Source organism: Nonomuraea sp. NPDC047529 (assembly GCF_040642995.1).
GTDB lineage: Bacteria > Actinomycetota > Actinomycetes > Streptosporangiales > Streptosporangiaceae > Nonomuraea.
In genome coordinates this window covers 328888-424507 of sequence record NZ_JBEYTJ010000003.1, presented here as the reverse complement: position 1 = coordinate 424507, position 95620 = coordinate 328888, and the positions used below count along the sequence as shown (strand labels likewise).

The window sequence follows — 95620 nt, the reverse complement described above, 5'->3', positions numbered from 1 at the left end:
GTCCCAATGGTCCCATCAGGGCTACATCAACAAGATCGGACCGGCTCTCTACGGGCCCATGCCCACCGTGACTTAAGCCTTCGTCAGCAGGCTCTAAGAGCGGGCCGCCCGCCCCACACACGCGCACCCCGCGACCGATGTCGGTCCGGGGTGCGTCGGGTTTCAGGAGCGCGGCAGGCGGGGGCGGGCGTCGCCCGCCCCGATCGCCTACTTCTGGCCGGGCAGCTTCAGCTTCGACGGGTCGAAGCCAGGCGGCAGCTCGATGCCGGGCGGGAGCTTGCCGCCCAGGTTCCCCAGCACTCCCCCGGCCTTGGGCGCGCCGCCCTCGCCGTCGGGGGACGAGGACGCCGACTTCTCCAGGCCCGCCTTGCGCGGGTCGCCGCTGACGCGCCGCCCCTTCTTGGCCTTCTTCTGGGCCTTGGACGCCTTCCCGCGCCCGCCGGGCATGCCCGGAAGCCCCATGCCCCCGGCCACCCGCTTCATCATCTTCTGCGCCTCGAAGAAGCGCGTGACGAGGTTGCTCACGGCGCTGACCGTGACGCCGGAGCCGGCGGCGATGCGGGCTCGGCGGGAGCCATTGATGATCTTCGGGTCCTGCCGCTCGCCGGGCGTCATCGAGCGGATGATGGCGGCGATGCGGTCGAGGTCGCGGTCGTCGATGGAGTTGAGCTGGTCACGCATCTGCCCCATGCCGGGCATCATGCCGAGCAGGTTCTTGATCGGGCCCATCTTCTGGACCATCATCATCTGCTCGAGGAAGTCGTCGAGCGTGAAGTTCTCGCCCGAGGTGAGCTTGCCCGCCATCTTGGCGGCCTGCTCCTCGTCGAACGTCTTCTGCGCCTGCTCGATCAGGGTGAGGATGTCACCCATGTCGAGGATGCGGGAGGCCATCCGGTCGGGGTGGAAGGCGTCGAAGTCTTCCAGCTTCTCGCCCGTGGAGGCGAACATGATCGGGCGGCCGGTGATGTGCCGCACCGACAGCGCCGCGCCGCCGCGGGCGTCGCCGTCGAGCTTGGTCAGCACGACGCCGTCGAAGCCGACGCCGTCCATGAACGCCTGGGCCGTGGTGACGGCGTCCTGGCCGATCATGGCGTCGACCACGAACAGGACCTCGTCGGGGCGGACCGCGTCGCGGATGTCGGCGGCCTGCTTCATCATCTCCTGGTCGATGCCCAGGCGGCCGGCGGTGTCGATGATGACGACGTCGTGGTTGAGGCGCCGGGCCTCGTCGATCGAGCGGCGGGCGACGGCGACCGGGTCGCCGACGCCGCTGCCGGGCTCGGGCGCGAAGACGGCGACCTGGGCGCGCTCGCCCACGACCTGGAGCTGCTGCACCGCGTTGGGCCGCTGGAGGTCGGCGGCGACCAGCATGGGCGCGTGCCCCTGGTCGCGCAGCCACCGGGCCAGCTTGCCGGCCAGGGTCGTCTTACCGGCGCCCTGGAGACCCGCGAGCATGACGACCGTCGGCGAGGTCTTGGCGAAGCGGAGCCTGCGGGTCTCGCCGCCGAGGATCTCGATCAGCTCGTCATTGACGATCTTGACGACCTGCTGCGCCGGGTTGAGCGCCTGGGAGACCTCGGCGCCGCGGGCGCGCTCCTTGACCTGGGCGACGAACGTCTTGACCACCGGGAGCGCGACATCTGCCTCAAGCAGGGCGATGCGGATCTCGCGGGTGGTGGCGTCGATGTCGGCGTCGGACAGCCGACCCTTGGATCGGAGGGAGGAGAAGACCGATGTCAGCCGGTCGGAAAGCGTCTCGAACACGTGGTTGGCCAGTCCTCGAAGCGAATGTACGTCTAAGACTTCAGCCTATCCGCTCTCCTAGCCGCTCCAGCCTGGCACGGCCATCCGGACGGTCAACGCGTGCTCGACGAGGTTGATCAGAGCACTTTTGACCGAGTCCTTCTGGCGGGCGTCGAGGCGCACCAGCGGGATGTGGGGGGCCAGCGTGAGGGCGTCGCGGACCTCGGAGTCGCTGTGGGCGTACGTGCCGTCCCAGCCGTTGATCCCCACGATGAAGGGGAGCTGCGCCTCCTCGAAATAGTCGATCGCGGGGAAGCTGTCGGCCAGGCGGCGGGTGTCGACCAGGACGACGGCCCCGATGGCGCCGCGGACCAGGTCGTCCCACATGAACCAGAACCGGTGCTGTCCGGGCGTGCCGAACAGGTACAGGATCAGGTCGCGGTCGAGCGAGACGCGGCCGAAGTCCATCGCGACGGTCGTGGTCGACTTCAGCGGCGTCATGCCCAGGTCGTCGATCCCCGCGGAGGCGTCGGTCATGACGGCCTCCGTGGTGAGCGGCATGATCTCCGAGACCGCGCCGACGAACGTCGTCTTGCCCACGCCGAAGCCGCCGGCCACGACGATCTTCGTCGAGGTCAGACCGGGGCTAGAGCCTGCGAAGTCCACTGAGCACCCTTTCCAGCAGGTTGACGTCCGGCCTACCCGCATCCAGCGCGGGCTGGTGCACCCGCACCAGGCCCTCGGCCGCCATGTCAGCGATCAGAACACGCACCACCCCGAGCGGGATCCGCAGCAGCGCCGACACCTCGGCCACCGACCGGACCTGGCGGCAGAGCTGGCTGATCGCCTTGTACTCGGGGGTGATGTGGGAGAACTCCCGGTGCTCGGCGGTCGCCGACGAGACCAGGGCCTCCATGGCCAGCTTGACCTTGGGCGCGGTACGCCCGCCCGTCACCGCGTACGGGCGTACCGGCGAGGCCGGGTCCGAGCTGACCGGCGGCTGGGGCTCCCAACCGCCGCTGTTCCAGGAATCCGTCACCTACATCACCTGGTCTGGCTGGCGCGCAGTTCCGCACGCACCGCCGGAGTCAGCACCTGACCGGCGCGATCCACCATCAACGTCATCTGGTACGCCACCAGCCCCATGTCACAGTCAGGGGCCGCCAGCACCGCGAGACACGAACCATCACTGATCGACATGATCAGCATCAGCCCGCGCTGCATCTCCACGATCGTCTGATTGACAGCACCACCCTCGAACACCCTGGCCGCACCCTGCGTCAAGCTCACCAGCCCCGACGCGATCGCAGCCAGCTGATCCGCCCGGTCAGCCGGAAAACCCGACGAGGCCGCAAGCGGCAACCCGTCGGATGACACGACCACCGCGTGCGCGACCCCCGGGACGGTACTGACGAAGTCGGTGATTAACCAGTCAACCCCGCGTGCCGCGTGGCTCAGGTCATTCACGCGCCCTCCTCCCTACTGTCGTTCCTAGAGCCGGATTGGTATGTCCTGCCCTCGCTGATGTCGTCACGCGCTGCTCGGAAGCCCTGCTGGAAGCTCGACAACCTGCTGCGCACCCGGTCCGGAGAGACCGACGGCATGGGAGCCACGCCCTTGGGCGCGGACGCCGTGTCCGCCGATCCGGGCACCAGGTTGGCCTTGGGCACCCGCTTGGGCAGCCCGGCCGCCGTCGAGCCGTCGCGTGCGGGCTCCACCACGGACGCCGCCGCGCTCCAGCCGGCGTCGGCCTTGGCCGAACCCCAGGTGGCGCTGGGCTCGCCCTGGTCGAACCAGGCCGACTCCACCGCGGCGAAGATCGGCAGGTACTCGTCCCCGCCGGAGGCGGGCTTGACGACGGGGATCGGACCGGTGGCGGCCGACTCCGTCTCGGGGTAGTCGTACTTGGGCGCGGCCAGCGGCGTCTCCTGCGGGGCCGACCAGGGGCGCGACTCCTCGGGCGGCAGGCCGCGCTGCGGCGGCGCGTGCTCCCCGGTGACCGGGCCGCGCGAGGACACCCAGACGTCGGACGACGAGTCCGGCAACCAGTCGGAGCCGGTGTTCGTCGACTCGGTCGAGGGCCACTGCGGCATGGCGGACGGCATCGAGGACGGCGTGGAGGACGGCATCGACGAGGGCAGCGAGGCCGGCATCGACGGCCACGACCCTCCGGCCGGCTCGGACGGGTACGACGGGTAGGACGGGTGCCCGGGGGCGAGCCCGAAGCCCGTGGCGCCGGGCCACTGCTGGGCGCCGGCGGCGGGCTGGGACGCGGCGAAGGCGTCCTCGCGGCCGGCGGAGGCGGCGGTGTTGCCGCCCGCGCCGGCGACCGCGGCCGGCTGCGCGCCGAGCAGCGACTCGGGGATGAGGACCATGGCGGTCAGACCGCCGGAGCCGTGCGGGCGGAGCTGCACCCTGATGCCGTGCCGGTGGGCCAGCCTGGCGACCACGAACAGGCCCATGCGGCGGGAGACCGACACGTCCACGGTGGGGGCGTCGGTCAGGCGCTCGTTGGCCTGGACCAGCTCGTCGCCGGTCATGCCGATGCCGGAGTCGCTGATGGAGAGCATGATCCCGCCGCCGTCGATCCTGCTGCCGGAGACGGGGACGCGGGTCTCGCGCGGGGAGAACGACAGCGCGTTCTCCACCAGCTCGGCCAGCAGGTGGATGACGTCGTTGACGGCCTGGCCGGCGATGGAGACGCCCTCGGGGACCTCCAGGACGACGCGCTCGTAGTTCTCGACCTCGGAGAGGGAGGCGCGGGCGACGTCGACCAGCTTGACCGGCTGGCTCCAGCGGCGTGGCGGGTCCTGACCGGCGAGAACCAGCAGGTTCTCACTGTTGCGCCGCATGCGGGTGGCCAGGTGGTCCAGCTTGAACAGGTTGCCGAGCCGCTGCTCGTCCTGCTCGCCCTGCTCCAGGCCGTCGATGAGGGTGATCTGCCGCTCGACCAGCGTCTGGCTGCGGCGCGACAGGTTCACGAACATCGCGTTGACGTTCGAGCGGAGCCTGGACTCCTCGCCGGCCAGTCGGACGGCCTCGCGGTGGACCTCGTCGAAGGCGCGGGCGACTTCACCGATCTCGTCCTTGGAGTTGACCTCGATCGGCGGGACGTGCAGCTGTTCGGGGCTGACGTCGGTGTTGCGGAGCTGCCTGACCAGGTCGGGCAGCGTCTGGCCGGCGATCTTCAGAGCGTCGCCGCGCAGACGGCGCAGCGGGCGCACCAGCGAGCCGGCCATCAGGGCGGTGATCGCGAGGACCAGGACGAGCAGGCCGACCACGATGCCGATGTTGATCGCGGCGAGCTGCCGGTCGCTGCTGGCGATGTCGGCGCTTCGGGTGGCGATCTGCTCCGACAGCGACTTCTGCACGGTGTGCAGGCGCTCGACGGTCTCGGTGATGGACTGGAACCACTGGTCGGTGTCGTCCCTGGTCGAGGTGTCGAGCCGGCGCAGCGACTGGTTGGCGTTGTGCAGCAGTACGGCGCGGCTGGCGTAGAACTCGGCGCGGCCGATCTTCAGGCTGGCGACGGTGTTGTCGTAGAACTGGCGCTGCGCGGGCGTGGCGACGGCGCGGAAGGCGTCGCGCTCGCTGTTGCGGCGGGATCGGGCGTCGAGGAAGGCGTTGTACTCCGGCTCCTCGAACGCGCCCCTGATCAGCGCGCTGGTCAGGAGGCCACGCTGCTTGGACGCCTCCTCCTCGGCGCGGGCGACGGCGCGCAGGGCCGCGCTGGTGGCGATGATCTCCTCGTCCGTGGAGCCCTGGCCCAGCTCGTCGTAGAGCTGCAGCAGCTCGGCGATGGCCTCGGAGTACTTCTCGCTGGTGGGCAGCGGCGGGAGCTTGGTCTCGGCGACCGTCTTGCGCATCGAGGGGATCTGGCTGAGCCGGACCCGGATGTGGTCGAGGGCCTTCTTGCCGAGGTCGGACAGGGACGCTTCCGACTTCTTCGCCGCGTCCAGGGTGCTGGCGATGCGCTTGTCGACGATCTCGTGCTGGCTCTTCAGCCGCTGCTCGTCGGAGGACCCCCGGTTGGTGGCGACGTGGCGGGTGGCCAGGTCGCGTTCGAGCCCGAGGTCGCGGGAGAGCTCGCCGAGCTGTGCGACCAGGGTCCCCACGCTGCTGATGTCCTGGTACTGCTGGGCGCTGGCGATCGACGTCGTGACCCGCAGGGCGCCCAGGATGACGGCGATGACCGTGGGGATGGCGATGAGGGCGATGAGGCGGGTACGCACGCGCCAGTTGCGCAGCGCGAACGGGCTGCCCGCCTTGGGCGGGTGGGCCTGCTGCACCTCGCCGTCCGCGGCCTTTTCCGGGGCGTCCGGAGCCCTGCCACGACCGGGTCCGGTCGTTTTTGTCCTCACTGGTGGCAACCTCTCGCCGTGGCCTGCTTCAGGGGGGAATCAGCGGCTTCGTCACGCGGACGAGTGATCGCAGGCAAGTTCGAGGCCCAATTTGAGCACAAACCTCATACTTAGGCCAACGTTTCAGCCGTTTTCAACCGTTCCACATCGCACTCCCTTCACGTCGCATGCCATCGCACACGGAGCGCAACCACCGTCCCAATCCGGACAAATCACCACTAACCATACTTAATCTCTAGATTTACATCTATAACGTTGATTTGTCATATTTTCGCGATAAACCTACATATACGCGGCATAGCGCTGTAGATCCGAACTCTGCTCCGGTACGCTTCACGCCCGGCATCCCGTGCCGATCTCCGGAACTTCCCCCTGGTAGGAGAACCCCCCCATGACACGCACCATGCGCGGCCACGCCATTGTCGTCGGCGTGGCTCTGGCGCTCACCCTTGCCGGCTGCGGCGGAGGCGGCGGCGAAACCGCGAACACCTCGGCCAACAGCAAGGGGCTGGAGAAGACCACCATCAAGGTCGGCGCCCTCCCCGTGCCCGACGCTGTCTCGGTCTATCTCGCCAACGCCAAGGGCTTCTTCAAGGAAGAGGGACTGACCGTCGAGCCGCAGACCATCACCGGTGGCGCAGCGGCGCTGCCGCAGATCGAGAGCGGCGCCCTCGACATTTCGCAGACCAACTACGTCTCGACCTTCCTCGCGGTGAGCAAGGGCAAGAAGATCAAGCTGGTCGCGGACATGTACCAGGCCGCGCCGAACACGTTCAACATCATGGTGCCGAAGGACTCCCCCATCAAGACGGTGGCGGACCTGAAGGGCAAGACGGTCTACGTCAACAACCTCAACAACGTCGCCACCCTGGCCGTGGAGACGCAGCTCAAGGTCGCCGGCCTCACCAAGGAGGACGTCAACTTCGCCGAGAAGCCGTTCCCCGACCAGGGCAACGCGCTCAACACCGGGCAGGCGGACGCGGGCTGGATGACCGAGCCCTTCGTCACCGCCAACCAGAGCGCCTTCGGCTTCCGCAAGCTCGCCGACACCATGACCGGCCAGACGGAGGACCTCCCCATCGCCGGCTGGATGGCCACCGAGGACTGGGTGCAGAAGTACCCCAAGACGCTGGCCGCCTTCCAGCGGGCCATCGCCAAGGCGCAGCAGCTCGCCTCCAGTGACCGCAAGGCGATCGAGGAGACGCTGCCGAAGTACACCAAGATCGACGCCAAGACAGCCTCGGTGATCACGCTCGGCACGTACCCGAGCGAGCTGAACGAGAACCGTCTGCAGAAGGTCGCCGACCTGATGCTGGAGTACAAGTACCTCACCAGCCCGATCGACGTGAAGTCGGTCATCGCCGCCCCTGCAAGCTGATGAACTCCGCGCGTCTGCTCCGCGGCGCCGCCGGCGCCGCGGGGTTCCTCATCGCCGGTGAGCTGGTCATCCGCTTCGCGCTGAGCGACGGCGTGATCTTCCCGGCGCCCTCCGTCATCCTGTACGAAGCCGCGCGTCTCCTCGCCGACCCGGTGTTCCTGGAGGGTCTGGCCACCACCCTCGCGAACTGGGCGCTCGGCCTGCTCATCGCCATCGTCGTGGCCGTGCCGCTGGGCGTGCTGCTGGGCGCGGTGCCGCCGGTGGAGCGGGCGATCCGGCCGCTGCTGGAGTTCATGCGCCCGATCCCCTCGGTGGCGATCATCCCGCTGGCGATCCTGCTGATCCCGGTGGACGGCCTGATGAAGGTCTCGGTCATCGTCTACGCGTCGATGTGGCCGATCCTGATCAACACCCTGTACGGCATGCGGGACGTGGACCCGCTGGCCAAGGAGTCGCTGCGCAGCTTCGGCTTCGGCCGGCTCGCCGTGCTCGGCCGGGTCAGCCTGCCGAGCGCCGCCCCCTTCGTCGCGACCGGCATCAGGATCGCGGCCGGCATCGCGCTCGTCCTCGCGGTCAGCGCCGAGCTGCTGGCCGGCGGCACGGCCGGGATCGGGGTCTACACGATCCAGGCGGGCAGCGGCAACCGGATGGACCTGATCATGGCGGCGACGTTCTGGGCCGGGGCGTTCGGGGTGTTCGCGAACCTCGCCCTGCTGGCCGGCGAACGGCGGCTGTTCCGCTGGCACCGCGTCCGGATGGGAGCGTCGGAATCGTGAGGCGGCTGTCCAGGCTCTGGGTGGTGCCGGTCGTGCTCGTCGTCTGGGAGCTGCTGGCGCGGCTCATCGGCGACAGCGACTTCCCGCCGCCGGTCACCATCGTCACCAGCATGTACGAGATGTGGTTCTCCGGGCCCGTCTCCCACCTGTTCCTCACCGAGGACGCGGTCGGCAACATCCTGCCCAGCCTCGGTCGCATGTTCAGCGGCTGGATCCTGGCCTCGCTGCTCGGGGTGCTGCTCGGCGTGGCGCTCGGCCGTTCCAAGGCGGCCACCGACTACGTGGACGCGCTGTTCGAGTTCGGCCGGGCGATCCCGCCGCCGCTGCTGCTGCCGCTGTTCGTCGCGCTGTTCGCCGGAACCGCGCACGCGCAGCTGAGCATGCAGCTCGCCACGATCGTGTTCGGCGTGATCTGGCCGGTGCTGCTCAACACGATCGAGGGCGTCCGGGCCGTGGACCGCACCTACACCGAGACCGCCACCGTGTTCGGGCTGTCCAAGGGGCAGCGCCTGCGCGTGGTCGTGCTGCCCGCCGCGTCGCCGAAGATCTTCGCCGGGCTGCGGCTGAGCCTGTCGCTGGCGCTGATCCTCATGGTGATCTCCGAGCTGTTCGGCAGCACGGACGGCATCGGCTACCAGCTCCTGCAGGCCCAGCGCAGCTTCGACGGCCCCGGCGTGTGGGCGACGATCGCCCTGCTCGGCATCCTGGGCTACCTGGTGAACGGGCTGTTCGTGCTGGCCGAGCACCGCCTGCTGGTCTGGCACCGGCAGGCCAACCGCAACGTCTGACTTATCGGGAAGGACCCCATGTCCCACTCGGATGACCTCCTTTGGGGGGCCGTGGCCGACATCTCGCGCTTCGCCGCTCTGCTCACCATGGCGGAGCTCGGCCTGGCCGACCATCTCGCCCACGGTCCCCTCAGCACCACCGACCTGGCCGCCCGCTGCGACGCCGACGCCCCGCGGCTGCGCCGCGTCCTGCGGGAGCTGGCCGGGATGGGCGTCGTCCGCGGTGCCGGGCCGGACGTCTACGACCTGACCGAGCGCGGCACGGCGCTGCGCTCGGACGTCCCGGACTCGGTGCGCTCGTCGGTCCGCATGCTCGGCGAGGAGGGCTTCTGGCACGCCATGGGCAACCTGCCCGCCACCGTGCGCGACGGCGGCTCGGCCTTCGTCGCCCGCTACGGCCACCTGTACGAGTACCTGGCGGCGAACCCGGAAGCGGGCAAGCTGTTCGACGACTACATGACCGCCCGCGCCATCCCCTTCACCGAGGGCCTGGCCAAGCGGTACGACTTCCCCGCCACCGCGACCATGGTGGACGTGGCCGGCGGCAAGGGCCACATCCTGGCCACCGTCCTGCACGCCAACCCGGACATGCGCGGCATCCTGTTCGACCTGGAGCACGTGGCCGGCCGGGCCAGGGAGCTGCTGGCCGCCGAGGGGCTGGGTGAGCGGAGCGAGGTCGTCACCGGCGACTTCTTCGCCGAGGTCCCGGCCGGCGGCGACGTCTACCTGCTGGCCAGCGTCCTGCACAACTGGGACGACGAGGACGCGGTCACGATCCTGCGCAACGTCCGCCGGGCGATGAACCCCGACGGCCGCGTCCTGGTGCTGGAGGTGGCGTTGCCCGACGACGAGGCGCCGCACCTGGGCAAGGACATCGACATGCGGATGCTGGCGATCTTCGACGGCGGCACCGAGCGCAGCCGTGAGGAGTACCGGGCGCTGCTCGACCGGGCGGACCTGCACCTGGCCGAGGTCGTCGAGCTGGGCTCGGGAGCCAGCCTCATCGAGGCCCGGCCCCGCTGAGCGGAAGGGCGGCGGCGGGCCTGATCAGCCGCCGCCGCTCCAGCCCGGCACCGCCATCCTGATCGACAGGGCGTGCTCGACCAGATGGATCAGAGCGCTCTTGACCGAGTCCTTGGAGCGCGCGTCCAGCCGTACGAGGGGGATGTGGGGGGCCAGCGTGAGGGCGTCGCGCACCTCGGCGTCGCTGTGCGGGTACTGGCCGTCCCAGCCGTTGACGCCCACCACGAACGGCAGTTGCGCCTCCTCGAAGTAGTCGATCGCGGGAAAACTGTCGGCCAGGCGGCGGGTGTCCACCAGCACGACCGCGCCGATCGCGCCGCGCACCAGGTCGTCCCACATGAACCAGAACCGGTGCTGGCCCGGCGTGCCGAACAGATAGAGGATCAGGTCGCGGTCGAGCGAGACGCGGCCGAAGTCCATCGCCACGGTGGTGGTCGACTTCAGCGGCGTCATGCCCAGGTCGTCGATCCCCGCGGAGGCGTCGGTCATCACCGCCTCCGTGGTCAACGGCATGATCTCCGAGACCGCGCCGACGAACGTCGTCTTGCCCACCCCGAAACCGCCGGCCACCACGATCTTCGTTGAAGTCAAGCCGGGGCTAGAGCCTGCGAAGTCCACTGAGCACCCTTTCGAGCAGATTAACGTCCGGCCTACCGGCGTCCAGCTGTGGCTGATGCACGCGGACCAGACCTTCGGCCGCCATGTCGGCGATCAGAACACGCACCACGCCCAGCGGGATCCGCAGCAGCGCCGACACCTCGGCCACCGACCGGACCTGCCTGCACAGCTGGCTGATCGCCTGATACTCCGGCGTGATGTGCGAGAACTCCCGGTGCTCGGCGGTCGCCGAGGACACCAGGGCCTCCATCGCCAGTTTGACCCTGGGCGCCGTCCGCCCACCCGTCACCGCGTACGGGCGGACGGGTGAGGCGGGGTCGGGGTGCAGCTGCGACTGGGGCTGTGGCTTGGGCGGAGGCGCCCAGCCGCCGCTGTTCCATCTCTGGTCCGTCACCTACATCACCTGGTCTGGCTGGCGCGCAGCTCCGCACGCACCGCCGGAGTCAACACCTGACCGGCGCGATCCACCATCAACGTCATCTGGTACGCCACCAGCCCCATGTCACAGTCAGGGGCCGCCAGCACCGCGAGACACGAACCATCACTGATCGACATGATCAGCATCAGCCCGCGCTGCATCTCCACGATCGTCTGATTGACCGCACCACCCTCGAACACCCTGGCCGCACCCTGCGTCAAGCTCACCAGCCCCGACGCGATCGCAGCCAGCTGATCCGCCCGGTCAGCCGGAAAACCCGACGAGGCCGCAAGCGGCAACCCGTCGGACGAGACGACCACCGCATGTGCCACACCGGGGACCGTGCTGACGAAGTCGGTGATCAACCAGTCGACTCCGCGCGCCGCGTGGCTCAGGTCGTTCATGCGCCCTCCTCTCTTTCACCGTTGTGGGGTTCACCGTTGTAGGAGCCGCGGGGGCCGGGCTGGAACGCCTTGCCCCCGGTGATGTCGTCGCGGGCCGCCCGGAAGCCCTGCTGGAAGCTGGACAACCTGTTCCGCACCCGGTCCGGCGAGACCGAGGGCATCGGCAGCACGCCCTTGGGCGAGGCGGAGGTGTCGGCCGAGCCCGGCACCAGGTTGGCCTTGGGCACCCGTTTGGGCAGGCCGGCCGCGGTCGTGCCGTCGCGGGCCGGTTCGGCCACGGCCTCGGCCGCGGTCCAGCCGGCGTCGGCCTTCGTCGAGCCCCAGCCGCCCTCGTCGCGCCCGAACCAGGCCGACTCGACGGCGGCGAAGATCGGCAGGTAGTCGTCCCCCGCGGAGGCGGGCGGCACGGGCGGGATCGGGCCGGTGGCCGCCGACTCGGTCTCGGGGAAGTCGGGCCGGGGCCGCTGGAGGCCGTCCGGCTTCCAGGGTGGCGGCGGCTCGGCCGCGGGACGTTTGGACAACCCGCGGTCGCCGTTGTGGCGCGGCGGCGACCAGATGTCGTGGCTGTCGAAACCGCCGCCGTGCGCGTCGGAGGGCCAGCCGTCGGACGGCCACTGCGGCCAGTTGCCCCCCGCCTCCGGGTTCGACGGGTACGACGGGTGCGCCGGCCCCATCTGATAGGTGGGCCGCGGCCAGTCCTGTCCGGCGGGCGGCGGCGCCTGCGGCCAGTCGGACACCGGCGTGAGCGGCGTCTGCGGCCAGTCGGACACCGGCGCGGGCGGCGCGGGCGGCCAGTCGGCCCCGGCGGAGGGGGCGATCGCGGGCCAGTCGGGCTCGGGCGGGGCCGAGACCGGCGGCCAGTCGGTGGCCGGCGGCGCCGCGTGCGGCCCCACGTACGGCTCGTTCCCGGACGTGCTCTCGGCGAGCGCCGGCGGCTGCATGCCGGCGAAGCCCGGCGCCTGCGTGCCCAGCATGTTCTCCGGGACGAGCACCATGGCGGTCAGCCCGCCGGAGTTGTGCGGGCGGAGCTGCACCCTGATGCCGTGCCGGTGGGCCAGCCTGGCGACCACGAACAGGCCCATCCGCCGCGAGACCGACACGTCGACGCTGGGCGAGTCGGTGAGCCGGTCGTTGGCCTGGGCCAGTTCTTCGGGGGTCATGCCGATGCCGGAGTCGGTGATCGACAACATCACGCCGCCGCCGTCGATCCTGCTGCCCGACACCGCCACCCGCGTCTCTCGCGGAGAGAACGACAGCGCGTTCTCCACCAGCTCGGCCAGCAGGTGGATGACGTCGTTGACGGCCTGTCCGGCCACCGACACGCCGTCGGGCACCTGGAGCACGACGCGTTCGTAGCTCTCGACCTCCGACAGGGAGGCGCGGGCCACGTCGACCAGCTTGACCGGCTGGCTCCAGCGACGCGGCGGGTCCTGACCGGCCAGGACCAGCAGGTTCTCGCTGTTGCGCCGCATGCGGGTGGCCAGGTGGTCCAGCTTGAACAGGTTGCCGAGCCGCTGCTCGTCCTGCTCGCCCTGCTCCAGGCCGTCGATCAAGGTGATCTGCCGCTCGACCAGCGTCTGGCTGCGGCGCGACAGGTTCACGAACATCGCGTTGACGTTCGAGCGCAGTCGCGCCTCCTCGCCGGCCAGCCGCACCGCCTCGCGGTGGACCTCGTCGAAGGCGCGCGCCACCTCGCCGATCTCGTCGTGGGTGTCCACCCCGATCGGCGGGACGGGCCCGACCTTGCCGTCACCCGCCTCGCGGAGCTGCCGCACGGTCTCCGGCAGGCGTTTCCCGGCGATGTCCAGGGCCTCGCCGCGCAGCCTGCGCAGCGGTCTGATGAGCGAGCGGGCGATGAAGGTGATGATGATCAGCACCACGATCAGCAGGATCATGATGAGCACGCCGGAGATCAGCGCCGAGCGGTTGGCCCCCTCCTCCAGGGCGCGGGCCCGCAGGATGACCGAGGAGGCCAGCGACTTCTCCACGCTGCGCAGGGCGTCGATCTTGCCGGTGCTGACGTCGAACCAGGTGCCGACGTCCTTGTCCGGACGTACGCCGATGCTCAGGGGCTTGGCCTCGACGGACTGGGCCATGGCCCGCAGCCGGAACAGGTCGGTCTGGTCGACGTCCCTGCCCACGACGGTGTCGCGGTAGAGCTCAAGCTGGTCGAGGCTGGCGAGGGTGGCGAACAGGGTCTCCTCGCTCTCCTCGCGCGCCTTGGCGTCGGAGAGTGCGTCGAGCTCGCCGCTGTCGAAGCTCTTCTTGTCCAGGGCGCTGGCCAGGATGCCCCGCTGTTTGGACGCCTGCTCCTTCGCGCGCGCGATGGCGGCCATGGAGCTGGCGCTGTGGGAGATGTCGTCGTCCACGGCGACCTGGCCCACCTGGTCGTGGAACTGCAGGAGGGTGGAGATGATCTGGGAGTACTTCTGGATCATCGGCAAGGGCTGGATCTTGCCCTTGACGGCGGTGTCGCGCAGGGTCTGGATCTCCTCCAGGCGGCGCAGCACCGGGCGTACGGAATCGGCGTGGGTGTCGGTGAGGGCGCCGGCCCGCACCTTGGCCTCGTCGATGAGGTTGTCGACCCCGCTGTAGGTGGTGCGGAGCTGGGCCGCGCGACTCTCCGGACGGCCTTGCGCGATGTAGAGGGCGGTCTCGTCCCGCTCGAAGGCCAGTTCGTGCGTGACGGCGCCGAGCTGCTCGCTGAGCTCGGCGACCTCTCTGAGTGTCTGGTACGTGTCGGCGTCCCTGAGGGAGGTGATCACGTTCAGCCCGCCCAGGCCCACCGCGACGGCCGTGGGCACGACGATCAACGCCACAAGGCGCGATCTCACGTGCCAATTACCCAATCCGAACCTGTTAGAAGCTGGTTTGGGCAGCCGTCGCTTCTGGCGCCCGTGCGGCTCGCGGTCAGCGGAAGCTTCAGCGCTCTGCGTTCTCACTTGCCTCGCAACCTCTCGCCCCGGAGGGGAATTCTCGAAGACCATGCAGGTAAATGCACGTGGGGCAATATGTACAATCGAGATGAGGGCCATTTGAGCACAGGTACCGGTCAGGACCAACCACCTATAGTGCCCATCTGAGGCTTATATCCCGGATTGTCCAAATATTGTGACAAAATTGGTAGACCGCCGTTTACCTGCAAAAACGGGCAGCCGAAACGTGTTCCGCAAGCCCCCTTCCGCCCGCGGAACGATCCATATCAGTCAGTCCCAGTAGTAACAGACGCCCCGGGCGCCACCCTCTTTCACAAAACGGACAAAGTCATCTCACGCCTCTTTTAACGATAGAGCGGCAAACGGACATTGCAACCACAGGAGTCATTTTCTTGATAATGACTGCCAATGTGGTGCTACGGTCGATTCCTGCTTGTTCGTCAGGCACTCAGCCCCGGGGGCAGTTCAGCCACCCGGTCCCCCCGGCTCGATGTCTTGAAGGGAGTCCCTGACATGAGGCTTGGCCGCTCCGCCAAGGCCGCCATCATCGGGTTCGCCGTGACTTTAGGCGCCGTAGCGTGCAGCACCGGCGGCTCAACCACCGCCGGCGCCCCGCCCTCCGCCTCCGCGAACGGCGGCGGCGGCGCCTTGGAGAAGACGAAGCTCAAGATCGCCACTCTGCCCGCCATCGACAGTGCCGCCATCTACGTCGCCATCGACCAGAAGCTCTTCGAGCAAGAGGGGCTCGACGTCACCCCGCAGGTCGTCCAGGCCGCCCCTGAGGCGATCCCCATGCTGGTCAACGGCGAGATCGACGCCATGTTCGGCAACTACGTGTCGATGTTCCAAGCGCATGACAAGGGGGCGATCAAGATCCATGTGCTCGCCGAGGGCTCGCGGGCCGCCCCCGACTCGCTCAGCATCATGGCGCTGCCCAACTCCCCCATCAAGACGCCGAAGGACCTCGCGGGCAAGACGATCAACGTCAACGTCCTGCACAACTTCCAGGAGCTCGCGCTCACCCAGGTGCTCAAGGCCAACAACATCGACCCGGCCACGATCAAGTACGTCCCCGTGACCTTCCAGAACATCATGGCCTCGTGGAAGAACGGCCAGATCGACGCCGCCTACCTGGGCGAGCCGCTGGTCACCGCGGCGACGTCGCAGATGGGCGCCCGCAAGATCCTCGACCCCGCCTCCGGGCCGGCGGCGGAGTTCCCGATCTCGGGATACATCAGCACCCAGGACTGGTACGACAAGAACCCGAAGACGGCGGCGGCCTTCCAGCGGGCCATCCACAACGCGGCCAAGCTGATGGAGAACAACCGTGAGGTGGTGGCCAAGGTGCTGCCGAACTTCACGCAGATCGACGCGTCCACGGCGGCGACGGTCACCTTCCCCTACTTCTCCAGCTCCGACAACCCGGTACGGCTGCAACGCGTGGCCGACTGGATGTGGGAGGCCAAGTGGCTGGGCAAGGAGATCGACGTCAAGGCGTTGATGTCGCCGACGACGTCGGGGTGAGCACCACCACGACGGGCACCGGAGTCCGCACCGTCATCCGCCGTCCGGCCGGCGCCGCCACGCGGTGGTCGCGCCGGGCGGCGGGGGCGGCGGGCTTCGCCGTCCTCGTCGAGCTGCTGAGCCGGTCGGGGCTGGTGGACGCCGAGGTGCTGCCGCCGGCCACGCGGATCGTCGGGCGCGGCGCCGCGCTGCTCGCCGATCGCGCCTTCCGCGACCACGCCCTGACCAGCCTGCTCGCCTGGGCCATCGGGCTGGGCCTCGCGGTGCTGGTCGCGGTGCCGCTCGGCCTGCTGCTCGGCAGCGTGCCGGTGATCGACGCCGCCACGCGTTCGGTGGTGGAGTTCCTGCGGCCGATCCCGTCGGTGGCGCTGATCCCGCTGGTCGCGCTCGTCATCGGCACCGGCCTGCAGCTCCGCGTCACACTCGTGCTCTACGCCGCCATGTGGCCCATCCTCTACAACACCATGTACGGCCTGCGCGGCGTCGACCCCGTCGCCAAGGAGACCCTGCGCTCCTACGGCTTCGGCCCGCTGTCGGTGCTGCTGCGGGTCAGCCTGCCGTCGGCGGCGCCGTTCATCACGACGGGCGTGCGGCTGGCGGCGTCGGTGGCGCTCATCCTGACCGTCAGCACCGAGATCGTGGCCGGGCGCGGGGAGGGCATCGGCGTGTTCATCTTCTTCGCCGGGATCGCGGTGCCGGCCAGGATGACCGACATCCTGGCCGGGGTCTTCTGGGTGGGGCTGTTCGGCGTGCTGGTCAACGCCCTGCTGGTGGCCGCCGAGCGGCGCGCCTTCCGCTGGCACCACGCGCGGCTGACGGAGGGCGCGTGACCAGGGCCCGCCGCGGGACAGCGGCGCGCAATGGCACGCGCGAGCCGGGGGCGCGCAACGGCACGCGCGGCACGGTGTTCCGGGTGGTCGTGCTGGTCGTGCTCGTCCTGGGGTGGGAGGCGGGCACGCGGCTGGCGGGCAGCGCGTTCTTCCCGCCGCCGACGACGATCGTGGGCCGGATGCACCAGATGTGGTTCTCCGGGCCACCCGGCAGCCTGTTCCTGACCGGCGAGGCCGTGGACAACGTCCTGCCGAGCCTGGGCAGGATGGCCGCCGGGTTCGCGGGCGGGGGCGTGGCCGGGGTGCTGCTCGGGCTGGCGTTCGGGTTGTCGGCGCGGGTCTACGACTACCTCGACGGCGTGCTGCAGTTCCTGCGCGCGATCCCGCCGCCCGCGCTGGTCACCGTGTTCCTGGTGGTGTTCGGGTTCGGGCTGCGCATGCAGCTCGCGTTCATCGTGTTCAGCGTCGTGTGGCCGGTGCTGCTCAACACGGCCGACGGCGCGCGGGCGGTCGATCCGCTGCACCTGGACACCGGGCGGGTGTTCCGGCTGTCGCGGACGGAGCGCCTGCTGCGGGTCGTGCTGCCGTCGGCGCTGCCGAAGATGTTCGCCGGGCTGCGGCTGGCGCTGTCCCTGTCGCTGATCGTGATGGTCTTCGCCGAGCTGCTGCCGGGAGCGTCCAACGGCATCGGGTTCCAGCTCACCACCGCGTACTCGACGTTCGACCTGCCCGCGATGTGGGCCGGGATCGTGCTGCTCGGCGTGCTGGGTTACCTGCTCAACGAGCTGTTCCTGGTGGCCGAGCGGCGGGTGCTGGCCTGGCACCTCGGCGCGCATCGGCTCACGGGGCAGTGAACGTGCCGGCGGCGACCGGGCGGCTGCGCGGCGGTTCGTAGGCGCCCGAGTCGATGCCCCACGACGCGACGGAGAGCGGCATGATCTCCACCCATACGGGCTCGTACCCGGGTTTCAGCCGTTCGCCGCCTGTGGAGTGCACCCGCCCGACCCCCTGGACCAGGACTCCGCGCGGCCCCTCCTCAGTGAAGTCGTCCACGACGAGCGACACCTCGGGGTTGCTCCTGACGTCGGCGCGGTACCGCCGGGGACGCACGCCCTCGGGCAGCATGCGGGAGCCGACCGCGATCATGCCGCGGTCCGGCTGGAGATGGATCCGCACGGGAACGACGTGCGGCGTTCCCCCGGCTCCCGCCGTGGCCAGCCGCGCCAGGTCGTGCGCGAGCAGGTAGGCGAACTCCCCGTCACTGAATCCGCGCATCACACACCTCACACCAGATGAGAACGAGATTAGTGGGACAAACCTGTTCTTCAGCCTGCAAAGAGAGAGAAACTTAGCGTCATGTTCCCCGTCAGGGGACACGGGTGATCGGATCGAGACCACTGGGGGCGACGTGCGGACGATGGTCGTGGGCGGCGGCATCGGCGGGCTCACCACGGCGCTCAGCCTGGCGGCGGCCGGGCTGGAGTGCGTGGTCGTGGAGGCGGCCGCCGCGCTGAGGCCGCTCGGCGTCGGGATCAACCTGCAACCGCACGCCGTACGGGAGCTGACCGAGCTCGGGCTGGCCGGCGAGCTGGCCGCGCTGGGCGTGGAGACGAGCTTCATGACCTTCGCCGACCGGCACGGCAACGTGATCCTGGCGCTGCCGCGCGGCCGGTCGGCCGGCTACCGCTGGCCGCAGTACAGCATCCACCGGGGCGAGTTGCAGATGGCGCTGCTGGCCGCGGTCGAGGAACGGGTCGGCCCGGTGCGGACGGGCGTCCGCCTGGAGGGCTTCGAACAGGACGGCAAGGAGGTCCTCGTCCGGCTCCGGCAGGGCGGCGAGCTCCTGGAGGAACGGGTGGACGTGCTCGTCGGCGCGGACGGCGTGCAGTCCACGGTACGGGCGCTGCTGCACCCGTCGGGCGATCCCCTGCTGTGGGCGGGCATCCGGATGTGGCGCGGGGTGGCCGAGACCGATCCCGTCCTGGACGGCGCCACGGTGCTGGTGGGCGGCTCCAACCGGGCCGGGAAGCTCGTGACGTATCACATCTCGGCCGGAAATCCCCGGCTGGTCAACTGGGTGGCCGAGGTCAAGGTGGCCGAGCCAGGCGTCGTCGCGGAGGCCGACTGGTCGCGCGAGGGCCGGCTGGAGGAGGTGTCCGCCCACTTCGCGGACTGGCGGTACCGTCCGGTGGACGTCCAGGGGTTGTTGTCGGGCTCGGCCCGCATCCTGGAGTACCCGATGGTGGACCGGGAGCCGCTGCCCGTCTGGGGCGAGGGCCGGGTGACGCTGCTGGGCGACGCCGCCCACCCCATGTACCCGATCGGCTCGAACGGCGGCTCGCAGGCCGTGCTCGACGCCCGGGTGCTGGCCCGGTGCCTGGCGACGTCCGGCGACCCGGTCACGGCGCTCAAGGCGTACGAGGAGGAACGGCGTCCGCCCACGTCGGCGCTGGTGCTGGCCCATCGGGCGCTGCCGATCGAGGATACGATCGCGCTGGTGACCGAACGCGCGCCCGACGGGTTCGCCGACATCGCCGACGTGCTGACGGAGGCCGAGCTGGCCGCCATGGCCGGGGCGCAGCGGCGCATCTCCGACGCCGACGTCCGGGCGCTGAACGAGCGGGGGTCGTGGAGCGTGGTCATCCCATGACAGCCGTGAAGACTCAAGGGTAAGATCCGACACCGAAGAGCCATACCGACATTTCCGGCTTCCCGAGTCGGTCCTCCGCTCGGGGCCTCGCCCCCTAGGACATCCATGCTCGAGATAGAGAACCTCTCCCACGTCTACGGCGGCGGTGGCCCCAACGCTCACCACGCCATCGAAGGGCTGAACCTGAGCGTCGCCGCGGGCGAGCTGCTGTGCATCGTCGGGCCGTCGGGCGCGGGGAAGTCCACCCTGCTGCGCTCCATCGCCGGGCTGATCAGGCCGACGGGCGGGGAGGTCAGGGTCGAGGGCGAGCTCGTGCGGCAGACGCCGGACAACCTTGCGGTGGTCTTCCAGGACTACAGCCGCTCGCTGTTCCCGTGGATGTCGGTGGCCGACAACGTGGCCCTGCCGCTGCGCCGCCGGGGCATGGACAAGCGGCAGCGCCGCGAGGCCGCCCAGGAGGCGCTGGAGTCGGTCGGGCTCCAGGGCGCCGAGAAGAAGTACCCGTTCCAGCTCTCGGGCGGCATGCAGCAGCGGGTGGCGATCGCGCGGGCGCTGGCCTACCGGCCCTCGCTCATGCTCATGGACGAGCCGTTCGGCTCGGTCGACGCCCAGACCCGCGAAGACCTCGAAGACCTGGTGCTGAAGGTGCGCGGCCACCACCAGATGACGATCGTGCTCATCACGCACGACATCGACGAGAGCGTCTACGTCGGCGACCGCGTCGTGGTGTTGTCGAAGGCGCCCGCGCACGTGGTCGGCGACCTCAAGGTCGACCTGCCCGGCCCGCGCGACCAGATCACCACCCGCGAGCACCCCGACTTCGTCCACCTGCGCGCCGAGGTCGGCCGCCTGGTGCGCGGCCACGCCACCGCAGCCGACCCTGTCGCCGAGCCCGACGCCGATGCGCCTTCCGACCCGGACGCCGAGCCCGCCGCCGAGTCCACTTCCGACTCCGTCGCCTGAGCCCGCCGCCCGACCCTCCGGGGCGCGCGCGGATCGATGGGCGCGCGCCCGGGGCTCGCGTCTATACCGGCGTGTGCGAGTGGCGGGTGAGCGCGTGCTCCACCAGCGTGATCAGGGTGGATTTCACCGTGTCGCGCTGACGGGCGTCGAGGCGGATGATCGGGATGTGCCCGCCGACGGACAGGGCCTCCCTGATCTCGTCCTCCGCGTGGGCGAACTGACCGTCCCAGCCGTTGATGCCGATCACGAAGGGCAGCTTGGCCTCTTCGAAGTAGTCGATCGCGGGGAAACTGTCCGCGAGACGGCGCGTGTCCACCAGGACGACGGCGCCGATCGCACCGCGTACGAGGTCGTCCCACATGAACCAGAAGCGGTGCTGTCCGGGGGTGCCGAACAGGTAAAGGATCAGATCGCGATCCAGCGACACACGTCCGAAGTCCATCGCCACGGTGGTGGTCGTCTTGTTCGGCGTGAGCGAGACGTCGTCGACGTGTGCCGATGCGTCCGTCATGACCGCTTCCGTGGTGAGCGGCAGGATCTCCGAGACCGCTCCCACGAACGTCGTCTTCCCCACGCCGAAGCCCCCGGCCACGACGATCTTCGTCGAGGTCAGACCGGGGCTAGAGCCTGCGAAGTCCACTGAGCACCCTTTCGAGCAAGTTGAGGTCCGGCTTTCCCGCGTCCAGCGCAGGCTGGTGCACGCGGATCAGGCCCTCCGACGCCATGTCGGCGATCAGCACCCGGACCACACCAAGGGGCTGGCGTAAAAGGGCGGAGATCTCGGCAACCGACCGGACGTTCCGGGTCAGCTGAATGATCGCCTGATACTCCGGACTCAGTAGGGAAATGTCTTGGTATTCCGACGTCACGGAGGACACCAAAGCCTCCATGGCGAACTTCATCCGCGGCGCGGTGCGCCCCCCGGTTACGGCATAGGGCCGTACCAGGGAGCTCGGCTTCTGCGGACGAGGGGCCGCCGGATGCGGCGGAGTGCTATCACCAGCCCAACCCTGACCTGACACCATGATCTCCTGTCACCGCCCGCTAGCGGGGGCGGGCCGCTTGCAGCTCAGCGCGTACGGCCGGGGTGAGCACCTGACCTGCCCGCTCGACCAGCAGCGTCATCTGGTACGCCACGAGGCCCATGTCACAGTCGGGAGCCGCGAGGACGGCCAGACAGGACCCGTCGCTGATGGACATGATCATCAAGAGCCCGCGCTGCATCTCGATGACGGTCTGGGTCACCATGCCGCCCTCGAAGACCCGCGCGGCGCCCTGCGTCAAACTGATCACACCCGAGGCGACCGCGGCGAGCTGGTCGGCCCGGTCCTTGGGGAAACCCTCCGAGAAGGCCAGCGGCAGGCCGTCGGACGACACCACGACGGTGTGCGCGACGCCTGGCACGTTGTTCACGAAGTCGGTGATCAGCCAGCTGATGCCACGCGCTCCCTGGCTCATCTCTCTCATTTGTCCTCCTCATTCTCTTCTCCGCGGGTGAACGCGCGGCCTTGCCGCACTCCCTGCTGGAAGCTGGAGAGCCTGCTGCGCAACCGCTCGGGCGAGATCTGCGGCGGCGGTGACGTGGGCTGCGGCTCGGCGAGACTGGCCGTACCGGGCACGAGGTTGGCCTTGGGCACGCGGCGCGGCAGGCCCGAGGCCGTGATGCCGGACTGGGCGGGCTGCGCCGCGGCCTGGGCCGCCTGGAAACCCGAGTCGGCGGGCGAGGACCACGACGCGCCGGCGCCGGACTGGCCGGGCTTGCGCTGCGGCAGCCCGGACCGGCCGGTCGCCGGGGCGGCGGGCGGCGCCGCGGGCGGCGCGGACGCCGGGGGCTCGGCGGGCACGGCCGGGTGCACGGCGGTGATCTCGTGCTCGGACTCCTGGTCCTGGCGCAGCTGCTCGGGGTCGGGCCTGCGGAACCAGTCCGAGCCGACGGACGAGAAGATCGGCAGGAACTCCTCGCCCTGCTCCTCCAGGGGCGAGGTGCGCACCACGGGGAGCGGGCCGGTCATGTCCTGCGAGGAGTAGTCGCCCTGGCCGAACGGGCCGAAGGCGCCCGGACTGCTCTGCTCGTACTGGTCGGCGGGCTTGGGCTCCTCCGCGCCGAACCCCTGGAGGTCGCCGAACGCCGAGCGGTAGGGCTCCTCGCCGTACGGCGGGGGGCTCGGCCGGTCGACCGACTCGAACAGGGACCGCCGCGGCTCCTCGCCGAAGGCCGACTGGCCGAGCGAGGTGTCGCCGAAGGACGGCGAGCCGAAGGAGGACCAGCGGGGCTCCTCCTTCCCGGCCTGCGGCGGCTCGGTGGCGAAGGACGGCCAGCGGGGCTCGTCGTCCTGCATCGGCGGCGGCTGCTCGGCGAAGGAGGGCCAGCGCTGCTCGCCCCACGGGGACTGGGCCTGCGGCTGCGGCTCGGGCTGGGCCGCCGGCGGCTCCTCCGCGAAGAACGGCTTGGGCTCGTCGGAGTAGAACGGCTTGGGCTCGTCGGCGAAGAAGGGCTTGGGCTCGTCGCCGAAGGACGGCTTGGGGTCCTCGGCGAACGAGGGCCAGCGCGGCTCGTCCCGGCCGGGCTCCTCGCCGAAGGATCCCCAGCGGGTCTCCTCCTGCGCGGACTCGTCGGCGAAGGACGGCCAGTTGCCGGTGCCCGGCGCGGGCAGCGAGCCCGGCCACTGCGTGTCCAGCACCCGGTCGGCCGAGGCCGGCGCGGAGGCGTGGCCGCCGTTCTGGCTCGCCTCGTCGGGCTGGGCGGGCACGCCGAACTGGCTCGGGTCGAACGTGGTGAACGCCTCGTACTGGCTGCCGGCCTGCTGCGGCATGCCTGCGCCGCCGCTGATGAGCATGTCGGGCATCATCACCAGCGCGCTCAGGCCGCCGGTCTCCCGCATGCTGAGCTGGACGCGGATGCCGTGGCGCAGCGCCAGGCGGCCGACCACGAACAGGCCCATGCGGCGGGAGACGCCGACGTCCACGACGGGCGGGTTGGCCAGGCGCCAGTTGGCCTCGGCGAGCTCTTCGGGGCTCATGCCGATGCCCAGGTCGTTGATGGAGATCATGACGCCGCCGTCGGCGGCCACGCTGCTGACCTCGACCTTGCTCTCGCGGGGCGAGAAGGAGATCGCGTTCTCGATCAGCTCGGCGAGCAGGTGGACGGCGTCGGTGACGGCCGGGCCGACGATCAGCGTGCCGGACGGGATCTTGATCTGGACCCGCTCGTAGTTCTCGACCTCCGACAGCGAGGCGCGGGCGATGTCGACCAGCGGCACCGGCTCGCTCCACTTGCGCGCGGCCTCCTGGCCGGCGAGGACCAGGAGGTTCTCGCTGTTGCGGCGCATGCGGGTGGCCAGGTGGTCGAGGCGGAACAGGTTCGCGAGCCGCTGCTCGTCCTCCTCGCCCTGCTCCAGGCCCTCGATGAGCTGGAGCTGCCGTTCGACCAGCGTCTGGCTGCGGCGGGAGAGGTTGACGAACATGGCGTTGACGTTGGCGCGCAGCTTGGCCTCGTCACCGGCCAGCCGGAGCGCCTCGCGGTGGACCTCGTCGAAGGCCCGGGCCACTTCACCGATCTCGTCACGGGTGTTGACGCCGACCGAGGGCACCTCGGGCACCTGCGCGCCCTCACCGGACTCGCGCAGGATGCGGACGGTCTCGGGCAGCCGGGTGGTGGCCACCTGGAGCGCCTCGGCGCGCAGCCGGCGCAGCGGGCGGACCAGCGAACCGGCCACCCGGGTGGTGATGATCAGGACGAGCAGCAGCAGGACGAGGATGGTCGCGCCGCTGATGATGGCGTTGCGCTGCTCGGTGTCGCTCAGCTCACGGGCCCTGGTCACGATCTTGGTGGCCAGGGAGTCCTCGACCTTGCGCATGGCGTTGCCGGCCAGCGTGGTGCTGTCGTACCAGCGGCTCAGGTCGCGGGCGGAGGTGACGTCGAGATCCTTGATCTGGTTGTACTCACGGATCTGGGCCAGGGCGCGTTGCCGCATCGCGTCGGCGCGGTCGATGTCCGAGCCGCGCATGCCCTTCTGGTACGCCTTCAGGTCGGCCGGGTCGGCCTCCCGCTCGAAGGCGGCGAGCTCGGCCTGCTGGCGGCTCCACGAGCCGAGCAACTCCGACGGATCGTCGTAGTCGAGCTTACGCTCAAGGAGCGCGATCATGAGAATGGTCTGCTGCCTGGAGACTTCTTCCTTGACCCGCTCCAGCGAGCCGAGGGCGGCCACGTCACCCTGGAGGTCGTCGTCGTTCACGCCGTCGCCCAGGTCGCCCAGGATGCCGGAGAAGACGCCGATCATCGTCGTGTACGTGGTGATCGCGGCTCGCGAGGGCGCGCCGTCGGCCACCATCGACGCCCGGAGGCTGTCGAGGCCGGCCAGCCACCGGCGCATGTTCTCCACGCCCTCGCGGATACGGGCCGAGTGCGCGGCGTCGATGGCGTTCGCCGAGGCCAGCACCCGCTTCTTGGCCGCGTCGACGGCCGCGCGCTGGGTCTTGAGCTGGACGAACCGTCCGGACTTCGACTGGTCGGTGACGTACCACGCGGTGAGCGTGCGTTCCTTGGCCAGCTCGTGGTTGAGTCCGCCGATGCGCTGCACCAGCTCGGCGACCTGGGTCAGCCGGCGGTACTCGGAGCTCGTCCCGATCGCGTTGGCGAGCTGCACACCCGCGAGGAGCACGCCCACGATGGTGGGGATGAGGATCAGCGCGATCAGCCTTGAGCGCACACGCCAGTTCCCCAGCCGGAACCTTCCGCCTGTGTACTCCCCTGACCTCGTGTGCCTGGGGTTTTCCGTCCTCACTGACTCTCGCTACCTCTCGCCGGTACGTGCTCGAAAGAAAATCAGACACGCGTGTGGCGCATGGGATTCTGTCCGGCTGGGTAATTGGAACACAGTCCGTACCAGACGGCCAACCGTACATTTCCCACTAAATGCACCCAAAGCGACACTTTGGGCGACATATCGCCGTACACGTTTTCAGGCGGGCCGGAACGAATCCCGCTCCACGGGTGCCGCGTGCTTGACCATCAGGTGACGGGTCACCGAATACTCCTGCACCGCCTCCTGGCTCATGTCCTTACCGAACCCGCTGCCCTTCACGCCGCCGTGCGGCGCCTCGCTGGCGATCGGGAGATGATCGTTCACCCAGGTCACGCCCACGTCCAGCCGGTGGGACACGCGCATCGCCCGCGCGACGTCGCGCGACCACACCGACGAGGCGAGCCCGTACGGGGTGTCGTTGGCCAGCCGGACGGCCTCGTCCTCGCCGTCGAACGGCAGTGCCACAAGGACCGGTCCGAAAAGTTCTCCCTGGACGATCTCGCTCTCCTGTGCGACATCGGTCACAAGCGTGGGCGGGTAGAAGAACCCGGGCCCCTCGACGGGCGCGCCGCCATGCACGATCCGCCCGCCCGAGCGTGAGACGAAGCCGTGCACGCGCTCGCGGTGGGCGGCCGAGATCAGCGGGCCGATGTCCGTCGCCGGGTCCCAGGGGTCGCCCACGGTGATCTCGGCGAGCGTCGCCCGGATGGCCTCGACGGCGTCGTCGTAGATCTCGCGGGCCACGTACACGCGGGTGGCCGCGGTGCAGTCCTGGCCGGTGTTGTACGTGGCGCCCATGGCCACGCCGCGGGCCATCTCGGCCAGGTCGGCGTCCTGGAAGACCAGGGCGGGCGCCTTGCCGCCGAGTTCGAGGTGCACCCGCTTGAGCGTGGCCGCCGCGCCGGTCATGACCGCCCGGCCGGTGCCGGTCGAGCCGGTGACGCTCACCATGTCCACGCCCGGGTCGGTCACCAGCGCCTGGCCGACCTCGGCGTCGCCGGTGACCGCCTGGACGAGCCCCTCGGGCGCGCCCGCCTTGGCGAACAGCTCGGCCAGGCGCAGCGTCGTGCGCGGCGTCTGCGGCGCCGGCTTGATGACCACGGCGTTGCCGGCGGCCACGGCCGGGCCGACCTTCCACACCGCCATGACGAACGGGAAGTTCCATGGCGCGATCGACCCCACCACCCCGACGGGCCGGCGCAGCAGCACCGAGGTGTAACCGGCGCTGAACACCCCGGCGCCCGACCCTTCGAGAGAGCGGGCGGCGCCGGCGAAGAAGCGCAGGTTGTCGACGGCGAAGGGCAGCTCGCCGTCCCTGAACACGGCCGCCGGCTTGCCGGTCTCCTCCACCTCCAGCCTGGTCAGCTCCTCGGCGTCGGCCTCCACCAGGTCGGCCAGGCGCAGCAGCAGCCGCTGGCGCTCGGCGGGAGTGGTCTGCGCCCACTCCTCGTACGCGCCCCTGGCGGTCCGGACGGCCGCCGCCACGTCCGCCACCGGCGTGTCCGGAATCTCGGCGCACGGGAGGCCGGTGGCGGGGTTGATCAGTTCACGCATGGAATGTCCTCGAAATCCCTACTGGCCGAGCTGTTCGATCAGGTCGGCGGCCTTGCGCAGGCCGTCACGGCCGCGGATCTCCTCGCCCGCGGCGGCGAGCCTCGCGCGCATCTCGGTGTCGCCGAGCAGGCGCTCCACGGCGCCGGTCAGCTCCTCGTCGGTGAAGGTGTAGGTGGAGAGCCTGACACCGTAGCCCAGTTCGTCCACGCGCTGGGCGTTGTCGTACTGGTCCCAGAACAGCGGGAGCACGATCATCGGCTTGCCGAAGTGCGCCGCCTCGGTGGTGGTGTTGTTGCCGCCGTGCGTGATGACCAGGTCGCACAGCGGGATGATCTTCGTCTGCGGCAGGAACTCGGCGCCGTACATGTTGTCGGCGAGCTTGATCTCCTCGTGCAGCGGGCCCTTGGAGACGATGTACTGGTGGCGCGTGCCGGCCAGGATGTCGATCACGCGCTGCATCAGCTCCACGTCGGAGGAGCCGAGCGAGCCGAGCGAGAAGTAGATCAGCGAGCCGTCGTTACGCTCGAAGGGCAGCGTGAAGTCCTCGTCGGTCTCGCGCACCGAGGAGTCGAGCCGCTGCCAGCTCGGGCCGAGCGGGCGGGCGTCGGTGTAGTCGAGGATCTCGGGGAAGACGTAGAGGTTCAGGTCGCCCTCGTGGATGAAGTCCAGGTCGGGCAGCGGGGCCGTGCCCTGCTCGACGCACCACGCGTTGAAGGCCGTCCAGATCTCGCGGTGGGTGCGGTCGTACTCGGCGCGGAAGGCGTCCCACTCGGAGCGGTCGTCGGCGGGCAGGCCGGAGAATACCGGCGCGACGTTCTCGCCGCGCACCTCCAGCGGGTTGCAGGAGACGATGCGGACGAACTTCTTGCCGGCCGTGAGCAGCGCCGGGAACGTGATCACGTTGTCCTCGACGATCACGTCCGGGTTCACGCGCTCGATGATGGCCTTGAGCTGCGGCTCGCAGTACTTGGCGCCGTCGATGAGGGAGTCCCAGATCGGCTTGGTGACGGTGTCGAGCTGCTCCAGCGTGCTCTTGCGGTACTCCGGCGCGGTCTCGCGGATGAAGTCCTTCCAGAACTGACCGGCGTCCTGCTCCTCGGCGTTCTCGGCCGGCGGGGCGAGGTCGACGAGGTCCTCCTCGAAGCCGAGCGCTTCGAGCTTGCCCTTCCAGGAGGATTCGGCGGCGAAGACGACGCGGTGCCCGCGACGACGGAGAATGTCGCCGATGCCGATGCTGTTGTTCGTGGGGCCGTACGCGCTCTCTGGCATGAACAGGATGGTGAGGGACATCGTGAACTCCGGGGGAACTCGTCAAATTGAAGAGGAATTCAAATACTCATCTAGCGTGAAGCGCAAGTTAAGTGCACTATGGTCACGGCCGATCTGAATGGTGACCAAACGCACGGGGGGTGGTGGTCGTGGCTCAGCGCAAAAGCCGTAGTGACCGGCGCATCGACTTGATCGAGGCCGCGCGCCGAGCCATCATCCGTCATGGAATCGACGGAGTACAGCTCTCGCACGTCGCCGAGGAGGCCGGCCTGACCTCCGGAGCCGTGCTCTACCACTACCCCGACCTGGGCGAACTCCTGGTCGAGGCGCAGCACGCGGGCATGGAACGTTTCTACGAGCTGCGCATGCGCCGCCTGGCCGACTTCACCGACCCGGTCGAGAAGCTGGTCGTCACGATCCGGTCGGGGTTGCCGACCGGGCCGCTCGACCCCGACGTGCGTCTGCTCAACGAGCTGGGCGGCGCCGCGGGCCGGCACCGGGTCTACGGCGTGCTGCTCACCTCGCTGTACGACCGCCAGGTGTCGATGTACCAGGCGATCCTGGACACGGGGGCCGCGCTCGGGGTCTTCCGGCTGACGGCCGACTCCGTGACCGTCGCGCGCAACCTGGTGGCCCTGGAGGACGCCTACGGCTACCGCATCACCGCCCGCCACCCGCTGATCGGGCCCGACGAGGCGGCCGAGCTGATCCTGTCGTACGCGCGGGCGGCGACGGGCAACGACCTGGCTCATTGATCGACCGTCATGATGACGGCGTCCTGGGTCTCCCAGCGCACCTTCACCTTGGCGCCGGGCTGCACCGTGCTCGCTCCCTGGACGGCGGCGAGCACGGGTTTGGCCCGTCCCGGCACGTCCACGGAGATGTGTGAGACGCCGCCGTAGAAGCTGACGTCCAGGACGCTGCCCTTCAGGCCCCTGGCCGCGTTCTCGTCGGCCAGCTCGATCTTCTCGGGACGGACCGCGAGCAGCGCCTTGGTGTCGGCGGCGAGCTCGTCGAGCGGCGTTCCGGCCAGCATTCCGAACTCGTCGCTCTTGATCCCGTCCAGGCCGGTGTAGACGCCCTCGAAGAGGTTGTTCGCCCCGACGAAGTCGGCCACGAACGGCGAGCGCGGGCGCTCGTAGAGGGCGACGGGGGCGTCCACCTGGCGCACGGTGCCGCTGTCGAAGACCGCGATGCGGTCGGCCAGCGACATGGCCTCCTCCTGGTCGTGCGTGACGACCACGAAGGTGATGCCGACCTCGTGCTGGAGCCGCTTGAGCTCCAGCTGCATGTCCGCGCGGACCTTCTTGTCCAGGGCCGACAGCGGCTCGTCGAGCAGCAGCAGACGCGGCCGCTTGACGATGGAACGCGCCAGCGCGACCCGCTGCCGCTGTCCGCCGGACAGCTGGGCGGGCTTGCGCGAGGCGTGCGCCGACAGGCCCACGGTCTCCAGCACCTCGCCGACGCGCTGCTTGACCTCCGCCCGGGGCAGCTTCTCGCGCTCCAGGCCGTAGGCCACGTTCTTGGCCACGGTCATGTGCGGGAACAGCGCGTACGACTGGAACATGAGGCTGATCGGCCGCCGGTTGGGCTGCTTGGCCAGCAGGTCCTCGTCGTCGAGCGTGACCGCGCCGGCGTCGGGCGACTCGAACCCGGCGATGATGCGCAGCAAAGTGGTCTTCCCGCAGCCGGACGGCCCGAGCAGGGCGAAGAACTCGCCCTGCTCGATCTCCAGCGAGACGTCGTCGAGCGCGGTGACGTCGCCGAACCTGCGGGTGATCCCGTCAATCCTGAGCACGCGATCTCCCGATCTTGGTCATCCGCTGCCCGGCGATCACTGCCGTGAAGCTCACGAGGAGCAGGATCGCGGCCAGCGCGTTGATCTTCGGGGTCACCCCGAAACGAACCATTGAGTAGATGACGATCGGCAGCGTCGGCTCGGCGTTGCCGATCGTGAAGAAGGCGATCACGAACTCGTCCAGCGACAGCGTGAACGCCAGCAGCGCCCCGGCGACGATCCCGGGCAGGAGCTGCGGCAGCGTGATCTTCATGAACGTGACCACCGGCCCGGCCCCCAGGTCGCGCGAGGCCTCCTCCAGCGAGGGGTCGGCGCCGGTGAGCCGGGTGCGCACCACGGCCGCGACGAACGCCATGGAGAACAGGGCGTGCGCGAGGGTCACCGTGGGCAGCCCGAGCGCGAACTGGGCGTCCCACTGGGCCAGGAAGTTGTTGATCAGGGCGTACAGGACCAGCAGGCCGATCCCGAGCACCAGGTCGGGCAGCACGGCCGGCATGAGCGCGACCGCGTCGAGGATCTTGGACCTGGTGTACCGGGCCAGGCCGACGGCCAGCAGCGTGCCGAGCACGGTGGCGATCGCCGTCGAGCCCAGGGCCACGATCAGCGTGTTGACCAGGCTGTCCCGGACCTTCTCGTCGGCGGCCAGCTCGCCGTACCACTTCAGGCTGAAGCCCTCGAAGGTGTAGGCCGACTTGCCGGAGTTGAAGGACATGACGACCAGGACGATGATCGGCACGTACATGAAGACGTAGGTCGCCCAGAAGGGCACGTACAGCAGCTTGGGCCTACGCACGGCGGGCCGCCCACGCCTGGACGAGCAGCAGCAGGATCAGCAGCGCGATCAGCGCCAGCACCAGCGCCGAGCCGAACGGCCAGTCGCGCGCGGTCAGGAACTGGTTGCGGATCAGGTTGCCCACCATGATCGACTTGCTGCCGCCGAGCATCTCGGGGATGACGAAGTTGCCGAAGCTCGGCACGAACACGAACATCGCCCCGGTCAGCGCGCCGGGCAGCGTGAGCGGTAGCGTCACCTTCCTGAACGTGGTGAACGCCGAGGCCCCGAGGTTCGCCGACGCCTCGCGCAGTTGCGGGTCGAGCTTCTCGATCGAGGAGTACAGCGGCAGCACCATGAGCGGCAGGTACGAGTAGAGCAGGCCGACGACGATCGTGCCCTGGGTGTAGAGCAGCTCCAGCTTCGTGCCCAGCAGGGAGTTGATCAGTCCCGGGCCGCTGAGCATGATGATCCACGCGTAGACGCGGATGATGAAGTTCGTCCAGAAGGGCAGCACGATCGCCACCAGGGCGATCGTCTTCCACTTCGGCGGAAGCTGGGCGATCAGGTACGCCGTCGGGTAGCCGAGCAGCAACGCGATCAGCGTGGCGATCGCCGCCATCTTCAGCGAGTCGCCGACGACCCCCAGGTAGAGGGAGTCGAACAGGCGCTGGAAGTTCTCCAGCGTGAACTCGTAGAAGATGCCGCCGAAGCGCCCCCGCTGGAAGACCGTGTAGCTGAGCACCAGCCCCAGCGGCACGAGGAGGAGCACGACCAGGTACGTCAGACCTGGCGAAAGGAAAACGAACGCGCCCAGCCGGCGACCCCGCTTACGGGACACCGGCCGGGCCTTGACCTCGGATCTCACTGCACCAACGACTATCCGGCCGTGACTTCCTGCGACAGGCGGCTGAACTTGGTCGACGCCTGCCCCAGGTCGATGATCGACTCACCGTTGAGCAGCTCCGCCGGCTTGATGTCCAGCAGCGAGCCCTTGGCGATGGTCACCTTGTCCATGGCGGCCTTGTTGGGGACCTTGTAGTTGATGTTCTCGGCCGCCCAGCGGTGGATCTCCGGGTCGAGGATCATGTTGATGAAGGCGTGGGCCGCCTCCTTGTTCTTGGAGGACTTCATGATCACCATGGTGTCCACCCAGAGGTCGCTGCCCTCCTTCGGCACCACGAACTTGATGTTCTGCTTCTCGTCCGTGGTGGGGCACCAGCCGTCCCACGCCTCGACCATGATCGCCTCGCCGGACTTCAGCTTGTCGCCGAAGGTGGTGTCGTCATAGGAGAGCAGGTGCGGCTTCTGCGAGACCAGGAGCTCCTTGGCCTTGGCGATCTCCTCGTCCTTCTCGGTGTTGACCGAGTAGCCGAGCGACTTGAGCGCGGGCAGGACCAGCCAGCGCTCGGTGGTCATCATGGTGACCTTCTTCTCGGCCCAGGACGCGGGCTTGAGGATGTCGTTCCAGCTCGTCGGCGGCGTCTTCACCAGGTCGCTGCGGTAGCAGATGCCGGTGGTGCCCCAGGTGTAGGGCACCGAGTACTTGTTGCCCTTGTCGTAGGAGAGCTGGGTGGCCTCGGGGTAGAGATTGGCCAGGTTGGGGATCAGCTCGGCGTGGATGGGCTCCAGCAGGCCCTGGGCGTTGAGCGCCTGGGCGTACTGACCGGACACGAACGCCACGTCGATGCCGCTGTCGCCGGAGGCGGTCAGCTTGGCCATCGCCAGCTCGTTGGTGTCGTGGTTGGTGATCGCCATCTCTTTGACCTTGAGCTGCTGCTTGACCTTCTCGGGCAGCTCCTCGGGCGTGTAACCCGGCCAGACCGTCACCTTGAGCGACTGCTTGGTCAGGTCGGCGTTGGGCTGGAGCTGCTCTGCCTTGGCCGCGGTCGTGCCGTCTGAGCTGGTCGACGACTCACCGCCGCACGCCGCGACGGCTAGCGCGAGGCCGGCCACCGCCACGGCGGCCGGAAGACGACGGGTGAACCGGTTACGGGACACGGCCGCTACTCCTTCTGGTGCTGAGGATTGAGGGGTCGCGCGACCTTACTGGACACGGCAGACCAGAGCAGGAGTGTTGCAGCAGAAATCAACATGAGCAAGACTTTTCCCGACATTGCTACCAGGAAGTTTGATCAGAGTGTTGAATCTGGATTCAATAACGGAGTCGCCTCATCCCGGTCCGTGAGGGGCCTCTCACCTCGCGTACGGACCGCCTTTGGGCCGCGCTCTTCGCGCCATCTCTCCCAGCCGTAATCTAGCGGTTCGGGAGCGTGCGGTACCTGGCGGGTGCTCAGGAATCGGGCGACGGATCAGGATCCGCCCAGGGCGGGATGAGGGGCGCCGCCGGGCCGGCCGGTCCGATCGACTTCGCCGCCACGGTCCCCGTCGGACCGGTCGAGACGAGCCGTCCGCCCGCAGGCGCCCCCTCCGGAGAGTCCGGAGTGACCACCTCGATCAGGACAGTACCCTCCTGCCTGGCGAGGCGGCATTTGCGCTAATGCGATGACCCGCTCCGATTACCGGCGGCCGGACCAAGTTGCAGCCGATATCAACATGAGCGAGACTTCCTACCCACACGTCGATCGGGAACCATGGGCAATCTGTTGAACTGGGATTCAATTGCGCGCCGGCTCGCCGCCGTCGCGGAGGAGCCCGTCTGCGACCGGGACCACGGCCTGTCCACGAGCCTCCTGCGCGCGCTGGCGCACGACCCGCCGTCCCCGTTCGCCGTCCGCCGGTTCCATGACCTTCCCGACCTCGCGGCGACGGCCGCCGAGCGCGGTTTCGGGCCGCACGTCGACCAGACCAACCACTCGGTCGTGGTGGACGAGCGGGTGGTCGTGAAGTGGCTGACCCCGCCGGTCCCGCTCCCCCACCCGACGCCCGAGATCTTCGCCCATCTCGTCGAGGTCGGCTTCGCCGGCACCGCGCCTCCCTACCTGGCCCTGACCCGCGCGTCGGACGCCGGTGAGGAGCTGCTGGCGCTGGTGACGGGCTACCTGCCCGAGGCGCGCGACGGCTGGGAGTGGTGCGTGGACGAGGCCGAGTCGGGCGGCACGGAGTTCGCCGGCGAGCTCGGCCGCCTGGCCGCCGACCTGCACGTGGCGCTGGCCACCCTGCCCGGCGGCTCGTCCGGGCGGCAGGCGGACCCGGCCGCGCGCGCCGCGGACGCGCTGGCCGAGGCGCTCGCCCTCACCGACGGCGCCGACGGCGAGTGGCTGTCCACGCGGGCCGCCGATCTGGCCCGCGAGCTGGAGCCGCTGCGGGCGGGCGTCACGGGCCCGTCGATCAGGATCCACGGCGACCTGCACGTGGGCCAGATCCTGCGGTGGCGCGACGGGTACGCCGTGATCGACTTCGACGGCAACCCCACCGTGGCCGACACCGCCGCCCGTCAACCGGCCGCCAGGGACGTCGCCCAGCTCACCACCAGCCTGGAGCACGTGGCCCAGGTCGCGATCGTCCGCCGGGGCACCCCGTCCGCCCACGCCGCGGCCTGGGCGGCGAAGGCCCGCGCCGGCCTGCTGACCGCCTACCGCCGCCGCCTGTCCGACAAGGGCCGGCCCGACCTCCTGGACGAGACGCTGCTGCGCCCGTTCGAGGTCGAGCAGGAGTGCCGCGAGCTGATCTACGCCGCCCGCCACCTGCCCCGCTGGCGGTACGCCCCCATGGGCGTGCTGCGCACCTGGTACCCCGAGGAGAACCTGCCGTGAATTCCGAGCTCTACCTGGCCGACCTGGAGGCCAAGCCCGCCGCCCTGGCCGCCCTCGCCGACGGGCTGCGCGCGGCCGACCCCTTCGCCGGGCTGCCGGAAGGGGTGCGCCGGGTGCTGTTCCTCGGCATGGGCAGCTCCCGGTACGCCGCCGGGGTGGCGGCCCTGCGCCTGCGCGCGGCCGGCGTGGACGCCTACGCCGACTACGCCTCGGCCGCGGCGACCTACCCGGCCGGTCCCGGCACGCTGGTCGTGCCGATCTCGGCCACCGGCGGCAGCCGCGAGACCCTCGACGCGCTCGCCCGCTACGCCGGAGGCCCGTCGTACGTGGCCGCGATCACCAACGTGCCCGGCTCGCCCGTCACCGAGGCGGCCGACCTGGTGGTCCCCATGAGCGCGGGCGAGGAGCGCGGCGGCGTGGCCTGCCGGACGTTCCAGCACACGCTGGCCCTGCTGCTGGCGCTCGAAGCCCGCCTCACCGGAGCAGGACGCGACCTGCCCGCACTGCTCGACCGGGCCGCGGAGGCCACCGGCGACCTGCTGGACCGCCGCGACGACTGGCTCCCGCCGACCCTGGAGCTGCTCGACGGCCCCGACGGGGTCTACACGATCGCCCCGGCCGAGCGGCTGTCGTCGGCCGAGCAGTCGGCGCTGATGCTCCGCGAGGGCCCGCGCCGCGCGGCCGACGCCTGCGAGGCGGGCGACTGGTCGCACGTGGACGTCTACCTCACCAAGACCCTCGACTACCGGGCGCTGCTCTTCCCCGGCTCCCGCTACGACGGGCAGGCCATGGACTGGGTGCGCGAACGCGGCTCCACGGTGATCTCCGTGGGCGGCGAGGTGAAGGACGCCGCGGCGGCGATCCGCTACGCGCACGACGACGACCCCGACGTGGCGCTGCTCACCGAGACGCTGGTGGCCGAACTGGTGGCCGCGCACTGGTGGAACGCCCAGTAGACACGGGCGTCAGAGGCGGCGGAGCCCGCTCAGGACCCTTTCGAGCAGCCTCCTGTCCGGCAGGCCGGCCTCAAGTTGCGGCTGGTAGATCCTGACCAGCCCGTCGGCCTCCATGTCGGCGACCAGCACCCGCGCGACGCCGAGCGGGACGGCCAGCAGCGCGGAGATCTCGGCCACCGAGCGCACCTGGCGGCACAGCTCGCTGATGGCGCGAAACTCGCGGGTGTAGGTCATGCCGAGCCGCGCGGAGGTCGCCGACGAGACCAGCGCCTCCATGGCCAGGCCGGTGCGTGGCGCCGTCCTGCCGCCGGTGACGGCGTACATGCGCACCAGCGAGCTGCGCTCGGGCTCCGGCTCACGGTCATGCCACGATGCCAACGTCCACTCCCATCACCAGGGGCGCGCGGATGACAACTCCGCCCGTACGGCAGGGGTCAGCACCTGCCCCGTGCGTTCCACCAGAATCGTCATCTGGTACGCCACCAGGCCCATGTCACAGTCGGGCGCGGCCAGTACCGCCAGGCACGAGCCGTCGCTGATGGACATCACCAGCAGCAGCCCGCGTTCCATCTCCACCAGGGTCTGGGTGACGCCGCCGCCCTCGAAGACCCGCGCCGACCCCTGCGTGAGACTGACCAGCCCGGCCGCGATGGCGGCGAGCTGGTCGGCCCGGTCCTTGGGGAAGCCGCGGGAGAAGGCCATCGGCAGCCCGTCGGCGGAGACGACCACGGCGTGGGCCACGCCGGGCACCTCCTCGACGAACGCGCTCACCAGCCAGTTGATGTCCCTGGCCCCCTGGCTCAGCTCCTTCATCAGTCCTCCTCTAGCTCGGCGCGGCCCTTGCGCACGCCCTGCTGGTAGCTGGCCAGCCTGTTGCGCAGCCGGTCAGGGGACAGCGGAGGAACTGGTGCGGGCGGCGGCTGGGGGACCGCGGTGCCCGGCACCAGATTCGCTCGCGGCGTGCGCCTGGGCAAGCCGGAGTTCGTGGTGCCGCTCCTGGCGGGCTCGGCGGTCGTGTTCGCCGCCTGCCAGCCCTGGTCGGCGGGCGATGACCAGGACGGGTCCCGCCGGTCGGCGGTCGGCGCGGCCTTGCTGAACCAGCTGCTCTCCTCGACCGAGGCGAAGATCGGCAGGAACTCGTTCGTGGCCGCCGGCTCGGCCGGTTCGGGGCCCGTGGCGAACGACGGGTACGACGTGCCCTGCGCGTCCGGCTGCGGCAGCTCGACCGAGTGCGACGCGGTCGAGGTGAACCACGACGACTCCGACGCCGCCCCGGACGGGGACGGCGACGACTCGGCCGGCGACGCGGGCGGGAACGGCATGGCGTCGAACGACGGGTGCCCGTAGGCGGGCATCGGGGCCGTGGGCGGCGCATACGGCTCGGGACTCTGGAAAGGCTCCGCGCTGTGGAAGGGCTCGGCCCGTCCGCGCTCCGGCCGTCCCGCGCCCGTCATGGCGGCCTGGACGCCGCCGGCCATCGAGCCGTGCGCCGCCATCGAGCCGTGCAGGGGCCCGGCCGTCGCGCCCGGGACGGCGGTGAGCAGCATCTCCGGGATCAGCACCATCGCGGTCAGGCCGCCGATGTCCTGGCGGCGGAGCTGCACCTTGATGCTGTGCCGCAGCGCGAGCCGCCCGACCACGAACAGGCCCATCCGCCGCGACACGGACACGTCCACCACCGGCGGGTTGGCCAGCCGCCAGTTGGCCTCGGCCAGCTCCTCGGGGGTCATGCCGATGCCGTTGTCGGTCACCGAGACCATCAGCCCGCCGCCGTCGATGCGGCTGCTGGAGATGATCACCTTGGTGTCCCTGGAGGAGAAGGAGACCGAGTTCTCGACCAGCTCGGCCAGCAGGTGCACCACGTCGGTGACGGCCTGCCCGGCGAGGGCGACGTCCGACTGCACCTGGACGCTGACCCGGTCGTAGCTCTCGACCTCGCCGAGCGCCGCGCGCACGATGTCCATGAGCTCGACCGGCTCGCTCCACTTGCGCGCGGCCTCCTGGCCGGCCAGGACCAGCAGGTTCTCACTGTTGCGGCGCATGCGGGTGGCCAGGTGGTCGAGCTTGAACAGGTCGCCCAGGCGCTCGTCGTCGCGCTCGCCGCGCTCCAGGCGCTCGATCAGGGTGAGCTGCCGTTCGACCAGGGTCTGGCTGCGCCGCGACAGGTTGACGAACATGGCGTTGACGTTGGAGCGCAGCCGCGCCTCGTCGCCCGCCAGCCGCACGGCCTCGCGGTGCACCTCGTCGAAGGCGCGGGCGACCTCGCCCACCTCGTCCTTGGAGAAGATGCCGATGGGCGGCACCTCGGCGTTGACCGCGCCGTCGCGCGACTCGCGCAGATGCTGGACGAAGTCCGGCAGCCGGTGCCCGGCGATCTCCAGCGCCTCGCCGCGCAGCCTGCGCAGCGGCCGGACCAGCGACCTGGCCACGCCGGTGGTGATCAGCAGGACGGCGACGAGCAACGCGAGCACCGCGCCCGCGATGACCAGCGCCCGCTGCTGCTCCTCGCCGCTGAGCGTACGGCTGCGCGCCACGATCCCGGCGGCCTGACGCTGCTCGACCGTGCGCATGGAGTCCACGACGACGTTGGAGGCGTCGAACCACTCCTTCGCGTCGTCGCGCTTGGCCAGGTCCAGCCCGCGCAGCGGCAGCGAGGCCGAGGCCCTGATGAGCACGAGCTCGCGCAGGAACAGCATGCGGTCGGCGCTGCGGCCGTTCACGGTCTCGTCGAAGAAGCGGCGCTCGTCGGCGGTGGCCTCTGCGGCGAAGCCCTGGCGCTCGGCGTTCTCGCTGGACAGTTCGCCGAGGAAGCGCTTGAGCTGGTCCTGGCCGAAGGCGCCCTCGACGAGGACGGTGGTCAGCAGCGCCTGCTGGTAGGAGACGCTCTCCTTCGCCCGGGCCAGGCCGTCCAGCATGCGGGTCTGGCGGAACAGCTCGTCGTCGGAGCTGCCCTTGATGAGTTCGGTGTGGATGGAGAGCAGCTCGTTGATCACCGTCGTGTAGAGGTCGACGGCGGGGCCGGGGAGCAGGTTGGCGTCCAGGGCCTGCTGACGCAGCGAGGTCAGGTCGTCCAGGCGGCTGAGCATGTTCTCGATCTGGTCGGCGGTACGGCCCTCGACGTCGGCGAGGATCTGCTGGGCGGTGCCGCGTACCTCTTTGATGGCGACGTCCACCTGGTCCATCTGGGACTGGACGGCGCCGATCCCGATGACGGGCCGGTTCCTGGCGATGTACCAGGCGGTCTTGGCCCGCTCGCCGGCGAGCTGGTGGGTCAGGTCGCCCACCTGCTCCGAGAGCATGGCTAATCGGTTCGTCCGGTCGTAGTCGGCGGCGGCGCCCGTCGAGGACAGCACCTGGACGCCGCCCAGCAGCACGGCGGCGGCCGTCGGCACCAGGATGAGGGCGACCAGGCGCGCACGTACGCGCCAATTGCGCAGGCGCCAGTTGCCTTCGGCGGCCTGCCTCTCGCCCAGCTGTGTTGTCACCGAACGCACCTCGCCCGAATCGGCGTATTTGTCAGGGCTGTGCCCCTTGAGAGAAATCAGCAAGTGCGGGTAATTGGAACACATCCTAAGCGGGCGTGGCCACCCGCACATATCGGGACGCAATTCAACTTCTGTGTCCAGTGAGACGAGAAGCTGGAGCCCCATCTCGCTCTCCGTCCGGCCAGAAATAACCCGCCATCTGTTTATATGTCCACGTTTGGGCGATTAGCGCGTTCCAAGCACATAACACCGGAGGAGCGGCCAGGTCTCTCACGGGTCACAGCGTTGAGATTTGCGTTATTCACCGCATATGTTGAGCCCCCGGCAATCGAGGAGGCGAGGGTGCGGGATTCTCCCGACAGCGCGGCTATCAGCGTCGACGGGCTTTGGAAGATCTTCGGATCCAGGGCGCAAAAGGTGCTGGACAGCGAGGACAGACACCTCGACCCCGCCGCGATGCGAGAGAGGACCGGCTGCACCGCCGCCGTCCGCGACGTGAGCTTCGAGGTGCGCCCCGGCGAGGTCTTCGTCGTCATGGGCCTGTCGGGAAGCGGCAAGTCCACCCTCGTACGCTGCCTGACCCGGCTCGTCGAGCCCAGCGCCGGCGAGATCAGGATCGGCGGCGAGGACGTCGGCCGCGCCTCCCCCGCCCGGCTGCGCGAGCTGCGCCGCCACCAGGTGAGCATGGTCTTCCAGCATTTCGGGCTGTTGCCGCACCGTAAGGTCGTTGACAACGTTGCCTATGGTCTGGAGATCCAGGGCACCGCCAAGGCGGCCAGGCACGCGCGGGCCGCCGAGATCCTCTCCCTCGTGGGCCTCGACGGCCACGCCGACGCCTATCCCGACCAGCTCTCCGGCGGCATGCAGCAGCGTGTCGGCCTGGCCCGCGCGCTGGCCGTCGATCCCCAGGTGATGCTGTTCGACGAGCCGTTCAGCGCGCTCGACCCGCTGATCCGGCGCGACATGCAGGCCGAGGTGATCCGGCTGCACCGCGAGGTCGGCAAGACGATGGTGTTCATCACCCACGACCTGTCCGAGGCGCTCAAGCTGGGCGAGCGGATCGCCATCATGCGCGACGGCTCGATCGTGCAGCTCGGCACGGCCGAGGAGCTGGTGGGCGCGCCGGCCGACGACTACGTGGCCGACTTCGTCCGGGACGTGCCGCGCAGCCACGTGCTGACGCTGCGCTGGATCCGCCGCGATCCCGAGCCCGGCGAGCCGCTGGACGGCCCGCAGCTCCCCGTCACCACCCTGATCAAGGACGCCATCGCCGCGGCCTCGGCCTCCTCCCGCCCGATCCGGGTGATGGACGGCGACGAGCTGGCCGGCGTCGTGGACCGCGTGGACCTGCTGTCCTTCCTGGCCGGCGAGGACGCGGCGGTTAGGGCAGGCGCGTGAGCACCACCGCGGTCAGCGCCCCCGGCAGGCTCAGGATCCCGAGGTGGGCCGGTCCGGCCGGGGTCGCGGTGCTGTTCGCCGTGGCGTACCTGCTCTTCCGGGACACCGGCACGCTGCCGCACGACAAGGAGGCGCCGCAGTTCCTGGCGGTCACCGACCTGCGCGAGTGGATCGACGACCACCGGAACGAGAGCCCGCTCTTCCTGTACTTCCTCAACTACATCCGGCTGTTCGTCGACGGCGTCTACACCTTCTTCCAGACCGTCCTCACGGCCCTGAACTGGCCGGGGCTGATCGGCGTCCTGGGCGCGCTCGGCTGGCTCGCCGGTGGCCGGCGCGTCGCGCTGCTCGCGGCGGCGGGCGTGGGCGCGTTCGGGGTGCTCGGCCTGTGGCAGTCGAGCGTGGACACGCTGGCGCTGGTGGCGGCCTCGGTGCTGCTGTCACTGGCGGTCGGCGTGCCGCTCGGCGTGTGGGCGGGGTTGTCGGCGCGGGTGCGCCGGGTGCTGACGCCGGTGCTCGACGTCATGCAGATCATGCCCACGTTCGCCTACCTGGCGCCGCTCGTGCTGTTCTTCCACATCGGCGCTCCGGCCGGGGCGATCGCGACGATGATCTACTCGATCCCGCCCGCGATCCGCATCACGGCGCTGGCCGTCGAGGGGGTCTCCGCCACGGCGGTCGAGGCGTCGGCGTCGCTGGGCGCCACCCGCCGGCAGACCCTGTTCAAGGTGCAACTTCCGCTGGCCCGCTCGACGATGGCGCTGGCGGTGAACCAGACCATCATGATGGCGCTGTCCATGGTGGTGATCGCGAACCTGATCTCGGCCCCCGGCCTGGGCGGCGACATCATCCGCGGCCTGTCGCGGGCCCAGGTCGGCATCATGCTCCCGGCCGGCCTGGCGATCGTGGTGATGGCCGTGGTGCTCGACCGCATGCTCATGTCGGTGGCCCGCCGCCAGGCGCACGCGAGGGCCGGCCGGCTCGACCTGGTGGTCGCGGCGGCGCTGGCCGGCGTGGGGGTGGTGGCCGGGTTCGCGCTGCCGACGGGCTGGCCGGACGGCCTGACCGTCACCTTCGCCGGCGCGGTGAACGACGCCGTGCGCTGGGCCGAGACGACCTGGTACCCGGTCACGACGTTCGTCAAGGATCTGACCTCGGCCGTCCTGCTCAACCCGCTGGAGGGCCTGCTCATCTCGGCACCGTGGTGGCTGATCGCCCTCGCGGTGCTGGCGCTGGCCTGGCGGGTGAGCGGGTTGCGTCCGGCGCTGACCGCGCTCGGCTGCCTGCTGGCGATCGCGCTGCTCGGCGTGTGGGAGCACGCCATGCAGACGATGACCACGGTCGCGGTGGCGGTGTTCGTCACCCTGGTCGTCGGCCTGCTGCTGGGCGTGGCCGCGGCCCGCTCGCCGCGTTACTCGGCGATCCAGCGCCCGCTGCTGGACGCCGCCCAGACCATGCCCGCGTTCGTCTACCTGCTGCCGGCGCTGGCCCTGTTCGAGACGACCCGGTTCACCGCGATCTTCGCCTCGGTGATCTACGCGGTGCCGCCCGTGGTGCGCCTGGTCGAGGACGGCATCAGAGGGGTGCCCGCCACGGTCGTCGAGGCGGCCGCGTCGGCGGGCTCGACCCCGGGCCAGCTCCTGTGGAAGGTGCAGCTCCCGATGGCGCGGCGGGCCATCCTGCTCGCGGCCAACCAGGGCATCGTGATGACGCTGGCCATGGTCGTCGTCGGCGGCCTGGTCGGGGCGGGCGCGCTCGGCTACGACGTGGTCGTCGGCTTCTCCCAGCGCACGGATTTCGGCATGGGCTTCGTGGCGGGCATCGCGACCGTCCTGCTCGGAGTCATGCTCGACCGCATCACGCAGGGCGCCGACAGGCGCCCTTCCCCCCGAAAGAGGAAGCGCACATGAAGATTCGCCTGCTCGCAGGCCTGCTCGTTGTCGGCCTCACCGCCGTGGGTTGCGGCGGTGGCGCCAAGGTGGAGACCTCCCCCAGCTCCGCCGCCCCGTCGACCGGCGCCGCCTCCGGCGCGGCGACGACGGGCACCGTCAAGATCGCGATCAACCCGTGGGTCGGGTACGAGGCCAGCGCGAACGTCGTCGCCTACCTGCTGAAGAACGAGCTCAAGTACGACGTGGAGCTGCCCGAGATCAAGGAGCAGGTCGCCTGGGAGGGCTTCGAGACGGGCGACGTCGACGTCATCATCGAGAACTGGGGTCACCCGGACCTGAAGAAGAAGTTCATCGACGAGAAGAAGGTCGCGCTCTCGGCGGGCTCCACCGGCAACAAGGGCGTCATCGGCTGGTACGTGCCCAAGTGGATGGCCGACAAGTACCCGGACATCACCGACTCCAAGAACCTGAACAAGTACGCCGACCTGTTCAAGACGTCGGAGTCCGGCGGCAAGGGCCAGCTCCTCGACGGCGACCCCAGCTACGTCACCAACGACGAGGCCCTGGTCAAGAACCTCAAGCTGAACTACAAGGTGGTGACCGGCGGCAGCGAGGCGGCCCTGCTCAAGGCGGCCGAGCAGGCGCAGGCGCAGAAGAAGGCGCTGCTGTTCTACTTCTGGACGCCCCACTGGCTGTTCGACAAGGTCGAGCTGACCCGGGTGAACCTGCCCCCGTACACCGAGGGCTGTGACGCCGACGCCAAGAAGGTCGCCTGCGACTACGCCGAGCTGGACCTCGACAAGATCGTCAGCAAGAAGTTCGCCGACACCGGCGGCAAGGCGTACGAGCTGGTCAAGAACTTCAGCTGGACCAACGAGGACCAGAACGCGGTCGCCAACGACATGACCAACAACGGCCTGACCGGCGAGCAGGCCGCCAAGAAGTGGGTCGAGGCGAACACCGCCAAGTGGCAGGGCTGGATCCCCAAGTGACCCCTCTTGACCGTGCCCCCTCCGGCCGCGCGCCGGAGGGGTCGCGGTCGCGGAGACCTCTCATGCGAACCAAGAAGCTGATCGGGCCGCCGCTCGCGGCCCTGCTCCTGACGTCCTGCTCCGGCGGCGCCCCCGAGACCGGGGCCGCGCCCAAGGGGACGGTCAACCTCGACGTCCACGCCTGGGTCGGGTACGAGGCCCAGGCCGCCGTCCTGGCCTACCTGCTCGAACACGAGCTGGGCTACAAGGTCAACACGCGCAAGATGAACGAGAGCGATTCCTGGCGCGATTTCGAATCCGGCAAGGTCGACGTGATCGTCGAGAACTGGGGACACAACGATCTGAAGAAGGAGTACATCGAGCAGAAGAAGGTGGCGCTGTCGGCCGGCCTCACCGGCAACAAAGGTGTGATCGGTTGGTACGTCCCCGAGTGGATGGCCAAGAAATATCCCGACATAACCGACTATCGGAACCTGAACAAGTACGCCCCCCTATTCCGGACCTCCAAAACCGGAAATTTGGGTCAGGTGCTCGACGGGGACCCGGCATTCGTCACCAACGACGAGGCTCTCATCAAGAACCTCAACCTCGATTACAAGGTCGTCTACTCCGGCAGCGAGGACGCCCTGATCAAGGCCGCGCAGTCCGCGACCAAGAATCGCACGCCCCTGCTCATGTATTTCTACGAGCCGCAATGGCTGTTCACCAGGGTCAAACTGGTCAAGGTCAACCTGCCCGCGTACGCGATCGGCTGCGACGACGTGCCCGCCAAGGTCGCCTGCGACTACCCGCCGTACCTGCTGGACAAGATCGTCAGCAGGCGGTTCGCCGAGCGCGGCGGGAAGGCGTACGAGCTGGTGCGCAACTTCACCTGGACCAACGACAACCAGAACGCCGTGGCGAGCGACATGCTCAACGGCAGGAAGTCCGCCGCCCAGGCCGCCCGGCAGTGGGTGGAGGAGAACAAGATCGTGTGGAAGGACTGGATCCCGCGTTGAGCTTCGACTTCGTCATCGTGGGCGGCGGCTCGGCCGGCTGCGCCCTGGCCAACCGGCTGAGCGCCGATCCGTCGGTGTCCGTGCTGGTGCTGGAGGCGGGCCGGCCGGACTACCTCTGGGACGTCTTCATCCACATGCCGGCCGCGCTGATGTTCCCCATCGGCAGCCGGTTCTACGACTGGAAGTACGAGTCCGAGCCCGAGCCGCACATGAACGGCCGGCGCATCTACCACGCCCGCGGTAAGGTCCTGGGCGGCTCCAGCAGCATCAACGGGATGATCTTCCAGCGCGGCAACCCGCTCGACTACGAGCGCTGGGCCGCCGATCCCGGCATGGAGAACTGGGACTACGCCCACTGCCTGCCCTACTTCAGGCGCATGGAGAACTGCCTGGCCGACCCCGGCTCGCCGTTCCGGGGCGACGACGGCCCGCTGAAGCTGGAGCGCGGCCCGGCCCGCGGCCCGCTGTTCGAGGCGTTCTTCGAGGCCGTCCAGCAGGCCGGTCACCCCCTCACCGACGACGTGAACGGCTACCGCCAGGAGGGGTTCGCCGCCTTCGACCGCAACATCCACCGGGGCCGGCGGCTCAGCGCGGCCCGCGCCTACCTGCATCCGGTGCGCCGCCGTCCCAACCTCACGGTCAGGACGCGGGCCCACGTGGAGAAGGTGCTCTTCGAGGGCACGCGGGCGGTGGGCGTCCAGTGCGGCGGCGAGCGCATCGAGGCGCGCGAGGTCGTGCTGTGCGGGGGCGCGATCAACACCCCCCAGCTGCTCCAGCTCTCGGGGGTCGGCCCGAAGGCGCTCCTGGAGTCCGTGGGCGTCAAGGTGATGCACGACCTGCCGGGCGTCGGCGAGAACCTCCAGGACCACCTGGAGGTCTACGTCCAGCACGCCTGCACCCGGCCGGTCTCGCAGCAGCCGTCGCTGGCCATGTGGCGGCGGCCGTTCATCGGCGCCGACTGGCTGTTCCTGCGGCGCGGCCCCGGCGCCACGAACCACTTCGAGGCGGGCGGGTTCATCCGCTCGAACGACGACGTGGCGTACCCGAACCTGATGTTCCACTTCCTGCCGATCGCCGTGCGCTACGACGGCTCGGCCCCGGCCGGCGGCCACGGCTACCAGGTGCACATCGGCCCGATGTACTCCGACGCCCGCGGCTCGGTGCGCATCCGGTCGGCCGACCCCCGCGACAAGCCGGCGCTCCGCTTCAACTACCTCTCGACCGAGCAGGACCGCCGCGAGTGGGTGGAGGCCATCAGGCACGCCCGCGCCATCCTGTCCCAGCCCGCCTGGGCCGGCCTGGACGGCGGCGAGCTCTCCCCCGGCCCGGACGTCAGCACCGACGAGGAGATCCTGGCCTGGGTCGCCAAGGACGGCGAGACGGCCCTCCACCCGTCGTGCACCTGCAAGATGGGCGTGGACGACCTGGCCGTGCTGGACCCCGGCACCATGCGCGTGCACGGCCTCGACGGCCTGCGCGTCGTGGACGCCTCCGCCATGCCGTACGTCACGAACGGCAACATCTACGCCCCGGTCATGATGCTCGCCGAGAAGTCCGCCGACCTGATCCTCGGCAACACCCCCCTGCCTCCCGACCCCGTGGACTTCCACCGCCGCGCCTGAGCCGTCCTCACCGGTCCATGCGCTGGTACAGCCGTACCGACAGGACGAAGAAGACGACGGTGATCGCCACCGGCCACAGCACGGCCATCGGCACGGCGTGCCGGGCCACCCACGAGTCGCCGCCCCAGCCCGGGTTGCCGAACAGCTCCCTGGCGGCGGCGACCGTGGAGGAGAGCGGGTTCCACTCCGAGATCGCGCCCAGCCAGCCGGGCATGGTGCCGGGCGCGACGAAGGCGTTGGACAGGAACCCGATCGGGAACTCCAGCGTCTGGATCGCGACCACCGCGCCCGGCTCCCGGGTGAGCAGGCCCAGGTACATGCCCGCCCACAACAGGGAGAAGCGCAGGAGCAGCAGCAGGCCGATCGCGCCGAGCGCTCCTCCGGCACTCGCCGGCCGCCAGCCCACCGCCAGGCCGCAGAGCAGCAGCCCGCCCAGGATCAGGACCGAGTTGAGCAGGTCGGCGACGGCCCGGCCGATCAGCACGGCCGACGGCGCCATGGGCATCGACCGGAAGCGGTCGGTGACGCCCTTGGCGACGTCCGCGGACACGGCCATCATGGTGGAGCTCAGGCCGAAGAGCATCGTCATGCCGTACATGCCGGGCATGAGGAAGGCGAAGTAGTCCGCGCCCGCGGGCACCTCGACCGCGCCGCCGAACAGGTAGCCGAACGCCAGGGTGATCACCACGGGGAAGAGCACCCCGAAGACCACCGTCATGGGCTGGTTGGCCCAGTGGATCAGGTCGCGGCGGGCGACGGTCCAGCCGTCGGCCAGCGCCCATCTGAGTGCGGTCATCGGTCGCCTCCGGTGGTCGTCAGGTTCAGGAAGACCTCGTCGAGGGTCGGCCGGCGCAGCGCGACGTCCTCGGCCTCGATGCCGGCCGCCGCCAGCGCGGGCAGGACCCGGGTGAGCGCGCTCACGCGGTCGGCCACCGGGGCGCTGACGTGCCGGGTGTCCCGGTCGAGCTCGGCGGCGCCCGAGGCCGTCGCCGAGAGGATCGCCGCCGCCTCGTCGAGCCGCGCCGGATCGTTGATCACCACGTCGAGCCGATCGCCGCCGAGCTTGGACTTCAGCGCCTCCGGAGTGCCCTCCGCCACCACCCGGCCGGAGTCGATCACCGCGACGCGGTCGGCGAGCTGGTCGGCCTCCTCCAGGTACTGGGTGGTCAGCAGCACGGTCGTGCCGCCCGCGACCAGCTCGCGCACCGCGCTCCAGATCCCGGCGCGGCTGCGCGGGTCGAGGCCCGTGGTGGGCTCGTCGAGGAAGAGCACGGGCGGCGCCAGGATCATGCTCGCGGCCAGGTCGAGGCGGCGGCGCAGGCCGCCGGACAGCTCCTTGGCAGGGCCGTCGTGCTCGGCCAGGCCGAAGCGTTCCAGCAGCTCGGCGGCCCTGGCGCGGGCGGCGGACGCGCTCAGGTGGTAGAGGCGGCCGAACAGCTCCAGGTTCTGGCGGGCGGTCAGGATCTCGTCCACGGCCGTCTGCTGGCCGACCAGGCCGATGGCGGCGCGGACCCGGCGGGGCTCGGCCGTCACGTCGAACCCGGCCACCTGGGCCCGGCCGTCCGACGGGCGCAGGAGCGTGGTGAGGATGCGGACGGTCGTGGTCTTCCCCGCGCCGTTGGGCCCCAGCAGGCCGTAGACCGTGCCCGCGGGCACGTCGAGGTCGATGCCGTCCAGCGCGGTCTTCGTGCCGTACGTCTTGCGCAGGCCCTGGGCGAGCACTGCGGACATGGCCACCTCCCGATTGAATCGTACGGCGTACCGTACAACATACGATCGAAGACGGCAACCGTACGGTGTACCGTACGAGGGTGACAGTTGAGTACCCGGGCAAGGGCGATCCGGCGCGCAGTCTGGCGTTGCTGTGGCGGACGAGCGAGCGGGCCAGCCGCAAGGGCAAACCGGAGCTGGGCGTCGGGCGCATCGTCCGCGCCGCCATCGGCGTGGCCGACGCCGAAGGGCTGCAGGCGCTGTCCATGCGCCGGGTGGCGGAGAAGCTGGGCGTCGGCACGATGTCGCTCTACACGTACGTGCCGGGCAAGCCGGAGCTGCTCGACGTCATGCTCGACACCGTCTACGGCGAGACCGCCCGCCCCGAGGACGTGCCCGGCGGCTGGCGCGACCGGCTGGAGCTCATCGCCCGCGAGAACTTCGCCCTCTACCTGCGCCACCCGTGGCTGCTCCAGGTGGCATCGAGCCGCCCGGTCCTCGGCCCGAACGTCACCGCCAAGTACGACTACGAGCTGCGCGCCATCGACGGCATCGGCCTGACCGACCTGGAGATGGACTCGGTGATCACACTGGTCACCGGCTTCGTGCACGGCACGGCCAGGGGCGCGGTGGAGGCCGCCCAGGCCGAGAGCCTGACCGGCATGACGGACCAGCAGTGGTGGGCCGCGCACGCGCCCTTCCTCAGCCGGATCTCCGACCCCATCCTGTTCCCCACGGCCTCGCGCGTGGGCCAGGCGGCCGGGGAGGAGCTCCAGGCGCCCTACAGCCCCGAGCACGCCTTCGAGTTCGGCCTCCAGCGCGTGCTCGACGGCGTCGAGGTGCTGGTCAACAGCAGGTCATCGGCCTGACAGCGCCTGCTCGTAGGCCAGCAGGGTGCGCACGAACGTCTGCCGCTCCTGCGGCGTCAGCGGGTCGAGGGCGGCCCGCCAGGCCGTGGCGCCGTAGCCGAGCCATTCGGTGATCGCCTCCTGATGGGCCGGGGCGATGCTGACGATCGTCCGGCGCCGGTCGGCGTCGTCCTCGCGGCGCTCCAGCACGCCCTTCCTGCTCAGCTCGCCCACCATCAGGCTCACGGTGGCCGGCGCCACCTCCAGCCGCCCGGCCAGCTCGTTGACCGTCGTCGGGCCGTCGAACAGCAGGTAGGCCAGCAACGACAGGTGCCGGGGGGCCAGCGACAACGACCGCAGCGCCTCGGGCACCTTGAGCCGCTTGGCCCGGCCCACCATGCGCGGCATCAGGAGCAGCAGCGTCCTGATGCCTTCGTCCACGCTCAAGCCGTCGGTTGACATCGCCAATACCTTGCTGTCTAAATTAGCTTTGCTTGCAAAGCAAAAACGTCGTGGTCTGAGGCAAAGGATAGTGACGTGGACGAGCGGGTGCGGGCCTTCGGGGACGAGCTGGTCAAGGTGCACGAATGGCTCAGGGGCGAGCTGGCGAAGCTGCGCGCGGGCGAGGCGGTGACCGACGACCTGCGGGCCCACTGCCTGACCTTCTGCGACGCGCTGAGCTTCCACCACTCCGGCGAGGACCGGGTGGCGTTCCCGTTCCTGGAGGGGAGGCGCCCGGAGCTGAAGGAGCCGCTGGACCGGCTGCGCCGCGAGCACGAGGTGATCGCGGCGCTGGTCGAGGAGCTGCGCGCGGCCGGCGACCCGGCGACGATCGAACGCGTCGCCGCCGAGTTGGAGGCCCATTTCGACTATGAGGAGCGGGCGCTGGTGCCCGTGCTCAACTCGCTGGAGAGCGTCCCGTGGGCGGTCGGCGACTAGCGGACGGGTGCCGCGCGCAGCCGTACGACGTGCTCGACGAGCGAGATCAGCGTCGACTTGACCGACTCTCTGTTACGCGCGTCGGTGCGCACGATCGGCACGTGCGAGCCCAGAGCCAGCGCCTCGCGCACCTCTTCGTCGGTGTGCATGAACTGGCCGTCCCAGCCGTTGATGCCCACCACGAAGGGCAGCTTGGCCTCTTCGAAGTAGTCGATGGCGGGGAAGCTGTCGGCCAGACGGCGGGTGTCGAGCAGCACCACCGCACCGATCGCGCCGCGGACCAGGTCGTCCCACATGAACCAGAACCGGTGCTGTCCGGGCGTGCCGAACAGGTAAAGGATCAGGTCGCGGTCGAGCGAGAGGCGGCCGAAGTCCATGGCGACGGTCGTGGTCTGCTTGTTCGGCGTCAACCCGAGGTCGTCGATGCCCGCGGACGCGTCGGTCATCACCGCTTCCGTGGTGAGCGGGAGGATCTCGGACACCGCCCCCACGAACGTCGTCTTGCCGACGCCGAACCCACCAGCGACGACGATCTTCGTCGAAGTGAGCCCGGGGCTAGAGCCTGCGAAGTCCACTGAGCACCCTTTCGAGCATGTTGAGGTCTGGTTGTCCCTGGCTGAGGCGTGGCTGGTGCAGGCGGACGAGACCTTCGTCTGACATGTCCGCCACAAGCACCCTCGCCACGCCCAGCGGGACGCGGAGCAGGGCCGAGATCTCGGCGACCGACCGGAACGTCCTGCACAGCTGCATGATGGCCTCCTGCTCGGGGGTGAGCATGGCCATCTCGTCGTCCGGGATCGACATCGATGAGATCAACGTCTCCATCGCGAGGTGATACCGCGGCTCGGAACGGCCGCCGGTCACCGCGTAAGGACGGAACAGGGGCTCGTCGTCCCCGGTCCCGTCACTGCCGTACACGGCCCTCTCCCATCAGTTCCATCACATCACCGGGTCCTTGCGGCCTGGAGTTCGGCGCGCAGGGCCGGCGTGAGCGCCTGTCCCGCTCTGTCTACCAGCAGCGTCATCTGGTACGCCACCAGCCCCATGTCACAATCCGGACCCGCCAGCACCGTCAGCACGGAGCCGTCGCTGATCGCCATGACCAGGAGCAGCCCGCGCTGCATCTCGACGACGGTCTGCGACACCGAGCCGCCCTCGAACACCCTGGACGCGCCCACGGTCAGGCTCAACAGGCCGGCGGAGACCGCCGCGAGCTGGTCGGCCCGGTCCGGCGGGAAGCCCTCGGAGGCCGCCAGGCACAGGCCGTCGGCGGAGACGACCACGGCGTGCGCGACCCCCGGAGTGTTGCGCACGAAGTCGGTGATCAGCCAGTCGAAGCGGTTCGCCTCATGGCTCAGCATGGTCACGCATCCTCCCCAGCGGGACGCTTACTCACTCTGTTCCTCCTGTCCACGTACTTCCTGGCGGCCCCGTCGCACACCCTTTTGGTAGCTGGCCATGCGGCTGCGCATCCGGTCGGCTGAGACCGGGGGCGCCGGCGGCTGCGACTGCTGAGCCTGCTGCTGAGCGGGCTGGCTCGCCGTGCCGGGGACCAGATTGGCCTTGGGGGTGCGCTTGGGGAGCCCCGCGGCGGTCACGCCGCCGAGGCTGGGCTCGCTGGCTTTGGCCGCCGCACGCCAACCGGCGTCCGCGGCCGTCTGCCACGCTTCCTCCCCAGAGGGTACGGCTTGCGCGGGCCTCGCCTCACCGCCGCTTTCGCCGGACGAGGGCGCCTCGGGCGCCGACTCCCCCGGCGGCCTGCGGAACCACGCGGACTCCACCGACGCGAAGATCGGCAGAAACTCCTCCTGCTCCGGTTCCATCGGCGAGACGTCCACCGAGGGAGCCGGGTCGGGACGGCGTACGTCGTTCGTCCCGTAGTTCGTCGCGTACGGCGGCGGCGTCGGGAACGCCCCTCCGTTCGCCGGGTACGACGGGAACGAGCCGTTGCCCGACGACAACGACGGGTAGGCCCCCGAGTCGAACGGCGACGACTGCCGCCGGTAGGAGCCACCGTCGGTGTCGGCGGTGAACCCGTTGACCGGACGGCCCGGGTCGGAGTTGAACCCGTTGCGGCCCGGGTCGGAGTTGAACGCCCCGAGCCCCTGCCTCGGCGCCGGGCTGTCGAAGGACGACGGCCCGGAAGGCGCGTCGAAAGGCCCGGACGGCCCTGAAGACGCGCTGTCGAAAGGCCCGGGCTGCCCTGAAGGCGCGCTGTCGAAGGGCCCGAGTGGCCCGGACGGGGCGCCACCGAAGGCCCCCGACGGCCCCGGGCCGAACCTGGCCGGATCGCCGGGACCCGGCCGCGAGCCGTTCGCCTCGACCGAGTCGAAGCTGCCGAACGACCGGAACGAGCCGTTCTGCGAGGGCGGCGTCACCGTCCCGCCGCCGAACGCCGGACGCTGCGGCAGCGGCTGCTGCGTGCCGTCGGCGATCAGGGTGGGCGGCAGCAGCACCATGGCGATCAGGCCCGCGCCCTCGCCCTTCCTGAGCTGCACCCGGATGCCGTGGCGCAGCGCCAGCCGGCCGACCACGAACAGGCCCATGCGGCGGGAGACCGACACGTCCACGACCGGCGGCTCGGCCAGGCGGCGGTTGGCCTCGGCCAGCTCCTCCTCGGTCATGCTGATGCCGGAGTCGCTCACCGACAGCAGCGCGCCGCCGCCCTCGATGAGACTGCTGGAGACCAGGACCTGGGAGTTGCTCGGGGAGAACTGAATCGCGTTCTCCACCAGCTCGGCCACCAGGTGGACGAGGTCGTTGGCGGCGCTGCCCTGGACGGACGTGGCCCGGTGGACCTTGACCTGGACCCGCTCGTAGCCCTCGACCTCCGACAGCGCGGCGCGCACGACGTCGACCAGTTTGGCCGGCTGGCTGCGCCGGCGGGTGGCCTCGTGGCCGGCGAGGACCAGGAGGTTCTCGGAGTTGCGCCGCATGCGGGTGGCCAGGTGGTCGAGCTTGAACAGGTCGGACAGCCGGCCGCCGTCCTGCTCGCCCTTCTCCAGGCCGTCGATCAGCGAGATCTGCCGCTCGACCAGTGTCTGGGTACGGCGCGAGAGGTTGACGAACATCGAGCTGATGTTGCTGCGGAGCTCGGCCTCCTCGCCCGCCAGGCGCACGGCCTGGCGGTGGACCTGGTCGAACGCCCGCGCGACCTCACCGATCTCGTCCTGGCCCTCGACCTCGATCGGACGCACGTCGGTGCTGGCCTCGCCCGAGACGCGGAGCTGGCGCACCACGTCGGGGAGCCGGAAGCCGGCGATCTCCAGGGCCTCCGTGCGCAGCCGGCGCAGCGGGCCGACCATCGAACGGGCGATGGCCACGGTGAGCAGCAGGACGACCAGCAGCAGCGCCAGGATCAGGACACCGGCGATGATGGCGTTGCGGATCTCGGCCTCGCGCAGCTCCTGGCTGCGCAGGTTCACCTTGTCGGCGAGGTCCTTCTCGATCTCGTGCAGGACGCCGATCGCGACCTTGTTGTCGCCGAACCACTGCTCGCGGGCGTTGGACCGGGAGGAGATCAGGTTGTCGGCGATGCGCACGCCCGGGGCCCGGCCGCTGGCCAGGGTGACCGCGCGGGCCTTGGTGAGCTGGACGTTGACGTACTCGTTCTTGCCGGTCAGCAGCTTCGACAGCTGCAGGCCGATCTCGACACCGGCCTCGGCACCCACGGTGGCGATGTCGCTCTGCTCGCGGGCGTTGGAGGCGATGAACCGCTCGACCTCCTTGGCGTCGACGCCGTCGACGTTGTAGGAGTTCTTCAGCAGCTGCACGCGCTGGCGGGACATCTCCTCCTTGGCCTGCGCGAGCGCGCTCAGGGCCCGGAAGTGGCCGATGATCTGGGAGTCGTCCGACAGCAGGGCCAGCTCGTCGTGCAGCTTGAGCAGGGTGTCGGTCAGGAAGTCGTACCGGATCGTGTCGGCCTGGCCCTCGGCGCGGATCTTGGCCAGCCGGTTGAGGTCGTACTTGGCCTGGCCGGCGGCCTTGACGACGCGTTCGCCGTAGGAGTCGTCGATGGCGTCGAGGTCCTCGCGGACGCTCGTGACCAGCTTGTCGACGGCGCCCTTGTACTCGTTGAGCTCGCCTGCCTTCGACTTGCGCAGCTTGGGATAGGCCCCGATCCAGCCCCCCGTGTCACGCTCCAGGCCGAGTGCCTGCACCAGGTCCCTGATCCGGCCCGCCTGCTCGGCCGCGGTGGCCGTGCGGTCGTAGTCGCCGATGCTCTGGACCGAGCCGACCACACGTGCTCCCCCGAGCACGACGCCGGCGATGGTGGGCACGAGGATGAGCGCCGTCAGACGCCATCTCACGCGCCAGTTGCGCAGGCCCAGGCGAGGCAGCGACCGCTTCCCGCGGTCCCGCCTCGCGGCATGGCCGCTGTCGGAATTCCCCGTGATCACTGCTTTCGCTACCCCTCAATCGTCCCGTTCAACGACGGGTGTTCAAGCCGTCCACAAGGTATCCGCAGCATCCGACTTAACAGGCATTTCGGACACAATCGTTACATATGTGACCGACAGTTGTTCACTGTTGGTTATCGCAGTGCGGCCAGCACCTGATCGTGAACTTGAACTCGCTGCGCGCCGTCGCTGAGGGTGCGACCGGCGCGGTCCACGACATAGAAGACGTCCACCGCCTCCGCGCCGAGAGTCTCCACGCGGGCGGCTCTCACGTCAAGACCACACTCCCCGAACGCCCGTCCGATGCGCCACAGGAGCCCCGGCCTGTCATGGGCCCTGACTTCCACCACGGTGGCCGTCGCGGAGGCGTCGTCGACCAGTGTCACGCGAGGTGGAGCCACAGGTACCCGGGGCGGCCGTACGGACCTGGCGCGGCGGGCCAGCCGCTGCTCGATGTCAAGACGGCCGGCAAGGACGAGCCGCAGATCGGCCTCCAGCGTGGCCGGGTCGGGCGGGGAGCCGTACTCGGGCACGACGGCGAACTCGATCACCGCCGTGCCGCCCGCCGACGCGGCCGACGCCGAGCGCACGACCATCCGGTGGGCGGCCAGCACCCCGGCGGCGCTCCACAGCAGCCCGGCCCGGTCGGGGGCGACGACCGTGACCGCCCCGCCGTTGACCCGGACCGCCCCGCCGCCGTGCCGGGCCAGCGCGGCCTGCTCGGGCGAGATCGAGGGCGCCCTGGGCGGCGGCGAGCCCGACAGCACGGACCTGACCCGGCGGACGAGGTCGGCGACCAGGCCGGCCTTCCAGGTGTTCCAGGCGGCGGGGCCGGTCGCGTTGCCGTCGGCGACGGCCAGCGCGGCCAGCAGGTCGAGCACCTCGCGGGAGCCGACCGTGGCGGCGACCTTCTCGATCGTGACCGGGTCGTCCAGGTCCCTGCGGGTGGCGGTCTCGGGCAGCAGCAGGTGGTGGCGTACGACGGTGGCCAGCGTCTCGACGTCACGGGCGGGCAGGCCCATGCGGCGGGCGAGGTCGCGGACCACGACCTCGCCCGTCGCCGAGTGGTCGCCCGGCCAGCCCTTGCCGATGTCGTGCAGGAGCGCGCCGATCAGCAGCAGGTCGGGACGGGAGACCTCGCGGGCGAGGCCGGCGGCGTTCGCGGCGGTCTCGATCAGGTGCCGGTCCACGGTGAAGCGGTGGATGGGATTGCGCTGCGGACGATGCCGTACGCGCTCCCAGTCAGGAAGCAGCTTGACAAGGACGCCGGCCTGGTCGAGCTCCTCCCACACGGGCACGGCGGCCCGTCCGGCGCCGAGGATCGACACCAGCGCGTCGCGCGCCTCCTCGGGCCACGGCACCGGCATCGAAGCCGACTGAGCGGCCAGGACGGACACCGTCGCGGGCGCCAGCGGCAGCCCCGAACCGGCCGCGGCGGCAGCCGCCCGCAGCACCAGGACGGGGTCCCTGCGCGGGTCGACGCCCCTGGCGAGCACCACCTCCCCACCGTGCTCGACCACACCGTCGGCCAGCGGACGGCGCCCCCGCGGCACCGGCCCTGACAGCAGCTTGTCAACCGTCCGCCAGGTGGCGTCGAAGGCGTGGGAGACGGTCCGGCCCGCCTCGGCGAGCCTGCGCATGAGGGCCTCGGCGTCGAGCAGGCCGAGCAGCCCGGCCACCGCGTCCTGCTCCTGGAGCACCAGCCGGTCGGCGCCGCGCGCGGTGACGACGTGCAGCGCGTGCCGCACGTCGAGGATGAACTCGTGCGCCTCGCGCGCCCGCGGTCCCGGCGCCGAGGCCACCCACGCCGCCGCCACGGCCTGCATCGCCTGGACGTCGCGGAGCCCGCCGCGGCCGTCCTTGAGGTCGGGTTCGAGGAGGAAGGCCAGCTCGCCGCTGACCTGCGCCCGGTGGTCGGCCGACGCGCGCAGCTCGCCCAGCCTGCGCCGCGAGTCGGCCCGCCACTCGGCCAGCACCGCCTCCCTGGCCTTCCTGGTCAGGTCGGGGTCGCCGGCGACGTGCCTGGCCTGGATGAGTCCGAGCACGGCCTTGAGGTCCTGCCTGGCCACGGCCACGGCCTCCGTGACGGTCCGCACGGAATGGTCGAGGCCGACGGCGGAGTCCCAGATGGGGTACCAGATGCGGTCGGCGATCCGGGCCACGTCGGCCCGCCCGTCGTGCAGCAGGACCAGGTCCAGGTCGCTGCCCGGGGCCGGCTCACCGCGCCCGAGGCTGCCGACGGCGACCAGGGAGACCTGGTCGCCGTCGCTCGCCGTCCTGAAGAGGTCCTTGAGCCAGCGGTCGGTGTCCGCGGTCCGCTCCTTGCGGGCCGCGGCGTACGAGCGCGCCTCTCCTCTCACAGGGCCTCCGGCCCTCGCTCTCCGGTGCGTACGCGCACGACCGTGTCGACGGGCACGGACCAGACCTTGCCGTCGCCGATCTTGCCGGTGTGGGCCGCCTTGACGATGACGTCGAGGACGTCCTCGGCGTCGTCCTCCTCGGCCAGCACCTCCAGGCGCACCTTCGGCACCAGGTCCACCTGGTACTCGGCGCCGCGGTAGACCTCGGTGTGGCCGCGCTGGCGGCCGTAGCCGCTGGCCTCGCTGACCGTCATGCCCTTGACGCCGAACTGCTCCAGCGCCGCCTTGACGTCGTCGAGCTTGAACGGCTTGATGATCGCGGTGATGAGCCTCATGCCTCCACCTTCTTGGGAGCCGGAGCCGGGGCCGGGGTGAGCGGACCGTTCGGGGTGGTCACGCCGGACGCGTAGACCGTGCCCAGGTCGTACCCGGTCTCGGCGTGCGTGGTGACGTCGATGCCGGTGAGCTCGTCCTCGGCGGAGATGCGGAAGCCCATCGTCCTGTCGATGATCTTCCCGACGATCCAGGTGGCGACGAACGAGTAGCCGCCGATCGCGACCGGGCCGAGCACCTGGAGCCCGAGCTGGCCGAGGCCGCCGCCGTAGAACAGGCCCTTGCTCTGCTGGTCGAGGAAGGGATAGGCGGCCAGGAAGCCGAGCGAGACGGCGCCGATGACCCCGCCGACCAGGTGCACGCCGACCACGTCGAGCGAGTCGTCGAAGCCCAGCCGGTACTTCAGGCCCACGGCGTAGGCGCAGACGGCCCCGGCCACCAGCCCGATGACCATCGCGGCCCACGGGTCCACGAAACCGCAGGCCGGCGTGATGGCGACCAGGCCGGCGACCGCGCCGGAGGCGACGCCGAGGCTGGTGGCGTGGCCGTCGCGCAGCTTCTCCACGACGAGCCAGGCCCCGGCGGCGACCGCGGTGGCGATCTGGGTGTTCATGAACGCGAGCCCGGCGGTGCCGTCCACGGCCAGTTCCGAGCCGGCGTTGAAGCCGAACCAGCCGAACCACAGCAGGCCCGCGCCGAGCAGCACCAGCGTGAGGTTGTGGGGCCGCATCGGCTCCTTGCGCCAGCCCTTGCGCTTGCCGATCACCAGGGCCAGGGCCAGCGCCGCGGCGCCGGCGTTGATGTGGACGACGGTTCCGCCGGCGAAGTCCTCGATGCCCATGGTGTTGAGCCAGCCGGTGCCCCACACCCAGTGGGCGACCGGGAAGTAGACCACGGTGGCCCAGACGACGGTGAACAGGATCCACGCGCCGAACTTCGCCCGGTCCGCGATCGCGCCGCTGATCAGGGCGACGGTGATGATGGCGAACGTCAGCTGGAAGGCCGAGAAGACCAGGCTCGGCATGCCGGTGCCGTCGTCCTTGGTGGCCGTGTCGACCAGGCTCTGCAGGCCCAGGGCGTCGAAGCCGCCGACGATGTTGTTGAGCACCGTGCTGCCGTTGTCGGTGAACGCGATCGAGTGCCCGAACAGCACCCAGGCCACGGTGACCGTGATGATGGCGCCGAACGACATCATCATCATGTTCAGGACGCTCTTGGCCCTGGTCATGCCCCCGTAGAAGAACGCGAGGCCCGGAGTCATCAGCAACACCAGCGCGGTGGCCGCGAGCATCCAGGCTGTGGTGCCGCTATCGATCTTCACGACGCGACCCTCCTTACATGTGACGTGTCGCCACAGCGTGTTCGGCCGGGGTTTCGTGGCTCGACCTGGAGTGTTTCGCGTTCGTGAATCTCGTCGGCACGGTGTTTCGGGTACGTTTCGGCCCCTTCACACGCTTCGATCCGGCCATGAGATACTTAGGATTGCCTAACCTAATAGATCAAGGAATCCCTCATGCGTCTCCGGCTTCTGGCCCTGCTCCCCGTCCTCGCCCTGGCCGCCTGCGGCACCTCGACCGGCACGCAGGACGCCGGCCCCACCAGGACGGTCAAGCACGCCATGGGCGAGAGCAAAGTTCCGATGACCCCCAAGCGGGTGGTCGTGCTCGACACCGACAAGCTGGACACGATGGTCTCCCTCGGGATGGCCCCCGTCGGCGCGGCCCAGGCGGGCGAGAACCAGACCTGGCCGGAGTACCTCGGCTCGGCGCTGTCGGCCACCAAGCCGGTCGGCACTCTCCAGCAGCCCAACATCGAGGCGATCATGGCGCTCAAGCCGGACCTCATCCTCGGCACGAAGTTCCGCCAGGCCGCCTTCTACGACAAGCTCAGCAAGATCGCTCCGACCGTGTTCACGGAGAAGGTGGGCATCACCTGGAAGGAGAACTTCCTGCTGGACGCCGAGGCCCTGGGCAGGAAGGAGCAGGCGTCCGGGCTGCTGTCGTCCTACGAGCAGCGGGCCAAGGAGGTGGGCGCGAAGTTCTCGAAGCTCTCGGTGAGCATCGTGCGCTTCATGCCCACCGAGATCCGCATGTACGGCCCCGAGTCGTTCAGCGGCATCGTGGTCGGCGACGCCGGCGTCCAGCGGCCCGAGGTCCAGCGCCTGGCCGACCAGGACGACAAGCGCTTCGGCAAGCTGAGCCAGGAGAACATCGCCCAGGCCGACGGCGACGCGATCTTCTACAGCGCCTACGGCGAGGCCGCCGCCAAGTCGCAGGCCACGGTGACCGGCGGCCCGCTGTGGAAGAACCTGGCCGCGGTCAAGGCCGGCCACGCGCACGACGTGGACGACGAGATCTGGATGACCGGCATCGGCGTCACCGCCGCCGGCAAGATCCTCGACGACCTGGAGAAGTACCTCAGCCCGCTGGCCTGACCGGGTCGCCCTGGACGATCCGGCCGGGGCGCAGCACCCGCGCGTAGACGCCCGCGCACGCCTGGAGCCCGGCGTCGAGCACCGGGACCCGGTTGTGCCGGGCGACCACGCGCAGCGCCTCGGTGTCGCGGCCGAGCGCGCCGTGGGCCAGCGTCGGCACCGCGCAGCGCGGGCTGGCCACGATGACCTGGAGCACGACCTCGTGCCCGACGTGCAGCTCGCGCCCCACCCAGTCGTTCTCGGCGAAGCCCTCCACGTCGGTCCTGATGATCAGGTTGGGCCGGTAGCGGAGGGCTTCGACGTGCCCGCGCGGGCTCAGCTCGCCGATGCGGTCGATCGTCGCTGTGGAGATCAGGTGCAGGGGCGCGAAGTCGAAGAACGTGCCCTCCGGCGAGGCCCCGCCCAGCGTACCCACCGTGTACGGCACCTCCGCCTCGATGCCCTCGGCCAGCACCCGCTCGGGCACCGACCGCTCCAGCTCGGCCCCCTCCGGCGGCACGTCGATCAGCCGCACCTCGCGGCCGAGCAGCTTCGACAGCTCCTCGTCGCCCGGCGCGCGGGCGCCTTCGACGGTCAGCAGGTCGCGCCACAGCCTGGGGTTCTTGGCACTGGCGATCTTCCCCGTGGCGACGTCGAGCACCGCCCTGGCCCGGTCGCCGGTCAGGCCGCGCTCGGTCACCTCGCTCTCGGCGATCTCCTCGCCCAGCATCGACTTGACCGGATAGCGGCGCAACGTTTCGACGTACATGATCCGGAGCCTACGGCCGGCCCCAGAAACGGCGCAGGTGGGGGACCAGCTCGGCGGCCCGCTCGTCGGGGAAGAACAGCCGCCCGCCCTCGATCTCGACGACCTCCTTCACGCCGGGGATCGTGTCGCGCAGCCAGTGGGCCCAGCTCACGTCGAAGAACGTGTCGCCGGTGCCCCACACGACCAGCGTCGGCACGGTGAGCACGGTGAGCTGGGGCTCGATGGCGACCAGGTGCGCGGCGTCGATCGAGGCCAGCAGGCGTTCGAAGGCGCGGCCGCCGCCGGGCTTGGCCAGGATCGGGCGCAGGTAGGCGTCGACCAGCGCGGCGGGGTCGTCGATGCGCTCGTAGCCGGCGCCCAGGGCGGTCCGGGCCAGCAGCTCGGGATGGTCCAGCACGGCGGCCACGAGCCCGGCCAGCTCGCCCCTGACGGCCAGCTCGACGGTGTCCTTGAACGCCTCGGGCGGGGTGTTGGTGTGCACGTCGCAGTTGGTGAGGGTGAGCGAGCGCAGCCGCGCGGGGTGGCGCACCGCGAACACCTGGGCCACGGCGCCGCCGGTGTCGTTGGCCACGAGGTCCACCTCGTCCAGGCCGAGACCGGCGCACAGCTCCTCCACGGCCTCGGCCAGCGCGGGGATGGACAGGTCGTCGCGCGGGTCGCTGCCGCCGTGCAGGGGCAGGTCGATGGCCACGCAGCGGCGTTCGTCGCGCAGCTCGGCGACGACGTTGCGCCACAGGTACGAGCTGGTGCCCACGCCGTGCACGAACAAGGCGACCGGGCCCCGGCCGACGTCCATGTAGGTGATGCCGTCCACTTCCACTCCTTGGGATTACAGACCGACTGTCGGTCTAGAAAATTACCGACCGTCGGTCGGTCTGTCTAGAGTGGGGGCATGAACCTCAAGGCGGAGCGCGGCGCGGCCACCCGCGACAAGGTCCTCGCCATCGCCACGCGGCTGTTCGCCGAGCGGGGCTACGACGACACGTCGATCGAGACCGTGCTGCAGGAGTCGGGGCTGAGCCGCGGGGCGCTCTACCACCACTACGCGGGCAAGGACGCGCTGTTCGAGGCGGTGCTGGAGGCCACGGAGTCGGCCGTCGGCGTCAAGATCGCCAAGGCGGTGCGCGGCATCGGCGACCCCGCGGCGGCGCTGCGGGCGGGGGCGCTGGCCTGGGTGAGGCTCGCGGGCGATCCGGTGATCCGGCGCATCGTGCTCATCGACGCGCCCGCCGTGCTCGGGTGGGAGAGCTGGCGGGCGATGGAGGAGCGTTACTCGTTCGGCATGCTGAAGGCGGCCCTCCAGGCGACCGGGGCGGTGCCCGACGAGTTCGTCGACCTGCACGCCCACATGCTGCTGGCCGCCATCAACGAGAGCGCCCTGCTGGTCGCCAGAGGCGGCGACACGGCCACGGCGGAGTCCGCCGTCGAGGAGTTCCTGCGCCGCGTCCTCAGACCGTGACAGACCCCCAGGAACGAGCGGTCCCCGGACAACCACAGCCCCTGGAACAAGCGGCCCTCAGAACAACCACAGCCCTGGAACGAGCGGGCCCTGGTTACGTCACAGGCCCCTGGAACGGGTCGCCGCCCGCGGGCCTTCGTCACGCCGCGGGCCCCTGGGACGCCGGAGGCATCCGGATGCGGCGGCGCCGCCGCCCGGATGCGGGCGGCGGCGCCGAAGACGCCCAGAAGGGCGGAAGCCGCGAAGAAGGTCAGGCGGCGGCGTTGGCCATGCGGCGCAGGCGGGCCAGCGCGTCGCGCTCGATGCGGCGGGCGCGGTCGCGGCCGATGCCGTAGCGCTCCCCCACCTCGGTCAGCGTGTGCTCGCGCCCGTCGACCAGCCCGTAGCGCCACCGCAGCATCTCGCTGGTGTCGCCCTCCAGGTCGGTGAGCCACTGGTCGAGCCGCTCGCGCTCAAGGATGTCGATGGCCTGCTGCTCGGGATCGGCCCACGTCTCGTCGGCGATCATGTCACCCAGCTCGGTCTCGTCCTCGTCGCCCACGCCGAGCTGCAGCGACACCGGGTCGGAGGCCCAGCGGCGCAGCTCGCGCACCCGCTCGATCGGCAGGTCGAGGATCTCGGCGAGGTCGCCGTCGGTCGGCTCGGCGTCGAACTCGGCGAGCAAGTCGCGGCGCACCCGCATCAGCCTGGTCATCTGCTCGCCGGCGTGCGTCGGCAGCCGGACCGGACGGGCCTGCTCGTGGATGGCCCGTCCGACCGACTGCCTGATCCACCACGTGGCGTAGGTGGAGAACTTGTACCCCCGCCGGTAGTCGAACTTCTCGACCGCTCGCACCAGGCCCAGGTTCCCCTCCTGGACCAGGTCGATGAGCGGCATCCCCCGACCCGAGTACTTCCGGGCCACCGCCACCACCAGGCGCAGGTTGGCCTGGATGAACTCGTCCTTCGCCCGCTGGCCCGAGACGGCCAGGCGTTCCAGCTCCTCGTCGGCCGCGTCCCCGATCCGCGGCTCGGAGCCTCCGCTGTCAAGAAGCTGCTCGGCGAACAGGCCCGCCTCGATCCTCTTGGCGAGCTCCACCTCTTCCTCCGCCGTGAGCAGCGGGACCCGGCCTATCTCGGCCAGATACGTCCCCAGCAGGTCGCGGTCAGCGACGTGCTGCTCCTGCGTGCGACTCCCCGTAGGCCTTGCCATCCCCTGGCACCTCGTTCCGCAGCTGCGTCCTATATCCCGCCAACGTCCGGCCGGAAGCAAAGATTCCCTAAACAGCTACGCCAGAGGGAGGGTCTTGGACGTCCTCCTAAAGGAGGAGACCGGCCTGAAACACCTGGTGGACAAGGGGAACGCCGGGTCGGTACGCCAGGTGGACATAGGAGGGGGCGTCGAGCACGACGAGGTCCGCGCGGGCTCCCTGACGCAACCACCCTACGTCCGTGCGGCGCAGCGCGCGGGCCCCGCCGTACGTGGCGGCCCGCACCGCCTCCAGCGGCGTCATCCCCATCTCCCGTACGGCCAGCGCCACGCAGAACGGCATCGACGAGGTGAACGACGAGCCCGGGTTGCAGTCGGTGGCCAGCGCGACCGTGACGCCCGCGTCGATGAGCAGCCGCGCGTCCGGGTACGGCGACCGCGTGGAGAACTCGGCCCCCGGCAGCAGCGTCGCGACCGTCCCGCTGGAGGCCAGCGCGTCGACGTCGGCCGCCGACAGGTGGGTGCAGTGGTCGGCCGAGGCCGCGCCCAGCTCGCAGGCGATGCGCACGCCGGGCCCCTCGGTGAGCTGGTTGGCGTGCACGCGGGCCTGGAGCCCGGCCTTGATCCCGGCGTTCAGGATCTCCCTGGTCTGGTCGCCGTCGAACGCGCCGCGCTCGCAGAAGACGTCCACCCATTTGGCGTAGGGGGCGCAGGCGTCGAGCATCTCGCCCGTCACCAGGCGGACGTAGTCGTCGGCGTCGGCGCCCTCGGGCACGACGTGCGCGCCGAGGTAGGTGGTCTCGTCGGTGAGGGTGGTGGCGATCTCCAGGGAGCGGCGCTCGTGCTCGGCGGACAGGCCGTAGCCGCTCTTGATCTCCACGGTGGTGGTGCCCTGGGCGAGCATCTCCTCCACCAGGGCGCGGGCGTGCGTGGCCAGGTCGGCGTCGCTCGCCGCGCGGGTGGCGGCGACGGTCGTCCTGATGCCCCCGCCGGTGTACGGCTGCCCCGACATGCGGGCCTCGAACTCGGCCGTGCGGTCGCCGGCGAAGATCAGGTGGGCGTGGCTGTCCACGAACCCGGGCAGCACGGCCCGGCCGCCGACGTGCACGCGCTCGTCGGCGTCGGGCGCCTGGGCGGCGGGGCCCAGCCAAGCCACCACGCCGTCCTCGACGACCAACGCCGCGTCGGTGATCTCCTCGCGCTCGGGGTCGCCGGTGTAGAGCAGCCCGATCCCGTCGATCAGCGTGGTCGGCGTGGTCAGCGTGGTCAGCGTGGTCGGTGTGGTCGGTGTGGTCGGTGTGGTCGGTGTGGTCATCGCACTTTTCCTATCGCCTCGGCGAGCATGTGTCCGACGTCGCCCAGTTCGTGGCGGCCCTGCGCGACCACCCTGCGGCCGCCGGAGACCACCGAGTGCACGTCGGAGGCCGTGGCCGCGAACACCACCGCCTCCAGCCCGCCGGCGCCCGCCGTGCGCACCGAGTCGAGCCGGACCGACACCAGGTCGGCCCACGCCCCGGGGATGAGCCGACCCGCGTCGGCGAAGCCGAGCGAGGTGTGCCCGGTGCCGGTGGCGGCGGTGAGCAGGTCGGCGGCGCTCCAGTGGCCGCGCCGCTCGCTGGTCAGCCGCTCGTCGAGCTCGACCGCGCGGGCCTCCTCGAACAGGTCGATCACGGCGTGGCCGTCGGAGCCGAGCGTGATCTGCGTGCCCCGGTCGGCCGCCGCCCTGGCCGGGCCGACGCCGTCGGCCAGGTCGCGCTCGGTGGTGGGGCACATGCAGATGTACGTGCCCGACTGGCCGAGCAGCTCCACGTCGGAGTCGGTCAGATGGGTGGCGTGCACGGCGGTCGAGCGAGGGCCGAGCACGCCGCGCTCGTGCAGGATCTGGACCGGCGTGGCGGCGTACGTCTCGGCGCAGGCCGCGTTCTCGGCGCGCTGCTCGGAGACGTGCGCGTGCAGCGGGGCGGCGTGCCGGTGGGAGAACTCGGCCACCACCGGCATCTGGTCGGGCGGCACCGCGCGCACCGAGTGGACGGCGGCCCCGATCTCGACGTCGTGCTGCCCTTCGTAGGCGGCGGCCAGCTCGTCGGCGCGGGCGGCCCAGCCGTGGGCGCTGCCGTCGCTGAAGCGCAGCTGGGTGCCCGACAGCGGCACGCCGATGCCGCCCGACAGGTAGCAGGTGTCGAGCAGCGTGATGCGCAGCCCGGCCTCGCGGGCGGCCTGGATGAGCGCGTGGCTCATCACGTTCCTGTCCTCGTACGGGCGGCCGTCGGGGGCGTGGTGCAGGTAGTGGAACTCGCCCACGCAGGTCACCCCGGCCAGCACCATCTCGGCGTAGACCGCCCTGGCGAGCTGGAAGTAGGTATCGGGGTCGAGCCTGCCCGCGACCTCGTACATCTGGTCGCGCCACGTCCAGAAGTCGCCCTTGCCGCGCTGGGTGGCGCCGCGCAGGGCCCGGTGGAAGGCGTGGGAATGGGCGTTGGCCAGGCCGGGGATGGTCAGGCCCGGCAGCCGCTCGGCCGAGCCGGGCTCGCCACGGGCGATCCGGGCGATCCGGGTGCCCTCGACCTCGATGAGGACGCCATGGGCGACCCCGTCGGGCAACCAGGCCTGCTCGCACCAGTAGGTCAGCGACACAGATCCTCCAGCACGTCCGCGAGTGCCACCACTCCCGCATGGCAGTCTGCCTGGTCGGCGTGCTCCTCGGGTGAATGGGACACGCCGGTGGGGTTGCGTACGAACAACATCGCGCTCGGGACGCCCGCCGTGGCGAGGATCCCGGCGTCGTGACCCGCTCCGGTCGGCAGGATCGGCGCGGGCGTGTCGCCGCCGGCCACGCGGGCCAGCCGGTCCCTCAGCGCGGCGCCGAAGGCGACCTCGGGGGTCCATGACTCCTCGCGCACGTCCGCCCCGGCCGCCGCGGACAGCTCCTCGACCAGGGCGCGGACCGCGGGCTCCGCCGGACCGCGGGCGTCCAGCCAGGCCGAGACCAGGCCGGGGACGGCGTTGGCGTTGCCGGGCGAGACGCGGGTCTTGCCGACCGTGGCCACCACGTCGTGCCGCTCGGCCGCCTCGCGGGCGGCCAGCACCAGGCGGGCGAAGGGCAGCATCGGGTCGTCGCGGTCGGCCAGCCGGGTGGTGCCCGCGTGGTCGGCCCTGCCGTGGAAGTCGAAGCGCCACCGGCCGTGCGGCCAGATGGCGCTGGCCACGCCCACCGGCCGGCCCTCGTGCACCAGGCCGCGGCCCTGCTCGACGTGGAGCTCGACGAACGTGCCGACGGTGGCCAGGGTCTCGGCGTCGCGCCCGATGGCCTCCGGCTTGCGGCCGGCCCGCGCCATGACGTCGGCCAGCGTGTCACCCTCGTCGTCGGTGAGCGCGAGCGCGCGTTCCGGCGTGAGCGCGCCGGTGAGCAGCCGGGAGCCCATGCACGGCATGCCGAACCTGGCCCCCTCCTCGTCGGTGAAGCAGGCGACGCCGACCGGCCTGCCCGGGGTGACCTGCCGTTCGCGCAGCAGGTCGAGGGCGGCGAAGGCGGACACCACGCCGAGCGGGCCGTCGAAGGCGCCGCCGTGGCGCACCGAGTCGAGGTGGCTGCCGGTGACGACGCCCGGACGGCCCGACGGGTCGCCCCACCAGGCCCAGAGGTTGCCGTTGCGGTCTTCCCGCAGGTCGAGCCCGCGGCGCGCGGCCTCGCCCGCGAACCACCCGCGTAGCTCCATGTCGGCGGCCGACCAGGCGTCTCTCACGTACCCGCCGGAGCGGGGATCTCGTCCTATGTGCGCGAGTGGTTCAAGCATGGGTCCACTGTAGTGAATGGATTCATTCAGATGTCAGCTGACCGGGCCCGCGCTCGGTCTGATGGTCAGTTCGGTGAGGTGGGCGTCGGGTCCGGCGTTGATCGTGGCGAGCACGGCCCGCGCCACGCTCTCCGGGGTGAGGTACTTGTCCGGTTCGTACGCGCCGCCTTCCTGGGCGCGTACGCCGCGCTGCATGTCGGTGGCCACCCGGCCCGGGTAGACGGTGGTGACCCGCAGCTCGGGCTCCTCCAGGCGCAGCGCGTCGGCGAAGGCGCGCAGGGCGAACTTGCTGGCCGCGTACGAGGCCCATTCGGGGTTGGCCCGCTGCCCCGACCCGGAGTTCACGCAGACGACGTGCCCCCGGGCGCGGCGCAGCGCGGGCAGCAGCAGCCGGGTCAGCTCGGCGACCGCCACGACGTTGAGCTCCATCGTCGTGCGCCAGTTGTCGGCCGGCTGGTCGGCGATCCGGCCGAGCATCGCGACCCCGGCGCTGTGCACGAGCACGTCGAGCCGCTCGACGCCGGCGACGTCGGCCTCGGTGAGCCGGGTCAGCTCGACGGGCCAGGGCCGCGCGTCGGGCAGTTCGGCGGCCAGCTTCGCGAGCGCGGACTCGTCCCTGCCACCGAGGATGAGGTGATGCGTGGGGCCCAGAGCCCGCGCCACGGCCTCGCCCACACCACGGGAAGCGCCGGTGACCAGCGCGATCGGTCGTTCAGTCATGCCGCCGAGTTTATGACCTTGACGATCCCTCAAATTTGAGTACAAAATTGAGTCATGTCGGTGTCAACGCGCATCCTGATCCTCGGTTCCCTGCTCGACGGCCCCATGAACGGCTACGGCGTCCGCCGCCGGCTGGAGATGATGGGCGCCGACGCCTGGGCGAACGTCGCCTTCGGCTCGATCTACCACGGCCTGGGCAAGATGGCCGACGAGGGTCTGCTCGCGGTCGTCGAGGCCGGGAAGGGCGGCAAGGTCGTCTACGAGCTGACCGACGCCGGCCGCTACGAGTTCCACCGGCTGCTCATGCAGAGCTGGTCGGAGGTGCGGCCCGTCGTGGACCCCTTCCAGGTCGCGCTGACGTTCATGAACCGGCTGGAAAAGCAGGAGATTCTCGACGCCCTGCATGGCAGGATCCGACAACTGCGACTGAACATCGAGACGATCGACCACGCGTACGGCACCAAGCAGCGCTACGGCGAGCCCAGGCACCTCGACGAGAACCTCCGCCTGACCCAGGCCGTGCTCCAGGCCCAGCTCGACTGGGTCGAAGGCGCGATCACACGGGTCGAGAAGGACGAACTGCCCTGAGGAGAACGGTGATCATAGAAGCACGCGAGTTACGCAAGACGTTCACCACCAGGAGCCGCAAGGGCTCCCAGACCGTCGAGGCCGTGCGCGGCATCGACCTCGACGTCGAAAAAGGTGAGATCTTCGGTGTCCTCGGCCCCAACGGCGCCGGCAAGACCACGACGATCCGCATGCTGGCCACGCTGATCACGCCCGACTCCGGCACCGCCGTCATCGCCGGGCACGACCTGCGCGCGGAGCCCGGGGCCGTGCGCCGCAAGCTCGGCTACGTCAGCCAGGCGGGCGGCGTGGAGGACACCACGAGCGCCCGCGCCCAGATCATGATGGCCGCCAGGATCCACGACGTGGCCGACCCGAGGCAGGCCACGGCCGACGTCCTCGAACGTTTCGACCTCACCGAGATGGCCGACCGGCCCGGCCGCACGCTCTCCGGCGGCCAGAAGCGACGGGTGGCCATCGCGCTCGGGCTGGTGCACGCGCCGCCGCTGCTCTTCCTCGACGAACCCACCACCGGCCTCGATCCGCAGAACCGCGCGAACCTCTGGGACCGCATCAGGCAGCTCCGCGAGGCCGGCACGAGCGTGCTGCTCAGCACCCACTACCTCGACGAGGCCGACGCGCTCTGCGACCGGCTGGTGATCGTGGACCACGGGCGGATCGTGGCCGAGGGCACGCCCGGCGAGCTCAAGCGCGAGGTCTCCGGCGACGTCGTCACGCTGCGGCTGGACGAGCCCGAGCGGGCCGCCGAGGCGCTCAGGCCCCTGGCCCGCGAGGTCCGCGTGGACGAGGACGCCCTGCGCGTCTACGTCGACGACGGCGAGCACACGCTGCCCGCGCTGCTGCGCCTGCTTGAGGAGCACGGCATCGCCCTGCGCTCGATCGCGCTCGACCGCTCCACGCTCGACGACGTCTTCCTGGCCAAGACCGGCCGATCCCTCCGCGACACGGGAGCCGCCGCATGATCCGCCACCTCGTCCTGTTCACCGGCTACGAGCTGAAGAAGTCCTTCAGCAACCCGGTCTGGCCGCTGTTCGGCATCCTGCAGCCGGTGCTCTACCTGCTGATGTTCGCGCCGCTGCTCAAGGACCTGACGCCGGGCGGCAGCACGGTCGACGCCCTGCGCATGTTCACGCCCGCGTCGATGATGATGATCGCCGTGTTCGGCTCGCTGTTCTCGGGGTTCGGCCTGATCGCCGAGCTGCGCAACGGCTCGCTCGAACGGTACGCCGTCAGCCCCGCCTGGCGGCCGGCCATCGTGCTCGGACGGGTGGCCAAGGACATGGTCGTGCTGGTCTGCCAGGCCATCCTGGTGCTGGTCGTGGCCGTGGCCATGGGCGTGCGGATCGGCGGCGTCGAGCTGGTGCTGGTGCTGGTGCTCATGGCGGCCACGGGGCTGTTCGCCTCCGGGCTGTCGCAGGGGCTGGCGCTGACCGTACGCGACGAGAACGGCATGTCGCAGACGCTCAACCTGTTCATGCTGCCGATCATGCTGCTGGCCGGGCTGTTCATCCCGATCTCGTTCGCACCCGGCTGGATGCGGGCGATCGCGCCGGTCAACCCGCTGTACCACGCGGTCGAGGCCGGGCGGGCATTGTTCGCCGGGCGGCTCGGCGACCCGTCGATCCCGATCGCGTTCGCGCTGTTCATCGTGCTCGCGGTGCTCACGACGATCTGGTCGATGCGGTCGCTACGCAGGATCGCCGGGTAGGAAGGTGCCGGCCTCGTCGGTCATCCGCTCGTACTCCTCCAGCCTGGCCCGGGTACGCAGCGGCGCGGCGTCGGCCATGGCCTCCACCAGGGCCATGGCCAGCGCCAGAGGGGCCGCGTGGGAGTCGAACACCAGACGGTCGCCGACCGGGCCGTCGAGCACCACCTCGGCCGGGAAGCCCGGCTTGTCGGTGATCGCGGCGACGCGCAGGCCGAGCTTCTCCGCGTACTCCAGCGCCTGGACGGCCTCGGCCGGATAGCGCGGGAGCACCACGGCCACCACCCACTCCGCGCCCGCCCGCCGCGCCGCGTGCAGCCCCTCGACCAGCTCCGAGCCGCCATGGGTGAGCAGACGCACGTCGGGGTGGATGCGCCTGGCGTAGTAGGCGAAGGTGGTGGCCAGGCCGCAGGAGACCCGCAGGCCCAGCACCGGCAGCGGCTCGGTGGCGGCGAGCTGCTCGCCCAGCTCCTTGAGCGGGAGCGCGGCCAGCCGCTCGCGCACCATGGCGAGGTTGCGGATCTCGCTGTCGATCGCGTTCCGCAGCAGGCTCTCCTGCGGCGCGACCACGCCGCCGCCGAGCACCAGCGGGCGCAGCGCCTGACGCAGCTCGGGGTAGCCGGCGAAGCCGAGCACCATGGCGAACCTGGTCACCGACGGCTGGCTGACCCCGGCCCGCTCGGCCAGCTCGACGCTGGACAGGAAGATGGCCTCGTCGAGGTGCTCGCCCAGGTAATGGGCGATCCTGCGCTGCACCGGCGACAACCTCCGGCCGTCGAGCAGCACGCCGAGCCCACCGTGATATCCGTCAGCCACGCCACCTCCAACGTTCCCCGACCCGCATTCTCATCCCCCGTACCCCGTGGGGGACGGGACGGCGGGCCGTCAGGACTCGCGCATCGGGATGCGCACGCCGCGGGCCTCGGCCACCTGGGCGGCCTCGTCGTAGCCCGCGTCCACGTGCCGCATCACGCCCGTGCCGGGGTCGTTGGTGAGCACGCGGTTGAGCTTCTCCCCGGCCAGCGCGGTGCCGTCGGCGACCGTGACCTGACCGGCGTGGATGGAACGCCCGATCCCCACGCCGCCGCCGTGGTGGATGGACACCCAGGCCGCGCCGGAGGCGGTGTTGAGCATGGCGTTGAGCAGCGGCCAGTCGGCGATCGCGTCCGAGCCGTCGGCCATGGCCTCGGTCTCCCGGTACGGCGAGGCCACCGACCCGCTGTCGAGGTGGTCGCGGCCGATCACGATCGGCGCCCGGAGCTCGCCGGAGGCCACCATGTCGTTGAACCGCTCGCCCGCGACGTTGCGCTCGCCGTAGCCGAGCCAGCAGATGCGCGCGGGCAGCCCCTGGAAGTGCACCTTCTCGCCGGCCTGCGCGATCCACCTGGCCAGCGGCTCGTTGTCGGGGAACAGCTCCAGGATCGCGCGGTCGGTGGCGGCGATGTCGGCCGGGTCGCCGCTCAGCGCGGCCCACCGGAACGGCCCCTTGCCCTCGCAGAACAGCGGCCTGATGTACGCCGGCACGAACCCGGGGAAGTCGAAGGCCCGCGAGTAGCCGGCGAGCTGGGCCTCGCCGCGGATGGAGTTGCCGTAGTCGAACACCTCGGCGCCGGCGTCCTTGAAGCCGACCATGGCCTCGACGTGCCGGGCCATCGACGTGCGCGCCCGCTCGGTGAAACCGGCCGGGTCCTTGTCCCGTTCGGCGGACATGTCCTCGAAGGCGACGCCGAGCGGCAGGTACATCAGCGGGTCGTGCGCGGACGTCTGGTCGGTGACGATGTCGATCTCGGCGCCCGCGGCCAGCAGCTCGGGCAGCGCCTCGGCGGCGTTGGCCACGACGCCGATGGACAGCGGGCGGCGCGCGTCGCGGGCCTCGTAGGCCAGTCGCAGCGCCTCCTCCAGGCTGTCGGCCTGCACGTCGAGGTAGCGGTGCTCGATGCGGCGGGTGACCGAGCGGGGGTCGCAGTCGATGCAGATCGCGACGCCGCCGTTCATGGTGACGGCCAGCGGCTGGGCGCCGCCCATGCCGCCGAGGCCGGCCGTGAGGGTGATCGTGCCGGCCAGCGTGCCGCCGAACCGCTTCGCGGCCACCGCGGCGAACGTCTCGTACGTGCCCTGGAGGATGCCCTGGGTGCCGATGTAGATCCACGAACCGGCGGTCATCTGGCCGTACATGGTGAGGCCGGCGGCCTCCAGGCGGCGGAACTCCTCCCAGTTGGCCCAGTCGGGGACCAGGTTGGAGTTGGCGATGAGCACCCGGGGGGCCCATTCGTGGGTGCGGAACACGCCTACCGGGCGGCCCGACTGGACCAGCAGCGTCTCGTCGCCCTCCAGGGTGGTCAGGGTCCTGACCATCGCGTCGAAGGAGGGCCAGTCGCGGGCGGCCCTGCCCGAGCCGCCGTAGACGACCAGCTGCTCGGGGTGCTCGGCGACCTCGGGGTCCAGGTTGTTCTGGAGCATGCGGAGCGCCGCCTCCTGCGGCCACCCCTTCGCGGTGATCGTGGTGCCTCGCGGTGCGCGCACGCTGCGGCTCATGGTGACCCTCCTGAATGAACACATTCACCTTTGTCACCCGAAGACTACGGTGGACCGCGTCCAGCGGTCCACCGCAGGCAGCGGAGTCTGCGCCTACGGTCCCTCCGTCCAGCGGTCCACCGCAGGCAGCGGAGTCTGCGCCTACGGTCCCTCCGTCCAGCGGTCCACCGCAGGCAGCGGAGTCTGCGCGTACCCCTAGCTCACGAGGAACTGGGTGGCGGCGAGTTCGCGGTAGAGGTCGTCGCCTGCCACCAGTTCGGCGTGGGTGCCGATCGCCCGTACGCCGCCCGCCTCCATCACCACGATCCGGTCGGCGTTCGTCACGGTGGACAGCCGGTGGGCGATGACCAGCACCGTCGTCTCGGCCGCCACCTCGGCGATGACCTCGCGCAGCCGCAGCTCGTTGACCGCGTCGAGCTGCGAGGTGGCCTCGTCGAGCAGCAGCAGCCTGGGCCTGCGCAGCAGCGCCCTGGCGATGGCGACCCGCTGCCGCTCGCCGCCGGACAGCAGCACGCCGCGGTGGCCCACCGCCGTGTCGAGCCCTTCGGGCAGCCGGGCGACCAGGTCGTCGAGCCGGGTGCGGGTGATGGCGCGGCGCAGCTCGTCCTCGGTGGCGTCCTGGGCGGCGAAGAGCAGGTTCTCCCGCAGCGTGCCGGCCAGGACGGGGGCGTCCTGCTCGACGTAGCCGAGCGCGGCCCGCAGCTCGCCGAGCGGCCAGTCGCGGATGTCGCGGCCGCCGATCGCGATCAGGCCGTCCTGGTGCTCGTAGAAGCGTTCGAGCAGGGCGAACACCGTGGACTTACCGGCGCCCGACGGCCCGACCAGCGCCGTCAGCCCGCCCGCGGGCACGTCGAAGGTGACGCCGTCGTGCACGGTGGGACGGTCGTCGCCGTACCGGAAGACGACGTCCTCGAAGCGGAGGCCCACCGGCGTGCTGTCGGCCGGGACGGTGACGCCGACCGGCTCGCCGGGCAGGTCCTCGATCTCCTTGATGCGCCGCATGGCGGCCAGCCCGTTCTGGAGCTGGACCGCGCCCTGGACGAGCTGCCCGATCGGCGGCACCAGGTAGAACAGGTAGAGCAGGAACGCGATCAGGGACGAGACCTCCAGCACGCCCGACGCGACCCGCGACCCGCCGACGGCCAGCACGCACAGGAAGGCGATCTGCACGGCCATCCAGGTCGCCACGCCGGCCAGCGACGTCCATCCGGCCACCTGGAGCCCGCGGTCGCGGGCGCGCTCGGCCGCCTCGCCGACGACGGCGATCTCCCGTTCCTCCGCGCCGCTGGCCTTGACCGTCCGGTACGCCTGAAGCGCCCGGTCCAGCACGGCCCCCATCTCGCCGACGGCCTCCTGTGCCTGCGTCTGCGCCCGCTGGATCTTCGGCATGATGAGCGCGACCAGGCCGCCGATCACCACCACGACGAGCAGCGTGACCAGCAGCAGCACGCCGTCCATGGTGGCCATCATGATGATCGCGCCGACCAGCATGAACACCGCGCTGACCGACTCCACGATCCCGTTGGTCAGCACCGCGCGCAGCAGCGTGGTGTCGCTCGTCACCCGCGACATCAGGTCGCCGGGCTTGAGCCGGTCGACGTCGGCCACCCTGAGCCGGAGCATCCGGTCGACGAGCCTGCGCCGGGCCCCGAGGACGACGCCCTCGCCGGTGCGTTCCATCAGGTAGGTGCCCCCGGCCGAGACGACGGCCCCGACGAGCACCGCCACGGTCAGGCCTAACAGCGGCGCGGCCAGCGATCGATCCTCGCCGAAGGCGTCCACGACGTACTTGGCCAGCAGGGGCATCGCGAGCCCCGCCACCGAGCCGATCAACCCGAGCAGACCGCCCGCGACCAGGACTTTCCGGTGCGGCCGAAGGTAGGCCAGCAGCTCCTTGAGCACCCCAACTCCCCTCACGACATTTCTCGAAATTTCCCAACGAACGGGACGGCGCAATCCGCACCGCCGCGACAGGGTCAACTTAGATTGACGACCTAAGTATGTCAACTTTCGTTGACGCCTCCTCCTTGAGAAGGAGAAGAACCCGACCTCCACAGAACGAGGCCCGGCTCGCTCGGCGGCGCTGTGGGGGCCGTTCGTCCTCCTCTGGCGTCGGCGGCCGGGCAGCCCTATAGTCATGTCCATGAGTAGTCATCGTCTTGAGCATCCCTGATGGCGCTGCGGCACGCCGTGCTGGCGGCGCTGCTCGACGGCGAGTACAGCGGCTACCAGCTCACCAAGGTCTTCGACGTGGGCGTCTCCAACTTCTGGTACGCCGCCCCCCAGCAGCTCTACGCCGAGCTGACGAAGCTGGAGTCCGACGGCCTGGTCACCGGCCGGGAGGTGGTCCAGCGCGGCCGTCCGAACAAACGCCTGTTCTCGGTCACGCAGGCGGGCCTCGACGAGCTGGCCGCCTTCGCCGCGTCCCCGGCCAAGCCGTTGCTCCTCCGCGACGACCTGGCCGTCAAGGTCCACGCGGCCGACCGGCTCGACCCGGCGCCGCTGATCGCCCAGCTCCTCGACCGCGCCGAGGAGGCCGCCGCCAGGCTCGCGTTCTTCGAGAAGACCCTGCTGCGCCTGCGCGGCGACCTGGACGAGGAGTCGTTTCTGCGCGAGGGCGAGCACGTCGGCCCGTACCTGTCCTGCCTGGGCGGCTGCCGCCTGGAGCGGGAGATGCGCGACTGGTGCCTGAGCACCGCCAGGACACTCGGCGAGCGCGCCGCCCGCACCACAGAGGAGATGCCGTGACCTACACCCGTTATGTCGCGCTCGGCGACAGCCAGACCGAGGGCCTCGGCGACGGCGACGACGTCCTCGGCCATCGCGGCTGGGCCGACCGGCTCGCCGAGCACCTGGCCCGCGACAATCCCGCCCTGCTCTACGCCAACCTCGCCGTGCGCGGCCGGGTGGCCGCCCAGATCCGGGCCGAGCAACTCCCCGTCGCGCTGGAGCTCCGTCCCGATCTGGCCACGGTCATGGCGGGCATGAACGACATCATCCGTCCCGGTTTCGACGCCGCCCGCGTCGCGGCCGACCTGGAGCACATGTTCGCGGCGCTGACCGGGGCGGGCGCCCGGGTGGTGACGGTGACGTTCCCCGACATCGGCAGGATCGCGCCCTTGGCCAGGCCGCTGCTGCCGCGCGTGCTCGACCTCAACGCCCGTGTCCGCGAGGCCGCCGCCCGGCACGGCGTGACGCTGGTGGACACCTTCCCCGACACGGCGGTGACCGACGCGCGGCTGTGGAGCTCCGACCGGCTGCACGCCAGCCCGGCCGGGCACGCCAGGTTCGCCGCGGCGGTGGCGTACGCGCTGGAGCTGCCCGGCAGCGACGACACCTGGAGCCTTCCGCTCCCCGTGCTTCCCACGCCCGGCCGGCTGCGCACGGCGGCGGCGGAGGTGCGCTGGCTGGGCTCGTTCGCGGGTCCGTGGATCGCCCGGCGGATGCGGGGGCGTTCGTCGGGCGACGGCCGGGTGTGCAAGCGCCCGGGGCTCGCGCCCGTGCCGGATCAGTCGATCTCGGGCAGGTCGGGGTCGTCGTAGTCGGCGTCGCCGTCGTCGGCCCTGCGCAGCTTGATGTCCTCGGCCCATGCCCGCGCGCAGGCACGGACGTCGGCGATGTGCCGTTCGTCCAGGCCGTGGGCCTCGAAGCGTTCGTCGCTCATGAGCTCGACGAACTCCAGCCGCATGAGCAGTTCCCGCGGGGAGAAGTCGTCGAGGTGGGCGGCGGCCAGGCGTTCGAGGTCGCGGAAGGAGAACTCCTGTGCCGCCGCGGCCGCGTCGGCGACGTCGGCCGGGAGCCCTCTCTCGTGCAGGTCGCGCACCCGCAGCCCGATCACGTCCGCCGCGCCCGCCACCGGCAGGCCGTCGCACACGACCGGGGGCTCGCGCAGCGCCTCGCGGGTGAGGACGATCTCGCCGTTCCGGCCGGTGGAGGCGTCCTCGACGGTCAGGCGGGCCGCCCACGGGGTGCTCTCGGCGACCTCCGCGAGCACGCCGCCGGCGCGCAGCGCGGCCACGACGTCGTCGGCGACGGCCGGGAGCGGTTGTCCGGCGGCGGTCACCAGCTCGATCCGCTCGACCAGGCGGTCGGTGAAGCCGAGGGCGCGCAGGGCGTGGCCGCCCGCGAGCAGCAGCCCGTGCCGCTCGCCGGCCGGCGACAGGGCCCGCAGCAGGCGCTCGGGGAACGGCGGTAAACGCATCAGAGCGGAGTCCGGGGCGCACGCGGTGTCATGGATCAAGTATGCCGACGGCCGCGCCGGGTGGAGGGCAGGTCGTGCCGCCCCGACAGGAACTCCTGGAACGCGATCTTGGCCCTGATGACCGGCCGCCGCCAGCGTTCCTCACGGTGGACGGCGGTGGCGAGCTTGCGGGGCGAGCGTCCGCCGCGGAAGAACCAGCGGGCCCACGGGGAGCCGGGTCGCGCCAGGCGGACGGCGCCCACCAGGAGCAGCAAGGGCAGGAACAGCCCCGCCATCCCGGTCCAGATCTTGCCCTTGAGCAGCGTGATCACCGCCAGCGCGAGGTTGCCCACGATCAGCACCGCCGGGTTGACGGGCGTGCCGTAGTCCCAGGTCAGGGGGCGCAGGCCGATGAGGAGCAGGCCGGTCACGGCGACGGCGATGAAGACGGCGTCCACCGAGGTGCGCCCTTCCTCCTCCCAGTAGACGTCGTGCAGGTGCAGGATCAGCGCGAACTCGTCGAGCACCAGGGCCGAGCCGACGCCGAACACGCAGGCGGCGACCACCTGCCCGACCTGCGAGGCGCCGTTGACGATGAGCCCCGACACGCCCCCGACGAGCATGAGCACGACGCCGAACACGACGTGGTGGATGTGCATCTCGCCCACGTTGACGTTGCGGAACCAGCCGAGCTTGGCCCTGATCAGGCGGACGTTGATGCGGGTGGCGATGAAGGCCACGATGAGCATGACGAAGTAGCAGAACAGCGGCAGCCGTCCCGTGGCGACGATGTTGCTCTGGAACCAGTTCCCCATGACCTTCGAAGTCGATGGTACGAGCCGGAAGAGCGTTGTATGTCCCCCGTGTGGGCGTTCATGACGCGGCTCTCGCCTGGAGGGCCCGTTCGTAGCCGTCGATGACGAGCTGCCGCCTGAGGTTGTCGCGTACCTGCTCGAAGGGGGGCGCGCCGGGGCCGACCGTGCGGGCGTACTGGGCGCGCAGCCGGCGTTCGGACAGGTCCAGGGCGGCCGCGTGCAGTTTGGCGAGCGCCGAGTCCAGCTCGGCGGCCCGTACCCGGGCGTAGGTGTACTGGTCGTAGGACGGGACGCCGGGGATCGGGCGGCCGGAGCGCGCGGCCGCGGCGCGGCGGGCGTTCTCGGCGGCCAGCTCGCGCTGGAACCCCTGCTCGCCGACGTCGGTGAGCAGGCCCGCCTCGCGGGCCCAGATCCGCCGCGCCTTGTCCAGTACGGCGGCCCGCACCGCCCTGTCCCTGAGCCGCCGCGCCGGGGTGACGCCGTCACGGGGACGGTCCCAGAAACCCGGACCGAGCCCCTGGGCGGCGAACTCGGAGATCACCTCGGCGCGGACGGTCTCGGCCGCCCTCAGCACCTCGGCCCCGCTCACCGGCTCCCCCTCGAACGTGACGACCGTGTCCCCGGGACGCATCCCGAGCACCTCGGCCACGTCCGCGGACGCCGCCCGCGCGGGAACGCCGCCTTCGGCCTCCTCCCCGGACCTCGCGACGCCGACGACGAGCACGCCGACGAGCACCCCGGCCAGGGCGAGAGCCGCCCACAGGACCCGCCGCGCCGGGAACCTCGGGCGCGCATCGGACGCCCGTCGCGGGCGGGCGGTGACCGGGGTGCTCGTCATGGCGTCAGCTCGCGATCTTCATGTCGAAGACGTGGAACCCGGCGTTCGCCAGCGGGCTGCCGGCCGGGAAGGTCACCGTGGCGACCGTCCTGGACGCGTCGAGCGGCACCGCGTAGCCGAACACCGACACGCCCGACTCGCGCGTCTGCCCGGTGGCCGGGTTCTTGTAGCTGGTCTGCGTCATGTTGTGGTAGTCGGCGCGGGCCACGAGCACGCCTCCGGCGGGCGCGGTCGCGTCCCACTGGTCGCCGAACCGCACGGTCTTCTCCTCGACCGTCCCGTCGGTGTAGGCGACCTTGAACACGCCCTCGCGCGCCTTCAGCCCACCGGCCCCGAGCAGGACCAGCCTGGCGCCCTGCCCGGACAGCGCGACCGTCTGCCCGGCGGCCTTGACGTTGTCCGTCATGCCGTACGGGCGCCGATGCCAGACGAAGTCGGCGCCGAGCACGTTCACGGTCCCGCCCGGTGTCAGGCCCGCCTTCTCCAGCCCCTGGCCGGAGTAGCTGCGGCCGCTGGTGGAGAAGCCGCCGACGTTGGGGTTGAGGTCGGAGCTGACCGCGACGTTGTTGTACGCCTCCTCGACCGACCCGAACACGACCGGCGCGGCGGCGGGCCCGTTGTAGGCCCCGCGCGAGACGGTTCCGGCGACCTGGTTGCCGAAGTAGTCGCGCTCGCCGAGGCCGTCCACGACCGCGCCGGAGGCGAGTGCGGGCGAGCCTTCGAGCAGCTTGTAGCCGTCCACGTCGGTGGCGCCGTCGGCGGTGCCGGGGGCGGCGAGCCCGGGGTCGGCCGTGACCGCGCGGGCGTCCGCCGCCGGTATGGTCACGCCGCCGTGGTAGACGTTGGAGTCGTAGCCGATGCCGGGGGCCGAGGGCAGCGTGCCGGACGGCGCGTAGAAGATGTTGTTGACGATCTTCGAGTTCCCGGTGGGCACGGCCACGTCGAGCTTCTGCGACGGGCAGAAGAACGTGTTGTTGTACAACCACAGCGGGCTGGTGTTGTCGCCGGAGGCGTTGCCCGCGATGCGGCAGTCGTCCTGGGCGATGTTGAACCGCAGGATGGCCGTGGCCTTGTAGTTCGGGAACTCGGTGCAGCTCTGGCAGCCCAGGTAGAAGCCGCCGGCGTTGTCGTGCGAGTAGTTGTACTGGTAGACGCACGAGCCCTTGATGCCGCCGTCGCAGTCCCAGGCCGTGGAGTCGAAGATGGTGGGCCGCTGGCGGGTCACCTCGTTGTACTGAAATACCGGGTCAACCGAGTTGATCGGCCACATTCCCGCGAAATTTCCGTCTACGTACGGGTATTTCCCGGCGCCGCCCTCGTCGAACAGGTTGTGCTCCACCAGTGGCCGGTCCGAGGCGTGCACCACGATGCCGTCGCCGCCCACCGCGCGGATGGTGTTGCGGGCGATGAGCACGTTCCGGTGGTAGTCGGTGCCCTTGCGACTGATCTTGATGCCGCCGCCGCCCGTGTCGTGCACGTAGTTGCCGGTGATCGTGATGCCGTCCAGGTAGCCGACCCGCCCTTCGGGCAGCGCCTGGATGCTGATGCCGGCCGAGTAGGAGAACCAGGAGCCGTTCGTCCCGGTCTTGTTGCCCCAGCCCGCGACGTCGGAGACCTCCAGGTCCCGCAGGACCAGCCCGGCCTTCGGCTCGGGGGTGGTGGAGTTGTACTGCACGCCGGTCCGCTTGGCCGTGGTGGCCGCCGGGTTGGTGATGTGCAGCTTCTCCAGCGTCACGTAGCTGTTGTCCACCAGGTGGACGGCCCACTCGCCGCCGTCGCCCTGGATGATCGGCTTGGGGCCCTCGCCGTAGGAGGTGAAGACGACGGGGTGCGCGGCCGTGCCGGAGCCGACGGGTTCGAGCCGGCCCGCGCAGACGGTCCCGGCCCTGAACTTGATCGTGTCCTTCTCGCGGAAGGTGATGGCGTTGACGGCGTCCAGGCTGTTCAGCGGTCCGGCGGCATGACGCCCCGAGCCGCCGTCCGGCGCCTGGCAGTCGACGAAGAAGTTCCTGGCGGCGGCCGCTTCCGCGGGGGTGGCGACCAGTCCGGCCGCCACGACCAGGGCCGCGACTAACTGAAGACGCATGTTTCCTCTCCGGGGGGTGTTCAGGCGAAACGGGAAGCAGAGGGTTCAGGCGGAACGGGAGAGCGTGGCCGGCTCGACGCCGTGCTCGAACGGCAGCCCGCGGGCGTGCCGGGCCAGCTCGTCGAGCGCGAGGTCGGCCATCCTGGCCAGCTCGCCGCCCAGCGAGCCGGCGATGTGCGGCGTGACGAGCACGTTCGGCAGGTCGTACAGGGGGGACCCGGCGGGCAGGAACTCCGGCTCGGTGTGGTCGAGCACCGCGTACAGCCGGCCGGTCACCAGCTCGGCGACGAGCGCGTCCTGGTCGACCAGGGCGGCCCGCGCGGTGTTGATCAGCGTGGCGCCGTCGCGCATGGCGGCCAGCCGGCGCGCGTCGATCAGGTGGCGGGTCTCCGGCAGGTCGGGCGCGTGCAGGCTGACCACGTCGGAGCGGGCGACCAGCTCGTCCAGCTCGACCCTGCGCGCCCCCAGGTCCTCCCCCAGGTACGGATCGCTGACCAGCACCTCGAAGTCGAACGGCCGCAGGAGCTCGATCACCCGCCGCCCGATCCTGGACGCCCCCACGACCCCGACGACCCGCCGGTAGTTGCCGAAGCCGGGGAAGCGGGCGTCCCAGTCGTCGTTGGCCCGCCGGGCGCGGTAGGCGCGGGCGATGTCGACCACCCGCTTGTTCGCGAACAGGATCGACGCGAGCGTGAACTCGGCCACCGGCTCGGCGTTGGCCGCGGCGGCCGAGGAGACCGTGATGCCGCGCTCCCAGCAGGCGTCGGTGACGTGGTGCTTGACCGAGCCCGCCGCGTGCACGATCGCGCGCAGCCGCGGCGCGCGGGCGAGCACTTCGGCGGTCACCGGCGGGCAGCCCCACGAGGTGAACAGCACCTCGGTCCGCGACAGGTCGGCGTCGTCGAACGCGGCGACCTCGGCCCGGACGTCGGCCAGCCGGTCGAGGCGGGCCCGCACCTCGCCGGTGAGCATGCGCCCGGCGACCTCCGCGGCCATGGCGACGACGGTCACCGGCTTGTTCATGTTCTCCCCCGAGAGCTCGTTCACTTGACGCTGCCCGCCGTCATCCCGGCCTTCCAGAAGCGCTGCAGGGACACGAACACCAGCAGCAGGGGCACCACGGACAGCAGGGACCCGGTGATCACGAGGCTGTGGAACTCGGGGAAGGCGTGGCCCTGCTTCTCCCAGCCGTACAGGCCGAGGCTGAGCGGGTAGAGCCGCTGGTCGCTCAGCATGACCAGGGGCAGGAAGAAGTTGTTCCAGATGGCGGTGAACTGGAACAGGAAGATCGTCACGTACGCCGGCAGCAGCATGGGCAGCGCCACGGACGCGAACGTGCGCAGCTCGCCGGCCCCGTCGGACCTGGCCGCCTCCAGCACCTCGCCGGGCACGTACCCGGACGACAGCACCCGCGCCAGGTAGACCCCGAACGGATGGACCAGCACGGGCACGAACACCGACCAGAACGTGTTCACCACCCCGACCTTGGAGGCCAGCAGGTACAGCGGCACGGCGGTGGCGGTGGTCGGCACCAGCACGCCGAGCAGCACCAGCCCGAACATCTTCTCCTTGGCGAACCAGGAGTACTTGTCGAAGGCGTAGCCGCACATCACGGTGACGAACGAGCTGACCGCCGCGCCGAGACCGGCGTACAGGACGCTGTTGAGGTACCAGCGGAAGAAGACGCCGTCGCCCTCCCGTGCGACCGCCCTGATGTTCTCGAACAGGTTGAAGCCGGCGAAGGAGAAGCCGGGCGTCGAGTACAGGTCGGACAGCGACTTGGTGGAGGCGAACAGCAGCCACGTCAGCGGCAGCAGCGTGTAGAGGGCGGAGATGATCAGCAGCACGTTGACCGTGGCGCGGGACATCCACTTCACCGGCGGTTCCCCCACTTCGTGACGGCGTAGGACAGCACGGCGGCGAGCAGCGCGAGCAGGATGGAGGCCGCGCCGGCCTGGCCGTAGTCGTTGTTGCCGAACGCCTCGTTGTAGGCGTACATGTTGGGCGTCCAGGTGCTGACCACGCCGTCGCTGACGTTGTCGAGCACCATCGGCTCGGTGAACAGCTGCAGCGAGCCGATGATCGTGAACAGCACGGTGGTGACCACGGCGCCGCGGATCAGCGGCACCTTGACCTGGAGCGCGACGCGCAGCGGGCCCGCGCCGTCCATCCTGGCCGCCTCGACCACCTCGGCCGGGATGGCCTGGAGCGCCGCGAAGTAGATGATCATGTTGTAGCCCACCCACTCCCACAGCGCGATGTTGACCACCGAGCCGAGCACGTGGTCGCCGCCGAGGAAGTCGACGTCGCCGAGCAGGTCCACGATGGGGCTGATGCCGGGCAGGTACAGGTAGAGCCAGATCAGCCCGGCGATCACGCCGGGCACGATGTGCGGCATGAACAGCGCGAGCTGGAAGAACTTGCCCAGCCTGGCCAGCCCGGAGTCGAGCAGCAGCGCCAGCGCGAGCGCGCCGCCGATCATCAGCGGGATGTACAGCACGCAGTAGCCGAGGATGACCAGGAAGCCGTCGGTGAACGCGGAGTCCCTGAGCGTGTCCAGGTAGTTGCCGAGCCCGACGAACACGGTCTCCGCGCCGCCGAAGCCCAGCCCCGACGACTTCTCGCTGAACAGGCTGAGGTAGACCGCGTAGGCCAGCGGGGCCACGATGACGGCCGCGAACAGCGCGAAGAACGGCCCGACGAACAGCAGGATCGCCCCCCGCCGCCGCCACCCTTCGCCGCCGCGACCGCTTCCTGCTGGAGGAGTCACAAGCTGCCTTTCGGTGGGTCGCGGCGGAGCCGGCGCTCCGCCGCGCGCGTCGTGCTACTGCTGGGCGACGTTGAGGCCGCGGCTCTTGATCTCGCCGACGGTGGCGGTCTGCGCGGTGTCCAGCACGCCGGGGATGGTGGTCTCGCCGCTGCCGACCTTGCCGAGCGCGTCCTTGAAGGTGGTCAGCGTCTGCACCATGCTCGGGCCCCACGTCCAGCCGGGCTGGACCGTCTTGTACGACTCCGAGAACAGCGCGTAGATGTCCTGGCCGCCGTAGAAGGAGGCGTCGAAGCTCTTGGCCGCGACCGGCACGAGGTCGGCGATGGCCGGGAAGCCGCTGGAGGTGCCCGAGGACAGGCGGGCGGTCCACGCCTCCTCCGAGCCGGTCAGCCACTTGACGACCTCGACGGCCGCCTTGGCGTTCTTCGACCCCTTGCTGACGCCGAACGTGGTGCCGCCGAGCATGCCGCTGGCCGGGGTGCCCCAGTTCGGGATCGGCGCGATGGCCCACTTGCCGGACTGGCCGGCGTGGTTGCCCTTCATGACGCCCGCGCCCCAGTTGGCCCCGACGTAGCCCCAGAGGGTGTCGTCCTCGAAGGCGGCGTTCCACTCCTGGCTGAAGGACGGCTGGACCTTCAGCAGGTCGTCCTTGACCAGGCCCTGCCAGTAGTCGGCGACCTTCTTGCTGGGCTCGTCGTTGATCGTCACCTTCCAGGCGTCGCCCTCGGTGCCGAACCACTTGCCGCCCGCCTGCCACGACAGCGCGGCCAGCACGCTCGGGTCGTCGGGGAAGAAGGTCGCGATGCGCGACTTCTCGTCGGCCTTCTTGACCTTCTCGGCGGCGGCGCGGAAGTCGTCCCAGGTCTTCGGGACCTCGATCTTGTTCTTCTCGAACAGGTCCTTGCGGTAGAAGAACACCTGCGGGGCGGCGTCCATGGGCAGCGCCCACGCCTTGCCGCCCAGCTCGACCAGGCTGAAGACCTCGGCCGGGTACTTGGACTTGACGTCGGCCACGTCGGCCGAGATGTCCTGGAGGGCGCCCTGGTTCACGAAGTCGGGGAGCTGCGGGTACTCCACGGACATGACGTCGGGGGCGTTGCCGGCCTTGACGGCGTTGGAGAACTTGGCGTAGCCGCCCGCGTTGCCCGAGGGGATCTCCTGGTACTTGATCTGCACGTCCTGGTGCGACTTGTTGAAGGCGTCCACGACCTGCTGGGTGCCCTTCGCCCAGCCCCAGAACGTCACCTGGACGGGCTTGCCCGCCTCACCCGCGGGCTGCGCCGGCTCCGTGCTGCCGCACGCGGCGGCGAGCAGGCTCATACCGGCCAGCAGTCCGGCAATGCCGGCGCTCTTGCGTCCCATCGATGGCTCCTCATCGCTTTCGATCGATAAGGCATCATTCGCTCAGACTCGATCGGTTGTCTAGAGAGAGGCCACAAATCGATCAATAACGAAATGGATGCGTAACTTATGGGCGCGGCGCGACCGTGGACTCCCGGACCCTCAGCTCGGGCAGCAGCGCCACGTGCTGGGCAGGGCGCCGCGGGCCCTCCTGGATCCGGCTCACCAGCAGGTCGACGGCACAGCGGCCGACCGCGGCCTTGGGGGGCGCGACGGCCGTGAGCGGGGGGTCGCTGAGCGCCGCCACCTCGTCATCGTAGGCGACCAGCGACACCTCTTCGGGAATGCGCACCCCGGCCGCCCGCAGGTGCTGGACCAGCAGCAACGCGTCCTCGTCGTTGTGCACGAGCATCGCGGTGACCCCGCCCCTGATCGCCGCGACCACGTCGGCCACCTGCTCACGCGAGGGCCCCTCCTGCGCGACGTCGAGATGGACGGGCTCGTCCAGCCCCAGATCTCGGACGGCGGCGAGGAAGCCGTGCCGCACCCGCGGGGCCGTCGGGCTGTCGCGCGACACCATGGCCAGCCGCCGGTGCCCGAGCCCGGCCAGGTGCCGCGCGCCGAGGAAGGCCCCATGGGCGTGATGGGAGGCCGCCGCGTCCAGCAGGGAGGCGGGTCCGCCCAGCTCGGCCCGCCGTTCGACGAGCACGGCCGGCACGCCCAGCTCGGCCAGCCAGTGCTCGTGCGAGGCGTCCGGCTGCCTGCTCGGGGTCAGCAGGAGGCCCTCGATGCCGCCGTCCACGAGCTGCCTGACCTGGGTGCGGTCCTCGTCGTCGTCATAGCGCGAGACGCCCAGGACGAGCCGGGCGCCCAGACGTTCGGCCTGCTCGCGGGCGCCCTTGATGACCGCCGGGTAGTAGTAGGTGGCCGAGGGCACCAGCATGCCGAGGGTCAGCGAGCGCTCCCGGGCCGGCGCGGGCACGGACTCGGGCCGGGTGATGCCGCCGTGCACGCGGTTGACCAGGCCCTGCCCGGCCAGATGCTCGACGTCCCTGCGCAGGGTGACCATCGAGACGTTGAGCCGGTCGACCAGCTCGGCCAGGCGTACGGAACCGCGCTCGCGCACCTCGCGCAGGATCAGTTCATGACGTTGTTCGGCGAACACCGCGACTCCTTCTGACTCGACCCTACGATCCTACCGGGAAGTGCTTTCGTTTTTGAACGGATGCTTTCGTTCGATCAGGATGCTAAGGTCCCGCCGGAGACCGGACGTCCCTTTGGAGTGCCGCATGTTCCCGCTTCCGCCGGAGGATCGAACGCTCAGCCCGTACACCGGCTGGACCCGCGCCCACTGGGAGGCGGTGGCCGACGGGCTGCTGGCCGCGGTGGAACCGTACCGCTCCGCGGACGGCGCCGTGATCAACCTGCCGGGGCGCGAGAGCTGGTCACGCTGCGACGGCCTGGAGGGGTTCGCGCGCACCTTCCTGCTCGCCGCCTTCCGCGTGGCCGGCGGCGGCCCCGAGGAACTGCTCGCCCCCTACGCGCGCGGCCTGGAGTCCGGCCCCGGCGTCTGGCAGCCCGTCGAGGACCGCACCCAGCCCATGGTCGAGGCCGCCTCGATCGCCCTGTCCCTCTGGCTGACCCGCGAGCGCCTGTGGGACCGGCTGCCCCCCGCCACCCGCGAACGCGTCGCCGCCTACCTCGCCGAGGCCCTGCGTCACGAGCCGGTGGACAACAACTGGTGGCTGTTCCCCGCCATGGTGGGCGGCTTCCTGTCGGCCGCCGGCCGGCACACGGAGGAGGCCGACGCGGCGGTCGAACGCGGCCTGGCCCGCATCGAGCCCTGGTACGCCGGCGACGGCTGGTACGCCGACGGCGACAACCGCTCCTTCGACCACTACAACGGCTGGGCCATGCACCTCTACCCGGCCCTGCTGGCCCACCTGTCGGGCCGCCTGTCCGGCCACGGCTCCCCCGGCCCCCGCCTGCGCCGCTTCCTGGAGAGCTACGCGCTCACCTTCGACCAGGACGGCGGCATGCTCCACCAGGGACGCTCGCTCACCTACCGCTTCGCCTCGGCCACCTCGCTCTTCGCGGGGGCGCTGCTGGACGCCACGCCGCTGTCCCCCGGCCAGACCCGCCGAATCGCCTCGGGCGTCCTGCGCCGCTTCCTCGACGCGGGCGCGCTGTCCGCCGAGGGGCTGCTCACGCTCGGCTGGCACGGCCCCCACGAGCCCTCGTTGCAGTCCTACTCCGGTTCGGCGTCCCCGTACTGGGCCTCGAAGGCGTTCCTCGGGCTGCTGCTGCCGGCCGACCACCCGGTCTGGACGTCCCCCGAGGAGCCCGGCCCCACCGGCCTGGCCGCGCTGCCCGGCCCCGGCCTGGTCGTCCAGAACACCGGTGACGTCGCCCGCCTGCTCAACCACGGCAGCCAGCACCACCCCGGCGATCCCCTGTACGACCGCTACGCCTACTCCACCCGCACCGCCCCGACCGTCCGTGTCCCCGACAACCACTTCGGCCTGGTCCGCCCGGACGGCACGGTCACCGGGCGCGGCACGATCACGCCCCGGGGCGCGGGCTCGGCGGGCGACCTGGCGTGGGCCGCTTCGGCGGGCGACGGCGTGGAGAGCCTGAGCGTGATCAGGGGGGCGGTCGAGGTGCGCGTCCATCGGGTCGCCCCGGGCTCGCCGGTCCGGCAGACCGGCTGGGCGCTCGTCGCGGACCCGGCCGACGGGCCCGGCGCCCGCGTCCGGGACGGCGACGGGCTGGTCTCCGAGCTGGTCGCGGTCTGCGGCTACAGCCGGGCCTACGTCGCCGACGACCCCGAGGGCAACGCCTTAGGGACGCCGGCGCGGGTGCCCGTCCTGGAGGGGGTCGCGGAGGACGGCTGGGCGGTCAGCGCGGCCGTCCTGGGCGACGGCTCGGCCGGCGTCCCGTCGGCGTCGGTGACCGATGACGGCATCACGCTGACCTGGCCCGACGGGACGCACCACGCCTTCCCCGTCCGCGAACCGGGCGGCGACACCGCCTGACGGTCCCGCCGAGGCGGCCCGCCGGTCAGGACAGGAAGGCGCGCAGGAGTGCCGCCGTGCCCTCCAGGTGCTCGGCCATCGCCCGGCGGGCCGCGTCCGGGTCGCCGGCCAGGACGGCGTCCACGATGGCCCGGTGCTGGACGGCCGCGTGCTCGATGTTCACCTGGAGCATCGGGATCATGTTCAGCAGGTCGCTCACCCGGGAGCGGGCGTCGGCGCACGTGGTGGCGAGCAGCGTCGAGCCGGTCAGCTCGGCGATCGACAGGTGGAAGGCCGTGTCGAGGCGCCGGTAGTCCTCCAGCGGCGCCTCGTTCAGCTCGGTCAGCCGGCGCAGCAGCACCTCCCGCTTGCCGGGGGTGAGCTCGGAGGTGGCCAGCACCTGCGCCGCCCCGCACTCGACCGCCAGCCGGAAGGTGAGCGCGTCGGACAGCTCGGCCATGCCCATGTCGGCCACCGCCTGCCGCAGGTCGCCCGCGTCGGGCCGGGGCGGCACGTAGGTGACGAACGCGCCGCCGTACCGGCCGCGCCGCACGTCGAGGTAGCCCGCGTCCTGCAGGGCGCGGATGGCCTCGCGCAGGGTGACCCTGCTGATGCCCAGCCGCACGGCGAGCTCGCGCTCGGGCGGCAGCTTGTCGCCGTACGCCACCACGCCCAGTTTGATCGCCTGGAGCAGCCGTTCCACGGTCTCCTCGAAGGCGTTTCCCGCCCTCACCGGGCGGAGCACTGTCATCAAACGCGCCGAATCGTCCAAGGTGTCCTCAGGTCTTGACAAGCGATCCCGGCATGCACATCAATGGTCTGAGACTAGCCCAATCAACGGGAAAGCGCTTCAGACGAGATCGGAGCGACCTAGGGTGAGCGAACCAGCGGGCAACGGATTCCTGTCCGTCGAGGAACTGCGGGGCGAGGCCGCGATCGGGCGGATCGACACGGTGCTGCTCGCCATCGCCGACATGCAGGGCAGGTTGCAGGGCAAACGGCTCTCCGCCCGCTACTTCCTGGACGAGGTGCTGCACCACGGCTCCGAGGGATGCAACTACCTGCTCGCGGTCGACGTGGACATGAACACCGTCTCGGGCTACGACATGTCCTCCTGGGATCGGGGCTACGGCGACTTCGCGATGAAGCCCGACCTGTCCACCCTGCGCCGGGTCCCCTGGCAGGACGGCACCGCCCTGGTCATGGCCGACCTGGCCTGGGAGGAGGGCGGCGAGGTCACCGCCTCACCGCGCCAGATCCTGCGCCGCCAGCTCGCCCGCCTGGCCGACCGGGGGCTGGCCGCGTACGTGGGCACCGAGCTGGAGTTCGTCGTCTACGACGACAGCTACGAGGAGGCCTGGCGGCGCGCCTACCGCGACCTGACCCCCGCCAACCTCTACAACGTCGACTACTCCCTCCTCGGCACCGCCCGCGTCGAGCCGCTGCTCCGGCGCATCAGGCGCGACATGGAGGGCGCCGGCATGTACGTCGAGTCGGCCAAGGGCGAGTGCAACCTCGGCCAGCACGAGATCGCCTTCCGCTTCGACGAGGCGCTGCGCACCTGCGACAACCACTCGATCTACAAGAACGGCGCCAAGGAGATCGCCGCCCAGGAGGGCCGTTCGATCACCTTCATGGCCAAGCCGAACCAGCGCGAGGGCAACTCCTGCCACATCCACATCTCGCTGCGCGGCCCCGACGGCGACCCCGCGATGGCGGGCGAGGGGCCGTACGGGCTCTCGCCGCTCGGCGCGCGGTTCATCGCCGGGCAGCTCGCCCACCTGCGCGAACTCACCCTGCTGTACGCGCCCAACGTCAACTCCTACAAGCGTTACGTGCCGGGCAGCTTCGCGCCGACCGCCGTCAAGTGGGGCGTCGACAACCGCACCTGCTCCCTGCGGCTGGTGGGCCACGGCCCGTCGCTGCGGGTGGAGAACCGGGTGCCGGGCGGGGACGTCAACCCGTACCTGGCGGTGGCGGCGCTGATCGCGGCCGGGCTGGACGGCATCGACCGGGAGCTCACGCTGGAGGACGCCTTCGAGGGCAACGCCTACGACTCCGGCGCCGAGACCGTGCCGCACACGCTGCGGGACGCGCTCGCGCTGTTCGAGGGGTCGAAGCTGGCCAGGGAGTCGTTCGGCGACGACGTGGTCGAGCACTACGCGAACAACGCGCGCGTGGAGCTGGCCGCCTTCGACGCGGCGGTGACGGACTGGGAGCTGTTCCGTGGTTTCGAGCGAATGTGACGGCAGGCATGAGGATCGTTAATCCGGCGACGGAAGAAGTCGTCGCCGAGGTCGAGATGGCCGACGCGGCCGAGGTCGACCGGGCGGTGGAGCGGGCCGCGAAGGCGTACCGGAGCTGGCGGGAGGTGGCGCCGGGCGACCGGGCGCGGCTGCTGCGCCGCTTCGCCGACCTGGTGGACGCCCACGGCGAGGAGCTGGCCCGGCTGGAGCTGGACAACGCCGGGCACCCGATCGGCAACGCGCGCTGGGCGGCCGGGGCCGTCCGCGACGTGCTGCACTTCTACGCCGCCGCCCCCGAGCGCAACCACGGCAAGCAGATCCCCGTGCCCGGCGGCGTGGACATCACCTTCCAGGAGCCGCTGGGCGTGGTGGGCGTGATCGTGCCGTGGAACTTCCCGATGCTGATCATGTCGTGGGGCGTCGCCCCGGCGCTGGCGGCGGGCAACACCGTGATCGTCAAGCCGGCGGAGTGGACCCCGCTCACGGCGCTGAGGCTGGCCGAGCTGGCCCTGGCGGCGGGCCTGCCCGAGGGGGTGCTCCAGGTGCTGCCCGGCGAGGGAGAGGTCGCCGGGGCGCGGCTGGTCGAGCATCCCGGCGTGGCCAAGATCGTGTTCACCGGGTCGACCGAGGTGGGCAAGGAGATCGCCGCGAAGGCGGCGGCGCAGGTCAAGCGGGTGACGCTGGAACTGGGCGGCAAGTCCGCAAATATCGTCTTTGCTGACTCGGATCTCGAAAAAGCGGCAAAAACTGCTCCTTATGCGGTCTTCGACAACTCCGGCCAGGACTGCTGCGCCCGCTCGCGCATCCTCGTCCAGGCCGAGGTGTACGACGAGTTCCTGGAACGCCTGTCGGCGGCGGTGCGCGGCGTCAAGGTCGGCGACCCGCTCGACGAGTCCACCGAGATGGGCCCGCTGATCAGCGCCGAGCACCTGGAACGGGTCCGGGGCTTCGTCGAGGGCACGCCCTACCTCCAGGGCGACTGCCCGCAGGGCAAGGGCTACTGGTTCCCGCCGACCGTACTGACCTCGAAGGTCACCGACCGCGCCTTCACCGAGGAGATCTTCGGCCCGGTCGTGTCGGTGGTGCCGTTCGCCGACGAGGCCGAGGCCGTGCGCATCGCCAACGACACCCCGTACGGGCTGAGCGGGTCCATCTGGACGCGCGACGTCGGGCGGGCGCTGCGGGTGGCCCGCGCGGTCGAGTCGGGCGCCCTGTCGGTGAACTCGCACTCCTCCGTGCGCTACTGGACCCCGTTCGGCGGCTTCAAACAGTCCGGACTCGGCCGCGAGCTCGGCCCGGACGCCCTGACGGCCTTCACCGAGACCAAGAACGTCTTCATCTCATGGGAGTGAACCTGACGCAGTGAGCGGAGTGAAGGGCTGAGGAACGAAGCACTTCGCGAAGCGAATGAGGAAGGTGAACGACCAATCGGGCAGGGAGTGAACCTGACGCAGTGAGCGGAGTGAAGGGCTGAGGAACGAAGCACTTCGCGAAGCGAATGAGGAAGGTGAACGACCAATCGGGCAGGGAGTGAACCTGACGCAGTGAGCGGAGTGAAGGGCTGAGGAACGAAGCACTTCGCGAAGCGAATGAGGAAGGTGAACGACCAATCGGACAGGAAGTGAACACAGTGCAGCGATTGCAGGACCGGGTGGCCGTCATCACCGGGGCGGGCAGTGGCATCGGGCTGGCCACGGCGCGCAGGTTCGCGCACGAGGGCGCGAAGGTCGTCTGCGTCGACATCGACGAGGACGCGGGCGCCAAGGCGGCCGGCGAGGTCGGCGGCCTCTTCGTCAAGGCCGACGTGACCAGCGAGGACGACGTCGTCCGGATGTTCGCCACGGCCCACGAGACCTACGGCAGCGTGGACATCGCCTTCAACAACGCCGGCATCTCGCCGCCCGACGACGACTCGATCCTGGAGACCGGCCTCGACGCCTGGCGCCGCGTCCAGGAGGTCAACCTGACCAGCGTCTACCTGTGCTGCAAGCACGCCATCCCGTACATGCGGCGGCAGGGCAAGGGCTCGATCATCAACACCGCGTCGTTCGTGGCGGTGATGGGGTCGGCCACGTCGCAGATCTCGTACACGGCCTCCAAGGGCGGCGTGCTGGCGATGTCGCGCGAGCTGGGCGTGCAGTTCGCCCGCGAGGGCATCCGGGTCAACGCGCTGTGCCCGGGGCCGGTGAACACGCCGCTGCTGCAGGAGCTGTTCGCCAAGGACCCCGAGCGGGCCCAGCGGCGGCTGGTGCACGTCCCCGTGGGCCGCTTCGCCGAGGCGTCGGAGATCGCCGCCGCCGTGGCGTTCCTGGCCAGCGACGACGCCTCCTTCATCACGGGGGCCGAGTTCCTGGTGGACGGCGGCATCTCCGGCGCGTACGTGACGCCGCTGTGACCCGTCCGGTCATCGGGATCACGACGTACGTGGAGCCCGCCCGGTTCACCGTGTGGGACCTGCCCGTCGCGCTCCTGCCGTACATGTACGTCGAGAAGGTCGTCCAGGCCGGCGGGCAGCCCGTGCTGCTGCCGCCGGCCGGCGACCCCGCCCAGGTCGTGGGCCGGCTCGACGGTCTCGTCCTGGCCGGCGGCGGCGACGTGGACCCCGCCAGGTACGGCCGGGCCCCGCACGAGCGCACCGGCTACGTCCGGGAGTTCCGGGACGAGGCCGAGTTCGCCCTCCTGTCGGCGGCCCTGGAGGCGGGGCTGCCGTTCCTGGGCATCTGCCGGGGCCTCCAGGTGCTCAACGTGCTGCTCGGCGGCACCCTGCACCAGCACCTGCCCGACGTGACCGGGCACACCGGCCACGCCCCCACGCCTGGGGAATTCGGCCACCTGCCGGTCACGCCCGTCCCCGGCAGCCGCCTGGCCGAGGCGCTCGGCACGGACCCGGTGACGGTCCCGCACTACCACCACCAGGCCGTCGACGATCTCGCCCCCGGGCTCACGGTCACCGCCACGGCCGGCGACGGGACGATCGAGGCGGTGGAGCTCGGCTCCGAGGGGTTCGCGGTGGCGGTCCAGTGGCATCCGGAGGCGGGCGACGGCCTGGCGCTCTTCGAGGCGTTCACGGCGGCCTGCTGAGCCCCCTACTGGAAAGCTTCTTTACCTTTTCTGCGGCCTGAAACGGCACGAAATCCCAGCTCAGGGGGCCATATCACCGCGTTATAGGAAACTTGTTGGGTACCGGGTCGCGCCATCCCGGTGTCACCCTGTGTTCATCCCCAGCCGGCCGGGGCTCTTCCACTCCACACCCCCCTGAGGAGCCAGAGAGTGAACCCCAAACTCAGGTTGGGGGCTGCCGCAATGCTCGCGCTAGCCCTGACCACCAGCTCGCTGGTGGGCGCCACGAGCGCCACAGCCCAAGCGTCGCAGGTGGCCGATCCTCCCACCGCCGACGACCGCAGGAACGCGATCGCCACCGCACACAACGCGATCCAGGCCGACTCGGCGGCATTGCTGGCATCCGAGCAGGACACGTTCACGCTGACGTCGACCGTCGAAGGCGTCCGCGGTCTGCAGTACCTGACCTACGCCCGTAAGCACGCGGGCCTGCCCGTGTACGGCGGCGAAGTGGTCGTCACCACGGACGCGTCCGGCGCGGTGGTCGACACGGTCACCACCGGACAGCGCACGAAGATCGGGATCGGCACGAAGGCGAAGGTGACCGCCGCCCAGGCCGCGGTGACGGCCAGGGCCAAGGTGGCCAGGGTCGAGACCGTCGCCACGCCCGTGCTGTCCGTCCACGCCACCACGACGGCCCCGCGCCTGGCCTGGGAGGTCCTGGTCACCGGCGCCAACGCCACCGGCCACGAGAGCAAGCTCCACGTCTACGTGGACGCCCTCACCGGCAAGGTCATCGACGAGTGGGACGAGGTGCGCGACGGCACCGGCAACAGCTACTACGTCGGCACCGTGACCATCGACACCAGCCCCTCGTACACGATGCGCGACCCCCGCAGGAGCGGCGTGGCGTGCGGCGGCCAGAACGGCTCGCCGTACACGAAGACCACCGACACCTGGGGGAACGGCTCGGGCACGAACCTGGAGACCGCCTGCGTCGACGCCCTGTACGCCGCGCAGCGCGAATGGGACATGCTGAGCGCCTGGCTCGGCCGCAACGGCATCAACGGCCAGGGCGGCGGTTACCCGGCCCGCGTCGGCCTGGCCGACGTCAACGCCTACTGGAACGGCCAGTACGGCTCCTTCGGCCACAACTCCGCCAACTCCCAGCAGCTCACGTCGATGGACGTCGTCGGCCACGAGTTCGGCCACGGCATCTTCCAGTTCACCAGCGGCGGCTCCGGCAGCGGCAACGAGACCGGCGGCATGAACGAGTCCACCGGCGACATCTTCGGCGCGCTGACCGAGGCGTACGCCAACAACCCGAACGACCCGCCGGACTACCTGGTCGGCGAGGAGGTCAACCTCTCCGGGTCCGGGCCGATCCGCAACATGTACAACCCGTCGGCCCTGAGCCACCCCAACTGCTACAGCACCTCCATCCCGAACACCGAGGTGCACGCGGCGGCCGGCCCGCAGAACCACTGGTTCTACCTCGTGGCCGAGGGCACCAACCCCTCGGGCAAGCCCGCGAGCACCCGGTGCGACAACGGCGCCGCGATCACCGGCATCGGCATCCGCAAGGCCGGTGAGGTGTTCATGTCCGCGCTGAACAACAAGACCCAGCCGTGGACGCACGCCAAGGCCAGGGTCGCCACCCTCCAGGCCGCCAAGACCCTGTACCCGGGCAGCTGCACCGAGTTCAACGTGGTCAAGAACGCCTGGGACGGCGTCAGCGTCCGGGCCCAGTCCGGCGAGCCGACCTGCACCCAGGGCAGCAACGACTTCTCGGTCAACCTGAACCCGGCCTCCGGCAGCGTCACGCCGGGCCAGAGCACCACGACCACGGTCAGCACCACCGTGACCGGCGGCTCGGCGCAGTCGATCACCCTGCGGACCGGCACCCTGCCGGCCGGCGTGACCGCCTCGTTCAGCCCGGCCACGATCACCGCCGGTCAGAGCTCCACGCTGACGATCAGCACCTCGGCGAGCAGCCCGCAGGGCAGCCACTCCATCGCGATCACGGCCGACGGCACCGACGTCGACCGGCAGGCCACCTACAACCTGCAGATCGGGCAGAGCTCGCCGAACGACTACTCCTTCGGCGTGACCCCGTCGTCGGCCTCGGTCCAGGCCGGTCAGTCGGCCACCGCCACGGTCAGCACGCAGGTCACCGCCGGTCAGGCGCAGAGCATCGCCCTGTCGGCGAGCAACGTGCCCTCGGGCGTGACGGTCAGCTTCAGCCCGTCCACGATCACCGCCGGGCAGTCGTCCACGGTGACGTTCGCGACCACGAGCGGTGTGACGCCCAGCACGTACACGATCAGCCTGAACGCCGACGGCGCGAGCGCCGACCACTCGGCCTCCTTCAGCCTGACGGTGGGCGGCGGCCAGGGCACCACGTGGCAGACCTACACGGCCTACACGGCCGGGCAGACCGTCACCTACCAGGGCGTCAGCTACCGCTGCCTCCAGGCGCACACCAGCCTGCCGGGCTGGGAGCCGCCCAACACCCCTGCCCTCTGGCAGCCGGTCTAAGTCGCACGACCTGGGCGGCCACGCCGGGGTGGCCGCCCAGCCCCCTTGAGCCCCTTCAGGAGCCACAGATCGTGAACGCCATGCTCAGGTTGGGCGCCGCGGCCACCGCCGCGCTGGCCCTGACCCTCACCTCGCCGGCCGGACCGGCCGGCGCCGCCGCCGACCCCCCGCCTGACATCCCCGTCTCGAACGTCACGGCGCATCTGAGCCAGTTGCAGTCCATCGCCACGAGCAACGGCGGCAACCGCGCCTCGGGCAGGCCGGGCTTCACCGCCTCGATCAACTACATCAAGGGCAAGCTCGACGCGGCCGGGTTCACCACCCGGGTGCAGAGCTTCAGCGGCGGCAGCAACCTGATCGCCGACTGGCCGGGCGGCCCGGCCAACCAGACCGTGATGCTCGGCGCCCACCTCGACAGCGTCGCGGCCGGCCCCGGGATCAACGACAACGGTTCCGGCTCGGCCGCGCTCCTGGAGAACGCCCTCACCCTCGCCGCCCGCAGGCCCACGCTCACCAAGCACGTGCGGTTCGGCTGGTGGGGCGCCGAAGAGGCGGGCATGGTCGGGTCCAGGTACTACGTGCAGAACGGCGGCGCGAGCGGCGTCGAGGTGTACCTGAACTTCGACATGATCGCCTCGACCAACGCCGGTTACTTCGTCTACGACGACGACGCGGCGATCCAGCGGACCTTCAACGACTACTTCGCCACCATCGGCCTGCAGACCGAGGGTGACAGGGAAGGCGACGGCCGCAGCGACCACGCCTCCTTCAAGAGCGCCGGTGTCCGGGTCGGCGGCCTGGCCACGGGGGCCGGGGCGGTCAAGAGCTCGGCGCAGGCCGCCAAGTGGGGCGGCTCGGCCGGGCAGGCGTTCGACCGCTGCTACCACAGCGCGTGCGACAGCTACCCGAGCGCCATCAACACCACGGCGCTCGACCGCAACTCCGACGCCATCGCGTACGCCATATGGAAGCTCGCCGTGGGCACCAGCACGCCCACGGAGAACGACTACTCGATCTCGGTGACCCCGTCGTCGGCATCGGTCCAGGCCGGTCAGTCGGCTACCGCGGCGGTCAGTACCCAGGTCACGTCCGGCCAGGCGCAGAGCGTCGCGCTCTCCGCCGGGAACGTGCCGAGCGGGGTCACCGTCTCCTTCAGCCCGTCCACGATCCAGGCGGGCCAGTCGTCCACCGTCACGGTCGCCACCACCGGCGGCGCCGCGGCGGGGACGTACACCATAGGGATCAACGGCGACGGGGCGACGGCGGACCACTCCGCCTCCTTCACCCTGACCGTCGGAGGG

At 70.7% G+C, this 95620-nt stretch carries 86 protein-coding genes (1 of these 86 cut by a window edge); 33 read left to right on the top strand and 53 right to left on the bottom strand.

Annotated features, from left to right (window positions below):
* Positions 1-207: 207 nt before the first annotated feature.
* Genes ffh through ABZ815_RS08475 form a run of 5 tightly spaced genes read right to left on the bottom strand, consistent with a single transcriptional unit; the run spans position 208 to position 6104 of the window.
* Positions 208-1764, bottom strand: coding sequence for a signal recognition particle protein (ffh, locus tag ABZ815_RS08495; RefSeq protein ID WP_357695401.1), 1557 nt, complete (start codon positions 1762-1764; stop codon positions 208-210).
* A gap of 57 nt (positions 1765-1821) precedes the next feature.
* Positions 1822-2382 carry an ATP/GTP-binding protein gene (locus ABZ815_RS08490; RefSeq protein WP_357695423.1) on the bottom strand — a complete coding sequence of 187 codons (561 nt, stop codon included), beginning with the start codon at positions 2380-2382 and terminating at the stop codon, positions 1822-1824.
* Positions 2383-2389: 7 nt separating this feature from the next.
* A complete protein-coding gene (locus ABZ815_RS08485) occupies positions 2390-2782 on the bottom strand; it encodes a DUF742 domain-containing protein (protein ID WP_357695399.1) in 393 nt (130 codons plus the stop codon).
* Positions 2783-2787: 5 nt separating this feature from the next.
* Positions 2788-3210, bottom strand: coding sequence for a roadblock/LC7 domain-containing protein (locus tag ABZ815_RS08480; protein ID WP_020546542.1), 423 nt, complete (start codon positions 3208-3210; stop codon positions 2788-2790).
* Complete coding sequence (locus tag ABZ815_RS08475; RefSeq protein WP_357695397.1) at positions 3207-6104, bottom strand: nitrate- and nitrite sensing domain-containing protein; 2898 nt, start codon at positions 6102-6104, stop codon at positions 3207-3209. The genes ABZ815_RS08480 and ABZ815_RS08475 overlap by 4 nt, the downstream gene beginning before the upstream one ends.
* Positions 6105-6495: 391 nt before the next feature.
* On the opposite strand from ABZ815_RS08475, the gene ABZ815_RS08470 reads away from it, so the two are divergent.
* The 4 genes from ABZ815_RS08470 to ABZ815_RS08455 are packed head-to-tail and all read left to right on the top strand — an operon-like array spanning position 6496 to position 10069.
* On the top strand, positions 6496-7482 hold the full coding sequence (locus ABZ815_RS08470) for an ABC transporter substrate-binding protein (protein ID WP_357695395.1): 987 nt from the start codon (positions 6496-6498) through the stop codon (positions 7480-7482).
* Complete coding sequence (locus ABZ815_RS08465) at positions 7482-8258, top strand: ABC transporter permease (protein WP_357695393.1); 777 nt, start codon at positions 7482-7484, stop codon at positions 8256-8258. Before ABZ815_RS08470 ends, ABZ815_RS08465 begins: the two co-directional genes overlap by 1 nt.
* Positions 8255-9046 carry an ABC transporter permease subunit gene (locus ABZ815_RS08460; protein ID WP_357695391.1) on the top strand — a complete coding sequence of 264 codons (792 nt, stop codon included), beginning with the start codon at positions 8255-8257 and terminating at the stop codon, positions 9044-9046. Before ABZ815_RS08465 ends, ABZ815_RS08460 begins: the two co-directional genes overlap by 4 nt.
* A gap of 18 nt (positions 9047-9064) precedes the next feature.
* On the top strand, positions 9065-10069 hold the full coding sequence (locus ABZ815_RS08455; RefSeq protein WP_357695389.1) for a methyltransferase: 1005 nt from the start codon (positions 9065-9067) through the stop codon (positions 10067-10069).
* Between the two features lie 24 nt (positions 10070-10093).
* On the opposite strand, the gene ABZ815_RS08450 is transcribed toward ABZ815_RS08455, so the two are convergent.
* The 4 genes from ABZ815_RS08450 to ABZ815_RS08435 form a co-directional block, all read right to left on the bottom strand.
* Positions 10094-10660 carry an ATP/GTP-binding protein gene (locus tag ABZ815_RS08450; RefSeq protein ID WP_352329408.1) on the bottom strand — a complete coding sequence of 189 codons (567 nt, stop codon included), beginning with the start codon at positions 10658-10660 and terminating at the stop codon, positions 10094-10096.
* Between the two features lie 7 nt (positions 10661-10667).
* On the bottom strand, positions 10668-11015 hold the full coding sequence (locus ABZ815_RS08445; protein ID WP_352350491.1) for a DUF742 domain-containing protein: 348 nt from the start codon (positions 11013-11015) through the stop codon (positions 10668-10670).
* Between the two features lie 71 nt (positions 11016-11086).
* A complete protein-coding gene (locus ABZ815_RS08440; RefSeq protein ID WP_020546542.1) occupies positions 11087-11509 on the bottom strand; it encodes a roadblock/LC7 domain-containing protein in 423 nt (140 codons plus the stop codon).
* Positions 11506-14343 carry a nitrate- and nitrite sensing domain-containing protein gene (locus ABZ815_RS08435; RefSeq protein ID WP_357695386.1) on the bottom strand — a complete coding sequence of 946 codons (2838 nt, stop codon included), beginning with the start codon at positions 14341-14343 and terminating at the stop codon, positions 11506-11508. Before ABZ815_RS08435 ends, ABZ815_RS08440 begins: the two co-directional genes overlap by 4 nt.
* A 615-nt stretch (positions 14344-14958) precedes the next feature.
* Here ABZ815_RS08435 and ABZ815_RS08430 point away from each other — a divergent pair.
* From ABZ815_RS08430 to ABZ815_RS08420, 3 genes are read left to right on the top strand one after another with little or no spacing between them, the layout of a single operon-like run.
* Entirely contained in the window at positions 14959-15969 is a 1011-nt protein-coding gene (locus ABZ815_RS08430; protein WP_357695384.1) for an ABC transporter substrate-binding protein, read from the top strand.
* Positions 15966-16799, top strand: a complete 834-nt coding sequence (locus ABZ815_RS08425; protein ID WP_357695382.1) for an ABC transporter permease subunit — start codon at positions 15966-15968, stop codon at positions 16797-16799. The genes ABZ815_RS08430 and ABZ815_RS08425 overlap by 4 nt, the downstream gene beginning before the upstream one ends.
* Positions 16796-17653, top strand: a complete 858-nt coding sequence (locus ABZ815_RS08420) for an ABC transporter permease (RefSeq protein WP_357695380.1) — start codon at positions 16796-16798, stop codon at positions 17651-17653. Before ABZ815_RS08425 ends, ABZ815_RS08420 begins: the two co-directional genes overlap by 4 nt.
* Here the strand turns inward: ABZ815_RS08420 and ABZ815_RS08415 are convergent.
* Entirely contained in the window at positions 17640-18074 is a 435-nt protein-coding gene (locus tag ABZ815_RS08415; protein ID WP_357695378.1) for a pyridoxamine 5'-phosphate oxidase family protein, read from the bottom strand. The two genes, ABZ815_RS08420 and ABZ815_RS08415, sit on opposite strands and share 14 nt — an antisense overlap.
* A gap of 142 nt (positions 18075-18216) precedes the next feature.
* Here ABZ815_RS08415 and ABZ815_RS08410 point away from each other — a divergent pair, with 142 nt between their 5' ends.
* Positions 18217-19449 (top strand): flavin-dependent oxidoreductase, encoded by a 1233-nt coding sequence (locus ABZ815_RS08410; protein WP_357695421.1) that lies wholly within the window; start codon positions 18217-18219, stop codon positions 19447-19449.
* A 105-nt stretch (positions 19450-19554) separates the two neighbouring features.
* Entirely contained in the window at positions 19555-20412 is an 858-nt protein-coding gene (locus ABZ815_RS08405) for an ABC transporter ATP-binding protein (RefSeq protein WP_357695376.1), read from the top strand.
* A 61-nt stretch (positions 20413-20473) separates the two neighbouring features.
* On the opposite strand, the gene ABZ815_RS08400 is transcribed toward ABZ815_RS08405, so the two are convergent.
* From ABZ815_RS08400 to ABZ815_RS08375, 6 genes are all read right to left on the bottom strand, one after another.
* Entirely contained in the window at positions 20474-21052 is a 579-nt protein-coding gene (locus tag ABZ815_RS08400) for an ATP/GTP-binding protein (protein ID WP_357695374.1), read from the bottom strand.
* Positions 21033-21437 (bottom strand): DUF742 domain-containing protein, encoded by a 405-nt coding sequence (locus tag ABZ815_RS08395; RefSeq protein WP_055507219.1) that lies wholly within the window; start codon positions 21435-21437, stop codon positions 21033-21035. The genes ABZ815_RS08400 and ABZ815_RS08395 overlap by 20 nt, the downstream gene beginning before the upstream one ends.
* Before the next feature lie 19 nt (positions 21438-21456).
* Complete coding sequence (locus ABZ815_RS08390) at positions 21457-21870, bottom strand: roadblock/LC7 domain-containing protein (protein ID WP_201760494.1); 414 nt, start codon at positions 21868-21870, stop codon at positions 21457-21459.
* Positions 21871-21875: 5 nt separating this feature from the next.
* Positions 21876-25121, bottom strand: coding sequence for a nitrate- and nitrite sensing domain-containing protein (locus ABZ815_RS08385; protein WP_357695372.1), 3246 nt, complete (start codon positions 25119-25121; stop codon positions 21876-21878).
* 252 nt (positions 25122-25373) lie between these two features.
* Entirely contained in the window at positions 25374-26771 is a 1398-nt protein-coding gene (locus tag ABZ815_RS08380) for an aminobutyraldehyde dehydrogenase (protein ID WP_357695370.1), read from the bottom strand.
* Between the two features lie 18 nt (positions 26772-26789).
* Entirely contained in the window at positions 26790-28061 is a 1272-nt protein-coding gene (locus tag ABZ815_RS08375) for a glycosyltransferase (protein WP_357695368.1), read from the bottom strand.
* 128 nt (positions 28062-28189) lie between these two features.
* Between ABZ815_RS08375 and ABZ815_RS08370 the strand changes: the two genes are divergently transcribed.
* Positions 28190-28795: a TetR family transcriptional regulator gene (locus tag ABZ815_RS08370; protein ID WP_357695366.1), complete on the top strand. Its 606-nt coding sequence runs from the start codon at positions 28190-28192 to the stop codon at positions 28793-28795.
* Here ABZ815_RS08370 and ABZ815_RS08365 read toward each other — a convergent pair.
* From ABZ815_RS08365 to ABZ815_RS08350, 4 genes are all read right to left on the bottom strand, one after another.
* A complete protein-coding gene (locus ABZ815_RS08365) occupies positions 28789-29838 on the bottom strand; it encodes an ABC transporter ATP-binding protein (protein ID WP_357695364.1) in 1050 nt (349 codons plus the stop codon). The two genes, ABZ815_RS08370 and ABZ815_RS08365, sit on opposite strands and share 7 nt — an antisense overlap.
* Positions 29825-30631: an ABC transporter permease gene (locus ABZ815_RS08360; RefSeq protein ID WP_357695362.1), complete on the bottom strand. Its 807-nt coding sequence runs from the start codon at positions 30629-30631 to the stop codon at positions 29825-29827. The genes ABZ815_RS08365 and ABZ815_RS08360 overlap by 14 nt, the downstream gene beginning before the upstream one ends.
* The gene (locus ABZ815_RS08355; protein ID WP_357695360.1) at positions 30624-31382 is read right to left on the bottom strand and encodes an ABC transporter permease; all 759 of its coding nucleotides are present in this window, start codon (positions 31380-31382) and stop codon (positions 30624-30626) included. Before ABZ815_RS08355 ends, ABZ815_RS08360 begins: the two co-directional genes overlap by 8 nt.
* 107 nt (positions 31383-31489) lie before the next feature.
* Positions 31490-32611 (bottom strand): spermidine/putrescine ABC transporter substrate-binding protein, encoded by a 1122-nt coding sequence (locus ABZ815_RS08350; RefSeq protein ID WP_357695358.1) that lies wholly within the window; start codon positions 32609-32611, stop codon positions 31490-31492.
* A 593-nt stretch (positions 32612-33204) separates the two neighbouring features.
* Between ABZ815_RS08350 and ABZ815_RS08345 the strand changes: the two genes are divergently transcribed.
* Positions 33205-34326 (top strand): hypothetical protein, encoded by a 1122-nt coding sequence (locus ABZ815_RS08345; protein ID WP_357695356.1) that lies wholly within the window; start codon positions 33205-33207, stop codon positions 34324-34326.
* Entirely contained in the window at positions 34323-35282 is a 960-nt protein-coding gene (locus tag ABZ815_RS08340) for an SIS domain-containing protein (RefSeq protein WP_357695354.1), read from the top strand. Before ABZ815_RS08345 ends, ABZ815_RS08340 begins: the two co-directional genes overlap by 4 nt.
* A 9-nt stretch (positions 35283-35291) precedes the next feature.
* On the opposite strand, the gene ABZ815_RS08335 is transcribed toward ABZ815_RS08340, so the two are convergent.
* From ABZ815_RS08335 to ABZ815_RS08325, 3 genes are read right to left on the bottom strand one after another with little or no spacing between them, the layout of a single operon-like run.
* A complete protein-coding gene (locus ABZ815_RS08335; protein ID WP_357695352.1) occupies positions 35292-35660 on the bottom strand; it encodes a DUF742 domain-containing protein in 369 nt (122 codons plus the stop codon).
* A gap of 12 nt (positions 35661-35672) precedes the next feature.
* Positions 35673-36095 carry a roadblock/LC7 domain-containing protein gene (locus ABZ815_RS08330; protein ID WP_352321436.1) on the bottom strand — a complete coding sequence of 141 codons (423 nt, stop codon included), beginning with the start codon at positions 36093-36095 and terminating at the stop codon, positions 35673-35675.
* Positions 36095-38767: a nitrate- and nitrite sensing domain-containing protein gene (locus ABZ815_RS08325; protein ID WP_357695350.1), complete on the bottom strand. Its 2673-nt coding sequence runs from the start codon at positions 38765-38767 to the stop codon at positions 36095-36097. The genes ABZ815_RS08330 and ABZ815_RS08325 overlap by 1 nt, the downstream gene beginning before the upstream one ends.
* Positions 38768-39184: 417 nt before the next feature.
* Here ABZ815_RS08325 and ABZ815_RS08320 point away from each other — a divergent pair, with 417 nt between their 5' ends.
* From ABZ815_RS08320 to betA, 5 genes are all read left to right on the top strand, one after another.
* Positions 39185-40165 (top strand): betaine/proline/choline family ABC transporter ATP-binding protein, encoded by a 981-nt coding sequence (locus ABZ815_RS08320; protein ID WP_357695348.1) that lies wholly within the window; start codon positions 39185-39187, stop codon positions 40163-40165.
* The gene (locus ABZ815_RS08315; RefSeq protein ID WP_357695346.1) at positions 40162-42075 is read left to right on the top strand and encodes an ABC transporter permease subunit; all 1914 of its coding nucleotides are present in this window, start codon (positions 40162-40164) and stop codon (positions 42073-42075) included. The genes ABZ815_RS08320 and ABZ815_RS08315 overlap by 4 nt, the downstream gene beginning before the upstream one ends.
* Positions 42072-43049 carry an ABC transporter substrate-binding protein gene (locus ABZ815_RS08310; protein ID WP_357695344.1) on the top strand — a complete coding sequence of 326 codons (978 nt, stop codon included), beginning with the start codon at positions 42072-42074 and terminating at the stop codon, positions 43047-43049. The genes ABZ815_RS08315 and ABZ815_RS08310 overlap by 4 nt, the downstream gene beginning before the upstream one ends.
* Positions 43050-43111: 62 nt before the next feature.
* Positions 43112-44047, top strand: coding sequence for an ABC transporter substrate-binding protein (locus ABZ815_RS08305; RefSeq protein WP_357695342.1), 936 nt, complete (start codon positions 43112-43114; stop codon positions 44045-44047).
* The gene (gene betA / locus ABZ815_RS08300) at positions 44023-45669 is read left to right on the top strand and encodes a choline dehydrogenase (protein ID WP_357695340.1); all 1647 of its coding nucleotides are present in this window, start codon (positions 44023-44025) and stop codon (positions 45667-45669) included. Before ABZ815_RS08305 ends, betA begins: the two co-directional genes overlap by 25 nt.
* 7 nt (positions 45670-45676) lie before the next feature.
* On the opposite strand, the gene ABZ815_RS08295 is transcribed toward betA, so the two are convergent.
* Positions 45677-46465, bottom strand: a complete 789-nt coding sequence (locus ABZ815_RS08295; protein ID WP_357695338.1) for an ABC transporter permease — start codon at positions 46463-46465, stop codon at positions 45677-45679.
* Entirely contained in the window at positions 46462-47400 is a 939-nt protein-coding gene (locus tag ABZ815_RS08290; protein WP_357695337.1) for an ATP-binding cassette domain-containing protein, read from the bottom strand. The genes ABZ815_RS08295 and ABZ815_RS08290 overlap by 4 nt, the downstream gene beginning before the upstream one ends.
* An 80-nt stretch (positions 47401-47480) precedes the next feature.
* Between ABZ815_RS08290 and ABZ815_RS08285 the strand changes: the two genes are divergently transcribed.
* A complete protein-coding gene (locus ABZ815_RS08285) occupies positions 47481-48248 on the top strand; it encodes a TetR/AcrR family transcriptional regulator (RefSeq protein ID WP_357695335.1) in 768 nt (255 codons plus the stop codon).
* Here ABZ815_RS08285 and ABZ815_RS08280 read toward each other — a convergent pair.
* Complete coding sequence (locus tag ABZ815_RS08280) at positions 48237-48689, bottom strand: MarR family winged helix-turn-helix transcriptional regulator (RefSeq protein ID WP_357695333.1); 453 nt, start codon at positions 48687-48689, stop codon at positions 48237-48239. The genes ABZ815_RS08285 and ABZ815_RS08280 overlap by 12 nt on opposite strands.
* 75 nt (positions 48690-48764) lie before the next feature.
* Here ABZ815_RS08280 and ABZ815_RS08275 point away from each other — a divergent pair, with 75 nt between their 5' ends.
* Positions 48765-49166 (top strand): hemerythrin domain-containing protein, encoded by a 402-nt coding sequence (locus ABZ815_RS08275; RefSeq protein WP_357695331.1) that lies wholly within the window; start codon positions 48765-48767, stop codon positions 49164-49166.
* On the opposite strand, the gene ABZ815_RS08270 is transcribed toward ABZ815_RS08275, so the two are convergent.
* The 7 genes from ABZ815_RS08270 to ABZ815_RS08240 form a co-directional block, all read right to left on the bottom strand.
* Positions 49163-49741: an ATP/GTP-binding protein gene (locus ABZ815_RS08270; RefSeq protein ID WP_357695329.1), complete on the bottom strand. Its 579-nt coding sequence runs from the start codon at positions 49739-49741 to the stop codon at positions 49163-49165. The two genes, ABZ815_RS08275 and ABZ815_RS08270, sit on opposite strands and share 4 nt — an antisense overlap.
* Positions 49722-50084, bottom strand: coding sequence for a DUF742 domain-containing protein (locus tag ABZ815_RS08265; protein ID WP_125631446.1), 363 nt, complete (start codon positions 50082-50084; stop codon positions 49722-49724). Before ABZ815_RS08265 ends, ABZ815_RS08270 begins: the two co-directional genes overlap by 20 nt.
* Positions 50085-50110: 26 nt before the next feature.
* Positions 50111-50527 carry a roadblock/LC7 domain-containing protein gene (locus ABZ815_RS08260; RefSeq protein WP_357695326.1) on the bottom strand — a complete coding sequence of 139 codons (417 nt, stop codon included), beginning with the start codon at positions 50525-50527 and terminating at the stop codon, positions 50111-50113.
* A gap of 27 nt (positions 50528-50554) precedes the next feature.
* On the bottom strand, positions 50555-53476 hold the full coding sequence (locus ABZ815_RS08255; RefSeq protein WP_357695325.1) for a nitrate- and nitrite sensing domain-containing protein: 2922 nt from the start codon (positions 53474-53476) through the stop codon (positions 50555-50557).
* A gap of 224 nt (positions 53477-53700) precedes the next feature.
* The gene (locus ABZ815_RS08250; protein WP_357695323.1) at positions 53701-55926 is read right to left on the bottom strand and encodes a [protein-PII] uridylyltransferase; all 2226 of its coding nucleotides are present in this window, start codon (positions 55924-55926) and stop codon (positions 53701-53703) included.
* On the bottom strand, positions 55923-56261 hold the full coding sequence (locus ABZ815_RS08245) for a P-II family nitrogen regulator (protein ID WP_357695321.1): 339 nt from the start codon (positions 56259-56261) through the stop codon (positions 55923-55925). Before ABZ815_RS08245 ends, ABZ815_RS08250 begins: the two co-directional genes overlap by 4 nt.
* Positions 56258-57580, bottom strand: a complete 1323-nt coding sequence (locus ABZ815_RS08240; protein ID WP_357695319.1) for an ammonium transporter — start codon at positions 57578-57580, stop codon at positions 56258-56260. Before ABZ815_RS08240 ends, ABZ815_RS08245 begins: the two co-directional genes overlap by 4 nt.
* 192 nt (positions 57581-57772) lie before the next feature.
* Between ABZ815_RS08240 and ABZ815_RS08235 the strand changes: the two genes are divergently transcribed.
* Positions 57773-58693, top strand: coding sequence for an iron-siderophore ABC transporter substrate-binding protein (locus tag ABZ815_RS08235; protein ID WP_357695317.1), 921 nt, complete (start codon positions 57773-57775; stop codon positions 58691-58693).
* Here the strand turns inward: ABZ815_RS08235 and ABZ815_RS08230 are convergent.
* The gene (locus tag ABZ815_RS08230) at positions 58677-59441 is read right to left on the bottom strand and encodes an MOSC domain-containing protein (RefSeq protein ID WP_357695315.1); all 765 of its coding nucleotides are present in this window, start codon (positions 59439-59441) and stop codon (positions 58677-58679) included. The genes ABZ815_RS08235 and ABZ815_RS08230 overlap by 17 nt on opposite strands.
* 10 nt (positions 59442-59451) lie before the next feature.
* Positions 59452-60255 carry an alpha/beta hydrolase gene (locus tag ABZ815_RS08225; protein ID WP_357695313.1) on the bottom strand — a complete coding sequence of 268 codons (804 nt, stop codon included), beginning with the start codon at positions 60253-60255 and terminating at the stop codon, positions 59452-59454.
* Between the two features lie 78 nt (positions 60256-60333).
* Here ABZ815_RS08225 and ABZ815_RS08220 point away from each other — a divergent pair, with 78 nt between their 5' ends.
* Positions 60334-60900, top strand: a complete 567-nt coding sequence (locus ABZ815_RS08220) for a TetR/AcrR family transcriptional regulator (protein WP_357695311.1) — start codon at positions 60334-60336, stop codon at positions 60898-60900.
* 250 nt (positions 60901-61150) lie between these two features.
* On the opposite strand, the gene ABZ815_RS08215 is transcribed toward ABZ815_RS08220, so the two are convergent.
* From ABZ815_RS08215 to ABZ815_RS08195, 5 genes are all read right to left on the bottom strand, one after another.
* The gene (locus ABZ815_RS08215; RefSeq protein ID WP_357695309.1) at positions 61151-62092 is read right to left on the bottom strand and encodes a sigma-70 family RNA polymerase sigma factor; all 942 of its coding nucleotides are present in this window, start codon (positions 62090-62092) and stop codon (positions 61151-61153) included.
* A gap of 106 nt (positions 62093-62198) precedes the next feature.
* Positions 62199-63404, bottom strand: a complete 1206-nt coding sequence (gene hutI, locus ABZ815_RS08210; protein ID WP_357695307.1) for an imidazolonepropionase — start codon at positions 63402-63404, stop codon at positions 62199-62201.
* Complete coding sequence (locus ABZ815_RS08205) at positions 63401-64723, bottom strand: formimidoylglutamate deiminase (RefSeq protein WP_357695305.1); 1323 nt, start codon at positions 64721-64723, stop codon at positions 63401-63403. Before ABZ815_RS08205 ends, hutI begins: the two co-directional genes overlap by 4 nt.
* Entirely contained in the window at positions 64714-65883 is a 1170-nt protein-coding gene (locus ABZ815_RS08200) for an allantoate amidohydrolase (protein WP_357695303.1), read from the bottom strand. The genes ABZ815_RS08205 and ABZ815_RS08200 overlap by 10 nt, the downstream gene beginning before the upstream one ends.
* A gap of 33 nt (positions 65884-65916) precedes the next feature.
* Entirely contained in the window at positions 65917-66603 is a 687-nt protein-coding gene (locus ABZ815_RS08195; protein WP_357695301.1) for an SDR family oxidoreductase, read from the bottom strand.
* Positions 66604-66657: 54 nt separating this feature from the next.
* Here ABZ815_RS08195 and ABZ815_RS08190 point away from each other — a divergent pair, with 54 nt between their 5' ends.
* The 3 genes from ABZ815_RS08190 to ABZ815_RS08180 are packed head-to-tail and all read left to right on the top strand — an operon-like array spanning position 66658 to position 68899.
* A complete protein-coding gene (locus ABZ815_RS08190; RefSeq protein WP_357695299.1) occupies positions 66658-67191 on the top strand; it encodes a PadR family transcriptional regulator in 534 nt (177 codons plus the stop codon).
* An 8-nt stretch (positions 67192-67199) separates the two neighbouring features.
* Complete coding sequence (locus ABZ815_RS08185) at positions 67200-68153, top strand: ATP-binding cassette domain-containing protein (RefSeq protein ID WP_357695297.1); 954 nt, start codon at positions 67200-67202, stop codon at positions 68151-68153.
* The gene (locus ABZ815_RS08180; RefSeq protein WP_357695295.1) at positions 68150-68899 is read left to right on the top strand and encodes an ABC transporter permease; all 750 of its coding nucleotides are present in this window, start codon (positions 68150-68152) and stop codon (positions 68897-68899) included. Before ABZ815_RS08185 ends, ABZ815_RS08180 begins: the two co-directional genes overlap by 4 nt.
* Here ABZ815_RS08180 and ABZ815_RS08175 read toward each other — a convergent pair.
* The 3 genes from ABZ815_RS08175 to ABZ815_RS08165 form a co-directional block, all read right to left on the bottom strand.
* Positions 68879-69712: a MurR/RpiR family transcriptional regulator gene (locus ABZ815_RS08175; protein WP_357695293.1), complete on the bottom strand. Its 834-nt coding sequence runs from the start codon at positions 69710-69712 to the stop codon at positions 68879-68881. The genes ABZ815_RS08180 and ABZ815_RS08175 overlap by 21 nt on opposite strands.
* Before the next feature lie 69 nt (positions 69713-69781).
* Positions 69782-71431 carry a urocanate hydratase gene (gene hutU / locus ABZ815_RS08170; protein ID WP_357695291.1) on the bottom strand — a complete coding sequence of 550 codons (1650 nt, stop codon included), beginning with the start codon at positions 71429-71431 and terminating at the stop codon, positions 69782-69784.
* 195 nt (positions 71432-71626) lie between these two features.
* A complete protein-coding gene (locus tag ABZ815_RS08165; RefSeq protein ID WP_357695290.1) occupies positions 71627-73348 on the bottom strand; it encodes an ABC transporter ATP-binding protein in 1722 nt (573 codons plus the stop codon).
* A 255-nt stretch (positions 73349-73603) separates the two neighbouring features.
* Between ABZ815_RS08165 and ABZ815_RS08160 the strand changes: the two genes are divergently transcribed.
* Positions 73604-74179, top strand: coding sequence for a PadR family transcriptional regulator (locus tag ABZ815_RS08160; RefSeq protein WP_357695288.1), 576 nt, complete (start codon positions 73604-73606; stop codon positions 74177-74179).
* Positions 74176-74973, top strand: a complete 798-nt coding sequence (locus ABZ815_RS08155) for an SGNH/GDSL hydrolase family protein (protein WP_357695287.1) — start codon at positions 74176-74178, stop codon at positions 74971-74973. Before ABZ815_RS08160 ends, ABZ815_RS08155 begins: the two co-directional genes overlap by 4 nt.
* Here the strand turns inward: ABZ815_RS08155 and ABZ815_RS08150 are convergent.
* From ABZ815_RS08150 to ABZ815_RS08110, 9 genes are all read right to left on the bottom strand, one after another.
* Positions 74940-75632 carry a hypothetical protein gene (locus tag ABZ815_RS08150; protein ID WP_357695285.1) on the bottom strand — a complete coding sequence of 231 codons (693 nt, stop codon included), beginning with the start codon at positions 75630-75632 and terminating at the stop codon, positions 74940-74942. The genes ABZ815_RS08155 and ABZ815_RS08150 overlap by 34 nt on opposite strands.
* A 35-nt stretch (positions 75633-75667) precedes the next feature.
* Positions 75668-76426, bottom strand: a complete 759-nt coding sequence (locus ABZ815_RS08145) for a hypothetical protein (protein WP_357695283.1) — start codon at positions 76424-76426, stop codon at positions 75668-75670.
* Positions 76427-76484: 58 nt separating this feature from the next.
* The gene (locus ABZ815_RS08140; protein WP_357695281.1) at positions 76485-77264 is read right to left on the bottom strand and encodes a hypothetical protein; all 780 of its coding nucleotides are present in this window, start codon (positions 77262-77264) and stop codon (positions 76485-76487) included.
* 4 nt (positions 77265-77268) lie between these two features.
* Positions 77269-79350, bottom strand: coding sequence for a right-handed parallel beta-helix repeat-containing protein (locus ABZ815_RS08135; protein WP_357695279.1), 2082 nt, complete (start codon positions 79348-79350; stop codon positions 77269-77271).
* Positions 79351-79395: 45 nt separating this feature from the next.
* Positions 79396-80397: a hydroxyacid dehydrogenase gene (locus ABZ815_RS08130; protein WP_357695277.1), complete on the bottom strand. Its 1002-nt coding sequence runs from the start codon at positions 80395-80397 to the stop codon at positions 79396-79398.
* Entirely contained in the window at positions 80394-81218 is an 825-nt protein-coding gene (locus ABZ815_RS08125; RefSeq protein ID WP_357695420.1) for a carbohydrate ABC transporter permease, read from the bottom strand. The genes ABZ815_RS08130 and ABZ815_RS08125 overlap by 4 nt, the downstream gene beginning before the upstream one ends.
* Positions 81219-81223: 5 nt before the next feature.
* Complete coding sequence (locus tag ABZ815_RS08120; RefSeq protein WP_357695275.1) at positions 81224-82120, bottom strand: sugar ABC transporter permease; 897 nt, start codon at positions 82118-82120, stop codon at positions 81224-81226.
* A 54-nt stretch (positions 82121-82174) separates the two neighbouring features.
* Positions 82175-83482, bottom strand: a complete 1308-nt coding sequence (locus tag ABZ815_RS08115) for an extracellular solute-binding protein (RefSeq protein WP_357695273.1) — start codon at positions 83480-83482, stop codon at positions 82175-82177.
* Between the two features lie 106 nt (positions 83483-83588).
* Entirely contained in the window at positions 83589-84626 is a 1038-nt protein-coding gene (locus tag ABZ815_RS08110; protein WP_357695271.1) for a substrate-binding domain-containing protein, read from the bottom strand.
* A 124-nt stretch (positions 84627-84750) separates the two neighbouring features.
* Between ABZ815_RS08110 and ABZ815_RS08105 the strand changes: the two genes are divergently transcribed.
* On the top strand, positions 84751-86496 hold the full coding sequence (locus ABZ815_RS08105) for a DUF2264 domain-containing protein (RefSeq protein ID WP_357695270.1): 1746 nt from the start codon (positions 84751-84753) through the stop codon (positions 86494-86496).
* Between the two features lie 25 nt (positions 86497-86521).
* Here the strand turns inward: ABZ815_RS08105 and ABZ815_RS08100 are convergent, their stop codons facing one another.
* On the bottom strand, positions 86522-87226 hold the full coding sequence (locus ABZ815_RS08100) for an FCD domain-containing protein (protein ID WP_357695268.1): 705 nt from the start codon (positions 87224-87226) through the stop codon (positions 86522-86524).
* 124 nt (positions 87227-87350) lie between these two features.
* Here ABZ815_RS08100 and ABZ815_RS08095 point away from each other — a divergent pair, with 124 nt between their 5' ends.
* The 6 genes from ABZ815_RS08095 to ABZ815_RS08070 all read left to right on the top strand — a co-directional run.
* Entirely contained in the window at positions 87351-88721 is a 1371-nt protein-coding gene (locus ABZ815_RS08095; protein WP_357695266.1) for a glutamine synthetase family protein, read from the top strand.
* 8 nt (positions 88722-88729) lie between these two features.
* Entirely contained in the window at positions 88730-90073 is a 1344-nt protein-coding gene (locus tag ABZ815_RS08090) for an aldehyde dehydrogenase family protein (protein ID WP_357695264.1), read from the top strand.
* A gap of 278 nt (positions 90074-90351) precedes the next feature.
* Entirely contained in the window at positions 90352-91116 is a 765-nt protein-coding gene (locus ABZ815_RS08085; protein ID WP_357695263.1) for a 3-oxoacyl-ACP reductase, read from the top strand.
* Positions 91113-91802, top strand: a complete 690-nt coding sequence (locus ABZ815_RS08080; protein ID WP_357695261.1) for a gamma-glutamyl-gamma-aminobutyrate hydrolase family protein — start codon at positions 91113-91115, stop codon at positions 91800-91802. The genes ABZ815_RS08085 and ABZ815_RS08080 overlap by 4 nt, the downstream gene beginning before the upstream one ends.
* Positions 91803-92024: 222 nt before the next feature.
* Positions 92025-94319: a M4 family metallopeptidase gene (locus ABZ815_RS08075; RefSeq protein ID WP_357695259.1), complete on the top strand. Its 2295-nt coding sequence runs from the start codon at positions 92025-92027 to the stop codon at positions 94317-94319.
* Positions 94320-94399: 80 nt separating this feature from the next.
* Positions 94400-95620: the 5' portion of a M28 family peptidase gene (locus ABZ815_RS08070; protein WP_357695257.1), read on the top strand. Its footprint extends 153 nt past the window's final position; 1221 of the gene's 1374 nt are visible here — the first part of the coding sequence; the start codon lies at positions 94400-94402; the stop codon falls past the right edge of the window.

Coding starts and splice junctions, on each gene's coding strand:
- ABZ815_RS08470 (WP_357695395.1), top strand. CDS start 6,496: ATGACACGCACCATGCGCGGCCACGCCATTGTCGTCGGCGTGGCTCTG.
- ABZ815_RS08465 (WP_357695393.1), top strand. CDS start 7,482: ATGAACTCCGCGCGTCTGCTCCGCGGCGCCGCCGGCGCCGCGGGGTTC.
- ABZ815_RS08455 (WP_357695389.1), top strand. CDS start 9,065: ATGTCCCACTCGGATGACCTCCTTTGGGGGGCCGTGGCCGACATCTCG.
- ABZ815_RS08440 (WP_020546542.1), bottom strand. CDS start 11,509: ATGAACGACCTGAGCCACGCGGCGCGCGGAGTCGACTGGTTGATCACC.
- ABZ815_RS08430 (WP_357695384.1), top strand. CDS start 14,959: ATGAGGCTTGGCCGCTCCGCCAAGGCCGCCATCATCGGGTTCGCCGTG.
- ABZ815_RS08415 (WP_357695378.1), bottom strand. CDS start 18,074: ATGCGCGGATTCAGTGACGGGGAGTTCGCCTACCTGCTCGCGCACGAC.
- ABZ815_RS08410 (WP_357695421.1), top strand. CDS start 18,217: ATGGTCGTGGGCGGCGGCATCGGCGGGCTCACCACGGCGCTCAGCCTG.
- ABZ815_RS08405 (WP_357695376.1), top strand. CDS start 19,555: ATGCTCGAGATAGAGAACCTCTCCCACGTCTACGGCGGCGGTGGCCCC.
- ABZ815_RS08395 (WP_055507219.1), bottom strand. CDS start 21,437: ATGGTGTCAGGTCAGGGTTGGGCTGGTGATAGCACTCCGCCGCATCCG.
- ABZ815_RS08390 (WP_201760494.1), bottom strand. CDS start 21,870: ATGAGCCAGGGAGCGCGTGGCATCAGCTGGCTGATCACCGACTTCGTG.
- ABZ815_RS08380 (WP_357695370.1), bottom strand. CDS start 26,771: ATGCGTGAACTGATCAACCCCGCCACCGGCCTCCCGTGCGCCGAGATT.
- ABZ815_RS08375 (WP_357695368.1), bottom strand. CDS start 28,061: ATGTCCCTCACCATCCTGTTCATGCCAGAGAGCGCGTACGGCCCCACG.
- ABZ815_RS08345 (WP_357695356.1), top strand. CDS start 33,205: ATGGGCAATCTGTTGAACTGGGATTCAATTGCGCGCCGGCTCGCCGCC.
- ABZ815_RS08330 (WP_352321436.1), bottom strand. CDS start 36,095: ATGAAGGAGCTGAGCCAGGGGGCCAGGGACATCAACTGGCTGGTGAGC.
- ABZ815_RS08310 (WP_357695344.1), top strand. CDS start 42,072: ATGAAGATTCGCCTGCTCGCAGGCCTGCTCGTTGTCGGCCTCACCGCC.
- ABZ815_RS08305 (WP_357695342.1), top strand. CDS start 43,112: ATGCGAACCAAGAAGCTGATCGGGCCGCCGCTCGCGGCCCTGCTCCTG.
- ABZ815_RS08295 (WP_357695338.1), bottom strand. CDS start 46,465: ATGACCGCACTCAGATGGGCGCTGGCCGACGGCTGGACCGTCGCCCGC.
- ABZ815_RS08290 (WP_357695337.1), bottom strand. CDS start 47,400: ATGTCCGCAGTGCTCGCCCAGGGCCTGCGCAAGACGTACGGCACGAAG.
- ABZ815_RS08280 (WP_357695333.1), bottom strand. CDS start 48,689: ATGTCAACCGACGGCTTGAGCGTGGACGAAGGCATCAGGACGCTGCTG.
- ABZ815_RS08260 (WP_357695326.1), bottom strand. CDS start 50,527: ATGCTGAGCCATGAGGCGAACCGCTTCGACTGGCTGATCACCGACTTC.
- ABZ815_RS08245 (WP_357695321.1), bottom strand. CDS start 56,261: ATGAGGCTCATCACCGCGATCATCAAGCCGTTCAAGCTCGACGACGTC.
- ABZ815_RS08235 (WP_357695317.1), top strand. CDS start 57,773: ATGCGTCTCCGGCTTCTGGCCCTGCTCCCCGTCCTCGCCCTGGCCGCC.
- ABZ815_RS08230 (WP_357695315.1), bottom strand. CDS start 59,441: ATGTACGTCGAAACGTTGCGCCGCTATCCGGTCAAGTCGATGCTGGGC.
- ABZ815_RS08220 (WP_357695311.1), top strand. CDS start 60,334: ATGAACCTCAAGGCGGAGCGCGGCGCGGCCACCCGCGACAAGGTCCTC.
- ABZ815_RS08215 (WP_357695309.1), bottom strand. CDS start 62,092: ATGGCAAGGCCTACGGGGAGTCGCACGCAGGAGCAGCACGTCGCTGAC.
- hutI (WP_357695307.1), bottom strand. CDS start 63,404: ATGACCACACCGACCACACCGACCACACCGACCACACCGACCACGCTG.
- ABZ815_RS08200 (WP_357695303.1), bottom strand. CDS start 65,883: ATGCTTGAACCACTCGCGCACATAGGACGAGATCCCCGCTCCGGCGGG.
- ABZ815_RS08195 (WP_357695301.1), bottom strand. CDS start 66,603: ATGACTGAACGACCGATCGCGCTGGTCACCGGCGCTTCCCGTGGTGTG.
- ABZ815_RS08190 (WP_357695299.1), top strand. CDS start 66,658: ATGTCGGTGTCAACGCGCATCCTGATCCTCGGTTCCCTGCTCGACGGC.
- ABZ815_RS08180 (WP_357695295.1), top strand. CDS start 68,150: ATGATCCGCCACCTCGTCCTGTTCACCGGCTACGAGCTGAAGAAGTCC.
- hutU (WP_357695291.1), bottom strand. CDS start 71,431: ATGAGCCGCAGCGTGCGCGCACCGCGAGGCACCACGATCACCGCGAAG.
- ABZ815_RS08160 (WP_357695288.1), top strand. CDS start 73,604: ATGGCGCTGCGGCACGCCGTGCTGGCGGCGCTGCTCGACGGCGAGTAC.
- ABZ815_RS08150 (WP_357695285.1), bottom strand. CDS start 75,632: ATGCGTTTACCGCCGTTCCCCGAGCGCCTGCTGCGGGCCCTGTCGCCG.
- ABZ815_RS08145 (WP_357695283.1), bottom strand. CDS start 76,426: ATGGGGAACTGGTTCCAGAGCAACATCGTCGCCACGGGACGGCTGCCG.
- ABZ815_RS08140 (WP_357695281.1), bottom strand. CDS start 77,264: ATGACGAGCACCCCGGTCACCGCCCGCCCGCGACGGGCGTCCGATGCG.
- ABZ815_RS08135 (WP_357695279.1), bottom strand. CDS start 79,350: ATGCGTCTTCAGTTAGTCGCGGCCCTGGTCGTGGCGGCCGGACTGGTC.
- ABZ815_RS08125 (WP_357695420.1), bottom strand. CDS start 81,218: ATGTCCCGCGCCACGGTCAACGTGCTGCTGATCATCTCCGCCCTCTAC.
- ABZ815_RS08115 (WP_357695273.1), bottom strand. CDS start 83,482: ATGGGACGCAAGAGCGCCGGCATTGCCGGACTGCTGGCCGGTATGAGC.
- ABZ815_RS08105 (WP_357695270.1), top strand. CDS start 84,751: ATGTTCCCGCTTCCGCCGGAGGATCGAACGCTCAGCCCGTACACCGGC.
- ABZ815_RS08100 (WP_357695268.1), bottom strand. CDS start 87,226: ATGACAGTGCTCCGCCCGGTGAGGGCGGGAAACGCCTTCGAGGAGACC.
- ABZ815_RS08090 (WP_357695264.1), top strand. CDS start 88,730: ATGAGGATCGTTAATCCGGCGACGGAAGAAGTCGTCGCCGAGGTCGAG.
- ABZ815_RS08075 (WP_357695259.1), top strand. CDS start 92,025: ATGCTCGCGCTAGCCCTGACCACCAGCTCGCTGGTGGGCGCCACGAGC.